Here is a 91,724-nt window from a genome sequence, read left to right on the forward strand (position 1 = left end):
GCACCTGGCCGAGCAGCTGGAGGAGGAGGCGCGGGCGCAGGAGGCGGCGCTCGGCGCCCCCGGCCGCGCGGCGGCGCGCGCCGCGAAGATCGACGAGATGAAGCGCTGACCGCGCGGAACAGGAGAGCACGTGCCCGACTACGGGAGCTTCACCAAGGTCCTCGTGACGCAGGACGACCGGCTGCTGACCGTCTCCCTGAACAACCCGGACCGCCTCAACGCCATGGGCGGCGGGCTGGAGCGCGAGCTGTCGGAGGTGCTGCGGCTCGTCGCGGCCGACGAGTCCGTCGGCGCGGTCCTGCTGCGCGGCGAGGGGCGGGCGTTCTGCGCGGGCGGCGACGTCAAGAGCTTCAACGAGCAGACGACCGCCGCGGAGCAGCCGCCGCCCGCGAGCCGCGTCCTCGGCACGCTCAAGGCGACGGAGATCCTCGACACGATCCTCGCCGTGCCGCAGCCGATCGTCGCGGCCGTGCACGGCTACGCGATGGGGCTCGGCGCGACGATCGCGCTGTTCTGCGACGTGGTCGTCGCCGCCGAGGACGCGAAGATCGCCGACAGCCACGTCGCGGTCGGGCTGGTCGCCGGGGACGGCGGCGCGGTCGCCTGGCCGCTGCTGATGCCGCTCGGCGCGGCCCGCTACCACCTGCTCACCGGCGAGCCGCTGACCGGCGCGGACGCGGCCCGCTACGGGATGGTGCTGCGCGCCGTCCCGGCCGCGGACCTCGCCGCCGAGAGCGAGCGCGTCGCGCGGAAGCTGGCGGACGGCGCGCCGCTCGCCGTGCAGGGCACGAAGGCGACGCTGAACAAGATCGTCCGGGAGCGGATGGCGCTCACCCTGGAGAGCGGCCTGCTGCTGGAGGGCGCGACGTTCGTCAGCGACGACCACAAGGAGGCCGCGGCCGCGTTCGTGGAGAAGCGCAAGCCCAAGTTCCAGGGCCGCTGAGCGCGCCGGGACCGGTGGCCCCGGCCCGCCGGTCCCCGCCCCCGACGATCTCGTTACCTACCAGACGGCTGGTATATTCGAGGGACCGGGCGACGGCCGTCGGAGCGAGGGAACCCACCGATGAGTGAACACGAGCCGGGGCCGGTGTCCCGCGTGCAGTGGGAGGCGTGGCGGCGAAAGTCGATCCCGCCGGTCGAGGATCTGGGCGGCGGGCTGTGGTCGATCCCCGTCCCGCTGCCGCTGGAGGCGCTGCGCTACGTCCTCGTCTACGCGCTGGAGCTGCCGGACGGCGTCGCCGTCATCGACGCGGGCTGGGACACCGCGGAGGCGTGGGACGCGCTCACCGCCGGCCTCGGCGCGGCCGGGTTCGGCGTCGCCGACGTCCGCGCCGTCCTGGTCACGCACATCCACCCCGACCACTACGGGCTGGCCCACCGCATCCGCGAGGAGTCGGGCGCGTGGATCGGCCTGCACCCGGCGGACGCGGCGCTGCTCGAAGTCCGCTACGACGACGTCGACACCCTGATCGAGGACAACCGCGTCCTGCTGGAGCGCATCGGCACCCCGGACGAGCAGGCCCGCGCGTCGATGGGCATGCGCCGCTTCGTCTCGGTCGCGCGGCCCGACCGCCTCATCGAGGACGGCCGGCGCCTGGACCTGCGCGGCTGGGACCTGCGCGCGGTCTGGACGCCCGGCCACTCCCCCGGCCACCTGTGCTTCACCGACCCCGGCCGCGGGCTGCTGTTCTCCGGCGACCACGTCCTGCCGAAGATCACGCCGAACATCTCGATGCACCCGCAGCAGCGCGCGAACCCGCTCCAGGACTTCTTCGACTCGCTGCGCAGGGTCGCCGGGCTGGACGTCCGGGAGGTCCTGCCCGCCCACGAGTACCGCTTCGCCGACCTGCCCGGACGGGTCGCGCACCTGCTCGAGCACCACGAGGAGCGGCTGGAGGAGATCGAGAAGGCGCTGCGCGAGCGGCCCGGCGCGGACTGCTGGCGGATCAGCAGCCGGCTCACCTGGTCGCGTCCCTGGGCGTCCTTCGACACGCACTCCAAGCGCGCCGCCACCGGCGAGACGCTCGCCCACATGCTCCTGCTCGAACAGCGCGGACGGCTGGTCAGGTCGGGCGGCAGACCCGAGCGCTGGTGGCCGCCCGAGCTGCTTCCCGGCACCTTGTAACCTACCAGTCGTCTGATAGATTAGAGGGACTGAGGAGGAGGTCCGCATGCCATCTCGCCAACTCGGCTTCCCGGTGTTCGACGCCGACAACCACCTGTACGAGACGCGCGAAGCGCTGACCAGGCACCTGCCGGACGAGTACAAGGGCGCCATCGACTACGTCGAGGTCCACGGCCGCACGAAGATCGTCGTCCGCGGGCACATCAGCGACTACATCCCGAACCCGACGTTCGACCGCGTCGGCAAGCCGGGCGCGCAGGAGGAGTACTTCAAGCACGGCAACCCCGAGGGCAAGAGCATCCGGCAGATCATCGGCCGGGGCATCGACTGCCCGCCCGCCTTCCGCGAGGCCGGGCCGCGGCTTGAGCTGATGGACGAGCTCGGCCTCGGCTACTCGCTGATGATGCCGACGCTCGCCAGCCTCGTCGAGGAGCGCATGCGGGACGACCCCGACCTGTGCTCCGCCGCCGTCCACGCCCTCAACCGGTGGATGTCGGAGGACTGGCCGTTCGCCCACGAGGGCCGCATCTTCTCCACGCCCATCATCACGCCCGGCCTGGTCGACAAGGCCATCGCCGAGCTGGAGTGGGTGCTCGACAAGGGCGCCAAGGTCGTGCTGATGCGTCCCGCTCCCGCGTGGGGCTACCAGGGGCCGCGCTCGTTCGCGCTGCCCGAGTACGACCCGTACTGGAAGCTGATCGAGGAGTCCGGCACGCTCGTCGTCTTCCACGCGTCCGACAGCGGCTACAACCGCTACTGGAACGAGTGGGAGGGGACGCAGCTCGAGATGCAGGCGTTCGCGCAGCCGATGCCGTTCACCGCGGCGATGCGCAACGCGCACCGCGAGATCCAGGACGCCGTCACCTCGATGATCTTCCACGGCGCGCTGTACCGGCACCCCGGCATCCGGATCGCGCTGATCGAGAACGGCGCCGGGTGGGTGCCCCACCTGCTGGAGCACCTCGACGAGACCTACGGGACGATGCCGCAGGTGTTCCCGGAGAAGCCGTCCGAGACGTTCAAGCGGAACTTCTACATGCACCCGTTCCACGAGGAGGACCCGCGCGGCCTGATCGACCTGCTCGGCTCCGACCGCATCATCTTCGGGTCCGACTACCCGCACGTGGAGGGGCTCGCCGACCCGCTGTCCTACGTGGACGAGCTCCAGGGCCTCGCCGACGCGGACATCCGCAAGATCATGGGCGGCAACATGATGGGCCTCCTGGGCGTCTCCGCCTGACCTGTCCGTCTGGGGGGCGACCCCCAGACCCCCAAGGCGCGGTCAGGTGATCCTCGCGCCGCTGGCGCGTCGCTGCGGTCACCTGACCGACGACGGACCCCTGCCCCTTCCGCTGGTGGGGGTCCGTTCCTATCCCGCATCCTCTAAGGTCGAGACGTGGACGACGACAGCCCGGCTCAGCAGCCGCCCGCCGAGGAGCGGCCGTCCCGGCCGCGGGGGCGCCGCACGGCCGCGCTGCTGCTCGACGCCGCCGTGGAGGAGTTCACCGCGCACGGCTACCACGACGCGCGCATCGCCCGGATCGCCGAGCGCGCGGGGACGTCCTACGGCACCTTCTACCTGTACTTCACCGACAAGACCGACGTGCTCTGGGAGGCGCTGGAGCCGACCCGCACCGGGCTCGCGGACGTCCTGCGGACGCTCGGCCCGCTGGCGCCCGGCCCGGAGGGGCGGGCGGAGCTGGAGGCGTGGGTCCGCCGCTTCTGCGACCACCAGCAGCGGCACATGCCGATGTTCCGGGCGCTGGTCGAGGCGCAGGCCGCCGCCGAGGACATCGCCCGCAACGGCGTCGAGATGCTCGGCGAGTACCGCCGGATCCTCGCCGCCCGCATCCGGGAGAGCGACGCGATCGGGATCGACCCGAACCTCGCCGCGCTCGTCATCTACGCGACGCTCGAACGGACGAACTTCACCTACTACTACGGCTCGCTCGTCGCCAGCTACCGCGAGATCGTCACCGTGCTCACCGAGTTCGTCCACCGCTCGCTGTTCGGCGCCCCCGCCGCGTCCGCCGCCTGACCTACACCGTCTGACCTACACCGCCTGACCCACGCGGCCCGGCGTGTGCAGGGCCGGGGCTAGCGGCCGCCGATGCGCAGGCGGGAGCCGGTGGGGACGCCGCCGCCGAAGAACGCCCGCTGGATCATCACCGCGAGCGTGTCGTGCAGACGGTCGATGTCGATGTCGGAGTACTGCGAGCGGGCGTAGAAGTGGATGCGCTCGACCACCACGTACAGCAGGGCGGCGCGCAGCTCGGTCGGGACGTCGGACGTCGTCCCGGCGGCGTCGATCGGGCCGCAGAAGGCGGTGACGAGCTTCACGAACGCGGTGTCGGCCTCCTTGGCCAGCTCCGGGTCGAGCGGGGCGACGTTGTCGGTCCACGCCCTGATCACGCCGCTGAACCGGACGTGCAGCGCGTCGTAGTCGGCGAGGAACAGCCGCAGCCGGGCGCGGGCGTCCTCCTCGGGGCGCAGCGCGCCGAGCCGGTCGGCGAGCGCCCGCAGCTCGCGGAAGCAGTCGCCGCTCAGCTCGTGGAACAGGGCGCGCTTGTTCTCGAAGTACCGGTAGAACGTCGCCCGGGACGTGCCGGCCTGCCGGATCACGTCGTCGACCGTGGTCTTCGCGTAGCCGTGGCGGGCGAACGCCGCCAGGCCGGCCTCGGTCAACCTCGACCGGAGTCCGCTCTCCTGGCCGGCCGGAACCGGTTCGGCCAACGGGCTCGACCCCCTCGACATTCGACGCCTGTCGGTCCCGGCGCGCGGCGCGCCGGCGGCACCGGCCCGTCCCGCCGGGCGGTGCGAGCATGGAGCTTACACGCTAATGACATGTGTGTATGCGACATCGTTGATCGATGCCGGGTAACGCCCGTGACGTAGGCTTTCGCGCGAAGATTCACTGATGTCACCCTTGCGGGAAGGCGCGGCGGGTGCGCCGCTCAGGCGACCGCGAGCACCCCGCGGTTCAGCCTCCCCCCGGCGAGGTCGTCGATGGCCGCGCCGATCCCGGCGAGGTCGTAGACGCGGCTCACCATGGCGTCCAGGTCGAAGCGCCCGGCACGGTACAGGCCGACCAGCAGCGGGATGTCGTGCTGCGGACGCGCCGCACCGTACCGGCAGCCGAGGATCGACTTGTTCTGGTACAGCGACGCGACCTGGAAGGCGGCCTCCGCGTCGCGCGGCGGGACGCCGAGCAGCACGCACGTCCCGCCCCAGGCGAGCAGGTCGACGGCCTGCCTGATCAGGGACGGGTGCCCGACGCACTCGAAGGCGTGGTCGACGCCGTCCGGCAGGCCGAGGTCGCGGACGGCGGCGGGCACGTCGCCCGCGGCGGACGCGTCGACGAAGTCGGTCGCGCCGAACCGCCGGGCCGTCTCCTCCTTGGCCGGGTTCGCGTCCACCACGACGATCCGCCCGGCGGCGGCGATCCGAGCCGCCTGGACGACCGACTGCCCGATCCCGCCCGCGCCGATCACCAGCACCGTGTCCCCGGGCCGCACCTTCGCACGGTTGAGCACGGCGCCCGCGCCGGTCAGCACGGCGCAGCCGATCAGGCAGGCGGCGTCGAGCGACACGTCCGGGTCGATCACGACGGCCTGCGACTCGTGCACGACCGTCCGCTCCGCGAACACCCCGGCGTTCGCGAACTGGTAGGCGGGCGCGCCGTCCAGGGTGAAGCGGTCGGCGCGGACGCCGAGCGAGGCGCGGCACAGCGTCGGCTCGCCGCGGTCGCAGGCGGCGCACCGGCCGCAGTTGCCGAGCGTCGTCAGCACGACGTGGTCGCCGGGCTCGACGTGGGAGACGGCGGGTCCGACCTCCTCGACGACCCCGGCGCCCTCGTGGCCCATGACGACGGGGGTGGGGAACGGGATCGTCCCGTTCACGACCGACACGTCGCTGTGGCACAGCCCCGCCCGGTGGACGCGGACGGCCACCTCCCGCGGCCCCGGCGCCCGCACCGAGACGTCGTCGCGGACCTCCAGCTCGCCGGTCCAAACGATGCCGCGCATCGTGCCCCTCCCGTTCATCCCGGCCATACCAGGCTCTGGAGTTCGGTGTAGGCGTGGAGGGCGAAGTCGCCGCCGTCCCGTCCCACGCCGCTCTTCTTGAATCCGCCGAACGGGGTCTCCGGGTTGCGGGCGACCGTGTTGATCCCGACGTTCCCGGCGCGCAGCCGCCGCGCCACGCGCATCGCGCGGACGGTGTCCCGCGACCAGACGTAGTCGTACAGCCCGAACTCGGTGTCGCCCGCGAGCGCGATCCCCTCCTCCTCGTCGTCGAACGGGATCGCCACGACGACCGGGCCGAAGATCTCCTCGCGGACGGCCCGCGAACCGGGCGCGCAGCCCGCGATCAGCGTCGGCGCGACGTAGAAGCCGCGGTCGAGGGGCGGACGCGCGCCGCCCGCCAGGACCGTCCCGCCGTCCGCCGCGCCGGCCCGGACGTAGGACTCGACCCGCTCCCGGTGCGCGCCGCTGATCAGCGGGCCGACGACCGTGTCCGGCGCGGCCGGGTCGCCGACCGGCAGCGCCCCCGCGATGGCCGCCAGCCGCTCGACCATCCGCTCGTACACGCCGCGCTGGACGATCAGCCGGGTCGGCGCGGTGCAGATCTGCCCGGAGTGGAACGTGTAGGTGCTGGCGGTGCCGCGCGCGGCGGCGTCGAGGTCGGCGTCGTCGAAGACGAGGCTCGCGCCCTTGCCGCCGAGTTCGAGGAGGAGGCGCTTGCAGTCGCGGCCGGCCGCCTCGGCGATCGCGGTGCCGACCGCCGTGCTGCCGGTGAAGCTCACCATGTCCACGTGCGGCGACGCGACCAGCGCCTCGGACGGTTCCGGCCCCGGCGCCACCACGAGGTTGACCGCGCCGGGCGGCATGCCCGCCTCGTGCAGCGCGCCGACCAGCGCGATCACGCCCAGCGGGTCCTGCGGCGCGGGCTTGACGACGACCGTCGCGCCGACCGCGAGCGCCGGGCCGATCTTGCCGACGACGTTGGTGAGCGGCACGTTGTAGGACGTCACGCACGCGACCACCCCGACCGGCTGCCGGACGGCCATCGCGTTGACCAGCCCGCCGCGGCCGACCGGGTCGGCCGCGGGCGGCAGCGGGACCTCGGGCGACGCCGCGGCGGAGCGCGCGTACCGGCGCAGCCGCGCCACGGCGGCGGGCACCTGCGCGGTGCGGGTCATCGCGGTCGTCGCGCCGGTCTCGGCCTGGACGAGCGCGAACAGCTCGGCGTAGCGGGCCTCCAGCAGGTCGGCGGCCCGGTCGAGGATCTCGGCGCGCTTGTCGGGCGCGGTCCGCGACCAGGCGGGGAACGCGTCGGCGGCGGCCCGCGCGGCGCGGTCGGCGTCGGCGGCGGACGCGCTCGGCGCGAGCCCGACGACCTCCTCGGTGGCCGGGTTCACGACCGGGTAGGCGCCGCCCTCCCCGTCCACCCGCTCGCCGCCGATCCACAGCCGCGCCGGGGTCTCCGTGGTGATCATCGGCTCACCACAGCTCGCCGGTGTAGGCGTCCGTGCCGACGACGGTCGGCAGGAACGGGGCGGCGAACGTGACGCGTCCGGCGCCGCCCGCCTCGACCGCCTTCGCGTAGGCGCGGACGGCGTCCCAGCATTCGCGCGGGTCGCGCTCCAGGAACACGAGCTGGACGACCCGTTCCGCGCTCCCGCCGGTGGTGCCCAGCGCCATCGGCGAACCGCCGCCGCCGTTCCCGGTCGGGCCGGAACGCGGCGTCCAGGACGAGACCGCGTCCACGCCGTCGGCCGCGAGCAGCCCGGCCGCCGGGCCGTCTTCGAGGTGGGCGCGCAGGCCGTCCGCGGTGCCGCCGTCCACCGGTTCGGCGGCGATCACCGCGAGCCCCTTGTAGCCGTGGTCGAGCGCCAGCTCGATCGGCACGCCGTCGTCGTCGGCGTACCGGGCCGACTCGAACGTGTAGATGCCGGTGTGCGCGTGCGACCGCTCGGCGAAGCCCCGGCCGTTGTCGTACAGCCACCAGACGCGCTCCCCCGCCCAGGCGGTGTGCGCGTCCACCTTGCCCTTCAGGTACCAGTAGACGGAGAGGTAGGAGCCCGCGTCGAGCGGCTCGGCGAACGGGCTGTCCGCCGGGAAGCGCAGGTCCTTGAGCGCGCGGGGCGCGACCCAGCGGCCCCCGGCGAGGGCGTGCGGACCGTCCATGACGCCCGCGTAGAAGTGGTCGCGCTCGTACCAGCGGTTGTAGGCGACCTCGTGGCCGCGGTGCGGGTCCACCATCGTGAACAGCATCGCGCCGACCTTGACCGGGTAGTCGTCCATCAGCCTTCCCCTCCGCCGCCGGCGAGCGGCATGACCTCGTGCGCGAACGCGGCGATCTGGTCGACGAGCTCCTCGTGCCCGCGGACCGGGAACGAGAGCTGCACGTGCGTGACGCCCAGCTCGGCCTCCGCCCGCAGCAGCGCGGCGATCTTCTCCGGCTCCCCGGTGACGGCGCGCTCCGGAACGCCGTCGTGCGGGACGCCCACGTACACGTGCATGCCGCCGCCGACCGCGAACGGGGCGTCCGCGCGTCCCGCCGCCGCGAGCCGGGCGCGCAGCGCGGACACGGCCGCGGCCGTCCCCCCGGGCGGCGGGCCCTGCGGCAGCCAGCCGTCGCCGAGCCGCGCGGCCCGGTCGATCGCGGCGGGCGACGAGCCGCCGATCCAGATCGGCGGGCCGCCCGGCTGGACCGGACGCGGGCGCTGGCCGCCGTCCCCGCCGCCCCACTCGTCCGCGAACCTGGCCCGGATGGCGCGGACGGCCTCGTCCGTCCGGCGGCCGCGCTCGGCGAACGGGACGCCGAGCAGCGCGAACTCGCCTTCGAGGTGTCCCGCCCCGACGCCGAGCACGGCCCGGCCGCCGGACAGCGCGTCCAGCGTCGCGAACGCCTTCGCCGTCAGCAGCGGGTTGCGGTACGCGACGACGTACACGTGCGACATCAGCTTCACGCGCCGCGTGATCCCGGCCAGCCAGCCGAGCGTGGCGACCGTGTCGTACCAGGTCGTCGTCATGCGCGGGGCGTGCTCGCGCGGGATGGCGACGTGGTCGCAGACGGCGACGTAGTCGAACCCGTGCGCGTCGCACGCCTGCGCGACGGCGGCGATCTCGGCGGGCCCCGCGTCGCGCTCCCACGGTTGGGCGAACAGCGTCGACTGCGCCTGCACGGGCAACTGGAGCCCGAAAGTCAGCCCGCTCACCTGGGTTCCCCCAAGCGGTCGCGGAGGCGGAACTTCTCGATCTTGCCGGTGGCGGTGCGCGGCATCCGCTCGATGAAGACGACGTCCTCGGGGACCTTGAAGTGCGCGAGCCGCTCCCCGGTGAAGCTCCGGACCTCGTCCGCGGCGGGCGGTGCCGCCGGGTCGGACGCGACCGCGAACGCCATGACGCGCTCGCCGAGCACCGGGTCCGGGACGGCCAGCACCGCCGCCTCCGCGACCCCCGGATGCTCCCGCAGGACCGACTCGACCTCGATCGACGAGATGTTCTCCCCGCCGCGCCGCACGATGTCCTTCTTGCGGTCGACGAAGAAGAAGAACCCGTCGTCGTCGAAGTAGCCGAGGTCGCCGGTGTGGAACCAGCGCTCGTCCAGCGCGGACGCGGTGGCCTCCGCGTCCTTGAGGTAGCCCGCGAAACCGATCTTCGCCCGGTCGAAGACGACCTCGCCGGTCTCGCCGGGCGCGGCCGCCGTCCCGTCGGAGCGGACGACCGCCATGCCGGAGCCGGGGAACGGGCGGCCCGCCGAGCCGGGGCGGCGCGGCTCGTCCAGCCGGGTGTAGGTGCCCATGCCCGCCTCGGTCATGCCGTACCAGTCGATGACCGGCGCGCCGAACCGCTCCTCGATCGCGGGCGCGCCGCCCGCGCAGCCGAGGACGATCAGCACGCGGAACGCGTGCGCGCGCTCGTGCCGCGCGGCCGGACGTCCCATCAGGATGTTGACGATCGGGGCGAGCGTGAACAGGTAGGTGGGCCGGTAGAGGTCGACGAGGCGCCAGAACCGTCCGGCCGAGAAGCGGCGCGGGAACACCGCCGCCGCGCCGTAGGCCAGCGCGGACATGAGCCCGCCGAAGCCGTTGCCGTGGAAGAACGGCGTCACGACCAGCGCCCGGTCGGACGCGGTGAGCCCGAACATCTCGTTGTAGTCGATCCCGGTCGCGGCGTTCGGCTCCGACACCACGGCCTTGGGACGTCCGGTGGTGGTGCCGGACGTGTACATGAGCAGCGGGGCCGACGCGGACGCGTCCCGGCGCGGACGGGCCTCCGGCGGCGGTGCCGTGGCGATCAGCTCGTCGTAGGAGACGGCGGACGGCGGCGGTGCGCCGCCCTGGTCGCCGGACAGCGCGATCACGTGCGCGAGGCCCGGGATCTCGGCGGCGAGCGCGACGGCGCGGGCGGCGAGGTCCGCGTCGCACACGACCGCGACCGAGTCGGAGTGCGCGCACACGTAGCGGGCCTCGGCGTCCGTCCACTCCGGGTTGGCCGCGACGGTGGCGAGCCCCGCCGCGCCCGCCGCCAGGTACGTCTCCACCCATTCCGGACGGTTCCGCGCCCACACGCAGATCCGCGCCCCGGCCGGGACGCCGAGCTTGACGCGCAGCGCGGCGGCCAGCGCGGACGCGTTCCCGGACAGCTCGCCGTAGGTGCGGACGCCGTCCTGCTCGGTGAGCAGCGCGAGGCGGTCGGGGTCGGTCTCGGCGTGCCCGGCGATGATGTCGAAGAGGGTGGTCATCCAGCCTGCCTCTCATCTTGGTGGACCTCGTGGTCGGCGTCGGACTCGCGGGCGAGGTAGGACGCGAGCAGGCTCTCCCGGTCGGCGAGCTCGGCCGCCGGTCCGCTCATGGCGATCTCCCCGGCGGCCAGCACGTAGGCGCGTTCGCAGAGCCCGAGCGCGAGCCCGGCGTTCTGCTCCACGACCAGGACGGAGATCTTCTCCCTGACCTCGCGCAGCGCCGCGTACACGGTGTCGACGACGGCGGGGGCGAGGCCGAGCGACGGCTCGTCCAGCAGGAGGAGGCGCGGCGCGGCGAGCAGGCCCCGGCCGGTCGCCATCATCTGCTGCTCGCCGCCGGACAGCGTCCACGAGCCGCGCCGCCGCAGCTTCGTCAGCGGCGGGAACAGGTCGTAGACGTCGGACAGCGCGAACTCCGCGGTGCGCCCGCCGCGCGCCACGGTCCCGACGAGGAGGTTCTCCTCGGTCGTGAGACTGCGGAACGGCATCCGCCCCTCCGGGACGTGGACGAGCCCCGCGCGGGCGATCGCGTCGGGCGACACGCGGCGCAGGTCCGCCCCGCCGAAGCGGACCTCGCCGCGCGCCTTGACCAGCCCCGACAGCGCGCGGAGCGTGGAGCTCTTGCCCGCGCCGTTCGCGCCGAGCAGCGCGACGGTCTCCCCCGCCCCGACCTCCAGGTCGATGCCGCGAACCGCGTCGACGGGCCCATACGAGACAACAAGCCCACGAACCTCCAACAGAGCGCTCACCTCGCCTCCCCCAGATATGCGCTGATCACTTCGGGGTGGGACCACACCTCGGCGGGGGTTCCGGCGGCGATGCGGCGGCCGGTCTGCAGGACGACGATCCGGCCGCACAGCCGCTCCAGGAACGCGATCTTGTGCTCCACCAGCAGCAGGCTGCCGCCCAGCTCGGCGACCTGCTCCAGCAGCTCGACGAGCCGCTCGGTCTCGACCGAGCTGAGGCCGGCGGCGGGCTCGTCCATCAGCAGCAGCCGGGGACGCGCCATCAGCGCCCGCGCGATCTCCAGGTGGCGGCGCTCCCCGTAGGCGAGCCCGGCGGCCGGCTGGTGCGCGCGGTCGAGCAGGCCGACGCGGCGCAGCGCCTCGGCGCCCTCGCCCCAGCGCTCGCGGTCGCGCGCCCACATCGAGCGGCGGCGCAGCCAGGCGCTGGCGGTGGTGCGGCGGCCCCGGTCGCGGGACGCCACCATGACGTTCTCCAGGCAGGTGAGGCCCGGATCGACCTGCGGCGTCTGGTAGGTGCGGAACACTCCGTGCCGGGTGATCCGGCCGGGCTTGGACAGCGGGACCTCCGCGCCGTCCACCCGCACCGACCCGGCCGCCCCGACCAGCCCGGACACCACGTTCAGCAGCGTCGACTTGCCGGACCCGTTCGGCCCGACCAGCCCGACGACCTCGCCGGGGCGCACCTCCAGCGACACGTCGTCCACCGCCGTGACACCGCCGAACCGGACGGTGATCCCGTCGCACCGCAGCAGCGGCGTCTCCTCCCGCACGGCGCTCATCGCTTCACCGCCCCTCCCGGCGGACGCCGGGTGAGCCGGGCCCGGACCTTCTCCGGCAGCGACGCCAGCCCGCCCGGCAGCATCACGATCACCAGCAGGATGATCACCGCGTACACCAGCTCCTTGTAGTCCGCGAGGTCGCGCAGCCACTCGGGGACGAGCGTCAGGATGACCGCGCCGAGCGGCGGCCCCCAGATCGAGCCGCTGCCGCCGAGCAGCAGCATGAGCAGCACGTCCAGGGAGGTCTCGACGTGGAACGAGGACGGGTCGATGAACGCCGAGGTGTGCGCGAGCAGCGACCCGGCGGCGCCCATGTACCCGGCGCCGATGCCGAACGCCACCGCCTGGAGGCGGCGGGTGGGCAGCCCGGTGGTGCGGGCGACGTCGCCCATCGTCCGGGCGAAGACCAGGTCGCGCTGGGCGGGCGACCGCTCCACGAGCACGGCCAGCCCGATGCCGACGACGAGGACGCCGAAGGCCAGGTAGAAGTACTCGCGCGGGGTGTCCAGCGCCAGCCCGAAGATCTTCGTCTCGATGCCGAAGCGGCCGGTGCCGCCGCCGGTGAAGCCCGTCCAGTTGCGCATCACGATCATGGTCAGCTCGCCGAACGCGAGGGTCGCGATGGCGAACTGGATGAGCGGGCTGCGGGCGAGGGCGAGCTTGAGCAGCGTCCCGATCAGGCCGGTGACGAACACCGCCGTGACGAGCCCGACGAGGAACCCGCCGTGCTGCGACGCCCACACCGACGTGTACGCGCCGATGGCGTAGAACCCGACGGTGGCCAGGCTGAACTGCCCGGCGAGGGTGAGCTGGAAGTAGAAGCCGAGCGCCAGCAGTCCGTAGATCGCCGACGTGATCATGATGCCGGTCCCGTACAGGCCCTGGACGAGCAGCGGCAGCAGCGCTCCGAGCACGGCGACGGCGACGACCCACTCGCGCTGCCGCCGCTCGAAGATCGCGGGACGGATCGGCGGCGGGGCGTGCCGGCCCGGCCGGGAGCGGCCCGTCCCCGCGGCGGCGCGGTCAGTAGCGGACACGGACGACCTCCCCGAACAGTCCGCTGGGCCGCAGCACCAGCGCGACGAGCAGGATCAGGTAGGGGTACGCCTCGACGTAGTCGGCCGAGACGTATCCGGCGGCCATCTGCTGGACGATCGCGATCCCGAACGCCGCGAGGACGGTCGCGCCCATCCGGTCGAACCCGCCGAGCACGGTCGCGGCGAACGACGACAGCAGCAGCGTGAACCCGAGCTGCGGCGACACGGTCAGCGTCGGCGCGACGAGCACCCCGCCGAGCCCGGCGAGCGCGGCCGACAGCCCGAACATCAGGACCGACAGCCGGGTGACGCGGATGCCCTGGAGCAGGGCGGTCTCCCGGTCGGCGGCGAGCGCGCGGACCTGCCGCCCGATCGACGACCTGTGCAGCATGAGCATGAGCCCGGCGAGCACCACGCCGGTCACCGCGACGATCAGCACGCTCTGGTACGGGATCGCGGCCCCGGCGAAGTGCCAGACCCTGCCGCCGAACGGCGACGGCAGCGTCTTCTGGTCGTTGCCCTGCCACAGGATGATCAGCGAGCGCAGGCCGAGGGCCAGCGCGAACGTGGAGATGACGACGGCGAGGATCGGCTGCCGCCGCAGCGGCGCGTACCCGATCCGCTCCATCGCGACGCCCACGCCGAACACCAGCGCGACGACGATGAGGTAGGCGGGGATCGTGGCGATGCCGTGGTCGACGACCAGCCACACCCCGAAGTACGCGCCGAGCGTGAGCAGGTCGCCCTGCGCGAAGTTGACCACGCCCGTCGTCTGGTGCAGCAGGACGATCCCGAGCGCGATGAGCGCGGCGATCGCGCCCTGCGCGACGCCGGACGCCAGCAGGCCGACGAAATGGCCCATCGGTCAGCCCGCCCGGCTCGTCAGGCCGTCGTAGGTCTTGAGCAGCTTGCGCCCGGTCAGCCCGCCCTCGGCGTCGATGATGACGTCGGAATGGTAGAGGTCGTTCTCCCCGTCCGCCTTGTAGGCGCCGCAGACGCCCTGGTGGGTGACGCCGCCGAGCGCCTTCGTGAGCGCCTTCGGGTCGGTGCCCCCGGCCTTCTCGATCGCGGCGGCCAGCACCCGGAAGGCGTCGTAGCCCTGCGCGAGCTGCGGGTTGGTCGGCGACGGCCCGTACCTCTTCTTGTAACCGGCGACGTACGCCTGCGCCTCGGGCGACTGCGACAGGTCGGGGTCGCAGGCGATCACGTAGTGGTAGCCCTTGAGCTCGGCGGGCGGGTTGAGGCTCCCGCCGAGGATGGAGCCGCCGCTGTTGTCGCCGAACGTCGGGGCGGTCAGCCCGTTCTGCCCGCGCTGCCGCAGGAACAGCGAGTCGATCGTCGGGAAGCTCCAGGTCACGGTCGCGTCCACGCCGCGGAAGGCGAGGACGGCCTCGGTGAGGTCGGTCGCCGTCTGCGGCACCCGCCGCTCGACGATGTTCGCGACGCCGCCCGCCGTGAGGCCCGCGCGCAGCAGCCGCGCCGCCTCCTCCGAGCCCGGGTCGGTGCTCGCGAGCAGCCCGACCTTCTTCGGCTTGGCGTTGTTCACGATGTAGTCGGTGAGCGCGTGCGTCTGCATCGCCTCGGTCGGCCCGTACCGGAAGACGTTGTCGACGTTCAGCGTCGACTTGCCGAGGGTGTGCGACTGCGCGACGTGCAGCGTCGGGATCCCGGCCGACTTCAGCAGCGGCGCCGTCGCCTTCACCTGCGCGGTCGTGGAGAGCCCGACGATGGCGGCGGGCTTGTCGGCGAGCGCCTTCTTCACCGCGGTGAGGCCCTGCTGCGGGGTGAGGCCCCCGTCGTAGGCCTTGTACTCGACCTTGCGGCCGCCGATCCCGCCCTTGGCGTTGATGTCGGCGATCGCGAGGTCGATGGCGTAGTGCCGGTCCTTCGTGGCGTACTCCCCGGTCTCCGCGCCCATCCAGGCGATCTTGATCGGCTCGCCGGAGCCGGAGCCGGAGTCGCCCCCGCAGCCCACCGCGGCGGCGCCGACGGCCAGGGCGGCGAGGACGGCGGGCGCGATCGTTCTCCTGTGCGACATGCCCGTGGTCTCCTCTTACGTGGGGGGTGGTGGAGGGAGCGGGTCAGGCCGCGATGCCGTAGCGCTCCAGGCCGAAGGCCCGGATCGCGTTGCCGCGCAGCAGCTTGTAGATCTCGGTGTCGTCCAGGCCCGCCTTGTCGCAGATGCGGGCGGCCACGTCGGCGGAGTCGGGGTAGGTGCTGTCGGCGTGCGGGTAGTCGGTCTCGAAGCAGATCTGGTCCATGCCGATGACGTCGCGGTTGGCGAGGCCGGTCTCGTCGTCGAAGATGCAGCCGTACACCCGGCCGCGGATGTAGCTGGTCGGCGGCTCGGGCAGGTCGGTGCCGAACGAGTTGTCGGACCGCTCGTGCCAGAGCTTGTCGGCGCGCTCCATCACGTACGGCATCCAGCCGACCTGGCCCTCCGAGTAGGCGAGGGTCAGGTTCGGGAAGCGGGCGAGCGTCCCGGAGAAGACGAAGTCGAGCATCGAGCCCATCGCGTTCTGGAACGTGAGCGTGGAGCTGATGATGAACGGCGCGTCCGGCGACGTCCCCGGCATGCTGGACGACGACCCGATGTGCAGGCACACGACGGTGCCGGTCTCCTCGCAGGCGGCGAAGAACGGGTCCCAGACGCCGGAGTGGATGGACGGCAGCCCGAGCGGATGCGGGTTCTCCGAGAACGTCACCGCGTGGCTGCCCTTCGCCGCGCACCGGCGGACCTCTTCGGCGGCGAGTTCGGCGTCCCAGAGCGGGACCATGGACAGCGGGATCAGCCGTCCGCGCGCCGGGCCCGCGCACCACTCGTCGATCATCCAGTCGTTGTAGGCGCGGACGCAGAGCAGGGCGAGCTCCTTGTCGTCCCGCTCCATGAACGCCTGCCCGCAGAACCGGGGCAGGGTGTTCGGGAAGCAGAGCGACGCCTCCATGTGGTTGGCGTCCATGTCGGCGAGCCGGTCGGCCTGCTTCCAGCAGCCGGGGCGGATGTCGTCGAACGTGACCGCGCCGAAGCCGACCTCCTCGAACCCGACGGCGGCGGACAGCTTCATCAGCGGCGTGACGAGGTCGTCGTACAGCCAGACGTCGGCCCAGTCGCCGTCCGGGTCCTCGCGCCACCCGCCCGGCATGCGCAGCCTCCCCTTCTGCCGGACGATCCGCGGCCCCCGGTCGAGGAAGCGGCCGGGCAGCCGGGACGTCCACAGGTCGGGCGGCTCGACGACGTGGTCGTCGACGGAGATGATGCGCGGGATCGTGGTCATCGCAGCGCTGCCTTCCTGGTCTGGACGGTGTCGGTCTCGGTGCCCGAGCGCAGGACCGTCCCGGGCAATCTCCCGGTCGGCACGCCGTCCCGGATCGTCTCGACGCCGTTGACGAAGACGTGCTTCACGCCGACCGACTCGGCTATCAGCCGGGGGCTCTCGCCGGGCAGGTCGGGGACGAGCGTCGCCGGTCCCGCGTCCACGGTCGCCGGGTCGAACACGACGACGTCGGCGTGGTAGCCGGGTTCGAGGCGGCCGCGCCCGCGCAGCCCGAACAGCCGGGCCGGGACGTCCGACAGCAGCTGGACGGCCCGCTCCAGCGACACCAGCCTGCGGCCGCGCAGCGAGTCGGCGAGGAACCGGGTGAAGTACGGCGACCCGCACATCCGGTCGAGGTGCGCGCCCGCGTCGGAGCCGCCGAGCATCACGTCCGGGTGCTCCCACACGAGGCTCCGCAGCGCCCAGTCGTTGGCGGTGTCGCTGGTCGGCTGCGGCCACAGGACGGTGCGCAGCTCGTCCTTGCAGACGATGCCGGCGAGGGTGGTGAACGGGTCCTCGCCGCGCTCGGCGGCCATCTCGTCCACCCGGCGTCCGACGAACTCGCGCAGGTCGGGGTGGAAGGCGTCGCCGATGACGTAGTTGCCGAACTCGGCGAGCCGGGCGAACGAGCTGGCGCGCGCCTTGGCGAGCATGTCCTCGCGCACTCGCGGGTCGCTCAGCCGCTCGACGCGCTCCTCGACGGTGCCGCGCAGGACCTCGTCCCAACCCGGGATCAGCCAGAGGGCGCAGAACGTCCGGAAGCTCATGTTCATCGGGACGAGGATCGGCATCGTCAGCGCGACGACCCGGCCGCCCAGTTCGCGGGCGCGGGCGGCGGCGCGGAGCTGGTGCGCGATCTTGTCGGCGTCGGTGGAGTCGACGGTGAGGACGTTCCAGTTGAGCGGGCGGCCGGCCGTGGCGCTCATCGTCGCGAACAGCTCGATCTCGTCGTCGCTGAACCGGTCGAGGCAGCCCTGCACCATCCCTTCGAGCGTCGTGCCGGGGTACTCGCCGACGACCCGGCAGAGGCTGATCAGCTCCTCCGGCGAGGCCCAGCGGGACGCGACGGGCTCCCCGTCGCCGTCCTTGTGGGTGGACGACCGCGTCGTCGACAGCCCGAGCCCGCCCGCCGCGAGGGACCGCCGCAGCACCCCGGCCATCTCCGCGACCTCCCGCTCGGTCGCCTCCCGTCCGATGGCGTCCGGGCCCATGACGTAGCGGCGCAGCGCGCAGTGCCCGACCAGGAAGCCCGCGTTGACGCCGAGGTTGCCGTCGAGCCCGCCGAGGAACTCCCCGAAGCTCTCCCACTTCCAGTCGACGCCCTCTTCGAGCGCGGCGAGCGGCATGCCCTCGACCTGCGCCATCATCCGGCGCAGGTAGTCGCCGTCGCCCTTGTGCAGCGGGGCGAGGGTGAAGCCGCAGTTGCCGCCGATCACGCTGGTGACGCCGTGCCAGCTGGACGGCGTGGCGAACGGGTCCCACCAGAGCTGGGCGTCGTAGTGGGTGTGCGGGTCGACGAAGCCGGGGCCGACGACGAGGCCGTCCGCGTCCAGGGTCTCGCGGGCCGGCTCGTCCAGCGTCCCGACCGCCGCGACGCGGCCGTCCCGGATGCCGACGTCGGCGGTCACCGGCCGTCCGCCGCCGCCGTCTACCACCGTCGCGCCGGTGATGGCGAGGTCGAGCATCGCTCCTCCTAGGTCTTCGGCAAGGGTCGCGGGTCGCATCGGCCGTTGGTTGAGGAGTATGTATCGGGTCTCGACGGCTGACAAGACATGGATGTCAACTAACGGCTTGGGGCCACGATTAGCCCGTATATCAAGCTGATTCGCATGTCTAGACTGGTTTTCGGGAAACCGCGGGCCTACCCTCCGCGCGGCGCGCACAAGACGCGAATGTCATGTTCTGGACGGCCCCCGGAGAGCGCCGGGCGAGCGTCCGCCGACCGCCGAGTCCGATGTCGGCCAACCGGCCGGCGCCCGCCGAAAGCCGTCCCCGCCAGCCGCACAACCGGTCGGTCGTTAGACAAAATCTCTACCAACCGTCTGGTAGACACTCGGGTGACCTGCGGGCTACCATCCCGGCATCGACGCGCTGGTCGTGACCGAGGAGGCCGTGCAGTGGAGTTCGCCTTCAGCCCGGAAGAGGAACTGTGGCGGCAGGAGGTCCGCGACTTCCTCGACGCGGAACTGCCGCCCGACAAGGAGTTCAACCACGAGTTCGTCGAGGACGACGAGCTGTGGGAGTTCGCCCGCGAGTTCACCCGCCGGGTCGGCCGCAAGGGCTGGATCGGGCTCACCTGGCCGACGGAGTACGGCGGGCTCGGCCGGCCGCTGACCGAGCGGCTGATCATGGCGGAGGAGTTCGCGCTCCGCGACGCCCCGTTCGTCAACATGATCGGCTACGGGCTGGCCGCCGGGACGCTGCTGGTCGGCGGCACCGAGGAGCAGAAGCGCCGGTTCCTGCCGGAGATCGCCAGGTTCGAGGAGTTCTGGGCGGAGGGGCTGACCGAGCCGGGCTCGGGGTCCGACCTCGCGTCCCTCACCACCCGCGCCGTCCGGGACGGCGACGACTGGCTGATCAGCGGCCAGAAGACCTACACCACCTGGGGCCACCGCGCCGACGTGATGTACCTGGCCGCCCGCACCGACCCGGACGGGCCCCGCCACCGCGGCATCAGCATCTTCCGCCTCGACCTGACCCTGCCGGGCGTCTCGTTCTCCCGGCTCGACAACCTCGGCGGCGGCCGCCAGAACCACACCTACCTCGACAACGTGCGCGTGCCGGGCGACATGCTGATCGGCGAGGTCGGCAAGGGCTGGTCGTACATCATGAACGCCTTCTACGCGGCGGGCGGCGTGTCCGCGCGGCACGCCGAGCTGCAGCGGATGCTCGGCGCCGTCCTCGACCACTGCAAGACGACCGTCCGGGGCGGGCGGCCGCTGGTCGACGACCCGGGCGTCCGGTCCAGGCTCGCGGAGCTGGCGCTGATGGCCGAGACCGAGCGGCTGCTCGCCTACGAGTCGCTGGGCGACGCCCTCAACGGGCGGACGCCCGCGTTCGCGGGCGCGCTCGGGCACGTCGTCCACAAGGAGCACCAGCCGCTGTTCGCCCAGCTCATCGGGCAGATCGTCGGGCCGCTCGGGCAGTTGCGCGCCGGCAGCCGCTGGGCGGCGCTGGGCGGCGACGCCGAGGCGTGGTACCGCGCCTCGTACGCCAACCACGCGGGCGGCACCTCGCAGGTCAAGCGGATGGTGCTCGCCACCCGCGGCCTCGGCCTGCCCCGCTGACCCTGCTGACCCCGCTGACCCGCTGACATCCCCGTTCCGCCGTCCCCCCGCCGACCCCGCCCGCCGACCCGGCGGTCCCGACAGGAGGATCACGCATGGACGTCGCACCGGAGGACCGGCAGGCCGAACTGGCCGAGGTCGCCCGCCGGCTGTTCGCCGCACGCTGCCCGACCAACGTCGTCCGGGATCTGGAGGGCTCGCCGGACGGCCACTCCCCCGACCTGTGGCGGGAGATGGCACGGCTCGGCTGGCTGAGCCTCGGCCAGCCCGGCACCGGCTCGGGGATCGCCGACCTGGTCGCCCTCTACACCGAGATGGGACGCGCGCTCGTGCCGAGCCCGCACCTGCCGTCCGCCGTCGTCGCCGCGCAGACGCTGATCGCGGCGGGTGGACGGGACGCCCTGGTCGCCGAGATGGCCGCCGGGGAGGCGGTCGTCGTCCCGGCGCTGGCGGAGGAGTCGGGCGAGTACGACCCGGACGCGCTCACCGTCCGCGCCGAGCCGGACGGCGGCGGGCACCGGCTCAGCGGGACGAAACTGCTCGTCCCGTTCGCCCACGTCGCGTCGCGGCTGCTGGTCGCCGCCCGCACGCCGGAGGGCGTGACGCTGTTCCTCGTCGACCCGGCGGACTGCGCGGTCGAGCGGCTGCCCAACATCGCGGGCCATCCGCTGTTCGCCGTCACCTTCGACGGCGTGACGGCACCCGCTGACACGCTGGTCGGCGCGCCCGGCGCGGGCCACGACCTGCTCGGCCCCGCGCTCGACCGCGCGGCCGTGCTGCGCTGCGCCGAGATCGCGGGGGCGGGCGGGGCGCTGCTGGAGATGACCGTCCGGTACGCGAAGGAGCGCGAGCAGTTCGGGCAGGCGATCGGAGGCTTCCAGGCCGTCCAGTACCTGTGCAGCGACATCGCGATCGACGGCCACCTGACCGCGCTGCTCGCCCGGCAGGCGGCGTGGGCGCTCGACCGGGGCGGGGCGGCGCGCCGCGAGGTCGCCGCCGCCAAGGCGTACGGGGGACGCGCCGCGCAGCGCGTCGTGCACTGCGCGCACGAGGTGCACGCGGGGATGGCGTTCATGCTGGAGTCCGACGTCCAGCTGTTCACCCGCCGCGCGAAGCACTGGGAGTACGACCTCGGCGGACAGGCCCGCCACGAGGACGAGCTTGTGACCGCGCTTCAGGAAGCCTGAGCGGCGAGAGGAGACGTCATGCGCGTCAGAAACCCCGGAGCCCGGCACGTCGTGGCCCTCGTCTCCCTCTGCGGCCTCGCGGCGGCCGGCTGCGGCCACCTCGGCGGCGGCGGAGGATCGGACGACACGATCGACATCGGCGCCCTCGTCTACCAGACGGGCCCGCTGGCCCAGAAGGGCGCGACGAACAACCTGACGATGGCGGCCGACGACATCAACGCGGCGGGCGGCGTCGACGGCCGCAAGATCAAGATCAAGTTCTACGACATCGGCGGCCTCACCCCGCAGCAGGGCCGCACGGCCGCGCAGCGGGCGCTCGCCGACAAGCCGGACGCGCTGATCGGCCCGTCGGTGTCCGCGCAGACCAACGCCTTCCTCGGGCTGCTGCCGAAGGCCGAGGTCCCGCTGATCAACGTCTCGGCGCAGCGGGAGAGCGACCCGGGCCAGCCGCAGGGCAACCCGTGGACGTTCCGCATCTACCACCGGGTCGACCGGATGGCGGAGGCGATCTCGCGCGTCATGGCCGAGCAGCTCAAGGCCAAGAACGTGGTCGTCACGCACTCGACCGACGACACGAGCACGCACGTCAAGGACGACGTCGTCAAGGACCTCAAGGCCAAGCAGGTCAAGGTCATGAAGATCGCGTCGTACACCCCGGAGGCGACGGACCTGACGAACGCGGCGCTCGCCACGCGCGGCGCGGACGCCGTCGTCGCGCTCGGCTACCCGCAGCCGCTCGGGCTGATGGTCAAGCAGATGCGGGCCAACGGGATCAAGTCCCCGATCGTGTTCGACCCCGGCGCCGAGGCGGGCGTGAAGCTGCTGTCCCCGAGCGACCTCACGAACACGAGCATGGTCGCGGCGTGCCGCCCGCAGGCGACGCAGGGGCAGGACCCGGTCGCCAAGAAGTTCATGGACGCCTACACCAGCAAGTACCCCGGCTCGTACGTCAACGGCTACTACTACGAGGCCGTGCAGCTCATCGCCCAGGGCATGAGGAACTCGAAGGGCGAGGGCGGCGCCAAGCTCCGCGAGGGCCTCGCCGCCATCAAGGGGTTCAAGGGCATCTGCGGGGAGTCCTCCGCCGACGCCGACCAGAACTTCATCCACGACTACAAGGTCGTGAAGCTGGACGGCGGCAAGGAGACCCTCGGCGGGATCGTCTCCGGCCTGACCGGCGCCTACTGAGGCGGGCGGCGCGATGGACAGGTTCATTCCACTGCTGTTCGCCGGGTTCTCGACAGGCGCGGTGTACGCCCTGGTCGCGTCGGGGATCGTCCTCGTCCACAAGGCGAGCGGCGCGGTCAACTTCGCGCAGGGCGACCTGCTCACCCTCGGCGCGTTCGTGTACCTCGCGTTCACCGGCGCGATGCCGCCGATGGCGGCGGTCGGGCTGACGATCGTCGTGCTGTTCCTCGCGGGCGGGGCGATCGAGCGGATCGTCTTCGTCCCGCTGCGGGACCAGCCAAGACTCACGGTCGCGGTCGCGACGTTCGGGATCGCGCTGGCGATCCAGGCGGGGCTGACCGTGTGGCAGGGGTCCGACCCGCAGTCGGTGCCGTCCGCGTTCGGGCACGGGTCGGTGGACGTCTTCGGCACGCCGCTGCCCGTCCTGTCGCTCTGGACGATCCTGATCACCGCGATCGTGTTCGCCGGGATGTACGCGCTGTTCCAGTTCACCCAGATCGGGCGGATGGTCCGGGCGCTCGCCGCCGACCGCGAGGTCGCCGTCCTGTACGGGGTCCCGGCGAGCGGGCTGAACTTCCTCACGTTCGGGCTGTCCGGCGCGCTCGCCGCGCTGGGCGGGGTGCTGCTCGGCCCGTCGATCGCGATCAGCCCGATGATGGGCTTCAGCATCGTGCTGTTCGTCTTCGCGGCCGTCACCATCGGCGGCTTCGACAGCATGGGCGGGGTGGCCGCGTCGGCCGTGGTGCTCGGGGTGGCGCAGCAGCTGCTCACCGGCTACGTCTCCAGCGCGTACACGAACGCCTACCCGTTCCTCGTCATGCTCGCCCTGCTGCTGGTCAGGCCCACGGGGCTGGCCCGCCCGATCGCCGCCGAGCGGTTCTGACCGGACGAATGGAAGGGGAATCGCGATGACGTCGACACGTGCCTCGACGGGCACACGCGCGAACACGGCGCTCGGCTCCGGGCTGGTCTGCTACCTGGTCGTCGGCTACGTGATCGCCGCGGGCGGCGACGGCTACCTGCTGACGGTGGCCTCGCTCGCGGCGGTGAACGTCGTGCTGGCGGTCGGGTTCAGCATCGTCTACGCGCAGAGCGGGCAGTTCAGCTTCGCCACGGCGGGCCTCGCGGCGGCGGGCGCCTTCGGCTACGCATGGTTCGCCAAGCACATGCCCGCGGAGATCGCCCTGGTGGCGGCGGTGGCGGCGACGACCGTCCTCGGGCTGGCGATCCGGCTCGCGACGATCCGGCTCAGCCGGCTGTACTTCGCGATCGCGTCGGTCGCGGTCGGCGGGCTGATCACGATCGTGCTGGTCAACTGGGAGTCGCTGTCCGGCGGGGCGTCCGGGGTCGGCCCGGTCCCGGCCGTGACGTTCGGGATGGTGGACGGCGAGGAGCTCGCGGGCGTCTTCCTGATCGCCTGGCTGCTGTCGGCGGTGGCGGTGGCGGCGGGCTCGCTGCTGTACCGGTCCGCCTGGGCCCGCGACCTGCTCGTGGTGAAGGACCTGCGGCACATCGGGCAGAACGACGGGCTGCCGATCCGGCGGCTGGAGCTGGAGGCGTACGCCGTCCACGCGGCGTTCACCGGGCTCGCCGGGGTGATGCTGGCGAGCACCGGCACGTTCATCTCCATCGCCTCGTTCGACATCTCCATGGCGCTGCAGGTGCTGATCATGGTGGTGCTGGGCGGGTCGGGCCGGGTGCTCGGCCCGGTCATCGGCGCCGCCGTCATCACCCCGCTGCCGGAGATCCTGCACGGCGCGGGCAAATGGTCCGGGATGGTCTACGGGATCACGCTGCTGATCGTCCTCGTGGCGCTGCCGGACGGCGTGCTCGGACTCTGGGACCGGTTCCGGGCGTGGGCCCGCGCAAGGCTCGTCAGACCCGGGACGGTCCGGGTGGAAGGAGGCAGCCCGTGAACGCGCCGGAGGTCGACGCGCTGGAGGTCAAGGACGTCAAGGTGCACTTCGGCGGCGTCTACGCGCTCAAGGGCGTGTCGCTGACGGTGCCGTCCGGGATGTGCGTGGGGCTCACCGGCCCCAACGGTTCGGGGAAGTCGACGCTGGTCAACGCGGTGACCGGGGTCGTGGACGCGGCGGGCGAGGTCCGCGCGCAGGGCACCCCGCTGCAGCTCTCCAGGCCGGGCCGCGCCGCCCGGCTGGGGCTGCGCCGGACGTACCAGACGCCGCGCGTCCACCCGAAGCTCACCGGGATCGAGAACGTCTGCACCGGGCACCGGCTGATGGCGGGGCGCAGCGCGTCCGCCGCCGTGTTCCGGCGGATGCGGGCGGGCGCCGCCGAGCGGGACCGGCGGCGCGACGCCGAAGCCGCGCTCGACCGGGTCGGCGGCTCCGCGGCCGCCGACGTCACCGGCGCGGTGATGACCTACGGGCAGCGGCGGCTGGTGGAGCTGGCGCGCGTGCTGGTCGCGGAGCCGCGGGTGCTGCTGCTGGACGAGCCGTCCGCCGGGCTGAACGACACGGAGGTCACCGCGCTGCGGACGCTGATCGCCGACCTCGCCGCGGAGGGCGTCGGGGTACTGCTCATCGACCACCGGATCTCGCTGCTCAACGAGGTCTGCGACCGGCTGGTCGTGCTGGAGGAGGGGCTCAAGCTGCATGAGGGCGAGCCCGCTGACGTCTGGCGGCACGACCGGGTCAGGGCCGCCTACATCGGGGAGCTGGACGATGCTGGAAATTGAGCGGCTGTCGGTCCGGTACGGGCCGGTGCGGGCGGTGGAGGGGCTGAGCCTGACCGTCGCGTCGGACGCGGCCGTCGCGGTCCTCGGGCCGAACGGCGCGGGCAAGACCTCGACGCTGCGCGCGGTGTCGGGGCTCGTCGCGCACGGCGGGAGCGTCCGGCTGGACGGCGCCGAGCTGGCGCAGCGGTCGCCGCGGCGGATCGCGAAGGCGGGCGTCGTCCACGTGCCGGAGGGGCGGCGGGTGTTCGGCAGCCTCAGCGTGGAGGAGAACCTGCGGGTCGCGACCGTGGCGGGCCGGGGCCGTCCCGCGCGGTTCTCCATCGGCGACGTGTACGACCTGCTGCCCGCGCTCGCGTCGATGCGCGGGCGCGGCGCGTGGGCGCTGTCGGGCGGCGAGCAGCAGATGCTCGCGATCGGCCGCGCGCTCGTCGCCTCGCCCGGCGTCCTGCTGCTGGACGAGCCGTCCCTCGGCCTCGCCCCGTCGGTCGCCGACCGGATCTACGACACGTTCCGGCGGCTGAAGGGCGCGGTCGGGCTGCTGATCGTGGAGCAGGTCGCGTCCCGGGTGCTCGGGATCGCGGACACGGTCGTGGTGATGCGGGAGGGACGTCCGGTGGGCAGCGGCCCGGCATCGGAGTTCACCGACCCGCACCGGCTCGCCCGGCTGATGATCGGCGTCGGCGCTGACGACGACGCCCCGGACGTGAGGGAGGGCGAGCGTGCCGCCGACGTATGACGCGAAACGGCTGCTGGACGGCCGCACCGTGATCGTCTCCGGGGTCGGCCCGGGGCTCGGCCGGCGGACCGCGCTGGCGGCCGCCGCGGCGGGCGCGTGGGTGGTGCTCGGCGGGCGCTCGGCGGAGGCGGTCGGCAAGGTCGCCGCCGAGGTCGCCGCGACCGGGGCGCGGACGGCGCGGCTGCTCTGCGACGTCACCTCGGACGCCGACTGCCGCGCCCTGGTCGCGCTCGCCCAGCGCGAGTTCGGCGGGGTGGACTGCGTGGTGAACAACGCGTTCGCGTCCGCGCCGCACGGGACGACGCTGGAGAACGCCGACGTCGACCGGTGGCGGGAGACGATGGACGTCACCCTCTTCGGGTCGCTGCGGATGACCAAGGCGGCGCTGCCCGAGCTGCGGCGCAGCCGGGGCTCGGTGGTGTTCGTCGGCTCGCAGAGCATGCGGCGGATCAAGGCGGGCCGCGGCCCGTACGCCACGGCGAAGTCGGCGCTGGTGACGGCCGCGCAGGTGCTGGCACGCGAGGTCGGGCCGGACGGGATCCGGGTCAACACGATCGTCCCCGGCCGGATGTGGGGCCCGTCGCTGCGCACCTACATCGACCGGCTCGCCGCCGAGCGCGGCACGAGCGCCGAGACCGAGACGCGCAGCATGGTGGGCGACAACGCGCTGCCCCGGCTGACCAGCGACGAGGAGTGCGCCCGGGTGATCGTCTTCCTGGCGTCCGACCTGTCGTACGGGATGACCGGCCAGACCGTCGACGTGAACGCGGGCGAGACGTTCCACTGAGGAGGCGACCGGAATGGACGGCGCGCGGTACATCGTGCAGACCGGGCCCGAGGCGTACGAGCTGCAGGAGCGCCCGCTGCCGAGGATCGGCGCGGACGACGCGCTGCTCGCGGTGGAGGCGTGCGGGGTCTGCGGCACCGACATCGAGGTGTTCGAGGGGCGGTCCGCCGCGCGGCTCCCGCTGGTGCCCGGCCACGAGCCGGTCGGCCGCGTCGTCGCGATCGGCGCGGCGGCGCGGGCGCGGTGGCGGCTGTCGGAGGGCGACCGGGTGGCGGTGCATTCCACCCTGACCTGCGGACGCTGCCGGACGTGCCGCGCCGGGCTGCGCGGCTGCACCGCGCCGGAGTTCGCCGACAGCACCATCTACGGGTTCCGGAGTCCGGACGTCGGGCCCGGCCTGTGGGGCGGGTTCGCCACGCACCTCTACCTTGCGCCGGAGGCGATCCTCGTCCCGGTGTCCGGGTCGGTGAGCGTGGCGGCGGCGTCGCTGTTCAACGTGCTGGCCAACGGCGTCGACTGGGCGCTCGACCTCGGCGGCGCGCGATACGGGACGTCCGTCGCGATCCTCGGTCCGGGGCCGCGCGGGCTCGCGTCGGTGATCGCGGCGAGCGCGGCGGGCGCCGGGCCGATCGCGGTGACGGGGCTGGCCGCCGATCGCGAGCGGCTCGACCTGGCGCTTGAGCTGGGCGCCGACCACGCGATCGACGTGACGGGCGAGTCCGCGGCCGAGGCCGTCCCGCGCGTCCTCGGGGAGGCGCCGGACATCGTCATCGACACCACGCCTGGCTCGCTCGCGTCCGTCACCGACGCGGTTCGCATGGCGGGACGCAAGGGCACCGTCGTCCTTGCCGGGCTGAAAGGCCCGGACGGCCTCGCGCCGTTCCCCGTCGACCTCGCCTGCTCCAAGAGCCTGACGGTGAAGGGCGCGGTGTCGCGGTCGCTGCGCTCGATGGAGCAGGCGGTCGCGCTGATCGAGTCCGGACGGTGGCCGCTGGAGAAGTTCGCGAGCCACGCCTACCCGCTGGAGCGCGCGGAGGACGCCCTCCGCGCCCTGATGTCGGACGACAAGCCCGTCCACGCGAGAATCGAGCCTTCACAATGAGCGAAGCGAACCGGGGGGTGTGGGGGGTCGTCCCCCCACAGGAGACACGCATGAGCCTTCATCCGGTAGTGGAAACGCGCTCGCACGAAGTCACGGTCCGGCGGCTGACGGACGTGACCGTCCTCGCCGAGGGGCTGGAGTTCCCCGAGGGGCCGGTGGCGCTCGGCGACGGGAGCGTGCTCGTCACCGAGATCGCGGGCGGGCGGCTGACCCTCGTCCGCCCGGACGGGACCAAGGACGTCGCCGCGGTCACCGGCGGCGGTCCCAACGGCGCGGCGATCGGCCCGGACGGCCTCGTCTACGTCTGCAACAACGGCGGGAAATGGCCGGACGTCTGGCAGGGCGGCCGGATGGAGCGCGTCGACCTCGACAAGGGCACCACCGAGATCCTGTTCACCCAGTGCGACGGGCGTCCGCTGTCCGGCCCGAACGACATCGTGTTCGACGCGGAGGGCGGCTACTGGTTCACCGACACCGGCAAGATCCAGGGCCGCCGCCGCGACCTCGGCTCGCTGTTCTACGTGACGCCGGACGGCGAGATCCGCGAGGCGGTCCATCCGGCGGAGACGCCCAACGGCGTCGGGCTGTCGCCGGGCGACGGGCGGCTGTACTACGCCGAGACCGCGACGGCCCGGCTGATCGGCCGCGACGTCACAGCGCCCGGCAGGCTGGACGACGCGCCGCCGCGCGACCCGTCCACCCTCACGGGCCAGCTTCCCGAACTCGCCTACTTCGACTCGCTGGCGCTGGACGCGGCGGGCAACGTCTGCGTCGGCACCCTGATCCAGGGCGGCGTCACCGTGATCTCCCCGGACGGCGCGCGGATCACGAAGTACCTGCTCCCGGACGAGCTGGCCGACCGGATGGTCACCAACATCTGCTTCGGCGGGCCCGACATGTCGACCGCGTACCTGACGCTGGCCGAGCACGGGCGGCTCGTCTCGTGCCCGTGGCCGGAGCCGGGCCTGCCGCTGCACTTCCAGCAGGGCGTGCGATGAGCGGGACCGTGCGGGTGACGCCGTTCACGATCGACGTCCCGCAGGCCGTGCTGGACGACCTGCGCCGCCGCCTCGACCGCGCCCGCCCGGCGGACGAGGTCGCGGACGCGGGCTGGGACTACGGGACGAGCGGCCGCTACCTCTCCGAACTCGTCGACCACTGGCGCACGCGCTTCGACTGGCGGGCGGCCGAGGAACGCCTGAACGCGCGCGCCAACGTCCGCGCCGACGTGGACGGCCTCGGCGTCCACGTCGTCGCCGAGCGCGGGACGGGCCCGGACCCGCTCCCGATCGTCCTGATCCACGGCTGGCCGAGCGGCTACCTGGAGATGACCCGGCTGATCCCGCTGCTCGCGGACCCGGCCGCGCACGGCGCGGACCCGGCGGACGCGTTCGACGTCGTCGTCCCGTCGCTGCCCGGCTTCGGCTTCTCCGACCCGCCCGCCGAACGCGGCTTCGGGTACGCGCGGATGGCGGAGACCCTGTCCCGCGTGGTCGCGGACGGCCTCGGCCACCGGCGCTACGGCCTGCACGTCACGGGGCTCGGCGCGTACGTCGGCGGGCGGATGGCGTTCGCCGACCCCGGGGCCGTGGTCGGCCTGCACACGCACGACCCGGTGCTGCTGCCGCCCGTGTCGTTCGACCCGCCGTTCCGCCCGGCGTCGGCGGCCGAGGCGCGGTTCCTCGAACGGTCGCGGGCGTGGGGCGCGGCGGAGGGCGCGTACGGCGTCCTGCACCGGACGAAGCCGTCCAGCCTGGCGCACGCGCTGAACGACTCGCCGATGGGCCTGCTCTCCTGGCTCCTCGACAAGCACCGCACGTGGAGCGACTGCGACGGCGCCCTCGAACGCCGGTACGCCAAGGACGACCTGCTCACCAGCGCGACCCTGTACTGGGCGACCGGCAGCATCGGCTCGTCCGTCCGGGTGTACTACGAGCGGGTGCACGCCGACCCGCCGATCGCGCCGGGCAGCCGCCTGCCGGTGCCGACGGGCGTCGCGATGCCGCCGGAGCTTCCGGGCAGCCCGCCGCGCCAGGCGCCCCGCGAGATGGTCGAGCGGACGCACGACGTCCGGCACTGGGCCGAACTCCCGGCGGGCGGGCACTTCGCGTCATGGGAGGAGCCGGAGGCGGTCGCCGCCAGCATCCGCGCGTTCTTCCGCCCGCTGCGCTGACCCTGCCGGTTTCGGGGGTATGGGGGGCGTCCCCCCACACGGAACCCGCCCGGTTCAGCGGAGCCGGGCGTCGATCTCCACGCCGAGCCGGGCGGCGAGCGCGGCGAGGTCGGCGCGGACCGGGTCCGCGAGCGGAACCCCGTGCTCCCGGCGCTCCCGCTCGCGCTCGGTCTCCTTCTCGCCCGGCAGCCACACGCGGTCCACGCCGGGACGGCGCGGCGCGGTGCGGATCTCCGCGCCGATCCGGTCGACGCGGCGCGCGTACGCGGCGGGGTCGGTGAACGCGCCGACGTCGATCGCGCCCAGCAGCGCGGTGTTGCCGCCCGGCTCGTGCGGGCGGTGGCCGGTCAGCTCGGCGTCCGACAGCCACCCGGCGAGGACGCCGGTCAGCAGCGTGACGCAGAGCGCGAGGCCGTACCCCTTGTACCCGGCGACGGGCAGCAGCGTCCCGCCTTCGAGGACCGCCGCCGGGTCGGTGGTCGGACGCCCGTCGCCGTCGAGGAACGCGTCCGCGGGGAGCGGCTCGCCGCGCTGCGCGGCGACGAGGACGCGCCCCCACGTCGACACGCTCATCGCCGAGTCGTACACCACGGGCGGGTCGCCGGGGAACGCGAAGGACAGCGGGTTGTTGCCGACCATCGGCACCGCCGCCCCGGTCGGCGCGATCAGCGCGAGGACGTTGGTCGCGGAGAAGCCGATCATGCCCTGCTCGGCGGCCGTCAGGCTGTAGTCGGCGGCGGCCCCGAAATGGTTGATGTTGCGGACGACGACCAGGCCCACGCCGGACGCCGCCGCCTTCCCCATCGCCAGTTCCATCGCGGCGGACGCGGCGACCGCGCCGAGCCCGTTGCCGCCGTCGAGCAGCGCCGTCGCCGGAAGGTCCCGGACGACCGCGATCTCCGGGTCGGCGGCGATCCCGCCCGCCTCGATCCGCTCCACGTACGGGCGGAGCCGGATGAGCCCGTGCGTCTCGACGCCGCGCAGGTCGGCGCTGACGAGGTTGCGCGCCACCCGCGCCGCGCCCGCGGCCGGAACCCCGACGCTCTCCAGGATCCGCGCGGCGGCGTCGGCCAGCACCTCGGCCGGAAGCGTGTTGGAAGCGATCGTCATGCTGTCTCCCGACAGGTGTTCCGAAGCGTGCCGATTCCTTCGATGTCCACCTCGACGGTGTCGCCGTCGCGGAGCAGGCGGGGCGGGGTGCTCGCCATGCCGACGCCGGGCGGCGTCCCGGTCGCGATGACGTCGCCTGGACGGAGCGTGAACGCCCGGCTGAGGCGCGCGATCAGCGTGCGGACGGAGAAGATCATGTCGGCGGTGCTCGCGTCCTGCCGGAGTTCCCCCGACACCCGGCAGCGGACGGCGAGGTCCTGCGGGTCGGGGACCTCGTCGGCGGTGACGAGCCACGGGCCCATCGGGCAGAAGGTGTCCAGCGACTTGGCGCGGACCCACTGGCCGTCGGCGCGCTGCAGGTCGCGCGCCGACACGTCGTTCAGGCAGGTGTACCCGAGGACGTGGCCGAGCGCGTCCCGCTCGGAGACGTGCCGCGCCGGGCTGCCGATGACGACGGCCAGCTCCGCCTCGTAGTCGACCTGCGCGGTGACCGCGGGGTCCCACTCGACGGTCTCGCCGTGCGCGATCAGCGCGCTCGGGAACTTGGCGAACACGACGGGCTCCGCCGGGACGTCCAGCCCGCCCTCGGCCGCGTGCTCGGCGTAGTTGAGCCCGATCGCGACGATCTTGCCGGGCGCGCGGACCGGCGGCAGGAAGGTGAACTCGGCGGGGTCGGCCTCCGGCAGGTGCGGCGCGGCGGCGGCGAGCGCGGCGAGCTCGTCCGGCGTGACGGGCGCGGTCGGCAGCCGCGACCCCGCGGGGACGACGCGGACGGCCCCACCCGCGGCGGCTCCGGCGATCGCGAGGGTGTCGGCGCCGTTCCGGCGTACTCGGGCGAGCCTCATCGTCTCTCCAGGATCCGGGGCCGAGGGCCCCTTCACGATCCCATCCCGATCTCCGTGAGTCAACCAGACGACTGGTAGATTATCTGGTTCGCGACGGTGAGTCGGACGGCGTCCGCGCCGGGTTCGGCGAGCGCCGCGTCCAGGCCGTGCCGGAGCAGGACCAGGTCGGCGGGGCCGCCCGGCCGCAGCCGCCGGGGCGGGCCGCCCGGGTCGTCGGGCGGGGCGAGGCAGGCGTCGAGGGCCGCGCGCGGCGGCAGGCGCTCGGCCGGGTTCAGCACGTGCCCCTCCGGTGTCTCGCGGCGGACGGCGGCGGCGATCACGGCCCACGGGTCGAGCGGGCCGTACGGGGCGTCGGACGACAGCGCGACCCGAATCCCCGCTGCCGCGAGCGACCCGCACCGGTACAGGTCGGGACGGTCCTCCGCCGGGACGTCGCGCGCGTAGTCGTCCCCGCGGTCGGCGAGGAAGCCGGGCTGGGTGACGACGGCCGCGCCGAGCGCCGCGATCTCGCCGGTCAGCTCCGGCGGGACGAGCGCGGCGTGCTCGATCCGGTCGCCGGGGACGGGCCCGGCCTCGCGCAGCGCCGCCAGCAGCAGCACGAGCGCCTCGCGGGTGACCGCGTGCACGGCGACCGGGCGTCCCGCCGCGTGCGCCGTGCCGATCCGCCCGGTCAGGTCGTCGAACGCCGGGAGCCCGGAGTCGGCGAGGACGATCTTCCACGGGCCGGGCGTCCAGAGGCCCTCCTCGGGAGACGGGTCGAGGGGCGCGCCGAGCAGGTGGACGCGCTGCGGGAGTGTCCCGTCCCGGCGCGCCGCGGCGATCGACGCGAGCGCCTCGGGGGTCAGCTCGGGCGTCGCGTCGGTCACGGCGGTGACGCCGAAGCGGGCGAGTTCCCGGCCGACGTCCGCCAGGCCGGGCGGCGCGGCGGACGGCAGCCGGGAGCGCAGCCAGGCGTCGGCGCGCCAGATCCGTCCAGTGGGGGCTCCGGCGGGGTCGCGTTCGATGCCGGGGTGGTCGGCCTCGTCCAGCCGGACGGCTCGCGCGGCGCGCGTGTTCAGCATCCACATCGCGCCGCTGCGGTGCTGCACCCGCACCGGTCGCCGCGCGTCGAGCGCGTCGAGGGCGGCGCGGGTGAGATCGCCCGCGACCGACTCGTGGTAGCCGGCGCCGCGGACCCAGCCGTGCCGGTCGGGGACGGCGGCGGCGAGCGCGGCGGCCAGCCCCGCCCGGTCCGCGACGTCCGGCGGGCCGCAGCGCACCGAGCGCCGCGCCGCCGCCAGCGCGTGCAGGTGCAGGTGGTGGTCGACGAGGCCGGGCAGCAGCGCGCCGCCCCCGCACTCGACGACCTCCTCCCCCGCCTCCCGAGGGACGGACGGGGCGATGGCGGCGATGCGGCCGTCCCGGACGCGGACGTCGGCGCGGCGGCCGTCCGGCAGTTCCGCGTCGCGCAGCAGGAACCCTCCGGTCATGGCGCGGGAATCCGCAGCTCACGCAGGACTTCGGCGGTGTCCTCGCCGCTGCGGGACGCGCGTCCGGCCGGGGCGCGGTGCCGGGGCGGCGCGACCGGGACGGGCCCGCCGCACGTGTCCACGACCCAGCCGCCGTCCACCCGGCGGGCCCGCGCGGACGGCTCCGCGCCGGGATCGAGCGTGGCGGCGACGACGTCGGTCATCGACACGTCGTGCAGCGCTCCCCCGTCCCCGGCGGGCGCGGTCAGCGCGCGGGCCGCCGCGGTGAGCCCGGTCAGCGGGTCGGCGATCGCGTCGCCCGCGAACAGCGGGACGCCGCCGGGTTCGCGGGCGACGAGCCCGGCGCCCGCCGCGACGTCGTCGCCGAAGCCCACCCGGTCCGACTCGCGGCCCGCGGCCGTGATGGAGATCCAGGTGGTCCCGGCGGCGACGGCGGCGTGCGCGTCCAGGCCGAAGCGGGCGAGCGCCCGCGGACGCGACGCCTCGACGACGATGTCCGCGCGCTCGACCAGTGCCCGCAGCGCACGGCGCCCGGACGGCTCGCCCGGGTCGAGCACCACCGACCGGTGCCCCGCGTGGAGGAGCCGGTAGAAGCCGGGATCGCCGCGCCGGGCCCCGTCCGGACGGGACGGGGTCTCGACCTTCACCACCCGTGCCCCGGCCAGGCCGAGCAGGTGCGCGCACAGCGGTCCCGCCCACAGCGCGCTGAAGTCCACCACCAGGAGTCCGGCGACGGGACGGGGCGGCGGCACGACCTCCGGCGCGATCGGGGAGGCGGGCGCGACGGGCCCGGCCGCCAGGCCGAGCAGTCCGGCGCGCTCCGCCAGCTCGTCGCCCGTGTGGGCGCGCAGCCACGCCTCCACGGGCGGCCAGACGTCCTCGGGGAGTTCGGCGCCGACGAGCGCGCCGAGCAGGGACGGGTCGTCCGGACGCGCGCACGACACCGCCGCCCAGCCATCGGCGGTCGGAAGCAGGCGGCAGGCGCCGCCCGCGGAGACCGTCCCGCGCCGCGCCGCGCCGGTGAACGCGGCCCGTTCGGCGAGCAGAGCGGCGCCGTCGACCGCGACCGAGCCGCCGGTCTGCGCCGCAAGCCGGGCGGACAGTTCGCGCGCCCGCGTGGCGGCCCGGCCCGGCGGGACGAGCGGCGGGCCGTCCGGCCGCCCGGTCAGCGCGACGGCCCCGCTCGCCGCCCAGTCGGCCGCCGGATCCGACACGATCATGGTCCTGTCTAGGGTAGTCAGCATGGTTGCGGTGCCGATGACCGACCCGGCCGGGCTCGCCGCGGATGACGCGCGCCCGCCGCTGCTGGACGCCTCCGGACGTCCGAAGACCCCGCTCATGGGTGTCGACCTGCGCAAAGGCGTCGATCCCGACGACCTCGTCGGCGCGGTCGGGCACGCCCGCGACAGCGACCGGCTGCTCGTCGGGGTGGCCGACGGGCCCCTGGATCCGCCCGCGCTCGTCCTGGCCGAGGCGCTCGACCTCACCCTTTCCGAGGGCGAGGCGCAGGACGCGCGGCTCCTCCCCGTGCCCGATGCGGAGGCCGCGCTCGCGGAGACCGACGCGGCCGTCGCCGCTCACCCCACGGCCGCGCTGGTGCTCGCGCGCCTGCTCCGCATCACCCAGGCCGTGCCGGTGCGCGCCGCCCTGGACGCCGAGTCCTTCGCCTACTCCACCCTGCTCGGCGGCGCCGAGTTCGCCCGCTGGCTCGACGGACGCGCACCCCGCGCGGAGGCTCTCTCGACCCCCGACCCAGTGCTGGTCGCCCGCGACGGCGACCGTCTCACCGTGACGCTGAACCTGCCTACTCGCCGCAACGCGCTCGGACGGCGGCTCCGCGCCGCCCTGGTCGACGCGCTCGACCTCGCGATCCTGGACGACACCGTCGAGCGCGTCGTGCTCGACGGCGCGGGCCCGGTGTTCTCGTCCGGCGGCGACCTCGCCGAGTTCGGCACGGCCCCGGACGCGGCGACCGCGCACCTCGTCCGGACGTCCGCGAGCCCCGGCCTGCTCGTTCACCGCCTCCGCGACCGCGTGGAGGTCCGGATGAAGGGGGCGTGCGCGGGCGCGGGCGTCGAGATCCCCGCCTTCGCCGCGCGGGTCCGCGCGGAGCCGGACACGACCTTCTGGCTGCCGGAGATCGCGATGGGCCTCATCCCGGGCGCGGGCGGGACGGTCAGCATCCCGCGCCGCGTCGGCCGCTGGCGCACCCTGCACCTGGCCCTGTCGGGGGTGCCGCTGGACGCGCCCACCGCCCTGGCCTGGGGCCTCGTCGACGAAGTCGGCTGAACGCCGTTACCCGCGGACTTCGTCGATCGTGACGGCGCGCCGCTCGCGCCGGGCGATCTCGCACGCCTCCGCCACGTAGAACGCCTCAAGGCTCTCCTCCGGCGGGCACGGGCTCGGCCCCCCGGACGCGACCATCGCGGCGAAGGCGCGCAGCTCCGCCTCGTAGGCGTCGGCGAACCGCTCCTGGAATCGGGTGTGCGGCGGCCCCGCCGGGCGGAACCCGCCGCTCGCCGGGGACAGCGGCGTCCGGTCGTCGAGCCCGGCGACCACGCCGTCCAGGGAGCCGAGCACCTCCAGCCGGACGTCGTACCCGGCCGCGTTGTAGCGGGTCGCGGACACGACGGCGAGCGTGCCGTCGTCCAGCGTGAGGACGGCCGAGCCGGTGGCGACGTCATCTGACGCGGCGAACACCGCCGAGCCCCGGTTCGCCCCGGCCGCGCTGACCTCGGCGACGTCCCGCCCGGTCACGAACCGGACGGCGTCGAAGTCGTGGACGGAGCAGTCCCGGAACAGCCCGCCCGACGTGGGGATGTACTCGTCCGGCGGCGGCGCCGGGTCGAGCGTGCACGAGCGCACCGTGTGCACCCAGCCGAGCCGCCCCGACCGGACCGCGTCGCGCGCGGCGACGTGCCCCGGGTCGAACCGCCGCTGGAAGCCCACCTGCACGGGGACGCCCGCGTGCCGCACCGCCGCCAGCGTCCGGACCGTGGCGTCCAGGTCGGCGGCGACGGGCTTCTCGACGAACACGGGCAGGCCCGCGTCCACCGCCCGGATCACCAGGTCCGCGTGCGCGGCGGTCGGCGTGGCGACGACGAGGCCGTCCAGCCCGGCGGTGAACAGGGCGTCCACGGCGTCCACCGAGACCGCGCCGAGCTTGGCCGCCACCTCCCGCGCGCGTCCCGGGTCGGCGTCGGCGACGACGACCTCCTCGACCTCGGCGAGGCCGCGCAGCGTCTCCGCGTGCCCCGCGCCGATCCGGCCCACTCCGGCCAGCCCGATCCTCATCCGTTCCCCGATTCCTCTGTCGTTCTCAACCAGCGGCCCGCCGGGCCGGGGATCGCCCGGCCCGGCGGGTCGGCTCAGCCGGAGAGCCGGACGGCGCTGCTCGCCGTCCCGCCCTTCGCCGCCTCGAAGGCGACGGTCAGGGTGCCGCTCGCCCCGGGCACGGTGACGTTCACCGTGCCGGCGCCGCGGATCTTGATCTCCTTCGTGCCGAGGAGCTTTCCGTCCCACACATGTACGTGCGCGGTGCCCGCTCCGGTCGAACTCAGTCGGACCTTCGTCGAGCCGCCGGAGACGGCCGGCTTCCCGACGATCCACGCCGAGTCGGAACGCGGCGCCGCCGGGCCCGCGGCCAGCGGGATCCCGGTCCGGACCGCCTGGAGGATCGACTCAGGCGAGTTCACCGAGTCGGTCGCGTCGGTCGGCATGACCGGCGCCGGCGGCGTGGTCGGCATCCCGGCCGGCGGGACGTGCCCGGGCAGCGACACCTGGCCCCAGCGATACGGGTCGCCCTGCACCCCGTTCCAGGTGGACCAGCCGATGCGCGTCTGGCCCGTCTTGTCCTGGGTGTCGGAGTCGTACACGAAGATGTTCAGGCCCATCCGCGCCGGGTCTACGGCGGTCGGAAGCGTCTTGAACGGGATCTTCGCCTCGATCACGTACCCGTCGTAGGGGTCGTTGACCGTCGAGGCGACCTGCATGCCGGGCGCGGTCTGCTCGCCCGGACCCTGGTTGGCGTCCGCGTCACGCTGGAAGCAGGGCTTCCCGTCCGCCATCTTCGGGAAGATGCCGGTCTTGAACGTGGTGGACGTGTTCTCCGAGTCGCCCCGCGGGTCGATCGCGATCTCGACGGAGTCGGTGCGCCAGTGGCGCTTGCAGTCGTCCGCGCCGAGCGTCGTGCCCGCCTTGTCGTCGCGGACCTTGACGAGGACGTTGAGCGCGTCGTCGGTCCAGGTCACCTTGCCGGTGGCCGAGCAGTCGTCCGCGGACGCGCACGCCTCGCCCTCCCAGACCCTGGACAGGTTCAGCTCGGGCCCCGGATACTCGCCCGGCGTCTCCTTGCCGTCCAGCGTCGGCGCGGCGGCCGCCTTCGGCAGCTCCGCCTTCGGGACGAGCTCCAGCGCCCCCTTCTGCACGTCGGCCGCGCCCGCGGACGACGTCGTGGTGATGGTCAGGTCGTAGTCGCCGCCGGCGCCGCCCTGGTTCGAGGTCGGCAGGGAGGCGTCGGTGTTGGTGACGGTGAAGTCGACCGACCCCGTCTTCCCCGCGTCGAGCGTGTACGGCTTGGACGCCGCGTCCGCCGAGAACCCCTGCGGGAGGTCGAGCTTGACCGTGCCCGACTGCGCGGACGCGGTGGTGTTCGCCACGTCGATCCGCACCTTGCGGGACGTGCCGGACGCCAGCGTCAGCACCCGCTTCACCTGTCCGGTGAGCGCGGGAACGCCGACCTTGCCCGCCCACGAGTCGAAGTCCGACACGCGCGGCAGCGGCTCCAGCGCCCCGGTCACGGCGGGCCGCACCTCGACCGACGTCGCCGCCTGGCCCTCGGCCTTGCCGCTGGTGAGCGTCGCCGAGATCTGCGCGCGTCCGGCCTTGGCGCCCGCCGGGGGCGTCACGGTGAACGTCGCCGAGCGCTCAGCGGACCCGAGTTTGCCCAGGTCACCGCTCCCTGTAACGTTCCAACCAGCGGGCACCGAAAGAGCGGCCCTCGCCCCCTTCAGCTGCTCCGCGGAGCTCGCCTTGGCGGTCACCTTGAACGCGCGCCCGCCGGTCACCCCGAACGAGTCCGTCGCCAGCTCGAACCGCGTGCCGAGCGGCAGCCCGCCCTGCCCCGGCTGCAGCGCCCCCTCCAGCATCGCGGCCGGGCCGGTGTTGCCCAGCGTGAACGGCACCCGGCTGTGGATCTGCATGTAGTAGTCGCAGCCGATCTTGGTCGGGTCGGACGGCGCGTCCGGGAACCCGCCCCAGCCCTGGCTCACGTACGTGCGCTGCGCCTCGCGCTCGACCTGCGCCCAGGTCTTGCCCGCGTTGCGCGCGGACGCGCGGCCGCCCCACACGCCGTAGGTGACCGAGGCCGCGTTCGACGGCGTCCCCGACGCGGCGCAGGTCGAGCCCGTCGGCCCGGACGCCCCGCCGGTCTGGAACAGGCGTCCCGGAGCCCACGCCTGCAGCCCCTCCTTGCGGAGCTGCGTCGGATACGCCGACGTGTTCCCGGCGGCGAAGTACGCCTCCGTCGCCAGCCGCGCGGCCATCTGGTGGTTGCCGTGCTGGCCGGGCAGCGGCGCGGGCACCATGGTGACGATCACCTTGGGCCGCGTCTCCCGGACGAGCCGGACGACCTTCTCCAGCGTCTTGTCGTGGTCCCACGTCTCCGCGGTGAGCGGGGTGCTCACCGTGTAGTAGAAGTCGACCTTGTCCAGGTAGTGGATGTCGGTGACGCCCGCCTTGCCGACGGCGCGCCGCTCCTCGTCCTCCCGGAGCAGGCCGAGCGCCGGGCCCTCCTCGGTGCCGGAGGCGTTGCCGCCGCCCTCGCCGCGCGTGACGGTGAGGACGCCGACCTTCGCCTTGTCGAATTCGTTCCACTGGCCGAGCGTCGACAGCGCGCCGGCCTCGTCGTCCGGGTGCGCGCCGACGAAGAGCACGTCGAGCCGCCCCTTGTCGGACGCCCCTTTGGACGGTGCGCCGCGGTCCGCGGGCGCCGCCTGCGCGGGCGGACCCGCGAAGGCGACGGCCGTGGCCGCCAGCGCGGCGGACAGGATTGCGGGTAGGGCGAGTCTTCGCAATTAACTCTCCTGTTCTTCCCTACTCCTTGATGGCCCCCGAGAGCATTCCTGCGATGAACTGTCGTTGCAGGAAGACATAGGCCGTCACGACGGGCGCGGCGATGATCAGCGCGCCGGCCATGAGCAGCGAGTAGTCGGTCTTGTGCGTGCCCTGGAAGAAGGACAGCCCGAGCGGCGCGGTGCGCAGCCCCTCGTCCGAGTTGATGATCACCAGCGGGAGCAGGAACTCGTTCCAGGTCCACATCGTGGTGAGCAGCAGCATCGTGAGGATGGCGGGACGGCCCACGGGCACGAGCACGCGCCACAGCGTCGTCCAGCCGTTCGCGCCGTCGATGCGGGCCGCCTCCAGCAGCGACCGCGGGACGCTCCGGAAGTACGCGCGCATCCAGAACGTGCCGAACGCGACCGACATGGCGACCTGCGGGAGGATCAGCCCCGCGTAGCTGTTGTCGAGCCCCACCGACCGCAGGTCGAAGTACAGCGGGACGACGATGGCCTCGGTCGGGATGGTCAGTCCCGCGAGGAACAGCAGGAACACGATTCCGGCGCCGCGGAACCGCATGGTGCCGAGCGCGTACCCGGCCATGATCGACAGGACGGCGGCGACCACCACGGTGATCAGCGTGACGATGATGCTGTTGCGCATGTAGGTGCCGAAATGGCCCTCGCGCCAGGCGTCCGCGAAATTCGAGAAGTTCAGGTCCGGAAACTGCAGCGCCTGGGTCAGGACGCCGATCATGGGGAACACGGCGATGACCGCGAACACCACCAGAATGGCGTGGTTGAAGAACCGCTCAGTCCGCCCGTTCATGCGTCCTTCCCTTCCACCAGCCGCCGGATTCCGGCCGTCACGACGAAGGCCAGGACGGCGAGGGTGACGCCGACGGCGCAGCCGAGGCCGACCTCGCCGGTGTTGAACGTGCGGTTGTAGACCTCGTAGGCGGGCACCTTCGTGGCGTCGCCCGGCCCGCCCTCCGTGGCGTTGTAGATCAGGTCGAAGTTGCGGATCGCCATGATCGTGGTGAGCGTGAGCGCCACCGCGAGCTCCCGCCGCAGCGCCGGGAGCGTCACCGCGAAGAACTCGCGGACAGCGCCCGCCCCGTCGATCCGCGCCGCCTCGTACAGCTCGCGCGGGATGCGCTGCACCCCGGCGAGGAACAGCACCATCGCGAGCCCGATCCCGACCCAGGTGCCGACGATGCCGACCGCGGGCAGCGCGAACGTGAAGTCGCCGAGCCAGCCGCGCCGCCAGTCCGGCAGGCCGAGCGCGTGCACCCAGCCGAGGACGGTGTTGACCGGGCCGTCCGCCGAGTACACCCAGCGCCACGCCACGGCCACCGCGACCATCGCGACGACCTGCGGCAGGAACAGCACCGTCCGGAAGAACGCCAGGCCGTGGATCTTCGACCGGGACATCACCGCGACCAGCAGGAACGCGATGCAGCACGGCAGGACGGCGTAGAACACGATGAGCACCAGCAGGTGCCCGAACGCGCCGCGCAGCACCGGGTCGGACCAGATGGCGGTGTAGTTGGAGGCGCCCGCCCACGTCGCCGTCCCGAGGCCGTCCCAGTCGTACAGGGAGAACTGCGCCCCGCGCACCAGCGGCCACAGCAGGAACGCCCCGTACACGAGGAGGGCGGGCAGGACGTACAGCCAGCCGATCCTGCGTGGCTCGCCCGGAGGGCGGGACTCGACCCGCGCCTGGCGCGGCGCGGGTGCCTCGCCTCCGGACTTCCGGGTCTTGTGCCGCGCGACGGTCGTCATGTGCGGGCTCCTTGGGTATCCGTCTCGGCCTGCGTCCCGTCCCGGCCGCGCCCTGTCGAGGGGGTGGCCGGGACGGGCCCGCCGGTCGTTACTTCTTCTTCTGGAAGGCGTCGTAGTCGTCCTGCGCGGCCTTCATGACCTCGTCGGCCGACTTGCGCCCGGCGATCAGCTCCTGGAGCGGTCCACCGAAGGCGTCGGTGAAGGTCGGCGTGGCGTAGTCGATGTAGGGCGTGATGCCGTCGTTCTTGCTCAGCTCGCCCCACGCCGCCGTGATCTCCTTCTGCAGCGGCTGGTCCGGCTGCTTGGCGGCGGCGAGCGCGGGCAGGTTGCCGGTCTCGACGGACACGTCCATCGCCTCGGGCGAGGTGATGAAGTTGATGTAGGCGGCGGCCACGTCCGGGTTCTTGGACTTGGACGTGATCGACCAGGGCAGGCTCTCCCCGCCCATCGTCGCCGTCGGCGCCCCGGCCTGCGGCGCGGGCGGCAGCATGAAGCCGACCTTGTCCTTCATCTTGTCCGCCAGGTCGGGCGCCCACCAGGTGCCGCCGAACAGGAACACGCCGTCGCCCTTGGCGAAGTTGACGGGCGTGTCGTCCCACTTGATCGAGTTGGCGTCCTTGGTGAAGTAGCCCTTCTTGGCCCAGTCGCCCAGCCGCTGCGCGGCCTGGACGTTCGGGCCGTCCGTCCAGGAGCCGCCGCTGCCGAACACCAGGTTGCGGACGGCCTCCTTGTTGTTGACCCCGTCCTGGACGATGCCGTAGAGCTGCATCGCGGGCAGCTTCTCGACGTTGCCGAACGCGATCGGGATCTCGTTCTTGCCCTTCGCCGCGGCGAGCGCCTGCTCGAACTCGTCCCACGTCTTCGGCGGCTGGATGCCGAGCTTGGCGAGCTTCTCCTTGTTGTAGAAGAGGCCGACGATCTCACCGTTCAGCGAGACGCCGTACAGCTTGCCCTGGCCGATCAGCTTGCCGCCGTCGGTGACGCTGTTCAGGTCCGTCAGGCCCTTCGGGTAGCGCTTCTTCCACCCGTACGCCTGGTCGTAGGAGTCCAGCGGGAGGAGCATCCCGGCCTTGACGAACTGCGCCATCGAGGCGTAGCCCTGGTTGGCCTCGACGACGTCCGGCGGGTTGCTGCCGGACAGCGCGAGCCGGAGCGTCTTCTGCAGGTCGGAGAACGACCGCGACACCCGGTTGATCTTGACGTTCGGGTACTTGGCCTGGAACCGCTTGTTCAGCTCCTCGATCTGCTTCTTCTGCCCGCCCTGGACCTCCTGGTCCCAGACGGTGAGGGTGACGTTCCCGGCCTTGGCGACGTCGGTGCTGACCGCCGCGGGCGCCTTGCTCTCGGGCTTGTCGTCGGACGAGCCCGGCGCGCACGCGGCGGCGAACGCGGTGAGGAGGGCCGCGGCGGCCGCGACCGTCCCTCGTCTCATGAATGTCGGCATTTCCTGCGGCTCCCTTTGTGCTCTCTATCCCTGGGGTGGGTGGTGGTGCTGCGTGGTGTCCGGCGCCGTGCGCGGCGTCCCGGGATCAGGACGGCAGTTCGACGTCGGCCCGGAGGGTCGGCTCGGCGCGGACGACGGTGTCGTCCGCGGAGTCGGGGATGAAGTCGACGACGAACGCGTAGTCGGCCAGCACCGCTTCGGGCACCTCGCCGGACTCGCCGAACGCCGCGATCTCGCCCCAGCAGGGCGCGCCGAGCGACCCGCTGCGATGCCGGACCGACAGGCCCGCGCACAGGTTCGCGAACTTCAGCCGCTCGGCCAGCGGCAGCCCGGCGAGCGTCCCGAACAGGAACCCGGCGCCGAACACGTCGCCCGCGCCGGTCGCGTCGAGCGGCCGCACCGGCAGCGCGTCGGTCTCGGCGACCTCCCCGGTCGCGGAGTCGATCGCGATGGCGCCGGCGCCGCCCCGCTTCACGACCACGATCGGGACGCGCTCGGACAGCGCGCGGGCCGCGTCCTCCGGCGTGCCGGTGCGCGTGTAGGCCATGGCCTCCACGGCGTTCGGCAGGAAGACGTCCACGTTCTCCAGCCGGTCGAGCACCTCGCTCGACCAGGTCTCGGTCGCGTCCCAGCCGAGGTCGGCGAAGACCAGCGTCCCGGACCGGCGCATCTCCCGCGCCCAGCCGGGCACCGGGCGCTCGATGTCGACGAAGCAGGCGCGCGCGGACGGCGGCCGGGAGCCGAGCACCGCCTCCGCGCCGTCCGCGTCCGCCGTGCCCCCGCCGGTCGAGCCCGCCCCCGCGGTGGACTCGGCGCCCGGCATGGGCCTTGCGTAGGTGACCATGCTGCGGTCGGAGTCGTAGGCCAGGGACACGGTGACCGGCGTGGGCCAGCCCGTGACCTTGCGGGAGTGGCCGAGGTCGATGCCCTCCTGCTCGGCGAGCGTCCGCCACAGGTACGCGCCGAACAGGTCGTCGCCGAACGGCGCGGCGAGGCCGACGCGCAGCCCGAGCCTGCTCATCGCGACCGCGATGTTCGCGATCCCGCCGGGCGCCGAGCCGAGCCCCTCGGTGAACAGCTCCGTCCCGGGCGGCGGCAGCCCCGGCAGCCCGGTGAAGATCATGTCCATGAACACCTGGCCGCTGAGGAACACGTCCAGCTCGGGGGACTCGTCGGGGTCGCCCGCGCGGCGGAGCATGTCTCCCGCGAGGCCGCGCTCGGTGCACGGGTCGGCGAGGTCCGGCTCGGGCGGACGCCCGGCGGCCGGGTCCCCGTTCAGGGTCTCCACTGCCATCAGGCCCTGCCTTTCTTGGAGGGGGCGCCCGGCTCGAACACGGCGGCCACGCCCGGGATGCGGTCGATGTAGCCGTCCAGCAGGCGCCGGGCGACCGGCACCGAGTCGACCAGCGGGTGCAGCGCGAACGCCTGCACGGCGGCCGTCCGCGACCCGGTCCTCGCGGCCTCGATCGTCAGCCGCTCCACGGCCTTGACCTGCTGCATCATCCCCGTCTGGTGCAGGTCGGGCTGGTCGAGGACGAGTGGGTGCACCCCGTTCGCGTCGACCGTGACCGGCACCTCGACGACCGCGTCCGCGGGCAGCGCGCCGACGGTCGGCCCGTTCCGCACGTTGAGGATCATCGTCGCGGGCTCGTTGCGGCTGATCGCGGCCATCACGCTGAGCGCGACGCGGGCGTAGCCCTCCTCCGCCGGGTCGATCCCGGACTGGACGTCGAGGGCCTCGCCGGTCCGCGCGCCCTTCATCTCGGCCATGTAGCTCGCGCTGCGGGACGTGACCGTCTCGCGCCACAGCTCCATGGCCGCGCCGCCGGACGCCTTCGCGATCCGCTCGTAGAACGCCTCCTGCTGCTGGAGCAGGAACTCGCCGCGGGTCTGCCCGGCGTCGAGGGTGGCGCGCACCGCGTCGCGGTTGAAGTAGTAGTAGTACAGGTACTCGTTCGGGATGACGCCGAGGTCGCGCAGCCAGTCGCCGCCGAAGACCACGCCCTCCTCCAGCGTCCCGAGCACGTCGTCGTCGGCGAGCAGGGCCGGGAGGACGTCGACGCCGTCGTGCAGGATCCGCCGCATCCAGCCGAGGTGGTTCAGCCCGACGTAGTCGAGCTGGACGCGGGCCGGGTCGAGCCCGAGCGCCGCCGCCACCCGCGCGCCCAGCCCGGACGGCGTGTCGCAGATGCCGAGCACCCGGTCGCCGAGCACGCCCTGCATCGCCTCGGTGATCATCCCGGCGGGGTTGGTGAAGTTGATGACGTAGGCGTCGGGCGCGAGTTCGCGCACGCGGTGCGCGATGTCGAGCATGACGGGGATCGTGCGCAGCCCGTAGGCGATGCCGCCGGGGCCGGTCGTCTCCTGGCCGAGGACGTTCAGGTCCAGCGCGACCCGCTCGTCGCACACCCGTCCGGCGAGGCCGCCGACGCGGATCGCGGAGAACACGAAGTCGGCGCCCTCCAGCGCCTTGTCGAGCACGGTGCTCGTGTGGACGCGCGGCGCCGCCTCCGCCCCGCCCGCGAGCGTCGCGAGGATGTCGGCCATCACGTCCAGCCGGCCCGGCTCGGAGTCGTGCAGCCAGACCTCCTCGATGCGCGGGGAGCCTGGGTCCTGCAGCAGGGCCTGGTACACGAACGGCACCCGGAACCCGCCGCCGCCGAGAATGGCCAGCTTCATGCGATGTACACCTTCCCGCCCGCCTGCCGGCAGACATCGAGAGTCCTGGGGTCGGCGCCGGCGGTGGTGACCAGGGCGTCGACGCGCGCGAGGGAGCAGACGCGCAGCGATCCGGTGCCGGGGAACTTCGCCTCCGAGGCGACCAGCACCACCCGGTCGGCAGACTCGAGCATCGCCTGCTTGACCGGCGTCTCGACCTCCATGTCGTCCATGACGTGACCGTCCGGCCGCACCCCGGTGCAGCTGAGGAACACCAGGTCGGCGCGGACCTGGCGGAGCGCCGTCGAGGTGAGCGAGCCGACGAGCGAGAGGTAGTTGCGGCGCACGACGCCGCCGAGCAGGCACAGCCGGACGGCCTCGTCGTCGCGCAACTCGTCCAGCACGGCCAGGTTGTTGGTGATCACGGTGACCGGCCGGCCGCGCAGGTGCCGGGCGATGAGCCGGGTGCTGGTGCCGATGTCGAGCACGACGACCATCTCGTCCTCGACCAGGGCCGCGGCCCGCTCGGCGACCGCCGCCTTCTCCGCGCTGTCGTGCTCGGCCGACGCCGCGAAGGAGATCTCCGGGACGGCCGAGCGCGGCGACAGCGCCGCTCCCCCGTAGGTGCGCTGGAGCTCGCCGTTGCGGTCCAGCTCGTCGAGGTCGCGCCGGATCGTCGACTCGCTCACCTGAAGGGTCTCGGCCAGCTCCCTGACCGAGGCCGCCCCCTTGGTACGCAGGGACGACACGATCTGCGCACGCCTCTTGCTCGATGTCACGCACAGGAAGGTAACACCTGTGCACGACTTCGGTCATTACCCGGTCAACGGTTTGCCCGAAGTCCGTCATTCACCGCGCTGACGTGCGGAAAGCTTGTCAACGCGACCACCTGGTCAGGGTGCCTTGTCAACTCCTCGGAACGTTCCAACCAACGCCGGTCCGGGCACGGCCGGACCGGCGGCGCCGCGCCCGCCGGACTTTGTCAGGACATCACGTCAACTCCGCGCCCGGTCCGGGCGCGGAGCCGGCGGGAGACCCGCGAAAAAATCTTCAGTCGCCGCGCGGTCCGCGGCGGCGGACCGCCCGGGGCAGCGCCGTGGCCGACCGGCCGACCTTGAAGCTGACCGAGTTGCGGACGGAGTCGAGCTCGTCCCGCGCGCGGGCGAGCCGGGCCTCCGCGCGGGCCAGCCGGTCCTCGGAGTCGGCGAGGCGCTCCTTGAGCCTGCGCACCTCGTCCTTCTTCGGCCGCGCGGAGTTGCCCTTGACCCGGACGAGCCCGTGCCCGGCGACCTGCTGGACCTCGTGCCAGACGTCGTCGCGCCCGGCGAGCCACTCCAGCAGCTCGTCCTGGACGGCGCCCGCGTCGCCCCACGTCCCGTACAGCTTCTGGGTGGTGACGCAGATCGGGCGCAGCCCGTCGTCGGCCACCGACTCCCAGACGGCGGCGGCGACGCCGGGGGTGTGCTCGGAGCGGTAGTCGTCGCAGACGAGGAGGCCGTCCGGCGGGAGCATGACGTGCGCGGCCCTGATGTCGCCGTGCACGTGCTCGTAGAGGTGGGACGCGTCCACGTGCACGAACCTGGTGCTCTCCGGCTCGACGTGGTCGAGGATCTGGGACGTCGGCCCCTGGACGATCTCCGGGAGCCGGTCGTGGAAGGCGCGGTAGTTCGCCTCGAAGGCGGTGCGGGTGAGGGTGGCGTACGACCCCTTCATCTCGGCCTGGTTCGAGTCGTCCGGAGCGTCGGAGTCGAACAGGTCGCACACGGTGAAGGTCTCGCCCTCGCGCAGGTGGCGGCCCATGAGGATGGCGCTCTTGCCGAGGTAGGAGCCGAGCTCCACGAGGTCGCCCTCGTCACCCCGGCGCTCCTGGCGTTCCAGGAACCAGGTGAAGAGCAGTTGGTCGACCTTCGGGAACCAGCCCTGGACGTCGTCGAGGGAGGTGGGGAGGCGGGTCTCTTCGCTGATCATGTTGGGAGGCTCCAACGTGTTCGGGGGCGGCGCGGAGCGGACCGGGCCGTGGGCCCGGCCGTGATCCGCGCCGTGGCGGGAGAACGACGCTGCGATCCGGCGTATACCGGAGTCGTCATGATAGGCGAGACGCGCCCGTTGGCAATTACGGCGCGTCGCCGGTCGGTCGCGGAAGGAGCTCTGATCTTTGTGGAGAGTGTCGGCGAGGGCGGACGCGGGACGGCGGCGCGGGGGCCCGCGGTGAAGCGCGCGGTGGCCGCCGGGGTGGTCGCCGTGGCGCTGTCGGCGTTAGCGAGCGGGTGCCCGTCGGACTCCGGCGATTCGGGGGGCTCGCGGGCCGCGGGGAGGTCGGGCGGCTCGGTGGACGGAAGCGTGAAGGTGCAGCGCGGCGACGACTTCTCGCTGCCCGGATGGGTGCGCCCGTCGCCGAACTCCGGGCTCTTCTCCGAGACGGCGGCGCCCGAGTTCGGGGTCGACACGCGCTCGCTGGACGTGAGCTGGCGGCAGCTCCAGCCGGACGGCCCCGGAGAGGTCGTGACCGGCACGCCCGGCGCGGCGGAGGACATGACCTTCCAGACGTACGGCAGGCAGCTGGCCGACCGGCGGCCGTTCTGGATGAGGATATTCGCCAGCGGCACGAAATGGGCGCCCGACTGGGTCGCCGAGCAGTGCGGCGTGCAGCGGATCGGCCCCGACTACGACGGGCAGTACCACCTGCCGCTCTGGAACGAATGCGTGTGGGGACGCCTCCTGGAGCTCTACCGGAAGGTGTTCGTCGAGCAGGGGCTGCGGGCGGATCCGCGACTGCGGTTCATCTACGTCCCGGGCGCGTTCACGTGGGCCGAGTACGACTACGACATGATCAACGATGCGGCTAAGAAGGGGCTGACGTTCGAGAAGTACCAGGCGTGGTACCGGCACGCCTGGCGCGATCTGGTCGGCGTCTTCGGGCCGTACGCCTACAAGCTCGTGTTCACCGGCGAGGACTATCCGTGGGGCCCGTGGGGGTCGAAGACCGACCTGCTCACCAAGCAGGCGGTGGACGCGGGAATGGGCATCCGGACGGGCATCACCGAGGTCTTCAATTTCCATTTGAGCGAGGCCCCGTCCTACGGCAGCCGGATCCTGCCGGACGGGCACATGACGGTGGACGAGTCCCTTCCCGTCCATGACGGGAAGCACGTCGCCGCCACCGAGAACGAGTGCTACAACGACTGCGACTTCAAGACGTCCGAGCCCTACTACGCCGTCCGGCAGTCGAGTCTCAAGTCGTTGCAGCTGCGGATGAACTGGGTTTACGCGGTCCCCGGGCCGTCCTATATGAAGCAGTACCCGGAGCTTTGGAAATGGGTTCGGCTGAGCGTGGGCAAGACGGCGTCCGACTCCCCCGACGCGTGGGCGGCGCTCCGCGACGCGGAGGACACCTTCTGGAAGAAGAAGCGGGGCCCGTTCACGGGTTCGCGCGAATGGCGGACCCGGCCGTGGGTGCGGAACCTCGAACGATGGCTCGTCCAGCGGGACACCGGGCCGGACGGCCGGGCCCGGCGGTCCGCGTCCGACGTCCACACCGGCGTCCTCGGGCCGGAGAACGGCACCGCGTACGAGGGGCTCAGCACCGACCGCGCGCACGGGCAGACGTCCATGTACTTCGACGTCGACGACCGGTTCGCGCGCGGCCTGCGCGGCCCGGTGCAGATCAAGGTCACCTACCGGGACGCGGGCAAGGGCGCCTGGTGGATCGCCCACCGGGGCGGACGCTCGCCCGAGGTGCGCCGGACGGGCGACGGCCAGTGGAAGACCGCGACGGTGACGCTTCCCAAGCCGGTGTTCGCGAACGGCCTGAGCGGCCGCACCGACTTCCGGATCGCCACCGGCGAGGGATCCGATCTGGACGTGCGGTTCGTCCGCGTCGTCCGGCAACGGCCCGCCTGAGCGGGACGCATGGCGTTTCCTGCTTCTTTCTCTACTCTTCCGAGCATAAGTGAGCATAGACTCTGCAAAAAGCCGACGCCGCGTCCTCGCCAGGAGGTTCCATGCCCGCCGACCGGACCACCAGCGAGATCGCCGCCCAGCCGGAGTGCTGGCGGCGGGCGGCCGGGCTGGCGGCCGGGCTCGCCGAGCGGGCGGGCGGCGGTCCGCTCCCGGCGCGCGGCGAGCGGGTGGCGGTCGTCGGGTGCGGCACCTCGCTGTTCATGGCGCAGGCGTACGCGGCGCTGCGCGAGTCGGCCGGGCACGGCGAGACCGACGCGTTCGCGGCCTCGGAGATGCCGTCCGGCCGCCGCTACGACCGGGTGGTCGCGCTCTCCAGGTCCGGGACGACGACGGAGGTCGTCGACGTCCTCGCCGGGCTCGCCGGGACGGCCCGCACGACCGTGGTCACCGCCGTCCCGGACTCCCCCGCCGCCGGGCGCGCCGACCATGTCGTCGCCCTCGCGTTCGCGGACGAGGAGTCCGTCGTGCAGACGCGGTTCGCCACGACCCAGCTCGTCCTGCTGCGGGCCCACCTCGGCGAGGACGTGACGGCCGCGATCGAGGACGCGCAGGCCGCCGTCCGCGACCCGCTCCCGGCGGAGCTGCTCGCCGCCGGGCAGTTCACCTTCCTCGGCCGCGGCTGGACGGTCGGCCTGGCGAGCGAGGCGGCGCTCAAGATGCGCGAGGCGGCCGGGTACTGGACGGAGGCGTACCCGGCCATGGAGTACCGGCACGGGCCGATCAGCGTCACCGGCCCGGGCCGCGCGGTGTGGATGCTCGGCGACCTCCCGGACGGCCTCGCCGCCCAGGTCGCGGCGACCGGCGGGCTGCTGCGCGCGGCGGCCGCCGACCCGCTGGCCGAGCTGGTCCGGGCGCAGCGGGCGGCGGTCGCGCTGGCGGTCGCCCGCGGCCTGGACCCCGACCGCCCGCGCCACCTCACCCGCTCGGTGATCCTGGACGGCCGGGCCCCCGGCGCATGATCCTCACGGTCACCCCGAACGCGGCGCTCGACGACACCTACGAGGTCCCGGACGCCCGGACCGGCGAGGTGAACCGGGTCGCGGCCGTGCACCGCAGGCCGGGCGGCAAGGGCGTCAACGTCGCGCGGGTGCTGCACGGGCTCGGGCACGAGGTGGTGGCCGCCGGGTTCGCGGGCGGCACCGTGGGCGCGGGGATCGAGGCGGGGCTCGCCTCGCTCGGCGTGCCGTCCGCGTTCACCCGGACGGCCGGGGAGTCGCGCCGGACGGTCACCGTCGTCGCCGCCGAGGTGACGGTGTTCAACGAGCCGGGTCCCACGGTCACCGCCGCCGAGTGGGACGCGTTCGCCCGCGACTACGGGCGGCTGGCACGGGACGCGGAGGTCGTCGTCCTGTCCGGGAGCCTGCCGCCGGGCGTGCCGCCGGACGCCTACGCGCGCCTCGTCCGCCTCGCGGACGCCCCGGTGATCTTGGACGCCGACGGGGAGGCGCTGCGGCTCGGGCTGGCGGCGCGTCCCGACGTCGTGAAGCCGAACGCCGCCGAGCTGGCCCGCGCGACCGGCACCGACGACCCGGCGGCCGGGATCCGCGCGCTGCGCGGCGCGGGCGCGGTCGTCGCGTCACTCGGCGCGGGCGGCGTGCTCGCCGCCACCCCGGACGGCGTGCTGCGCGCCGAGCTGGACCGTCCGGAGGCGGGCAACCCGACCGGGGCGGGCGACGCGCTCGCCGCCGGGCTCGCGGCGGGGCTGGCGGGCGGGCTGCCGTGGCCGGAGCGGCTGCGGCGGGCGGTCGCGCTGGCCGCGTGCGCGGTCCGCTCCCCCGTCGCGGGCGAGGTCGACGCCGCCGAGCTTCCCGCGCTGCTCGCGCGGGTCACCGTCCGGACCGAGGAGGCCGTATCGGAGGAGGGTCATGCCGCTCGCGCCCATGAGTGAGGTCGTCGGCGGGCTCGCCGGTGCGCGGCGCGGGCTGGGGGCGTTCAACGCGATCCAGCTTGAGCAGGCGGAGGCGATCGTCGCGGGCGCGGAGCGCGCCGGGTCGCCGGTCGTGCTGCAGGTGAGCGAGAACTGCGTCGCCTACCACGGCGCGCTCGCCCCGCTCGGGCGGGCCGTCCTCGAAGTGGGACGGGCCGCCGCCGTGCCGGTCGTCGTCCACCTGGACCACGCGACGTCGGCGGACCTCGTGCGCGAGGCGGTCGCGCTCGGGTTCGGCTCGGTGATGTTCGACGCGTCGAGGCTCGACCACGACGCGAACGTCGCCGCGACCGCCGAGGTGGCCGCGCGCTGCCACGCGGACGGCGTCTGGGTCGAGGCGGAGCTGGGCGAGATCGGCGGCAAGGACGGCGCGCACGCCCCGCACGCCCGCACCGACCCGGCCGAGGCCGCGTCCTACGTCGCGGCGACCGGCGTGGACGCGCTGGCCGTCGCGGTCGGGACATCGCACGCGATGCCGACCCGCGACGGCGTCCTGGACCTGCCGCTGATCGCGCGGCTGCGCGCGGCGGTGCCGGTGCCGCTGGTGCTGCACGGCTCGTCCGGCGTGCCCGACGCCGCGCTGGGCGCCGCCGTCGGGCACGGCATGACGAAGATCAACATCGCGACGCAGCTCAACAAGGTCTACACGGCCGCCGTCCGGGACCGGCTGGCCGCCGACCCCGCGCTCGTCGACCCGCGCCGCTACGTCGCGGCGGGACGGGACGCCGTCGCCGCCGAGGTCGCGCGGCTGCTGGCCGTCATCCAAGCGCCGGGCCTACCTTGTAGGTGACGTGCGTGACGAGGTCCGTGTGCGCGACGCGCACCGGCCTGAGCGCGAGGTCGCCGACGCCCGTGAACAGCCGCTCGCCCTCGCCGAGGACGATCGGCGCGATGTGCAGCCGCAGCTCGTCGATCAGGCCGGCGGCGAGGTACTGGTCGACGGTGTGCGCGCCGCCGGCGATCGCGACGTCCAGGTCGCCCGCCGCCTCCTTCGCCCGGGCGAGCGCCGACTCGATCCCGTCGGTGACGAAATGGAAGGTCGTGCCGCCCTTCATCTCGACCTTCTCCCTCGGGTGGTGGGTCAGGACGAACACGGGCGCGTGGTAGGGCGGCTCGTCGCCCCACCAGCCCGTCCAGTCGAGGTCCCAGTCGCCGCGCCCGGCCGTGAACATGTTGCGTCCCATGACGAACGCGCCCGCCGCCGTGATCTCCTCGATGACGGCGGCGTGCGCGTCGGGCTCCTCGAACATCCACCGGTGCAGCCGCTCGCCGCCGTCGCCGAGCGGCTCGTCGAGGCGCTGGTTCGGGCCGGCCGCGTAACCGTCGGCGGAGACGGCGATGTCGCAGGTCACCTTGCTCATGTCGGGTCCTTCCGTCCGGGCGCCCGTCCGGCGCCGCTCATCAGATGGTCGGAGCCGTCCCCGCGCCCTCGACATCCTGGCCGGAAGAATTCTCCCGTGTTTCCGGCCGCCCGATCTCGTACCCGGCGGGCGGCAGGAGCAACGCCGGGAGCGGGACGTCGAGCGCGCGGCTGAACGCGAGCAGTTCGTCGGCGTCGAACCGGCGCGGCGGCACCGCCGTCTCGGCGTGCTCGACGTGCTCGGCCGTCCAGACGGTGCCGGTCAGGTCGGTGAGGGCGGCGGCGAGGGCCGTCCTCGGCAGGCCGCGGACGCGCCGCCACTGCCCGACGTTGACGGCGACGACCTGGTTCATGGTGGCGGCCGTCCGGGCCGTCGGCGGGAGGCCCTGCCGATGCTTCCCCCTCCCGCGCGCCTCCCGCAGGACGGTCGCGGGGATGGCGAGCGCGAGCAGCGCGGGCAGCGCCCACGGGTAGGAGGACGTGCGCGCCGTGAACCGGACGGGGCTGTCGATCCCGGTCAGCTCGCCGACCACCGCGTACCGGCCGAACGCCGGGCCCGGCAGCTTCACCTTGACGCTGAGCGTGCGCTCCTGGCCGGGGGCGAGGGCGCCGATCGCGGGGGCGTCCAGGACGCCGGTCGGGTCGGCGCCGCGCCCGGCGGCGAGGGTGAGCGGCGGGTCGGTGACCGGCGCCTTCCCGGTGTTGCGGACGGTGAACGTCACGGTCCGCTCGGCCGGGCCGCCGAACCAGGCGCCGAACCGGGCGGCGGAGGGTCCCCCGCCGTCCACCCGCACGCCGGACACGGTCAGGTCGCGGGACGGACCGGCGGCGGCGGTGCGGCGCTGCGCGGCGGTGAGCGTCGGCACGCCCTTGATCGTCAGCGGGACGGTCCGGGCCCGGCCGCCCGCGACCGGCCGCGCCGACACGACGCACGGGCAGCCGATCGGCGGCTGGACGACGGTGACCATCGCTGTGCCGCGCCCCTGCGCGGTCACGAAGGTGGTGGCCGCGGCGGCGACGGCGCAGTCGGCCGAGCCGCGCGCCGCGCCGTTCCCGCACACCTCGATCAGGACGTTCCCGGACGGCCAGGCGGCGAGGTCGACGGTCACGGTCTGCCCCACCGCGACGTCGGTCCGGTCGACCTCGACGGTCGGTCCGGGCGCGGCGAGCGCGAGACCGGCGAGTGCGGCGGCGAGCAGCGCGCTCATGGCCGCGTCCGGCGGCGGCGCAGCAGGAACAGGGCGGCGAGGAGGGCCAGGACGGCGGCGACGGCCGCCCACGGTGTGGCCCACCACCCCGCCGTGCGGACGATGGGACGCGCCGTGCTCGCGGTCGCGTCCATCGAGTCGTGCGGGGTGAGCTTCAACGTGGCGGTCAGCGGCCCGGCCGGGAGCACGCCCCGGACGCGGTCGGTGAACGTGTAGGCGTTGCCCGGCAGCAGTTCCGGCACCTTCCGGGTCGTGTCGCCGCCGAGCCCGACGCCGAACGGCCCGGTCACGCCGACCCGCGCGGACGCCGTGAGCCGGACGTTCCCGACGTTCCGCAGCCGGTAGGTGACGTCGGCGCCGCCGGAGCCGAGCGGCGGGTTCGCGGCCGCGACCTTCAGCGACTCCACCCGCAGCGCCGACGACAGCGCCCCGTTCACCCGCGCGTAGACGCGGGCGGCGACGCGGCGGTCGACGTTCACGCGCTGCCCCCGCGCGCCGGTGGTCTGCTCGGTGACGGCGGCGATCACGCCGCCGGAGTGGTCGCCGGGCGTCGCGCCGTCCGGCACGGTCAGCGTGAACGGCACGGCCACGGACCCGCCGGGCTTGACCGTCCGCGCGGGGGCGCCCGCGACGGAGATCCAGGCGCCGACGTCGGCGGCGCGCCGGTCGGCGGTGAGGAGGGCGAAGGAGCCGTCCGCCGTGTTGAAGGCGTCCGTGGCGTACACGCGGAAGGTCAGCGGACGTCCGCTGAGGTTGGTGATCGTCACCTTGTCGCGCACCCGCTGCCCCGGGGACAGCGTGTAGACGAAGAAGTCCCGCCGGGACTGCCCGGCGGCGCCGGACGGCTTGACCGACCAGGCGAAACCGCCGCCGCCGCTCGGCGCGGGCGCGGCGGCCCGCGCCGCGGGCGCCGGGGCGGCGGAAACGGCGAGGACGGCGGCCGCCAGGAGGGCCCCGGCGCGGGATGGGTTCATGGGTCGGGCTCCGCGTACTCTCTGTCCGGGGCGGGGTGGGGATGCTTCGACCATTCCCACCCCGCCTTCCCTTCTCGGGGGTCTGTTCCTAGGAGTTCGCTAGGAGAGGGTCAGGGTGAGGGTCGCGGTGTAGTCGCCGGGCGACGTCCCGGCGGGGACGCTCAGGTCCAGCCCGGCGCCCGCCTGGAACACGCCTCCGCTGCCGCCCGCGGCGGACGACGCCAGCGTCCGGGCCGCGCCGAACGCGCCCGCCGGGCCCGCCGTGACGTCGCCCTGCGAGCCGTCGTCGACCGTCCGCGCGGTCGGCGTCCAGGCCAGGTTGGCCTTCGGGATCGTCCCGCCCTGGGCGTGGCTGAAGTCGGTCACCTCGCCGACCAGGCTCCAGCCCGCCTGGGTGCCGCGCGCGTCGGTGACCGTCGCGTTGCGCAGGGCTCCCGTCGCGTGCTGCCCCGGCGCGACCGCGCCGAGCTGCGCGGTGTCGCCGTCGAGCGCGAGCGTGAGCGCGCCGTTGGTCACGGTCGCGTTGAGCGTCTGTTGGCCCGTTCCAACCGGATCGGTGCCCGGGTCCGTGCCGGGATCGGTGCCGGGGTCGGTCGGGTTCTCGCCGCCGGTGAAGGTGACGGGGGTGAAGGTGTCCTGGCTCCGGTCGGCGGCGCCGTGCGCGGCCATGGTGATGACGTAGCACTGCGTCTTCAGGCAGTCGACGTCCTTGCCGCCGCCGTCGGTGTACTTGGCCTTCACGCCGCTGAGCGTGACGTCGAAGCTGCCGTCGGCGTTGAGCCTGCCCTGCCCGGACGCCGGGTTGCCGTTCCGGTGCACCCACTTGGACACCTGGAACGCGCCCGCGTTGGTCGCGTAGTCGGGGGCCTTCGGCCCGAACACGACGTACACGCCGACGCCGCCGTTGGCGGCCGGGTCGAAGCCGGTGCCGCGGACGGTGAAGTCCTGCCCGGCGGGGTCGGCCCCGGACGTCGGGGTCGCGGTGGTGGCCGGGCCCGCGGCGAGCGCGGGCGCCGCGCCGAGCCCGATCGTGATCAGCCCGGCGGCGGCGAGCACGGCGCCGCTCCGGGTGATGCGTCTGGTCGCCTGTCTCATGCGCTTCCTCTCGCGGGGGGATTGGGGAATACGAGGCAAGAACTTAGGTAAGCCTTACCTAATGCGAGGACTGTACCGGAGTCCGGGCCGGGATCAAGGGGTGTGATCGATGTCTCGGCGGCGCGCGGCGATGCGTCCCGACCTGCGGCGGAGCGCGGAGCGGACGATCAGCGCCGCCCCGGCGGCGGCCGCCGTCGTCGCCCAGAACGGCCACGGGGACGACGCCTGCCCGCCGGAGACCGTCCGCTCGAACGCGCCCGCGGGCGAGGCGTCCGCGAGCGGCGTCCCATCCGGGGGCGCGGTCGCGCCGGACGTCGCGCCGGGCGTCGCGGGCGCGCCGCCCGTGGTCGGCGCGCCGCTCTGCGCCCCTCCACTCGAAGGCGTCCCGCCTCCGGTCGTTCCGGGACCGGATCCCGCACCGTTCCCAGACCCGGAACCGGAGCCGGAGCCGGAGCCCTTGAAGGTGATGGGCGTGAAGGTGTCCTGGCTCCGGTCGGGGGTGCCGTGCGCCGCCATCGTGATGACGTAGCAGGGCGTCTTGAGGCAGTCGACCTTCCGGCCGTCGCCGTCGGTGTACTTCGCTTTCACCGTGAGGCTCACCGAGAAGCCGCCGGACGCGCTCATCGGCGCCTGCCCGCCGCCCGACCCGCCGGGATGCACCCAGGTCGCGGAGAGGTAGGCGTTGGAGTTGGTCGCCCAGTCGGAGCCGCGCGGGCCGAAGACGACGTAGACGCCGAACCGGTTGTTGCGCGCCGGGTCGAACCCGGAGCCGCGGACCGCGACCGTCTGCCCGGCCGGGTCGAGGCCGGACGACGGGGACACCCGCACCGACGCCGCGAACGCGGGCGCCTGCGCGAGGACGAGCAGTCCGGCGGCCGTCGCGGCGACGACGGCGCTCCGCCGGGACGCTGTGAAGTTAGGCAAGGCTCACCTCTTAAATGTTAGGCAAGCCTAAGCTAATGTAAGCGCGAATCTCGGTAAAGGCCCAGGTGGGCCACGGATCGCCTTGAAGGACTGACCGCTCGATGCACAGCCCGACGCCCGCACCCCGTCCCTCCGCACGCCCCGTCAGGGCGCGCTCCGTCGCGGCGCTCGCCGTCCCGGCGGCCGCCGCCTGCCTCACGCTCGCCGCCTCCCCCGCGCACGCGGACGCGGGAACGGCGCGCGGGCCGTCCGGGCAGACGCTGACCGTCTCGCGGGCGGAGGGCCTGCCCGCCGGGGGCGCGACCGTCCGCGTCAAGGGCTCGGGTTTCGACACGCGCAAGGGCGTCTACATCGCGCTGTGCAAGGACAACGGGCCGGGCCGGGCGCCCACTCCGTGCGGCGGCGGCGCGGACACGTCCGGGAAGGCCGGAGCGTCGCAGTGGGTGTCGTCCAACCCGCCGCCGTACGGGAAGGGACTGGCCGTTCCATACGGGACGGGTGGAACGTTCGAAGTGACGATCCGCATCGGGGCCTCGCTGTCCGACTCGGTCGACTGCGCGAAGGTGCGCTGCGCCGTCGTCTCGCGATCTGACCACACGCGGAGCGCCGACCGGTCGCAGGACGTCCTGGTGCCGGTGTCGTTCGAAGGCGGCGACGACGGGTTCCCGGCGTGGGCGTGGGCTGCGATCGGTGCAGGCGGAGCGGCCGTGGTCGGCGGCGGCGCGCTGCTCGTCGCGCGCCGCCGCCGCAAGCCCGCCGGGACCGCCGCGTGAACCGGGCGTCGGCCGGGCTCAGGGCCGTGGCGCTCGCGCTGGGCGGCGCGCTGCTGCTCGGCGGGTGCGGCATCGGGACGGCCGGTGTCTCCGCGGGCGGCGACGATCCGGGCGCCCGTTGCGGCCCGGGGACGGTCGCCGCGCCGCAGGGCGACCCGGTTCCCGTCGGGAAGCCGCCGAAGCCGGAGCTGCCGGTCACCGTCCGGTCCGCCGACGGCGGGGACGTGACGGTCCGCGACGTGCGGCGCGTCCTCGCCGTCAACCTCTACGGCTCGCTCGCGGAGATCGTGTACGCGCTCGGGCTCGGCGACCGGCTCGTCGGACGCGACGTCTCGACCACGTTCCCCGCCGCCCGCGCGCTGCCGCTCGTCACCGGGCAGGGCCACGACCTGTCCGCCGAGGGCGTGCTGAAACTGAACCCGTCCGTCGTGATCGCGGACAAGAGCATCGGGCCGCCGGAGGTGCTCGACCAACTCCGGCAGTCCGGCGTGCCGGTGGTGCTGGTCGACGACCGGCAGACGCTGCCCGCGATCGGCCCGCACATCCGCGCGGTGGCCGCGGCGCTCGGCGTCCCGGACGCGGGCCGCGACCTGGCGGCCGAGGTCGACGACCGGCTCAAGGCCACCGCGAAGACGTCCGGCTCGCCGCTCACCGTCGCGTTCCTCTACCTGCGGGGCAGCGCGGGCGTGTACCTGATCGGCGGGAAGGGCGCCGGGTCGGACGCCATGATCCAGGCGGCCGGGGCGGCGGACGCGGGCACGAAGCTCGGCCTGGCCGGCTTCCGGCCGCTGACCAGCGAGGGCCTCATCAACGCGGCGCCGGACGTGCTGCTCGTGATGTCGGCCGGGCTGAAGTCGGTCGGCGGCGTGTCCGGCCTGCTCAAGCTGCCCGGCGTCGCGCAGACCCCGGCCGGGCGCAACCGCCGGGTCGTGGACGTCGACGACGGCTCCCTGCTCTCCTTCGGCCCGCGCACCGGCGAGACGGTCACGGCGCTCGCCGCCGCGGTGCACCGGACATGCTGAGGAAGGACGCGCCCGCGCGGCGGGTGCGCGGACCCGTCCTGCTCGCGGCGCTCGCAGTCGTGCTGGTGGTGCTGTGCGTCGTCGCGGCCGGGCTCGGGCAGGTGAACGTGCCGCCGGACCAGGTCGTCGGGTCGGTCCTGCACCGGATCGGGATCGACGCCGGGCCGCGTCCGGCCGCCGCGCAGGGCGACAGCGCGCTGTGGATCGTCCGGTTCCCGCGCGTCGCGCTGGCCGTCGTCACCGGCGCCGCGCTCGGCTGCTCGGGCGCCGTCATGCAGGGCGTGTTCGGGAACCCGCTGGCCGAGCCCGCCGTCATCGGGGTGTCGTGGGGCGCGGCGGTCGGCGCCGCGACCGTCATCGTGTTCGGGCTGACCGTGCTCGGCGACTGGACGATCGTCGCCGCCGCGTTCGCGACGGGGCTCGTCACGACGCTGGTGGTGTACGCGGTGTCGCGGTCCGCCGGACGGACCGAGGTCGTGACGCTGCTGCTCACCGGCATCGCGGTGAACGCGGTCGCGAGCGCGCTGCTCGGGCTGCTGATGTTCGCGGCCGGGAACGACGCGCTGCGGGCGATCACGTCCTGGAACCTCGGCAGCCTCGCGGGCGCGCGGTGGAGCTCGGTCGCGACCGTCGCGCCGCTCGCCGCCGCCGGGATCGCGGTCGCGCTGGCCTGCGCGCGGCGGCTCGACCTGCTCTCGCTCGGCGAGCGCACCGCCCGGCACCTCGGCGTGCACGTGGAGCGGCTGCGGTTCACCGCGATCGTGGTGATCGCGCTGCTGACGTCGTCGGCGGTCGCGTTCGCCGGGGTCATCTCGTTCGTCGGGCTGGTCGTCCCGCACCTGGTGCGGATGGTCGCGGGGCCCGCGCACCGGACGCTCGTCCCGGCGAGCGCGCTCGGCGGCGCGATCGTGCTGGTCGCGGCCGACCTCGTCGCGCGGACGGCGATCGCCTACCAGGAGCTTCCGCTCGGCGTCCTGACCGCGCTGCTCGGCGGGCCGTTCTTCTTCTGGCTGCTGCGCCGCGCGCGGCACGGCTCGGGCGGCTGGGCATGACCGGCGCACGCGTGACCGGCGCACGGGGCGTGATCGGCGGGCTGGGCCGCCGCGCGCGGCCGCCGCGTCCCGTCCCGGCGGGGGCGGCGGCGATCGAGGTGCGGGGGCTGCGCGTCGAGCGGGGCGCCCGGACGGTCCTCGACGGCGTCGACCTGACCGTCCGGACCGGGGAGGTGCTGGCGCTCGTCGGCCCGAACGGCGCGGGCAAGTCGACGCTGCTCGCGGCGGTCGGCGGGGACGTCGCGTCCACCGGGGACGTCGCGGTCGACGGCGCGCCGCTCGCCTCCTGGAGCCACGCCGAACTCGCGATGCGGCGCGCGATCCTGCTCCAGCGGCAGGCGGTGTCGTTCCCGTTCACCGTCGCGCAGGTCGTCGCGATGGGACGCGCCCCCTGGGCCGGGACGCCGCTGGAGGACGACGACGAGGCCGCGATCGGCGAGGCCATGCGGCAGACGGACGTCGCCGGGTTCGCCGGGCGGCCCTACCCGCGCCTGTCCGGCGGGGAGCAGGCGCGGGTGGCGCTGGCGCGCGTCCTCGCGCAGCGGACGGGCGCCCTCCTGCTGGACGAGCCGACCGCCGCCCTCGACCTGCACCACCAGGAGATGGTGTTCGAGGTCGTCCGGGAGCGGGCCGCGTCCGGGGCCGCCGTCGTCGCGGTCGTGCACGACCTCGGGCTCGCCGCCGCGCACGCCGACCGCGTCGCGGTGCTCGCGGACGGGCGGCTCGCCGCCTGCGGCCCGCCCGCCGACGTCCTCACGGCGGAGTTGCTCAGCGAGGTGTACCGGCATGACATCGAGGTCGTCCCGCATCCGCGGACGGGACGTCCGTTGATCCTGCCGCGCCGTCCCGGACCGGACTGACGCCACCGCCGCCGCGGAATGGTGGAAGCGTTGAACCGGGACCCTTGGAAGGCCCGTGCTGTTGGTTGTCGCGACAGCGGCCGACGGACCGAGCCTGGGAGGACGCGCTGACCACCGATAGCCGCCTGGAGCGGGACAAGGAGACCGAGGCCGTAGCCGACGCGGCGCCGCCGACGCGGCCGGGATGGCGGCGGGTGGTGACGCGGGTCGTCACCGTGTCCGCCTTCCTGTTCGTGCTGGCCGCGCTGGTCATGCCGGACGAGTTCGCCCGGCTGACGCCGCTGGCGTTCGTGCGCGTCCCGATCGAGGGGGTCGTTGGCGTCGCCCTCGTCCTCGTCGTCCCGGCGCGGTGGAGGCGGCTCGCGGCGGGGACGGCAGGGGCCGTCCTTGGAGTGCTGACCGTCCTCAAGGTGATGGACATCGGGTTCGACGCGGTGCTCGTCCGGCCGTTCGACCTGGTGCTCGACTGGCCGCTGCTGCGTCCGGCCGTGGAGTTCGTCAGCGGGTCGGCGGGGCCCGCCGGGGCGGTCGGCGCGGTGGTCGTCGTCGTGCTGCTGACGGTCGGGGTCGTGGTGCTCATGGCGTTGGCGGCTGTGCGGCTCAGCCGCGTGGTCGTCCGGCACGACCGGAAGGCGGCAGGGGTGGCGGCGGTGCTCGGCGTCACGTGGGCGGTGTGCGCGGCGTTCGGCGTCCGGTTCGTGGACGGCGTGCCGGTCGCGTCCGGGACCGCTGCCGTCCTCGCCTACGACCACGCCCAGGCGGTGCGGACGAGCCTCAACGACAAGAAGGAGTTCGCCAAGGCGTCGGCGGTCGACGCTTTCCGCGATACGCCGAACGACAAGCTGCTGACCGGCCTTCGCGACAAGAACGTCCTGCTGGCGTTCGTGGAGAGCTACGGCCGCTCCGCCGTGGAGAGCCCGCAGTACGCGCCGGGCGTCGACCCCGTCCTGGACGACGGCACCCGGCGGCTGCGCGCCGCCGGGTTCTCCGCGCGCAGCGGCTGGCTCACGTCGCCGACGGCGGGCGGCGGGAGCTGGCTCGCGCACGCCACCCTGCTTTCCGGGCTGCGGGTCGACAACCAGCAGCGGTACCGGACGCTCGTCAACAGCGACCGGCTGACGCTCAACCAGGCGTTCCACCGCGCGAGCGCGCGGACGGTCGCGCTCATGCCCGCCATCACCCGCGCCTGGCCAGAGAGCTCGTTCTACGGCTACGACAAGGTCTACGACTACCGCAACCTCGGGTACAAGGGGTCGCGGTTCAGCTTCGCCACCATGCCCGACCAGTACACGCTGTCGTTCTTCCAGCGCACCGAGCTCGCCCGGAAGGACCGCGGGCCGGTGATGGCGGAGACGGCCCTCGTGTCGAGCCACGCGCCATGGGCGTCCATTCCCCAGCTCGTCCCGTGGGACGCGGTCGGCGACGGCACCGTGTTCAAGGACATGGGCAAGGGGTACGACGCGCCGTGGCCGTCCGGCGGACGGATGCGCGACGAGTACCGCAAGTCGATCGAGTACACGCTGAACACACTCGTCTCCTACGTGGAGACCTACGGGGACGACGACACCGTGCTCGTCTTCCTCGGCGACCACCAGCCCGCGCCGCTCATCACGGGGGCCGGCGCGAGCAGGGACGTGCCGATCACGATCGTCGCGAAGGACAAGGCGGTGCTCGACAAGGTGTCCGGATGGGGCTGGCAGGACGGTCTGCGGCCCGCGCGGAACAGTCCCGTCTGGCCGATGAGCGCCTTCCGCGACCGGTTCCTCACCGCGTTCGGCGGCTGACCGGCCCCCGGCCGAGTGGGAGAGGCGGTGACGTGACCTCGCGGCGATGGCCCGTCGTCCTCGCCGTGGCCGCGCTGCTGGCCGGGATGGCGGCGGCGATGGTCTCCACGGCCGTGGCGCAGTCACCGACCATTGACGAGCCGGTCTATGTGGCGACGGGCGTCGTCTATCTCAAAGAGCACGACCTTCGATACAACGCGGAGCATCCGCCGCTGGGGAAACTGCTCATCGGCGCCGGGGCCGTGGCGGGAGGTGTGCGCCTCGATTCCTCGTTCACGGGTTCGGAGCAGAACGTCGGGCGGCATCTGCTTTACGAGTCGGACAATGACGCGCAGCTGGTCATGCTGGCTGCCCGGCTGCCGGTCATCGTCCTGACGTTGTGCTTCGGGCTGGTCGTCTTCTTTTTCGCCCGCGACCTCAGCGGGACGGGCGGCGGGCTCATCGCGCTGGTCCTTTACGCCTTCTCTCCTGACGTCATCGCGCATGGGTCATTGGCGACGCTCGACGTGCCCATGGCCGGGTTTCTGCTGACGGCGGTGTGGCTGCTGTGGCGGGCGCGGGATCGGCGTCCGGGGCTTTATGTACCGCTCGCCGGGGCGGCGCTCGGCGCGGCGGTGGCGACCAAGATGAGCGCGCTTCCGGCGATTCCCGTGCTGATGGGGTTGGCGGTGTACTCGGTCTGGTCTTCGAGCGTGCGGCGCCGCGTCGCCGCCGGGGCCGCGGTCGCGGGCATCGCGGTGGCGGTGGTGTGGGCGAGTTACCTGGCTGTCGATCCGAGGCTGCGCTGGACGACGCCTCCCACCGTGCCGGACATCGGCGGGTGGCGCGGCCTCGTCGCCGACTGGCTGCCGTTCCCCGCGCCGTTCCGGGACGGGATGCGCATCCAATTCGGCTTCGAGGACATGCGCTGGACGAGTTTCCTCTTCGGCCACGCCTACCAGGGCTCGCGCTGGTACTACCTTCCGGCGGCGCTCCTGGTGAAGACGCCGCTCGGAATGCTCGCGCTCTGGGCGGCGGGACTCGCCGCGTTGTGGGCCGTGCCGCGGCTCCGTCCGGCGGCGCCCTATGTCCTTCTTCCGGCGGCGGTGCTGATGGCCGTGGCGATGACGGGGGCGCGCGATCTCGGCGTTCGGTACGTGGTGTTCGTGCCTATGTTCCTCGCCGTCGCGGCGGGCGGGACGGCATTGCTCCGCCGCCGGTGGGTCCCGGCTGTCACGGGCGTCCTGCTGCTGTTCGTCGCCGTCAGTTCAGTGCGGACCTATCCGTATTACCTGCCGTATTCGAATGAGGCGTTCGGCGGGCCGTCCAAGACGCATCTGCGCCTGCACGATTCCAATGTCGACTGGGGGCAGGATCTGAAACGGCTCGCCGACCGGCTCCGCGACGACCATTCCGGAGAGCGGGTGTGGCTCGTCTACAAGGGCAGCGGCGTGCCGTCCTGGTACGGGATCCGCGCCTCCGACCCGCTGATCGTGCCGCCCGACCGGGTGCACGGGCTGCTGGTCGTGTCGGACAGCTGGCTCGCCAAGGACGACCCGCGGCTCGTCCCGCTGGTCGCCACCAGCGAGCGGGCCGGGGACGTCGGCCACTCCATCACCCTCTTCCGCCGCCCCTAGCGGCGGCGGCCGTGGGCGCGGGCCCAGAGCGCGGGCCACCCGCCCGCCCCGAGCCACGACGCCGGGACGCGCAGCCCGTGCGCTTCGATCTCGTCCCAGAAGCGGCCGGTGTCCGCGCCGAGTTCGCGGGCGGCGGGCAGGGCGCGCCGCCACGCGCCGTCCTCGTCGGCGAGCGTCGTGGCCGGATATCCGGGGACGGCCGCGGCGCGCGGCGCGGACACCACCGCCAGCTCCGCCTCCGGCGCCGCACAGGTCACCGCCACGGTGAGCGCGCAGAGCAGCGGTTCGGCGGCGTGCCGCGCGACGGCGCGGGCGAGGACCGGGTCGTCCTCGACGGCGAGCCGCCCGACCGCCCGCCGGATGCGGCGTCCGGCGAGGTCGAGCGCGTGTGCGTCGGCGACGTCGGGCAGCTTGACCAGGCGGCGCAGCGTCTTCGGCAGCGGCGGGTCGTCCAGCAGGAGCGGGAGCCGGTCGAAGCGCTCGCGCAGCGCCGGGTCGAGGGCGTCGAGCGCCTCGGCGAGCGGGCGGCGGCCGGTCGCCGTCCACAGCGCGGCGAGGTCGGCCGCGCCGGTGTCCAGCGCCCGCCTGACCGCGCCCGCGAGCTGCGCCGCGCCGAGCCTGCGCAGCCGGACGAGCGCCGTGTCCGCCGGGGTCGCGGCGACGGCGGCGAACACGGCGAGGGCGCCGGGGCCCGGCCAGGCGTCCCGCGCGAGCGGCCCGAGCGCCGGGCCGACCTCCTCGACCAGCCGGGGCGCGCCGCGCCGTCGCGCCGGACGGACCGGCGGCGGCTCGTCCGCGACCTCGGCCGGGACGTCCGGGGCGGGCCCGGGGACCGTGGCGACCCAGGCGCGGAAGCGGCGCTCAAGCTCCGCGTCCGGCTCGTCGTTGAACCGCGCCGCGATTTCGCCGACCCGCCAGCCCCGCGACCCGGGACGCAGCGGGCACAGCTCGGCGTTCGCGACCAGCGCGCCGCGCAGGTCGTACAGTCCGACGAGCCCGGTGCGCCCCTTCCGCGCGTCGTCGAGGTAGGTGGGCGAGGCGATGCAGTTGCCCATGTGGTCCGCCCATTCGGACAGGTCGCGGGCGGTGCGGGCGATCTTGACGCGGACCCCGGCGCCGGGGACGGCGGCCCCGTCCCGCTCCAGCAGCGGCGCCGGGACGGCGAACTCGCCGGTCAGCGACTCGGCGATCGCGGTGCCCGACAGCAGCGCGCCGGTGAGGTCCGGCCACGTCCGGGCGTGCCGGGGCGGGACGCCGCCGAGCGCGACGAGCTGCGCCGCCCCGGACGCGGCGAGCGTGACCGAGTCGAGCCGGGGTGCGAGCGGCTCGGCGGGCGGCGGCTCCGGGTCGTGCTCGAACCACGGCTCGCCGGTGCCGGGCGTGGGCGCCGCCCGCTCGTGCCCGTGGACCAGCGCGAGCGCGTCGACCAGGTCGACGTACCAGAGCAGGTCGCCGACCGTCTCCGCAGCGGCGGCGTCCGGTTCCGTCGCGAGCCGTTCGTAGAGGGGCGCGGTGTCCGGCTGGAGGGCGTTCGTCCACTCCGGGATGCCCGCCCAGTCGGCCGGGGAGCGCCCGTACCCGGCGACGGCGCACCAGTTTCGCAGGTCGGCCGCCGCCCACCGGCCCGGAGTCTCGGCGCGGAGGGCGACGGCGAGGCGCATCGCCTCGGCGGCGTCCGCCACGATCAGCAGGGCGAGGTCGCGGGCGCAGGCCAGCCGGGTCCGGACGTACCCGGCGAGCTTGGCGTCGCGCGGCACCCCGCCGGAGATCCTGCGGTGGAGGTCGCGCACGTAGGGGGCGGGACGCGACGGCAGCCCCGTCAGGCCCGGCACGCGGCGTCTCGCGTACCCGGCGGCCTGGTCGGTCACCAGGGGAGCGGCGGCGGCGAGCAGGTCGGCGGAGCGGGCCAGGCCGTCGTGCAGCCCGTGGTCGGCGACCGCGACGGCGGTCCGGAGCAGCGCCGTGACGCCGAGCGCGTCTTCGAGGAGGCGGTCGAGCAGGACGCTGAGGTACGGCGCGTCGGGCACCCAGCGGGCGGCGTCCGCGAGAGACGGCTCCCTCCCCCCGAGGGACATGCGCACCCGCCACAGGACGTCCTGGTCGTCGTCGTGGCGGCGGCGCGGCCGCAGGGAGTCGACGCGGTCGCGGCCGCTCTGCGTCGCGAGCCGCCGCTGCCGCCGCGCGTCCGCCTCGTGGTGTTCGAGCGCCCGGCCCCACAGGTCGACGACCAGGTCGAGGCGGCGGCGCCGGGGCACCGGCTCCAGCACCTGCCGCAGGTGCCGGGCGAGCGCGGACGGCGGCCCGCCCGCGATGACGGCGGCGTCCCCCGCGTCCAGCGCGAGGACGTGTTCGAGCTGCTCGGGGCCGAGCACGTCGCTCGCCGCCGCCGCGAGGTGCAGCGCCGCCCACCGCCCCTCGGCGGCGGCGCGCCCGGCGGCCGCGCCGACCGGCTTCGTGACGGCGGGCCCGAACAGCGCCACCAGGAACGCGCTCCGCTCGCCGAGCCGCTCCGCACCGTCCGGGCCGACGGCGCGGAGGGCGGCGAGGACGGCGTCGCGCTGGTCGCCGCGCGCCCCGTCCAGCCGCGCGGACCGGAAGCCCGCGCCGAGGTCGACGCCCGCGCCCGCCGCCACCGCTCCGCCGTCCGCGACGAGCCTGGTCAGCTCGGTGACGGCGTGCCGGACGTCGGCGTCGCCCGCGCCGTCCGGGCCGAGCGCGACGGGTTCGCCGGGACGCGCGCCGGCGCCGTCCGGCAGGCGCGCCGGACCCGCCGGGCGCGCCGCCCACGCGGCACGGCCCGACGCCACCACGCCGCCGGCGAGCCTGATCTTCACGCGCCCCATGATCCCCGGCCGGAACGGCCCCGGCCACCGGGTTTCCGCGCGGTCGGGCGGTCAGCGCAGGTTCGCGTACCCCTCGGTCACGAGCCGCTCGGCGATCTGCGCGTACGCGGCCGGGTCGGACGGCGCGCTCGTCGCGAGACCGTCCACGTAGCGGTTGAACATGCAGAACGCGGCGGCGATCAGGACGGTGTCGTGGATCTCCAGGTCCGAGGCCCCGGCGCGCCGGGCCGCGCCGACGTCCTCCGCCGCGACCTCCCGCCCGCCCCGCTGGACGGCGGCGGCGATCGCGAGCAGCGCCCGCAGCTTCGCCGGGATCGGCGCGCCGTCCGGGTCGGCGTGGACGTGCTGGACCAGCGGCATCCCGCCGGGGAGCTGCGCGGCCGCGCACGCCGAGTGCGAGGACGAGCAGAACCGGCAGCCGTTCAGCTCGGACACGTAGGCCGCGATCAGCTCGCGCTCGCCGCGCTCCAGCGGGCCGGGGCCGCGCAGCAGGGTCTCGGCCAGCGCGCCGAGCGGGCCCGCCGTCTCCGGACGGAACCTGAGCAGGGCCCGCAGGCCGGGAAGTGCGTCGTCCAGGTCGATGTGCGCCACGAATCCGCCTCCACGCGAGGTCGTCAGGGGTCTCCTCGATCCTGCGTCGGCCGCCGCCGCCCGCGCCACTTCGGAACGGTCATGCTGTGATTCGCTAGGGCGATGTACGACGTTGTCATCGCGGGCGGCGGGCACAACGGGCTCGTCGCCGCCGCCTACCTCGCCCGCGCAGGACGGCGGGTGCTGGTGCTGGAGCGCCTCGACCACTGCGGCGGCCTCGCCGTCTCCGCCCGCGTGTTCCCCGGCGTGGACGCGCGCCTCTCCCGCTATTCGTACCTGGTGAGCCTGCTGCCGTCGCGGATCGTCCGGGACCTCGGGCTGCGGATCGAGCTGCGGCGCCGCCGGTACGCCTCCTACACGCCGGTCGACGACGGCGGTCTGCTGGTCGACGACGCCGATCCCGCGCGGACGGACGCATCCCTCGCCGCCGACGCGGACGCCTGGCGCCGCTTCTACGCCATGACCGGGCACGTCGCCCGCCGGGTGGCGCCCACGTTGCTGGAGCCGCTGCGCGACCGCGCCGGGCTCCGCCGGATCGTGGACGACGCCGAAGCGTGGCGCGACCTGTTCGAGCGCCCCGTCGGCGACGTCGTGGACGAGCGGTTCAGCGCCGACGCCGTCCGGGGCGCCGTGCTCACCGACGCGCTGATCGGCACCTTCGCCGACCCGTCCGACCCGTCGCTGCTCGCGAACCGCTGCCTCCTCTACCACGTCGTCGGCGACGGGACCGGCGACTGGAACGTGCCGGTCGGCGGGATGGGCGCGGTCACCGACGCGCTCGCGGACGCGGCCCGCGGCGCCGGGGCCGAGCTCCGGACGGGCATGGAGGTCCTGCACGCCGACCCGTCCGGGGAGGTCACGTTCCGGGACGGCGACGGCGAGGAGCACGCCGTCTCGGCGCGGCACGTCCTGCTCAACCTGCCGGGCGAGTCCCGGGCCGAGGGGTCGCAGCTCAAGGTCAACATGGTGCTGGCGCGGCTGCCGAGGCTGCGCGACCCGTCCGTCCGGCCGGAGGAGGCGTTCGCCGGGACGTTCCACATCAACGAGTCCCGCTCCCAGCTCGACGCCGCCTACCGGGAGGCCGCCGCCGGGCGGATCCCCGCGACGCCGCCCGCCGAGGTGTACTGCCACTCGCTGACGGACCCGTCCATCCTCGGGCCGGAGCTGCGGGCGGCCGGGGCGCACACGCTGACGCTGTTCGGCCTGCACATGCCCGCGCGGCTGTTCCGCGCCGACCCCGAGGGCGCGCGGGCGGCGGCGCTGCGCGCGACGCTCGCGTCGTTCGGGTCCGTCCTCGCCGAGCCGATCGAGGACTGCCTGCTGCGCGCCCCCGACGGCACTCCGTGCCTGGAGGCCAAGACGCCCGTCGACCTGGAGGACGAGCTCGGCCTGCCCGGCGGGCACATCTTCCACCGCGACCTGTCGTGGCCGTTCGCCGAGGACCCCGCCGACCAAGGACGCTGGGGCGTCGAGACCGAGCATCCCAGGCTGCTGCTGTGCGGGGCGGGCGCGCGGCGCGGCGGCGGGGTCAGCGGCATCCCCGGCCACAACGCGGCCCGCGCGATCCTCGGTTAGGGGCGGCCGCAGGCGCGGTGCAAGGCGGCGGCCAGCGCGTCCGGGGCGAAGGACGGCAGCACGGCGGCGAGGTGCCCGTCCGGGCGGACGACGTGAACGGAGTCGGTCCCGGCGCGCAGGGCGGTCCGCAGCACGCCTTCGGCGTCGATGTCGTCCAGCGAGTGGATCTCGTGCGGGACGTCGGTCACCGGCCGGTCCGCGTGCCGCCGCGCCGTCAGGACGACGAAGCTCGTCCCGAACAGGCGGCGCAGCCGCGTCGGCGCGCCGGACACGACGCACGGGCCGTCCGGGCAGATCACCCCCGGCACCGGCGGGCGGACCGCGCCCGCCTCGCGCGGGAACCCCTCCCCCGGGCCGGACGGCGTGGTCAGCGGCGAATCCAGGTACCAGTACGGCTCGGCGAGCCGTCCCGAGTCGATGATCGTGCGGGGGTCGGGGTGCGTCCGCGCGAGTTCGAGCGCGGCCAGGCGGCGGTCCCGCTGCTCGGACGTCTGCGGGACGAGGAACTCCATCGTCGCCGTCGTCACCCGCAGGTTCTCCTCCGCCGCCGCCCGCCGCTCGGCGTCGTAGGACGCGAGCAGCTCCTCCGGTGCCCACCCGCGCCGCACGTAGGCGAGCTTCCAGGCGAGGTTCTCCGCGTCCTGCACGCCGGAGTTGAGCCCGCGGGCGCCGAACGGCGCGTACAGGTGGGCGGCGTCCCCGGCGAGGAACGCCCGCCCGGATCCGAACGCGTCCGCGCACCGCTCGGAGAACCGGTACACGCTCGCCCACACGATCTCGTACGGGACGTCCCCCACGATCTTCCTGATCCGCGCGTCCAGCGCCCCGGACGCGCGCTCGGCCGCGAAGTCGTGGCCGGCCGGGACCTGCCAGTCGATGCGCCACGTCCCGTCCGGGCACTGGTGGACGAGGACCTGCCGCCCCGGATTCCACTCCGGATCGAAGAAGAACCGCCGCTCGCTCGGGAACGGCAGGTCGGCGCGGATGTCGCAGATCAGGAACCGGTCGTCGAACGTCCGGCCGGGGAACCCGATGCCGAGCAGCCGCCGGACCGCGCTGTGCCCGCCGTCCGCGCCGACCACGTGGCTGCCCCGGACGGCGCTGGCGCCGCCCGCCTCCACCTCGACGCCGCGCCCGTCCTGCCGGAGCCCGCCGACCGTCCGCCCGTACCGGACGTCGACCAGCGGCTCCGCGTCGGCGAGGGCCCGCAGCCACCCCTCCACCTCCGCCTGCGAGACGTTGATCCACGGCGGGACCTCACTGCGCCCCGGATCCGGGAAGGTGACCGCGAACAGCTCCTCGCCGCGGTGGTAGGTGCGGCCGGTCGTCCACGTCACGCCGCGGGCGATCATCGGCTCGGCGCAGCCGACCCGGTCCAGCACGTCGAGGACGTCCCGCTGGAAGCAGATCGCCTTGGACCCGGACGGGTCGCGCCGCTCCGCCGCCTCCAGCACCGTGCTCGGCACCCCGTGCCGCGCCAGCAGCAGGGCGGTGACCAGGCCGACCGGGCCCGCGCCGACGACCACGACCGGGAGATCCGTGGCGGAGGTCACGGCCGCGACGGGTCGCCGCCGTCCGTCCGGGCGCGTTCGACGGCCTCCTCGATCGTCTGGTCCGCGACCCGCCGGTCCTGCCAGCCGCGCACGTCGGTGTCCTTGCCGGGCTCCAGGCTCTTGTAGATGTCGAAGAAGTGGGCGATCTCGTCGAGCACGTGCTCGTGGACGTCCCCCAGGTCGCGGATGTCGTCGTAGCGCACGTCCCGCGACGGCACGGTCAGCACCTTCGCGTCCGGGCCGCCCTCGTCGTGCATCCAGAACACCCCGACGCTGCGGACCGTCACCTCGCAGCCCGGGAACGTCGGCTCCTCCAGCAGCACCAGCGCGTCCAGCGGGTCGCCGTCCTCGGCGAGCGTGCCGGGGACGTAGCCGTAGTCGGCCGGGTACTGCGTGGAGGTGAACAGCATCCGGTCGAGCCGGATGCGGCCGAGCCGGTGGTCCATCTCGTATTTGTTCCGCGATCCCCGGGGGATCTCGACGATCATCTCGATCTCCATGTATGCCTCCCCGGTCAAGGATCTACCCAGGGGGCTAGGGAGATACGAGTTCCTCGGAGAGGGTCCAGAGCCGCTCGGCGCGTGCGGGGTCCCGGGCGTACGGGAGGTAGTGGCCCGCGGGCGGGTCGCCGCCCCTCGTCCAGGAGGTGGCGACGGCGCAGTCTTCGAGGTACTGGCCGCCGACCCCCTCCAGTTCCGGCGCGACCGCCGCCCACACCGAGGTCGCCGCGCCCTGCTCCGGCGTCTTCCACCCGGCCGGCGCGGCGGGGGTGCCGTCCTCCCCCGCCCAGCCCATCGCGCGCAGGTCGGCGGGCGAGATGTGGCGTTGCAGCCCGGTCATGATCGCGCCCGGCATGACCGCGTTGACGGTGATGCCCGCGCCGAACTCCCGGGCGTCCAGCGCGACGGCGAACAGCGCGTTCGCGGTCTTCGACCGGCCGTACGCCTCCCACGGGTCGTACGGCGCGCGGCGGTAGTTCGGGTCGTCGAGGTCGACGTCGCCGCGCCGGTGCGCCCGCGACGACAGCACGACCACCCGCGCGTCGCCCGCCGCGCGCAGCGCCGGGAGCAGGCCGGTGGTGAACGCGAAGTGCCCGAGGTGGTTGATCCCGAACTGCGACTCGAAACCGTCCTCGGTGCGGGTCAGCGGCGGGGCCATCACCCCCGCGTTGTCGACCAGGATGTCCAGCGGCCTGCCGGTGGCGACGTGCGCCTCCGACCACGCGCGGACGGACGCCAGCGAGCCGAGGTCGAGCCGCCGGAAGACGACCAGGTCGTTGCCCGTGTCCTTGCGGAGCCGCGCCGCCGCCTCCTCGCCGCTCGCCGGGTTCCGTCCGGCGAGGACGACCCGCGCGCCCGCCCCCGCCAGCGCCCGCGCCGTCTCCAGCCCGATCCCGGACGCGCCGCCCGTGACGATCGCCTCCCTGCCCGTCAGGTCGTGCCCGGCCGCCACCTCCGCCGCGGTGGAGGTCCGGTCGAACGTTCTCTGTCCACGGTGTCCCATGGGACCCAGGCTGCACCGCCCACCGGATCCGCGTGAGACCGCCGCGTTCCTGGCAGTGACACGGTCACCCACGCCGCCGGTCGCGCTGGGATAATCGCCCGATGGTCTCGTCGAACGCGCTGGGCGACTTCCTGCGGGCCCGGCGCGCCCGCGTGCAGCCGTCCGACGCGGGCCTCCCGGCGGGCACCGGGCTGCGCCGCACCCCCGGCCTGCGCCGCGAGGAGCTGGCCGCGCTGTCCGGGGTCAGCATCGACTACTACATCCGGCTCGAACAGGGCAAGGAGCTGAACCCGAGCGCCTCGGTGCTGGACGCGCTCGCCACCGCCCTGCGGCTCGGCGGCGACGAGCACGCGCACCTGTACGCGCTGGCCAACCACGCCGCGCGGCGCACGTCGCAGGCGCGCCACACCGCCGACCGGACTGTCCCGTCCGGCACTCGGCTGCTGCTGGAGAACCTCCGCCCGTGCCCGGCGTACCTGCTCAGCCCGATCGGCGACATCCTCGCCGCCAACCCCGAGGGGGTCGCCCTCTACGCCGGGCTGGACGGCTGGCCCGAGGAGCGGCGCAACACCGTCCGGTACGTGTTCCTGCACCCGGCGGCGCTGACCCTGCTCGCCGACTGGGACGCCTCCGCCCTCGGCTGCGTCGCGAACCTGCGCGGCGTCCTCGCCGACGACCCCCGCTCCCCCGGCCTCGCCGACCTCGTCGCCGAGCTGACCGCCGGGAGCGCCGAGTTCGCCGGGCTGTGGGGCCGCTACGACGTACGGCGCCGGCGGAGCGCCCGCAAGACGTTCCGCCACCCCGTCGTCGGCGAGCTGACCCTGGGATACGAGGTGCTGCGCCTCTCCGAGCCGGGCCGCCGCGTCACCGTCTACCAGGCCGCGCCCGGCAGCCGCGACCACGAGCGGCTGACCCGCCTGGCACGCGAGCCGTGACGGGGTCAGTGGGCGGCGGCGTTCCAGTCGGGACCGGCGCCCACGGCGACCTCAAGCCCGACCGACAGCGGATACGCGGTCGTCATCCGAGCGTGGACGATCTTCTCGACCGCCCCGCGCTCTCCGGGCGCGACCTCCAGCACGATCTCGTCGTGGACCTGGAGGAGCAGCCTGCTGCGCAGCCCGGCCTCCGTCAGTGCCTCGTCCACCCGCAGCATCGCGATCTTGACGATGTCGGCGGCCGAGCCCTGGACCGGGGCGTTCAGCGCCATCCGCTCGGCGGTCTCGCGGCGCTGCCGGTTGTCGCTGGTCAGGTGGGGCAGGTAGCGGCGGCGGCCGAGGATCGTCCGGGTGTAGCCGGTGACGCGGGCCTCGGCCACGACGTGGTCGAGGTAGTCGCGGACGCCGCCGAGCCGCGCGAAGTAGGCGTCCATCAGCGGGCGCGCCTCCGCCACCGCGATGCCGAGCTGCTTCGCGAGGCCGAAGGCGGACAGGCCGTAGGCCAGCCCGTACGACATCGCCTTGATCTTGCGGCGCTGGTCGCCGGTGACGGCGTCCGGCGCGACGCGGAACACCTGCGCGGCCATCGTGGTGTGCAGGTCCTCCCCGGACTCGAACGCGGCGACGAGGGTCGGGTCCTCGGAGAGGTGGGCCATGACGCGCAGTTCGAGCTGCCCGTAGTCGGCGGTCAGCAGCGCCGCGTAGCCGTCGCCGGGCAGGAATGCGCGGCGGATGCGCCGGCCCTCCTCCGTCCGGACGGGGATGACCTGCAGGTTCGGCTCGATGGACGACAGCCGCCCGGTCGCCGCGACGGTCTGCTGGAACGTGCTGTGCACGCGGCCGTCCGCGCCGATCTCGCGGATCAGCCCGGCGACGGTGGCGCGCAGCCGCGCCTGGTCGCGGTGCCGGAGCAGGACCTCCGGCAGACCGCTGTCGGTCTGGGTGGCGAGCCAGGTCAGCGAGTCCACGTCCGTCGAGTACCCGGACTTGATCTTCTTCGTCCTGGGCAGGCCCAGCTCGCCGAACAGCACCTCCTGGAGCTGCTTGGTCGAGCCGGGGTTGAAGCGGCGGCCCGCGATGTCGGCGGCCTCGTCGGCGGCGCGCTCCATCGCGTCCGCGAAGTGCTTCTCCAGCTCGTCGAGCATTCCCGCGTCGACGTGGACGCCCGCGCGCTCGGCCCGGGCGAGCAGACCGGACAGCGGCAGCTCGACGTCGCGGAGCACCGCGTCCATGCCGGTGGACGCGAGGTCGGCGGCGAACACGCCCGCCAGGTCGAGCACGGCCCGCGCGCTGCCCATCAACCCGGCCGCGCCCTCTGCTGAGGGACGCCGCCCGAGGTGCCGCCCGGCGAGATCGGCGAGGCCGTAGGCGGCGAGGCCCGGCAGCAGCAGGTAGGCGGCCATCGCGGTGTCCGAGGCGACGCCGTCGAGGTGCCAGCCGCGCTCGCCGAACACGCGCAGCAGCGACTTCAGGTCGTGCACGGCCTTCGGACGGCCGGGATCGGCCAGCCACTCGGCGAAGGCGCGCTCGTCGCCCTCGGTCAGCCGGGACGGCTCGAACGACGCGGCGTACCCGTCGCCCGTGGCCAGCGCGACGCGCGCGACGTCGCCCTCGCCGCGCGCCCACGTCCAGTCGGCGGCGAGGCCGACCGTGCCGGTGGCGCGGTCGCCCAGCCAGGCGGCCAGTTCGTCGGGCTCCAGTTCGGTGCCGTGGATCGTCTCCCGCGGCTCCGCCGTGTCCTCTTGTGGACGGCCGCCGCCCGGGTCGGCCGCGAACAGCCGCTGCCGGAGGCTCGCGTTGCGGAACTCCAGCTCGTCGAGCAGGGCGGTGAAGGCGGCCAGGTCGTAGGGGCGGCGGCGCAGGTCGTCCAGGCCGAGGGGCAGGTCGAGGTCGCGGACGAGCTCCGTCAGCCGCCGGTTCAGCCGCACCGTGTCGGCCGCCGCGCGCAGCTTCTCGCCCGCCTTGCCCTTCACCTCGTCGGCGCGGTCGAGCAGCACGTCGAGGGAACCGAACTCGCGGACCCATTTCGCGGCCGTCTTCTCCCCGATGCCCGGGATGCTGGGCAGGTTGTCGGACGGGTCGCCGCGCAGGGCGGCGAAGTCCGGATACTGGGCCGGGGTCAGGCCGTATTTCTCCCGCACCGCCTCGGGCGTGTAGCGGATCATCTCCGACGCCGTCCGGTAGAAGTACAGGACGGTCACGTGGTCGCCGACGAGCTGGAGCGCGTCCCGGTCGCCGGTGACGATCAGCACGCTCATGCCCGCCGCCTCGGCCCGCACGGTCAGCGACGCGATGACGTCGTCGGCCTCGTAGCCGGGCGCGCGCAGCACCGGCAGGCTCATCGCGGCGAGGAACCGGTCGAGGACCCCGAGCTGGCTGCCGAACTCCTCGGGCGAGCGGGCACGCCCGGCCTTGTACTCGGGGAACGCCTCGGTGCGGAACGTCCGGCGGGACACGTCGAACGCGACCGCCGCGTGCGTCGGACGCTCGTCGCGCAGCGCGTTGGCCAGCATGTTCGCGAACCCGTACACGACGTTGGTGGGCTGCCCGGCCGTCGTGCTGAAGTTCTCGACGGGCAGCGCGTAGAACGCCCGGTAGGCCAGCGAGTGGCCGTCGAGGAGCAGCAGGCGGGGCCGGTCGGTCATGTGACCCATCCTCGCACCCGGGAACGACATTCCAGCCAGCCGGAAACCCGCCCGGAACAGGGCATGAAACGACCGGACGAGATGTTGGGGGCAGACATGACGAAGATCGGACTAGGACGTCTCGGAATCTGGCGGCCCTGGAGCCTGCTCGACCCCGCCCTGGCCAAGGACGTGGAGGACTACGGCTACGGCGCGATCTGGGTCGGCGGCTCCCCGAGCGGGGACCTCGACGTCGTCGAGCGCCTGCTCGCGGCGACCGACCGCATCGTGGTGGCGACCGGGATCGTGAACATGTGGAGCACGCCCGCCGAGGAGGTCGCGCCCTCCTACCACCGGCTCGCGGACGCCTACGGGGAGCGGTTCCTGCTCGGCGTCGGCATCGGCCACCGCGAACGGACGCGGGAGTACCACAGCCCGTACGAGACGATCGTCCGGTATCTCGACGCGCTGGACGCGGCGGACGTCCCGGCCGGCGGGCGCGTCCTCGCCGCCCTCGGCCCGAAGGCGCTGGAACTGTCGCGGGACCGGGCGGCGGGCGCGCACCCGTACCTGACGACGCCCGACCACACCCGCGTGGCGCGGGAGACCCTCGGCGACGGCCCGGTCCTCGCGCCCGAGCAGAAGGTCGTGCTCGACACCGACCCCGCCCGCGCCCGCGCGGTCGGCCGGGAAGGACTCGCCCGCTACCTGGGCCTGCGGAACTACGTCAACAACTTCAAGCGGTTCGGCCTCACCGACGCCGACGTGGCGGACGGCGGCAGCGACCGCCTCGTGGACGCCCTCGTCGCGCACGGCGACGCGGCCGCGATCGCCGCGCGGCTGTCCGCGCACCTGGACGCGGGCGCCGACACCGTGGCCGTCCAGGTGCTGACCGAGGAGGGCGGGGACCCGCGTCCCGCGCTGCGCGCGATCGCCGAAGAGCTCACCCCCTGAACACCGGCCCCTGAACACGCGAGAGGGACGCGCCCGGGTGCGGGCGCGTCCCTCAGCGGACTCGCGTCAGCGGGTCTTGTAGCTGCCCATCTGGTCCAGCGGCCGCTTGTAGGACGGCGACGGCCGGTTGGCCAGCGCGTTCTTCTTGGCCAGCTCGTTGCCGTTCACGGTCAGCGTGCTGTAGGCGAACAACTGGGTGACCGACGCGGTGGCGCCGATCATCTGCTCGAAGCCCTTGAGGTTCACGTTGTCGTACCGGTCGCACGCCAGGTGGTAGCACGGGTCGTACTGGACGCCCGCCGTACCGCCGTACCGCTTGACCTGCTCCGCGGTCTTGATCCCCTCGGCGCCGGTGGCGATCCCGCCCGCCGGGATGCCCGCGCTGATGAAGGCGTTGTAGTCCGAGCGCCCGTCGAACGCCGTCGGGTCGGTGGGCAGCTTGCGCGACGCGAAGTGGTCGTTGAACGCCTTCTCGATCGCGCCGGACCCGACCGGGCCCGGGACGTTGTTCTTGCCCTCGCTGTTGTCGCCGTCGTAGACGAAGTTGACGTAGTTCGGCGACGCGAGCATGTCGAAGTCGAGCATCAGCGCGATCTTGTCGCGGTCCGCCTGCGGGAGGACGTCGACGTAGTGCTGGGAGCCGAGCAGGCCCTCCTCCTCGGCGCCCCAGAAGGCGAACCGCACCTTGTTGCGCAGCGCGGGGCCGAGCTTGTCGATCTGCTTGGCCATCTCCAGGAGCGTGGCGGTGCCGGAGCCGTCGTCGTTGATGCCCGGCCCCTCGGCGACGCTGTCGTTGTGCGCGCCCACGACGACGACGTTGTCGGCGCGTCCGCGCTTGGTGTCGGCGAGGACGTTCGCCGCCGTCCGCTTCTGGTTCAGCGTGTCGGTCTTGACCCGCAGCGTGACGCCGCCGTTCTGGGCCTGCTGGACGAGCGCCTTGCCGACCGCGTTCGTCGGCCCGACGACCGGCAGGTTGTACGGCTTGGTCAGCGTGCCCGCGACCGGGCCCGGCTGGTCGGGGAGCTGGTAGATCACGACGGCGGCGGCGCCCGCGGCGATCGCGTTGTCGGTCTTGACGGAGAAGAAGCAGCCGCCGCGCTGGATCAGCGCGATGTGGCCCTTCGGGAAGCCGGCGAAGTCGTCGGCCTCGCATCCGCTGCCGGCGCCGGTCGCGGACGGGTCGACCGGGGTGGCGGCGGCGGTGACGTCCCCGGACCCGGAGTACTGCAGCGTCTGGAAGTCGCTGTCGGGCTGGAACGTCTTCTGCTCGGGCGCCGTCTCGGCGAACGTGGGCGCGGACCGTTCCTGCCAGTAGTCGAACTCGAACCGCTGCACGGTCGGGGTGTACCCGGCCCGCTTGAGCTGGTCCGCGATGTACTTCAGGGTGATCTCGTTGCCCGGGAGTCCGGCGGCGCGGTTGCCGCCGTTCGCGTCCGCGATCTTCTGCAGGTTGAGCTGGTGATGGCGGACGTTCTTCAACGTGACCAGGTTGGCCAACGAGGGACGGCTCGGCGCCGCCTGGGCCGGGGCCGCCGCCAGGGTGCTGGCGGCGAGCGACAGCCCCAGGAGCGTTGCTAGCGCGGCTCTGCGCATGACACGGTCTCCGAAAGTGGGGGATGATCTTGCGCCCGAAGCTTTGCATGCGACATTTCGCACAACAAGCGATGCGCAGTACATATCGCGGCCAACATCGGCCTTCGCCGATTCGGAGCGTGAGCGACCGATCGCGACCAGCACCCTGACAGACGGTGAACTGTCCAAAACCGGTAGCGCCTATGGCTTTCGGCACGTCAGCGTCTATAGGCTCCGTGAGCTTCGGTGAATGGCGGGTTAATCCATTGGGAGTTCCAGTGACGAAGTCGGAGGCCACCGGCGGGACGCACGGGCGGCCGCGTACCCACCCGATCTGGCGAAGGATCGCGCTTCTCCTCGCGGTGCCGCTCACGGCACTGCTCGTGCAGTGGGGCATCCCGGCCGTGGTCACGCTGTCGAACGCGCTCCAGCGCTACGACTACTCCACCGTGTACAACGAGGTCGGCGTGCCCGCGACCACGGTGACGGAGGCACTCCAGGACGAGCGGACCGCCGCCGTCCGCCTCCTCAACGACAGCTGGAAGCCGGACAAGCAGCGCTACGACGAACAGGTCGTGGACACGGACGCGGCGGTCGCCGCGTTCCGCAAGCGCGCCCTGTCGGGGAAGACCCGGGGCGCGATGGACGGCTCCACCGCGACCCGCGTGCGCAGGCTCAGCGACGCCTACGACGAGCTCGTGACGCTGCGGGCCAGGGTGGCCACCGGCGCCACCACGACGATCGGCGCCATCAACGGCTACAGCAAGATCGCGGACAACACGATCCGGCTGCTGACCACGCTCGTGAGCGTCGACGACGTCACGACGTACCAGCACACGAACGCGCTGCTGCACAACTACTGGGCCCGCGAGCTCATGCTGCGCGAGGACGCGCTCCTGTCCACCGTCCGCGCCGGGCCGATGAACGCGACGAACCGCACGGCCTTCGCGTCCTACGCCGAGGGGCGCCGCCAGTTCTTCGAGCTCGGCCGGACCGAGGCCGAGGGCACCATAGAGAAAATCATGTACGATCTGGCGAACTCATCGGCCTTCACCACGTATACGACGCTGGAGAACTCCGTCGTGAACAACGGTCTGGCGCCCGACCCGAGGGAGTGGCGGTCCGCGATCTCGGCGCTCTCCCCCGTCTGGTTCGACGCGGCCGCCCAGGCCCAGACCGTGGTGAACAACGACGACGTCAAGCCGGCCGGGCGGCGGATCATGCTCGGCTTCTACCTGATCGGCGTCATCGGCCTCGTCAGCCTCATCGTCTCGGTCGCGCTGTCGCTGCTGTTCGCGCGGCGGCTCACCGCCGAGCTTCGGGCGCTGCAGGAGTCGGCGCAGCGGCTCGCGAACGAGCGCCTCCCGCGCGTCGTCGCGAAGCTGAGACGCGGTGAGACGGTCGACGTGGAGGCGGAGTCTCCACCGCCCGCGACCGGGCGGACGCGGGAGATCGTCAGCGTCAGCGAGGCGTTCGGGACCGTCCAGCGGACGGCGGTCGGCACCGCGGTCGGCGAGGCCGAGCTGCGCGCCAGCATCAACCGCGTGTTCATCAACCTGTCGTGGCGCAGCCAGTCGCTGCTGCACCGGCAGCTCCGGCTGCTCGACCAGATGGAGCGCCGCGCGGCGGGCCCGGACGAGCTGGACGACCTGTTCCGCCTCGACCACCTCACCACCCGCATGCGCCGGCACGCCGAGGGCCTCGTGATCCTCGCCGGGTCGCCGACCGTCCGCGCCTGGGACCACCCGGTCGCCGCCGAGGACGTCGTCCGCGCCGCCGTCGCCGAGATCGAGGACTACACGCGGGTCGAGGTCACGGGCGCGTCGTCGGTCGCGGTCAGCGGGGACGTCGTCGCCGACGTCATCCACCTGCTCGCCGAGCTCATCGAGAACGCGGCCGTGTTCTCGCCGCCCGCCACCGAGGTCACCGTCAAGGTCGAGACGGTCGCCAACGGGCTCGCGGTCGAGATCGTCGACCGCGGCATCGGCCTGCACCCCGACGAGCTGGACGAGCTCAACACCCGGCTCACCAGCGCCGCCGAGTTCGACCTGGTCGACACCGAGCGGCTCGGGCTGTTCGTCGTCGCGCGGCTGGCCGCCCGGCACCGCATCAAGGTCTCGCTGCAGGCGTCCGCGTACGGCGGCACGACCGCGATCGTGCTCGTCCCGCACGCGCTCGTCACGATCGACGACGACCTCGCGCGCGGCGGCCCGGCGCCCGGCACCGCCCGCACGCTGGTGGCCGCCTTCGCCGGCGGCGGCACCGCGCCGACCGGCCGGCAGCGGCTCGGACGGCCGTCCCGTCCGGCGCTTCCGGGCGGGGCCGCGCCGCCCCAGGCCGAGCCGCCGGACGACCTGCCGGGCGACATGCCGCCCGGCGAGCCGCCGATGGCCGTGCCCGCGTCCGGCTCGCCCTACGAGCCGCCCGCCTCGCCGTACGACACGCCGACGTCCCCGTACGACACACCTCCGTCGCCGTACGAACCACCGGTGTCGTCGCACGAACCACCGCTGTCCCCTTACGACACGCCCGCCTCGCCGTACGAGCCGCCGACGTCCCCGTACGACCCGCCCGCGTCGCCCTACGAGGCGCCCGCGTCGCCGTACTTCACGCCGGAGGGCCCGCGCGACGCGCCCGGAGGGCAGGGCGGCCGCATCCCGGCCGCCGAGGTCCCCGGGCAGATCATCGAGGCGGAGGTCGAGTCCAGCGAGGTCACCGGGCGGCTGCCGCGGCGCGTCCGGCAGAAGAACCTGGCACCGCAACTGCGCAGGGGCTCGGGGTCCCGGCGCGCCGACCGGCAGAAGCCGGCCGCGCCCGCGCGGCCCCCGGGCCGCGGCCCGGCCGACGACGACTTCGAGGAGCCGGTCCCCGAGCTCAGCCGCGACCTGATGTCCTCACTACAGTCGGGCTGGCTGCGCGGCAGGGGCGACGATGACGAACCGGACGATCCCGGTCAACTCGATGAATGGGGTGAACGATGACCCAGCAGGCCCACCACGCCACCGGCGAGCTCGACTGGCTGCTCGACGATCTGGTTCAGCGGGTCGGGGAGGTCCACCAGGCCGTCCTGCTCTCCCGGGACGGACTGGTCATGGGCGCCTCGGGCGGTGTCACCCGCAAGGACGCCGAGTTCCTCGCGGCACTGTCCTCGGGGTTCCACAGCCTCGCCAACGGCGCCCGCGAGCACTTCCAGGCCCGCCAGGTGCGGCAGACCGTCGTCGAGCTCGACGGCCTGCTGTTCTTCGTCATGCCCGCGGGCAACGGGAGCTGCCTCGCGGTGCTGAGCGACGCGGGCGGCAACGCCGGGCTCGTCGCCTACGAGACGACCATGCTGATCAAGCGGGTGCGGCGGACGCTCGCGGCCTCCCCGCGCGGCGCCGCCGAGCCGCAGGACCCGCAGTTGCGCTCGGGCGCCTCGGGCTGAGCCGGCCGTGGAGACTCCGCGAGAACGCTGGGTCGGCCGGGACGCGGGCCCGGTCGTGCGGCCGTACGCGGTGACCCGGGGGCGGACCCGCCCCCAGGGCATCGTCATAGACCTGGTCACGCTCCTCGTCGCCACGGGCCGAACCCCGGGCGAGAAGGTGTGGCTGTCCCGCGAGCAGCGCGTGCTGCTGGAGCTGTGCCGACGGCCGTCCACCCCGGCCGACCTCGCCTCGGAGATCGACCTGCCGTTCCGGGTCGTGCAGATCCTCCTGGAGGACCTGTACCAGTACGGCCTGGTGGAGGAGACCAATCCCCAGGCCGAGCAGTCCGACCGCCCCGACCCACGCATCCTGATGAGAGTGCTCGATGAACTTCGCCGGCTCTAACGTCTCTCTGCCGGGCGACGCCGCGCTCGCGCCCCGCGGGGGCGAGGACGTCCCGCTGCACACGCTGAAGATCCTCGTCGCCGGCGGCTTCGGCGTCGGCAAGACCACCCTCGTCGGCGCGGTGAGCGAGATCCGCCCGCTGCGCACCGAGGAGGACCTCACCGACAAGTCCGTCGGCGTGGACGACCTCGGCGGCGTCGAGGCCAAGCGGACCACGACCGTCGCGATGGACTTCGGCCGCCTCACGTTCTCCGGCGGCGTCCGGCTCTACCTGTTCGGGACGCCCGGCCAGGAGCGGTTCTGGTTCATGTGGGACCAGATCGCCTACGGCGCGGTCGGCGCGATCGTCCTCGTCGACACCCGGCGGCTCAGCACGAGCTTCGCCTCCATCGACTTCTTCGAGCAGCGGGAGATCCCGTTCGTCATCGCGGCGAACGTGTTCGACGGCGCCCGCCGCTACCGCGAGGAGGACATCAGGGAGGCCCTCGACCTCGAGCTGGACGTGCCGGTCGTGCTGTGCGACGTCCGGCAGCGGGACATGGCGAAGGGCATCCTCGTCACGCTGGTCGAGCACGCCCTCCAGTCGTCACGGCGCTGATCGTCACGGCGCTGATCGTCACGGCGCTGATCGTCCGGCGCTGATCGTCACGGTGCCGGGCCCGGCGGTCCGGAAGCGGTCATCCGCGCGACGATCAGCGACGCGAGCGCGGCGTAGGCGGCGGAGTCGTCCAGACCCGTGTCCGCCGCGATCTCGCCGCGGTGGACGGCCTCCATGACCTGTCCCGCGACGGCGCCGACGAACGCCGCGTCGGCGGCGGCGCCCGCGCCGTCCGGGAACGCCTCGCGGACGAGGCCGCGCACGCGCCGCACCGCGTAGCGCGTGTTGCGCTTGTAGATCTCGCGGGCGGGTGCGAACGCGTCCAGGTCGGCGAAGAAGGCGGGCGACGCCGGAGCCAGCTCGGCGGAGATCGCGCGCAGGTACGCGCCGACGCGCTCGCGCGGGTCGGCGCTCGCGTCCAGGACGGCCTCCACCCGCTCGGTCGCGCGCCGGAAGAACGCCCGGACGACCGCCACGATGATCTGCTCGCGGCTGGCGGCGACCGCGTACAGGGTGCTCTTCGAGCAGCGCAGGACGGCCGCCAGCTCGGCGACGCTGAGGCTCGCGAAGCCGCGGTCGAGGAACACCTCCATGAGCCGGTCGATGAGGTCGTCGCGCCGCCGCGAGGCCCGGGTCGCCCGCTCGTCCACCGAGGTCATGCCGAGGACGGTACCAAAACGGGTTCGCCGGTACCGGCCTTGGTACTGTGAGGGTGCCGAAAGGAGCCCGCCCATGCCCGTCACCCGGCAGCTGCCCACCCCCGAGTCCGCCGACCTCGTCGCGCTGACCCGCGAGATCGCGGCGAAGGAGCTGGCGCCGCGGGTCTCCGACGCCGAGCGCACCGGGACGTTCCCGCGCGACGTGTTCGCGACGCTGGGCCGCGCCGGGCTGCTCACGCTCCCCTACCCGGAGGAGTTCGGCGGCGGCGGCCAGCCGTACGAGGTCTACCTCCAGGCGCTGGAGGAGATCGGCGCGGTGTGGGCGAGCGTCGGCGTCGGCGTGAGCGTCCACTCCCTGTCCTGCTTCCCCCTCTTCTCCTACGGGACGGACGAGCAGCGCGCCCGCTGGCTCCCCGACCTGCTGTCCGGCGAGCGGCTCGGCGCGTACTGCCTGTCGGAGGCGCACGCGGGCTCCGACCCGGGCGCGATGCGGGCGCGGGCCGTCCGGGACGGCGACTCCTACGTCCTCAACGGCGCCAAGGCGTGGACGACCCACGGCGGCGAGGCCGACTTCTACACGGTCATGGCGCGCACGTCCGACGACGGGTCGCGCGGCGTCTCCTGCTTCTACGTCCCGGCGGGCACGCCGGGCCTTGAGTTCGACCGCCCCGAGGACAAGATGGGCCTGATGGGCTCGACGACCGCGACCGTCCGGTTCGTGGACGTCCGCGTCCCGGCCGACCACCTGATCGGACGCGAGGGCCAGGGCCTCCCCATCGCGCTCGCGGGCCTCGACGCCGGCCGTCTCGGCATCGCCGCCGTCGCCACCGGCCTCGCCCAGGGCGCGCTCGACACGGCCGTCGCCTACGCCAAGGAGCGCGAGGCGTTCGGCAAGCCGATCATCCAGCACCAGGGCCTCGCGTTCGTGCTCGCCGACATGGCGGCCGCGATCGAGTCGGCCCGCGCCACCTACCTCTCGGCGGCCCGCCTCAAGGACGCGGAACGCCCCTACGGCCGCGAGGCGTCCATCGCCAAACTGGTCGCCACCGACAACGCGATGAAGGTGACGACGGACGCGGTCCAGGTCCTCGGCGGCGCCGGCTACACCCGCGACTTCCCAGTAGAGCGCTACATGCGCGAGGCCAAGGTCATGCAGATCTTCGAAGGCACCAACCAGATCCAACGCCTCGTCATCGCCCGCGACCTCGCCCGCTAGAAATCGGCGGGTTCTGCACCACCGGAGGCGTTCGGCTGGGAGTCGGTGTTCTTCGTCAACGTGCCCCTCGCCGGTGCCGCCGCGCTGCTCGCCTTCGTCTTGATCGCACCGGACGCGCCGCGTGCCGGTGGCCGCTCGATGGACGTCGCGGGGGCGCTGACCTCGACGATCGGTATCACGGCCGTGGTGTTCGCCCTGGTGCAGGGACCGGAGTCCGGATGGCTGTCGCCCGCCGTGCTGGCCACCGCGCTCGCGGGCGCGGTCCTGTTCGCGGTGTTCGTCGTGGTCGAACGGCGTAGCGCCGACCCGCTGCTGCCGCTGCGCCTGTTCACCAACCGCGACCTGAGCGTGGGGACGCTCGTCACGTTCTTGTACATGGGCACCTTCGGCACCCTGCTGTACTTCCTGACCGTGTACTTCCAGGGCGTGCACGGCTACGACGCGCTGACCACCGGGCTGGCGACCGCCCGGCCGTGCACGTCTGACCGGCACAGATCCAGTGTGGTGTCCCCCGCTTCGGGGCCGAGCTGGTTGCGGCCGAAACTACGCGCAGGCCGGATGTCCCCACTTACCGTTCTCGCCTTGGGCGATCTCGTCTCCGGGTTTGATTCTTTTGCCGCAATGGCAGGTCCCAGGAAACTTGGCCTTGATACCCGATGATCCTGCCGCCTGGCGAGGCGTTGACCTGCGCCGAGGTTGAACGCTGTCGGCTTGTTGCGGGATCTCGTCAGCACTGGTTCCGCTGACGGCCTGCTGACTGGTCGCGGCGGCATTGGCCGCCCGGTCGGCGAGCGCGTTGAGGATGTCCCCGTCCTCCCGGTGTGCTGCGACGTGCACGAACGCTACTGTGCGTCCTGCCAGCAGGCCCTCGACCGCCTCGATGAGGTCCCGGTTGGCGACCGGTTTCTTGGAAGCGGTCGTCCACCCCTTGGCCTTCCAGCCGGGCAGCCACTTTGTCACGGCGTTGATCGCGTACATGGAGTCCATGCGGATCTCTAGATCAGCACCCGGGTCTGTGGCCGACAACAACTGACGCAGAGCCGCCAACTCGGCGATGTTGTTGGTCGCATCGCCGGGCGGCCCGCACGCCCACTGCGTTACACGTTCATCCGCGTCGGCGAGGACCCACCCCCAGCCGGCGGGACCAGGGTTGTCTTTGCAGGCTCCGTCGCAGGCGGCGATCAGGCGATTGGGCATGCGCCCATGCTGCCAGGCCACCCGCCGGTAGCAGAGCTGATCGCGGGAGACGATCGGGTCTGGCCGGGGCGGAGTCTCCAACTCGCCTCCCCCTGTCATTACCTTATGTAGTTGACTCATGGCTATGAGTGATCTACTGATGATGTCATCACACTCGATCACCGGGAATGAGGAACAGCCATGAGCAGGAGACCAGCCATGCCCGGAGCCGTCGTCCTAGTGGCGGTGGGCGCCGCCGCAATGGCCCTGATGCCGGCGTCCCCGGGCATAGCCGCCGCTCCCACGGCGATCGGGCATTCGCGGCGGGCACCCGCCTACACCTGCGACAGAGTCGACCGCACGGGCCCCGGTTCCGTAGCGCCCTACACCGGCTCAGGGAACTGCCAGGCATCGGGCGGCCTCCCCCAGCACGGCCCCCTCTTCGACGAGTTCGACATCCTCGACCGCCGCAGCGGCGGACAGTCGGTCCGCTGCTCCACCGGCAGCGGATTCTCCGGATACGCCGACCTCCCCGACAGCGTCGACGGAAACTACTGCAGCCCCATCAACGACTGATCCAGGCCCCGCCGACCAGCCACGAGGACCACTCGCTTTGTCGGACAAACCCTAGGTGCGTTAGGACGTCATGACGTCACCACCAGCGGCCGCAGCCGCTGGAGTCGCAGGCGCGAAGGTAGACGCTTCGTGCACCCTTGTAGGTGTACGGCTTCTTCCTTCTCCACACCATCTTTTTCTGCGTACGCCGACCGGACTCCCAGTTGATGCGATACACGACCCAGACGTGGTCGTCTCTCTTTCCCCAGAAGAAACTGCCGTTGTAGCCCCCGCGCCCATCACACCTCCACTTCTTGTCCACCCCGACATTCAGACCTCTGGGCGACCACAAATCTGTAGATGCCTTTCCGTTCCTGCACGCCATTGCTCGAATATCACGTTGTTTCGTCACGGTGGCCAAAGTGGATCCGGTCGAGGTCCCGGCCGATGCGTTGGGCGTGACCGCGAACGACGCCGCAGTCATCGCAATGGCCGCGGTGCAGAAGACGAATCGCTTGCCGATCATGCTGGTCCTTCCTTTCGAGGTCCAGATCATGATGACCTTCGGCCACCTCGAATTCTATCGTGGGAAACCCGTAACATGCTTGTCCATGACATGCAGAATTCACTCGCGCCGGGGTCGTCCGCGCCCTTGGTCGACACGTTGCGGGCAGAGCACCGCTTAAGGAGAGAGAATGATCATCTCCCAATCGTCTCCCGAACTGGCGGGCTCCCTCAGAGGACGAAGTCGGTTGGGTCGCAGTGGTATCTGCGGGACGCGGACCTGGCCGCCGCGACCCAGGCCGGGTTGCCGCCCGGGGTGCGGACGGAGATCGGTCCGGCCGTGTTAAACCAGCAGGCGAACGCGCAGCGGGTGTGGCGTCCGCCGGCCGCCGTGGACGTGAGGTACTCGACCTGGTCGTTCAGCCAGCCGACGTCCCGCGTGCCGGTCCGGCCGTAGCCGATCTCGGGGACCGCCCACGGGATGCCCTTGGAGTCGGCGAACTCCACGGCGGGCCCCCACAGGGAGTCCTGCGAGCCGACGTGGGAGTAGCCGTCGACGCCCAGGCAGTCGACGAGGTCGTCGCCCGGCCACAGGTCGGCGTAGGTCGACCCGGCGCGCGGGGACGTCCCGGACCAGGTGGTGAGGATCTGGATCGTGTGCAGGAGCGGCCGCCCCTCGTCCTTCACCTGCTGGACGAGGCGGCAGAACCGGCGGAACGCCGCGCGGTACACCGCGAGGCCGAACGAGCCGCTCCGGATCTTCCCGTCCGCCTCGTGCCAGATGCTCACGAACGCGAGGTGGTCCTTCGGGATCGACCGCAGGAACGCGACGGTCTCCTTGTCGAGGGCGCCCCGGGCCATGGCCGTGATGGACGGCTTCCCGCTCCAGCAGGACGCGCGGGCGCCGACGTCGACGCCCGCGTTGGACGCCGCCCAGCTCTCCGGCATCCCGACGGCGGCGGGCTGGTAGGAGCGCCGGATGGTGAGGGGGCCGAAATCGTCGTCCATGGCTGGGAAGTCGGAGCCGGACAGCCGGTCTCCGGCCGCGCCCCACAGGATCGCGTTCCGGCCCAGGTTCCGGCCGTCGGGTCTTGCATGCGTCATCGTTCCCCCGGCATCGGGTCGACGACCCCCACCAGGATGGTCGCCGGGACGACCCCGCATGTGCCAGGAGTGCGCGCGGTATTCGCCCAGTGAGGTCAGGGACTTGTGTCCGCTTTGGACAGCGCTGGGCGCTCTGAAGGCCGAGGCGCAGACGGTGCCGCGCGGCGCGTGTAGGGGGCGCGTCGACGGGAACTCGGACAGGGTCCGCGCGGATCGCGAGGAGGTCGTGGGATGGGCAGCCTGATCGGACGGAACCTGCTCGCCGGAGCCGAGCCCGAGGTCACCGCTGACGCCGGGTATCCCGACGCGCCGCCGCGCATGGGGTTCTTCACCGACACGTCGGTATGCATCGGCTGCAAGGCGTGCGAGGTGGCCTGCAAGGAATGGAACGCCGTCCCCGAGGACGGCCTCGAGTTCACCGGGATGTCCTACGACAACACGCAGGGCCTCGGCGCGGACACCTGGCGGCACGTCGCGTTCATCGAGCAGGACAAGCCGATCGGGCAGTCGGAGACGGGCGTCGCGCGCGGCCCGAACGGCGCCGCCGACATGCGCTGGCTGATGGCGTCCGACGTGTGCAAGCACTGCACGCACGCCGCCTGCCTGGACGTCTGCCCCACCGGCTCGCTCTTCCGCACGGAATTCGGGACGGTCGTCGTCCAGGAGGACATCTGCAACGGCTGCGGATACTGCATTCCCGCCTGTCCCTACGGTGTCATCGACCAACGCAAGGGTGACGGCCGGGCGTGGAAATGCACGCTCTGCTACGACCGGCTCGGCGCGGGCCAGGAACCCGCGTGCGCGAAGGCGTGCCCGACGGACTCCATCCAGTTCGGTCCGCTCGACGAGCTGCGCGAGCGAGCCGCGATGCGCGTCGACCAGTTGCACGACCTCGGCGTCGACGACGCCCGCCTCTACGGCCACGACCCGGACGACGGCGTCGGCGGCGACGGCGCGTTCTTCCTCCTGCTGGACGAGCCCGAGGTGTACGGGCTGCCGCCCGACCCGGTCGTCACCACGCGCGAGTTGCCGTCGATGTGGGCGCACGCGGGAGTCGCGGCGGCGACGCTGCTCGGCGGGCTCGCCGCGGTGTTCGCCGTCCACGGCCGGAGCGGAGGCGGCCGATGAGCTCGTCCGGCGTCGGCAAGGACGGCCTGCGCGGCGAGCGCCCCGGCCGGGAGGCGCAGATCGGACGGGGCGTACGGCGGCGTGGGCGGCGCGGCGAGCGGGCGATGGTCCCGGACGCCGAGTTCACCTCCTACTACGGCAAGCCCATCCTGAACCCGCCGGTCTGGAAGGCCGCGGACGTCGCCGCCTACTTCTTCCTCGGCGGGCTGGCCGGGGCGGGCTCGGTGCTCGCCGCCGGAGCGCAGCTCACCGGGCGTCCCGCCGCCGCGCGGGCGCTGAAGGCGTCCTCGCTGGCCGCGATCCTCGGGTCCACGGCGGCCCTGATCCACGACCTCGGACGCCCGAAGCGCTTCCTCAACATGCTGCGCGTGATGAAGCCGACCTCTCCGATGAGCATGGGCTCCTGGCTGCTCGCGGCGTACGGCCCGGCCGTGGGCGGCGCCGCCGCCCTGGACGCGACGGGCCTGTTCCCCCGGCTCGGCGGCGCGGCCACCGCGACGGCGGCCGTGCTCGGCCCGGCCGTCACCACCTACACGGCGGTCCTCGCCGCCGACACGGCGGTGCCCGCCTGGCACGAGGGCCACCGCGAGCTGCCGTTCGTGTTCGCGGGCTCGGCCACGGCCGCGGCTGCGGGGATGGGGCTCGTCGCGTCGCCGCTCCGCGAGAACGGGCCGATGCGCAGCGCGGCGGTGTTCGGCACCGTCCTGGAGGCCGCGGCCGCGCGGACGCTCCGCGTCCGCGTCGGCTTCGTCGCCGAGCCGTACCGGAAGGGCAAGGCGGGACGGCTCATGCGCGCGGGCGCGGTCCTGTCGGCGGCGGGCGCGGGCGGCGCGGCGCTGTTCGGCGGGCGCGACCGCGCGGCGGCAGTCCTCAGCGGGACGGCGCTGCTCGCGGGCTCGGCGTTCACCCGGTTCGGCGTCTTCCACGCCGGGATGCAGTCGGCGCGCGACCCGAAGTACACGGTCGTCCCGCAGCGGGAGCGCCTGGCCGCGCGCGCCGACGCCGAGCAGTCCGGCTGACTCGTCAGGCGGTCTCCCCCGCGGCCGCCTCGGCGGGCTCGCGGGCCGGACGCCAGAACACGGCGAGCAGCGCCGCCGCGCCGAGGCCGCCCGCGAGGGCGGTGATCGCGAGGCCCGTCCAGCCCGCGAGGTCGCCGTCCACGCCGAACGCGCGGTCGAGGGAGACCGCGCCGCCGCCGAGCGCGCCGAGCGCGCACGCCACCAGGATGATCATGAGGACGTACTCGTAGCCCTGCCCCGGGCGGAAGATGAAGAAGCCGTTCCGCAGGTGGGCGGTGATGAACGCGACGGCCATCGTGCCGACCGCGCCCGCCGCCGCGAGCGGGGTGAGCAGGCCGAGCAGCAGCAGGACGCCCGCGCCAAGCTCGGTGCCGGTGGCCATCAGCGCGTGCAGCCTCCCCGGCCGCAGCCCCATGGACTCGAACCAGCCCGCCGTTCCCTCGATCCTCCCGCCGCCGAACGCGTGGTTCCACCCGTGGGCGATGAGGGTGCCGCCGACCGACACCCGCAGGACGAGGGACGCGATGTCGATGCTCGCCGCGTCCACAGACATTCACGGCCCCTTTCCCTGGTTCCGGACGTCCCCGTCCGAGCGTCCTGCCAACGTACAGGAACGATCCGGGCGGGCCGGGGCGCGGGGCGGAGGATCACCGAGTCCCGTTCGGCCGGGACCGGTTACCGACCCGGCCGTGGGGCAGATCACAAAGGGGTGAGTTCCGGATCACGTCACATTCCGGGCGGTCGATCCATCTTTCTTACAGGTGCTCCCCGAGGGCGCCGGGTGCGGGAGAGCTGGGAGGCGCCATGGGCACCGAACCGAGGCGGTTCGATCTCACGATGCTGCACGCCGCGTACGGCGCGTTCCGCCGCGACGCGGCCCGGCTGGAGTCCGCCGCCGGGCGGAAGGGCGCCCTCGACTGGACGGCGATCGAGAACAGCTGGTCGCTGTTCAGCCTCCACTGGCGCGTGCAGGACCTCGCGGAGAAGAACGCCCTCTGGACGGTGATGTACGCCAAGGCCGCCGACGGGATGGACGAGGTCGGCGCCGTCCTGGACGAGATGACGCTGCACGCGCTGCGGACCGTCCCGCCGATGGACGCGATGGACACCGCCCTCGACCAGCGGAGCCGCGACATGTTCGCCGAATGCGCGCAGTGGCTCGACGCCGCCGCGGCCGACCTCCTCGACTTCAAGGAGTCGGACGTGCTGCCGCTCGTCCCGCGGACGCTCACCGCGTTCGAGTGGGGCGGGTTCGACGTCGAGTTCCGCCGCGAGCTGGGCATGCGCGGGCTCGCCGTGTTCCTGCCGTGGCTGCTGGACGGCGCCGACGAGCGCACCCGCCGCGCGGTGCTGCGGCTGCTGCCGCCGCCGATCCGGCTCGTCTACCGGACGAGCTGGCGGCCCCGCTACGAGCGCCGCCCACGACTCGCCGTCCCCGCCTGCTGAACCGGGCCCTCTGAACCGCGCCCGCTTGTGAAGGACCCGTGTGATCGGGTCCACATTTCGTCGATGTCACGTTCTTCCGCCGAACCGGGTCTTTATGCGCAGAAGCGGCTCTGCTCGACACGGCGACGGGAGGACGTTGACGATGGCGGCGACGCGGAGGGGCGGCGGCGGGACGTCCGGACGGAGGCCGCCGAAGGCGGTGGACGCCTCGGCGCGGGCCCTCGACGAGCGGTTCGGCACGACCGGGTTCGCCCGCAAGGCCATGCGCAAGGCGTTCCCCGACCAGTGGAGCTTCCTGGTCGGCGAGATCGCCATGTACTCGTTCGTGATCATCCTGCTGACCGGGGTGTTCCTCACGCTGTTCTTCAAGCCGAGCATGCACGAGGTCGTGTACGACGGGTCGTACACGAAGCTCAAGGGCGTGGAGATGAGCGAGGCGTACGCCTCCACGCTCAAGATCAGCTTCGACGTGCGGGGCGGGCTGCTCGTCCGGCAGCTGCACCACTGGGCGACGCTCATCTTCATCGG

83 protein-coding genes and 1 pseudogene (1 of these 84 cut by a window edge) are annotated in these 91,724 nt (G+C 73.6%); 41 read left to right on the plus strand and 43 right to left on the minus strand.

Features of this window, described 5'->3' with window-relative positions; all coding sequences use genetic code 11:
* From FXF65_RS36520 to FXF65_RS36540, 5 genes are all read left to right on the plus strand, one after another.
* Positions 1 to 109, plus strand: partial view of an enoyl-CoA hydratase/isomerase family protein gene (locus FXF65_RS36520; protein WP_148354641.1) — the end only. Its footprint begins 650 nt before the window's first position; the window shows 109 of its 759 coding nt (coding positions 651–759); its start codon lies off the left edge, out of view; its stop codon occupies positions 107 to 109.
* 21 nt (positions 110 to 130) lie between these two features.
* Positions 131 to 943: an enoyl-CoA hydratase/isomerase family protein gene (locus FXF65_RS36525; RefSeq protein ID WP_222868928.1), complete on the plus strand. Its 813-nt coding sequence runs from the start codon at positions 131 to 133 to the stop codon at positions 941 to 943.
* 120 nt (positions 944 to 1,063) lie between these two features.
* Positions 1,064 to 2,125: an MBL fold metallo-hydrolase gene (locus tag FXF65_RS36530; protein WP_148354642.1), complete on the plus strand. Its 1,062-nt coding sequence runs from the start codon at positions 1,064 to 1,066 to the stop codon at positions 2,123 to 2,125.
* A gap of 46 nt (positions 2,126 to 2,171) precedes the next feature.
* Entirely contained in the window at positions 2,172 to 3,365 is a 1,194-nt protein-coding gene (locus FXF65_RS36535; RefSeq protein ID WP_148354643.1) for an amidohydrolase family protein, read from the plus strand.
* Between the two features lie 156 nt (positions 3,366 to 3,521).
* Positions 3,522 to 4,163: a TetR/AcrR family transcriptional regulator gene (locus FXF65_RS36540; protein ID WP_148354644.1), complete on the plus strand. Its 642-nt coding sequence runs from the start codon at positions 3,522 to 3,524 to the stop codon at positions 4,161 to 4,163.
* Positions 4,164 to 4,222: 59 nt separating this feature from the next.
* Here the strand turns inward: FXF65_RS36540 and FXF65_RS36545 are convergent, their stop codons facing one another.
* From FXF65_RS36545 to FXF65_RS36605, 13 genes are all read right to left on the minus strand, one after another.
* Positions 4,223 to 4,810 (minus strand): TetR/AcrR family transcriptional regulator, encoded by a 588-nt coding sequence (locus FXF65_RS36545; RefSeq protein ID WP_187412708.1) that lies wholly within the window; start codon positions 4,808 to 4,810, stop codon positions 4,223 to 4,225.
* A 269-nt stretch (positions 4,811 to 5,079) separates the two neighbouring features.
* Complete coding sequence (locus FXF65_RS36550; protein WP_148354646.1) at positions 5,080 to 6,150, minus strand: zinc-binding dehydrogenase; 1,071 nt, start codon at positions 6,148 to 6,150, stop codon at positions 5,080 to 5,082.
* Between the two features lie 14 nt (positions 6,151 to 6,164).
* Positions 6,165 to 7,622, minus strand: coding sequence for an aldehyde dehydrogenase family protein (locus FXF65_RS36555; protein ID WP_148354647.1), 1,458 nt, complete (start codon positions 7,620 to 7,622; stop codon positions 6,165 to 6,167).
* Positions 7,623 to 7,626: 4 nt separating this feature from the next.
* Positions 7,627 to 8,430, minus strand: a complete 804-nt coding sequence (locus FXF65_RS36560; protein WP_148354648.1) for a hypothetical protein — start codon at positions 8,428 to 8,430, stop codon at positions 7,627 to 7,629.
* On the minus strand, positions 8,430 to 9,347 hold the full coding sequence (locus FXF65_RS36565) for a TIGR03619 family F420-dependent LLM class oxidoreductase (protein WP_222868929.1): 918 nt from the start codon (positions 9,345 to 9,347) through the stop codon (positions 8,430 to 8,432). Before FXF65_RS36565 ends, FXF65_RS36560 begins: the two co-directional genes overlap by 1 nt.
* Positions 9,344 to 10,876 (minus strand): class I adenylate-forming enzyme family protein, encoded by a 1,533-nt coding sequence (locus tag FXF65_RS36570; RefSeq protein WP_148354649.1) that lies wholly within the window; start codon positions 10,874 to 10,876, stop codon positions 9,344 to 9,346. Before FXF65_RS36570 ends, FXF65_RS36565 begins: the two co-directional genes overlap by 4 nt.
* Positions 10,873 to 11,625 carry an ABC transporter ATP-binding protein gene (locus tag FXF65_RS36575; protein WP_246199343.1) on the minus strand — a complete coding sequence of 251 codons (753 nt, stop codon included), beginning with the start codon at positions 11,623 to 11,625 and terminating at the stop codon, positions 10,873 to 10,875. The genes FXF65_RS36570 and FXF65_RS36575 overlap by 4 nt, the downstream gene beginning before the upstream one ends.
* Positions 11,622 to 12,401: an ABC transporter ATP-binding protein gene (locus FXF65_RS36580; RefSeq protein ID WP_148354739.1), complete on the minus strand. Its 780-nt coding sequence runs from the start codon at positions 12,399 to 12,401 to the stop codon at positions 11,622 to 11,624. Before FXF65_RS36580 ends, FXF65_RS36575 begins: the two co-directional genes overlap by 4 nt.
* Positions 12,398 to 13,438, minus strand: coding sequence for a branched-chain amino acid ABC transporter permease (locus FXF65_RS36585; protein WP_148354650.1), 1,041 nt, complete (start codon positions 13,436 to 13,438; stop codon positions 12,398 to 12,400). Before FXF65_RS36585 ends, FXF65_RS36580 begins: the two co-directional genes overlap by 4 nt.
* Entirely contained in the window at positions 13,425 to 14,300 is an 876-nt protein-coding gene (locus FXF65_RS36590) for a branched-chain amino acid ABC transporter permease (RefSeq protein ID WP_148354651.1), read from the minus strand. Before FXF65_RS36590 ends, FXF65_RS36585 begins: the two co-directional genes overlap by 14 nt.
* 3 nt (positions 14,301 to 14,303) lie before the next feature.
* Complete coding sequence (locus FXF65_RS36595; protein WP_148354652.1) at positions 14,304 to 15,476, minus strand: ABC transporter substrate-binding protein; 1,173 nt, start codon at positions 15,474 to 15,476, stop codon at positions 14,304 to 14,306.
* Between the two features lie 43 nt (positions 15,477 to 15,519).
* Entirely contained in the window at positions 15,520 to 16,713 is a 1,194-nt protein-coding gene (locus FXF65_RS36600) for an amidohydrolase family protein (RefSeq protein WP_148354653.1), read from the minus strand.
* On the minus strand, positions 16,710 to 18,437 hold the full coding sequence (locus tag FXF65_RS36605) for an N-acyl-D-amino-acid deacylase family protein (RefSeq protein WP_148354654.1): 1,728 nt from the start codon (positions 18,435 to 18,437) through the stop codon (positions 16,710 to 16,712). Before FXF65_RS36605 ends, FXF65_RS36600 begins: the two co-directional genes overlap by 4 nt.
* A gap of 432 nt (positions 18,438 to 18,869) precedes the next feature.
* Between FXF65_RS36605 and FXF65_RS36610 the strand changes: the two genes are divergently transcribed.
* The 11 genes from FXF65_RS36610 to FXF65_RS36660 all read left to right on the plus strand — a co-directional run bounded on the left by FXF65_RS36610 (position 18,870) and on the right by FXF65_RS36660 (position 29,910).
* Positions 18,870 to 20,039 carry an acyl-CoA dehydrogenase family protein gene (locus tag FXF65_RS36610; protein ID WP_187412709.1) on the plus strand — a complete coding sequence of 390 codons (1,170 nt, stop codon included), beginning with the start codon at positions 18,870 to 18,872 and terminating at the stop codon, positions 20,037 to 20,039.
* 95 nt (positions 20,040 to 20,134) lie between these two features.
* The gene (locus tag FXF65_RS36615) at positions 20,135 to 21,226 is read left to right on the plus strand and encodes an acyl-CoA dehydrogenase family protein (RefSeq protein WP_148354656.1); all 1,092 of its coding nucleotides are present in this window, start codon (positions 20,135 to 20,137) and stop codon (positions 21,224 to 21,226) included.
* Positions 21,227 to 21,244: 18 nt separating this feature from the next.
* Positions 21,245 to 22,414 carry an ABC transporter substrate-binding protein gene (locus FXF65_RS36620; RefSeq protein WP_148354657.1) on the plus strand — a complete coding sequence of 390 codons (1,170 nt, stop codon included), beginning with the start codon at positions 21,245 to 21,247 and terminating at the stop codon, positions 22,412 to 22,414.
* 13 nt (positions 22,415 to 22,427) lie between these two features.
* The gene (locus FXF65_RS36625; protein ID WP_148354658.1) at positions 22,428 to 23,297 is read left to right on the plus strand and encodes a branched-chain amino acid ABC transporter permease; all 870 of its coding nucleotides are present in this window, start codon (positions 22,428 to 22,430) and stop codon (positions 23,295 to 23,297) included.
* 25 nt (positions 23,298 to 23,322) lie between these two features.
* Positions 23,323 to 24,330, plus strand: coding sequence for a branched-chain amino acid ABC transporter permease (locus FXF65_RS36630; protein ID WP_148354659.1), 1,008 nt, complete (start codon positions 23,323 to 23,325; stop codon positions 24,328 to 24,330).
* Positions 24,327 to 25,112 carry an ABC transporter ATP-binding protein gene (locus FXF65_RS36635; protein WP_187412710.1) on the plus strand — a complete coding sequence of 262 codons (786 nt, stop codon included), beginning with the start codon at positions 24,327 to 24,329 and terminating at the stop codon, positions 25,110 to 25,112. Before FXF65_RS36630 ends, FXF65_RS36635 begins: the two co-directional genes overlap by 4 nt.
* Positions 25,099 to 25,848, plus strand: coding sequence for an ABC transporter ATP-binding protein (locus FXF65_RS36640; RefSeq protein WP_148354661.1), 750 nt, complete (start codon positions 25,099 to 25,101; stop codon positions 25,846 to 25,848). The genes FXF65_RS36635 and FXF65_RS36640 overlap by 14 nt, the downstream gene beginning before the upstream one ends.
* Complete coding sequence (locus FXF65_RS36645) at positions 25,832 to 26,635, plus strand: SDR family oxidoreductase (protein ID WP_148354662.1); 804 nt, start codon at positions 25,832 to 25,834, stop codon at positions 26,633 to 26,635. Before FXF65_RS36640 ends, FXF65_RS36645 begins: the two co-directional genes overlap by 17 nt.
* Positions 26,636 to 26,648: 13 nt before the next feature.
* Positions 26,649 to 27,737 (plus strand): zinc-dependent alcohol dehydrogenase, encoded by a 1,089-nt coding sequence (locus tag FXF65_RS36650; RefSeq protein ID WP_148354663.1) that lies wholly within the window; start codon positions 26,649 to 26,651, stop codon positions 27,735 to 27,737.
* Between the two features lie 50 nt (positions 27,738 to 27,787).
* The gene (locus FXF65_RS36655) at positions 27,788 to 28,735 is read left to right on the plus strand and encodes an SMP-30/gluconolactonase/LRE family protein (protein ID WP_148354664.1); all 948 of its coding nucleotides are present in this window, start codon (positions 27,788 to 27,790) and stop codon (positions 28,733 to 28,735) included.
* Positions 28,732 to 29,910 (plus strand): epoxide hydrolase family protein, encoded by a 1,179-nt coding sequence (locus FXF65_RS36660; RefSeq protein ID WP_148354665.1) that lies wholly within the window; start codon positions 28,732 to 28,734, stop codon positions 29,908 to 29,910. Before FXF65_RS36655 ends, FXF65_RS36660 begins: the two co-directional genes overlap by 4 nt.
* Before the next feature lie 54 nt (positions 29,911 to 29,964).
* Here the strand turns inward: FXF65_RS36660 and FXF65_RS36665 are convergent, their stop codons facing one another.
* Genes FXF65_RS36665 through FXF65_RS36680 form a run of 4 tightly spaced genes read right to left on the minus strand, consistent with a single transcriptional unit; the run spans position 29,965 to position 34,554 of the window.
* Positions 29,965 to 31,020, minus strand: a complete 1,056-nt coding sequence (locus FXF65_RS36665) for an Ldh family oxidoreductase (RefSeq protein ID WP_148354666.1) — start codon at positions 31,018 to 31,020, stop codon at positions 29,965 to 29,967.
* Positions 31,017 to 31,865 (minus strand): fumarylacetoacetate hydrolase family protein, encoded by an 849-nt coding sequence (locus FXF65_RS36670; protein ID WP_148354667.1) that lies wholly within the window; start codon positions 31,863 to 31,865, stop codon positions 31,017 to 31,019. Before FXF65_RS36670 ends, FXF65_RS36665 begins: the two co-directional genes overlap by 4 nt.
* Positions 31,866 to 31,924: 59 nt before the next feature.
* Complete coding sequence (locus FXF65_RS36675; protein WP_148354668.1) at positions 31,925 to 33,334, minus strand: amidohydrolase family protein; 1,410 nt, start codon at positions 33,332 to 33,334, stop codon at positions 31,925 to 31,927.
* Positions 33,331 to 34,554: a CoA transferase gene (locus FXF65_RS36680; protein WP_222868930.1), complete on the minus strand. Its 1,224-nt coding sequence runs from the start codon at positions 34,552 to 34,554 to the stop codon at positions 33,331 to 33,333. The genes FXF65_RS36675 and FXF65_RS36680 overlap by 4 nt, the downstream gene beginning before the upstream one ends.
* 22 nt (positions 34,555 to 34,576) lie before the next feature.
* Between FXF65_RS36680 and FXF65_RS36685 the strand changes: the two genes are divergently transcribed.
* On the plus strand, positions 34,577 to 35,623 hold the full coding sequence (locus FXF65_RS36685) for an enoyl-CoA hydratase/isomerase family protein (RefSeq protein ID WP_222868931.1): 1,047 nt from the start codon (positions 34,577 to 34,579) through the stop codon (positions 35,621 to 35,623).
* A 6-nt stretch (positions 35,624 to 35,629) separates the two neighbouring features.
* On the opposite strand, the gene FXF65_RS36690 is transcribed toward FXF65_RS36685, so the two are convergent.
* The 9 genes from FXF65_RS36690 to FXF65_RS36730 all read right to left on the minus strand — a co-directional run bounded on the left by FXF65_RS36690 (position 35,630) and on the right by FXF65_RS36730 (position 47,245).
* On the minus strand, positions 35,630 to 36,628 hold the full coding sequence (locus tag FXF65_RS36690; RefSeq protein WP_148354670.1) for a Gfo/Idh/MocA family protein: 999 nt from the start codon (positions 36,626 to 36,628) through the stop codon (positions 35,630 to 35,632).
* Positions 36,629 to 36,702: 74 nt separating this feature from the next.
* Positions 36,703 to 39,408: a sugar-binding protein gene (locus FXF65_RS36695; RefSeq protein WP_148354671.1), complete on the minus strand. Its 2,706-nt coding sequence runs from the start codon at positions 39,406 to 39,408 to the stop codon at positions 36,703 to 36,705.
* 19 nt (positions 39,409 to 39,427) lie between these two features.
* Complete coding sequence (locus FXF65_RS36700) at positions 39,428 to 40,219, minus strand: carbohydrate ABC transporter permease (protein WP_148354672.1); 792 nt, start codon at positions 40,217 to 40,219, stop codon at positions 39,428 to 39,430.
* Positions 40,216 to 41,175, minus strand: a complete 960-nt coding sequence (locus FXF65_RS36705; RefSeq protein ID WP_148354673.1) for a carbohydrate ABC transporter permease — start codon at positions 41,173 to 41,175, stop codon at positions 40,216 to 40,218. Before FXF65_RS36705 ends, FXF65_RS36700 begins: the two co-directional genes overlap by 4 nt.
* 88 nt (positions 41,176 to 41,263) lie before the next feature.
* Entirely contained in the window at positions 41,264 to 42,619 is a 1,356-nt protein-coding gene (locus tag FXF65_RS36710) for an extracellular solute-binding protein (protein WP_148354674.1), read from the minus strand.
* An 85-nt stretch (positions 42,620 to 42,704) separates the two neighbouring features.
* Positions 42,705 to 43,913: a carbohydrate kinase family protein gene (locus FXF65_RS36715; RefSeq protein ID WP_246199344.1), complete on the minus strand. Its 1,209-nt coding sequence runs from the start codon at positions 43,911 to 43,913 to the stop codon at positions 42,705 to 42,707.
* Positions 43,913 to 45,298, minus strand: coding sequence for a 6-phospho-beta-glucosidase (locus tag FXF65_RS36720; RefSeq protein ID WP_148354675.1), 1,386 nt, complete (start codon positions 45,296 to 45,298; stop codon positions 43,913 to 43,915). The genes FXF65_RS36715 and FXF65_RS36720 overlap by 1 nt, the downstream gene beginning before the upstream one ends.
* The gene (locus tag FXF65_RS36725; RefSeq protein ID WP_148354676.1) at positions 45,295 to 46,056 is read right to left on the minus strand and encodes a DeoR/GlpR family DNA-binding transcription regulator; all 762 of its coding nucleotides are present in this window, start codon (positions 46,054 to 46,056) and stop codon (positions 45,295 to 45,297) included. Before FXF65_RS36725 ends, FXF65_RS36720 begins: the two co-directional genes overlap by 4 nt.
* Before the next feature lie 271 nt (positions 46,057 to 46,327).
* Positions 46,328 to 47,245 carry a class I SAM-dependent methyltransferase gene (locus FXF65_RS36730; protein WP_148354677.1) on the minus strand — a complete coding sequence of 306 codons (918 nt, stop codon included), beginning with the start codon at positions 47,243 to 47,245 and terminating at the stop codon, positions 46,328 to 46,330.
* A gap of 189 nt (positions 47,246 to 47,434) precedes the next feature.
* On the opposite strand from FXF65_RS36730, the gene FXF65_RS36735 reads away from it, so the two are divergent.
* The 4 genes from FXF65_RS36735 to FXF65_RS36750 all read left to right on the plus strand — a co-directional run bounded on the left by FXF65_RS36735 (position 47,435) and on the right by FXF65_RS36750 (position 51,954).
* Entirely contained in the window at positions 47,435 to 49,177 is a 1,743-nt protein-coding gene (locus FXF65_RS36735; RefSeq protein ID WP_148354678.1) for a hypothetical protein, read from the plus strand.
* A gap of 101 nt (positions 49,178 to 49,278) precedes the next feature.
* Positions 49,279 to 50,196 (plus strand): SIS domain-containing protein, encoded by a 918-nt coding sequence (locus tag FXF65_RS36740; protein ID WP_148354679.1) that lies wholly within the window; start codon positions 49,279 to 49,281, stop codon positions 50,194 to 50,196.
* A complete protein-coding gene (locus FXF65_RS36745) occupies positions 50,193 to 51,125 on the plus strand; it encodes a 1-phosphofructokinase family hexose kinase (protein ID WP_148354680.1) in 933 nt (310 codons plus the stop codon). Before FXF65_RS36740 ends, FXF65_RS36745 begins: the two co-directional genes overlap by 4 nt.
* Positions 51,103 to 51,954 (plus strand): class II fructose-bisphosphate aldolase, encoded by an 852-nt coding sequence (locus tag FXF65_RS36750; protein WP_148354681.1) that lies wholly within the window; start codon positions 51,103 to 51,105, stop codon positions 51,952 to 51,954. Before FXF65_RS36745 ends, FXF65_RS36750 begins: the two co-directional genes overlap by 23 nt.
* Here FXF65_RS36750 and FXF65_RS36755 read toward each other — a convergent pair.
* The 5 genes from FXF65_RS36755 to FXF65_RS36775 all read right to left on the minus strand — a co-directional run bounded on the left by FXF65_RS36755 (position 51,923) and on the right by FXF65_RS36775 (position 56,725).
* Entirely contained in the window at positions 51,923 to 52,525 is a 603-nt protein-coding gene (locus FXF65_RS36755; protein WP_148354682.1) for a dihydrofolate reductase family protein, read from the minus strand. The genes FXF65_RS36750 and FXF65_RS36755 overlap by 32 nt on opposite strands.
* A gap of 40 nt (positions 52,526 to 52,565) precedes the next feature.
* Positions 52,566 to 53,732 carry a hypothetical protein gene (locus FXF65_RS36760; RefSeq protein ID WP_148354683.1) on the minus strand — a complete coding sequence of 389 codons (1,167 nt, stop codon included), beginning with the start codon at positions 53,730 to 53,732 and terminating at the stop codon, positions 52,566 to 52,568.
* Positions 53,729 to 54,706 (minus strand): WxL protein peptidoglycan domain-containing protein, encoded by a 978-nt coding sequence (locus FXF65_RS36765; RefSeq protein WP_148354684.1) that lies wholly within the window; start codon positions 54,704 to 54,706, stop codon positions 53,729 to 53,731. Before FXF65_RS36765 ends, FXF65_RS36760 begins: the two co-directional genes overlap by 4 nt.
* 99 nt (positions 54,707 to 54,805) lie before the next feature.
* Positions 54,806 to 55,801: a WxL domain-containing protein gene (locus tag FXF65_RS46035; RefSeq protein ID WP_148354685.1), complete on the minus strand. Its 996-nt coding sequence runs from the start codon at positions 55,799 to 55,801 to the stop codon at positions 54,806 to 54,808.
* A 93-nt stretch (positions 55,802 to 55,894) separates the two neighbouring features.
* A complete protein-coding gene (locus FXF65_RS36775) occupies positions 55,895 to 56,725 on the minus strand; it encodes a hypothetical protein (RefSeq protein ID WP_148354686.1) in 831 nt (276 codons plus the stop codon).
* Between the two features lie 101 nt (positions 56,726 to 56,826).
* On the opposite strand from FXF65_RS36775, the gene FXF65_RS36780 reads away from it, so the two are divergent.
* From FXF65_RS36780 to FXF65_RS36805, 6 genes are all read left to right on the plus strand, one after another.
* Entirely contained in the window at positions 56,827 to 57,498 is a 672-nt protein-coding gene (locus FXF65_RS36780; protein WP_187412711.1) for a hypothetical protein, read from the plus strand.
* A complete protein-coding gene (locus FXF65_RS36785) occupies positions 57,495 to 58,520 on the plus strand; it encodes a heme/hemin ABC transporter substrate-binding protein (protein ID WP_246199345.1) in 1,026 nt (341 codons plus the stop codon). The genes FXF65_RS36780 and FXF65_RS36785 overlap by 4 nt, the downstream gene beginning before the upstream one ends.
* Positions 58,514 to 59,572, plus strand: a complete 1,059-nt coding sequence (locus tag FXF65_RS36790) for a FecCD family ABC transporter permease (protein WP_148354687.1) — start codon at positions 58,514 to 58,516, stop codon at positions 59,570 to 59,572. The genes FXF65_RS36785 and FXF65_RS36790 overlap by 7 nt, the downstream gene beginning before the upstream one ends.
* Positions 59,569 to 60,432, plus strand: a complete 864-nt coding sequence (locus FXF65_RS36795) for a heme ABC transporter ATP-binding protein (protein ID WP_148354688.1) — start codon at positions 59,569 to 59,571, stop codon at positions 60,430 to 60,432. The genes FXF65_RS36790 and FXF65_RS36795 overlap by 4 nt, the downstream gene beginning before the upstream one ends.
* A 65-nt stretch (positions 60,433 to 60,497) precedes the next feature.
* The gene (locus FXF65_RS36800) at positions 60,498 to 62,216 is read left to right on the plus strand and encodes a sulfatase-like hydrolase/transferase (protein ID WP_222868932.1); all 1,719 of its coding nucleotides are present in this window, start codon (positions 60,498 to 60,500) and stop codon (positions 62,214 to 62,216) included.
* Positions 62,217 to 62,248: 32 nt separating this feature from the next.
* Complete coding sequence (locus tag FXF65_RS36805) at positions 62,249 to 63,832, plus strand: ArnT family glycosyltransferase (RefSeq protein WP_222868933.1); 1,584 nt, start codon at positions 62,249 to 62,251, stop codon at positions 63,830 to 63,832.
* On the opposite strand, the gene FXF65_RS44180 is transcribed toward FXF65_RS36805, so the two are convergent.
* Together FXF65_RS44180 and FXF65_RS36815 are read right to left on the minus strand one after the other, a co-directional pair.
* Positions 63,829 to 66,666: a hypothetical protein gene (locus FXF65_RS44180; RefSeq protein ID WP_187412712.1), complete on the minus strand. Its 2,838-nt coding sequence runs from the start codon at positions 66,664 to 66,666 to the stop codon at positions 63,829 to 63,831. The genes FXF65_RS36805 and FXF65_RS44180 overlap by 4 nt on opposite strands.
* Before the next feature lie 60 nt (positions 66,667 to 66,726).
* Entirely contained in the window at positions 66,727 to 67,266 is a 540-nt protein-coding gene (locus FXF65_RS36815) for a carboxymuconolactone decarboxylase family protein (RefSeq protein WP_148354690.1), read from the minus strand.
* Between the two features lie 102 nt (positions 67,267 to 67,368).
* On the opposite strand from FXF65_RS36815, the gene FXF65_RS36820 reads away from it, so the two are divergent.
* Positions 67,369 to 68,841, plus strand: a complete 1,473-nt coding sequence (locus FXF65_RS36820) for a phytoene desaturase family protein (RefSeq protein WP_148354691.1) — start codon at positions 67,369 to 67,371, stop codon at positions 68,839 to 68,841.
* Here the strand turns inward: FXF65_RS36820 and FXF65_RS36825 are convergent.
* The 3 genes from FXF65_RS36825 to FXF65_RS36835 are packed head-to-tail and all read right to left on the minus strand — an operon-like array spanning position 68,838 to position 71,897.
* On the minus strand, positions 68,838 to 70,394 hold the full coding sequence (locus tag FXF65_RS36825; RefSeq protein ID WP_148354692.1) for an FAD-dependent monooxygenase: 1,557 nt from the start codon (positions 70,392 to 70,394) through the stop codon (positions 68,838 to 68,840). The two genes, FXF65_RS36820 and FXF65_RS36825, sit on opposite strands and share 4 nt — an antisense overlap.
* Positions 70,391 to 70,894 (minus strand): inorganic diphosphatase, encoded by a 504-nt coding sequence (locus FXF65_RS36830; protein WP_148354693.1) that lies wholly within the window; start codon positions 70,892 to 70,894, stop codon positions 70,391 to 70,393. The genes FXF65_RS36825 and FXF65_RS36830 overlap by 4 nt, the downstream gene beginning before the upstream one ends.
* Before the next feature lie 34 nt (positions 70,895 to 70,928).
* Positions 70,929 to 71,897 (minus strand): SDR family NAD(P)-dependent oxidoreductase, encoded by a 969-nt coding sequence (locus tag FXF65_RS36835; protein WP_148354694.1) that lies wholly within the window; start codon positions 71,895 to 71,897, stop codon positions 70,929 to 70,931.
* Between the two features lie 101 nt (positions 71,898 to 71,998).
* Here FXF65_RS36835 and FXF65_RS36840 point away from each other — a divergent pair, with 101 nt between their 5' ends.
* The gene (locus FXF65_RS36840) at positions 71,999 to 72,832 is read left to right on the plus strand and encodes a helix-turn-helix domain-containing protein (RefSeq protein WP_148354695.1); all 834 of its coding nucleotides are present in this window, start codon (positions 71,999 to 72,001) and stop codon (positions 72,830 to 72,832) included.
* A gap of 5 nt (positions 72,833 to 72,837) precedes the next feature.
* Here the strand turns inward: FXF65_RS36840 and polA are convergent, their stop codons facing one another.
* Entirely contained in the window at positions 72,838 to 75,477 is a 2,640-nt protein-coding gene (gene polA, locus FXF65_RS36845) for a DNA polymerase I (RefSeq protein ID WP_222868934.1), read from the minus strand.
* A gap of 96 nt (positions 75,478 to 75,573) precedes the next feature.
* Here polA and FXF65_RS36850 point away from each other — a divergent pair, with 96 nt between their 5' ends.
* On the plus strand, positions 75,574 to 76,410 hold the full coding sequence (locus tag FXF65_RS36850) for an LLM class F420-dependent oxidoreductase (RefSeq protein ID WP_148354697.1): 837 nt from the start codon (positions 75,574 to 75,576) through the stop codon (positions 76,408 to 76,410).
* A 66-nt stretch (positions 76,411 to 76,476) separates the two neighbouring features.
* On the opposite strand, the gene FXF65_RS36855 is transcribed toward FXF65_RS36850, so the two are convergent.
* Positions 76,477 to 78,003, minus strand: coding sequence for a M20/M25/M40 family metallo-hydrolase (locus tag FXF65_RS36855; RefSeq protein WP_148354698.1), 1,527 nt, complete (start codon positions 78,001 to 78,003; stop codon positions 76,477 to 76,479).
* A gap of 257 nt (positions 78,004 to 78,260) precedes the next feature.
* On the opposite strand from FXF65_RS36855, the gene FXF65_RS36860 reads away from it, so the two are divergent.
* The 4 genes from FXF65_RS36860 to FXF65_RS36875 are packed head-to-tail and all read left to right on the plus strand — an operon-like array spanning position 78,261 to position 82,389.
* On the plus strand, positions 78,261 to 80,963 hold the full coding sequence (locus FXF65_RS36860) for a sensor histidine kinase (protein WP_187412713.1): 2,703 nt from the start codon (positions 78,261 to 78,263) through the stop codon (positions 80,961 to 80,963).
* Complete coding sequence (locus FXF65_RS36865) at positions 80,960 to 81,406, plus strand: roadblock/LC7 domain-containing protein (RefSeq protein ID WP_148354700.1); 447 nt, start codon at positions 80,960 to 80,962, stop codon at positions 81,404 to 81,406. The genes FXF65_RS36860 and FXF65_RS36865 overlap by 4 nt, the downstream gene beginning before the upstream one ends.
* A gap of 7 nt (positions 81,407 to 81,413) precedes the next feature.
* Positions 81,414 to 81,791 carry a DUF742 domain-containing protein gene (locus FXF65_RS36870; RefSeq protein WP_067888168.1) on the plus strand — a complete coding sequence of 126 codons (378 nt, stop codon included), beginning with the start codon at positions 81,414 to 81,416 and terminating at the stop codon, positions 81,789 to 81,791.
* A complete protein-coding gene (locus FXF65_RS36875; protein WP_148354701.1) occupies positions 81,772 to 82,389 on the plus strand; it encodes a GTP-binding protein in 618 nt (205 codons plus the stop codon). Before FXF65_RS36870 ends, FXF65_RS36875 begins: the two co-directional genes overlap by 20 nt.
* A 47-nt stretch (positions 82,390 to 82,436) precedes the next feature.
* On the opposite strand, the gene FXF65_RS36880 is transcribed toward FXF65_RS36875, so the two are convergent.
* Entirely contained in the window at positions 82,437 to 83,048 is a 612-nt protein-coding gene (locus FXF65_RS36880; RefSeq protein WP_148354702.1) for a TetR/AcrR family transcriptional regulator, read from the minus strand.
* A 73-nt stretch (positions 83,049 to 83,121) separates the two neighbouring features.
* Between FXF65_RS36880 and FXF65_RS36885 the strand changes: the two genes are divergently transcribed.
* Positions 83,122 to 84,264, plus strand: a complete 1,143-nt coding sequence (locus tag FXF65_RS36885; protein ID WP_148354703.1) for an acyl-CoA dehydrogenase family protein — start codon at positions 83,122 to 83,124, stop codon at positions 84,262 to 84,264.
* Positions 84,265 to 84,309: 45 nt separating this feature from the next.
* Positions 84,310 to 84,924 (plus strand): efflux MFS transporter permease, encoded by a 615-nt coding sequence (locus FXF65_RS36890; protein ID WP_187412714.1) that lies wholly within the window; start codon positions 84,310 to 84,312, stop codon positions 84,922 to 84,924.
* Here the strand turns inward: FXF65_RS36890 and FXF65_RS36895 are convergent.
* On the minus strand, positions 84,808 to 85,461 hold the full coding sequence (locus FXF65_RS36895; protein WP_148354704.1) for a ribonuclease H family protein: 654 nt from the start codon (positions 85,459 to 85,461) through the stop codon (positions 84,808 to 84,810). The genes FXF65_RS36890 and FXF65_RS36895 overlap by 117 nt on opposite strands.
* Positions 85,462 to 85,641: 180 nt before the next feature.
* Here FXF65_RS36895 and FXF65_RS36900 point away from each other — a divergent pair, with 180 nt between their 5' ends.
* Positions 85,642 to 86,016, plus strand: a complete 375-nt coding sequence (locus FXF65_RS36900; protein WP_148354705.1) for a hypothetical protein — start codon at positions 85,642 to 85,644, stop codon at positions 86,014 to 86,016.
* Positions 86,017 to 86,092: 76 nt separating this feature from the next.
* On the opposite strand, the gene FXF65_RS36905 is transcribed toward FXF65_RS36900, so the two are convergent.
* Together FXF65_RS36905 and FXF65_RS36910 are read right to left on the minus strand one after the other, a co-directional pair.
* The gene (locus FXF65_RS36905; RefSeq protein WP_148354706.1) at positions 86,093 to 86,521 is read right to left on the minus strand and encodes a hypothetical protein; all 429 of its coding nucleotides are present in this window, start codon (positions 86,519 to 86,521) and stop codon (positions 86,093 to 86,095) included.
* Between the two features lie 209 nt (positions 86,522 to 86,730).
* Positions 86,731 to 87,603, minus strand: coding sequence for a glycoside hydrolase family 26 protein (locus tag FXF65_RS36910; protein ID WP_148354707.1), 873 nt, complete (start codon positions 87,601 to 87,603; stop codon positions 86,731 to 86,733).
* A 318-nt stretch (positions 87,604 to 87,921) separates the two neighbouring features.
* On the opposite strand from FXF65_RS36910, the gene FXF65_RS36915 reads away from it, so the two are divergent.
* Entirely contained in the window at positions 87,922 to 88,731 is an 810-nt protein-coding gene (locus FXF65_RS36915) for a 4Fe-4S dicluster domain-containing protein (RefSeq protein ID WP_246199351.1), read from the plus strand.
* Positions 88,728 to 89,750 carry an NrfD/PsrC family molybdoenzyme membrane anchor subunit gene (nrfD, locus tag FXF65_RS36920; protein WP_148354709.1) on the plus strand — a complete coding sequence of 341 codons (1,023 nt, stop codon included), beginning with the start codon at positions 88,728 to 88,730 and terminating at the stop codon, positions 89,748 to 89,750. The genes FXF65_RS36915 and nrfD overlap by 4 nt, the downstream gene beginning before the upstream one ends.
* 4 nt (positions 89,751 to 89,754) lie before the next feature.
* On the opposite strand, the gene FXF65_RS36925 is transcribed toward nrfD, so the two are convergent.
* Positions 89,755 to 90,303, minus strand: a complete 549-nt coding sequence (locus FXF65_RS36925) for a DoxX family protein (RefSeq protein ID WP_148354710.1) — start codon at positions 90,301 to 90,303, stop codon at positions 89,755 to 89,757.
* Between the two features lie 251 nt (positions 90,304 to 90,554).
* Here FXF65_RS36925 and FXF65_RS36930 point away from each other — a divergent pair, with 251 nt between their 5' ends.
* Both FXF65_RS36930 and FXF65_RS36935 read left to right on the plus strand, forming a co-directional pair.
* Positions 90,555 to 91,196 carry a hypothetical protein gene (locus FXF65_RS36930; RefSeq protein ID WP_148354711.1) on the plus strand — a complete coding sequence of 214 codons (642 nt, stop codon included), beginning with the start codon at positions 90,555 to 90,557 and terminating at the stop codon, positions 91,194 to 91,196.
* Between the two features lie 142 nt (positions 91,197 to 91,338).
* A pseudogene (locus tag FXF65_RS36935) lies at positions 91,339 to 91,724 on the plus strand (cytochrome bc1 complex cytochrome b subunit); the annotation flags it as partial.

It is taken from the genome of Actinomadura syzygii (assembly GCF_008085905.1).
Classification (GTDB): domain Bacteria; phylum Actinomycetota; class Actinomycetes; order Streptosporangiales; family Streptosporangiaceae; genus Spirillospora; species Spirillospora syzygii.

What these genes read in the sequence shown, in the direction of transcription:
- FXF65_RS36530 (WP_148354642.1), top strand. Translation starts at nt 1,064, where the DNA reads ATGAGTGAACACGAGCCGGGGCCGGTGTCCCGCGTGCAGTGGGAGGCG.
- FXF65_RS36535 (WP_148354643.1), top strand. Translation starts at nt 2,172, where the DNA reads ATGCCATCTCGCCAACTCGGCTTCCCGGTGTTCGACGCCGACAACCAC.
- FXF65_RS36550 (WP_148354646.1), bottom strand. Translation starts at nt 6,150, where the DNA reads ATGCGCGGCATCGTTTGGACCGGCGAGCTGGAGGTCCGCGACGACGTC.
- FXF65_RS36555 (WP_148354647.1), bottom strand. Translation starts at nt 7,622, where the DNA reads ATGATCACCACGGAGACCCCGGCGCGGCTGTGGATCGGCGGCGAGCGG.
- FXF65_RS36560 (WP_148354648.1), bottom strand. Translation starts at nt 8,430, where the DNA reads ATGGACGACTACCCGGTCAAGGTCGGCGCGATGCTGTTCACGATGGTG.
- FXF65_RS36570 (WP_148354649.1), bottom strand. Translation starts at nt 10,876, where the DNA reads ATGACCACCCTCTTCGACATCATCGCCGGGCACGCCGAGACCGACCCC.
- FXF65_RS36580 (WP_148354739.1), bottom strand. Translation starts at nt 12,401, where the DNA reads ATGAGCGCCGTGCGGGAGGAGACGCCGCTGCTGCGGTGCGACGGGATC.
- FXF65_RS36590 (WP_148354651.1), bottom strand. Translation starts at nt 14,300, where the DNA reads ATGGGCCATTTCGTCGGCCTGCTGGCGTCCGGCGTCGCGCAGGGCGCG.
- FXF65_RS36595 (WP_148354652.1), bottom strand. Translation starts at nt 15,476, where the DNA reads ATGTCGCACAGGAGAACGATCGCGCCCGCCGTCCTCGCCGCCCTGGCC.
- FXF65_RS36600 (WP_148354653.1), bottom strand. Translation starts at nt 16,713, where the DNA reads ATGACCACGATCCCGCGCATCATCTCCGTCGACGACCACGTCGTCGAG.
- FXF65_RS36605 (WP_148354654.1), bottom strand. Translation starts at nt 18,437, where the DNA reads ATGCTCGACCTCGCCATCACCGGCGCGACGGTGGTAGACGGCGGCGGC.
- FXF65_RS36615 (WP_148354656.1), top strand. Translation starts at nt 20,135, where the DNA reads ATGGACGTCGCACCGGAGGACCGGCAGGCCGAACTGGCCGAGGTCGCC.
- FXF65_RS36620 (WP_148354657.1), top strand. Translation starts at nt 21,245, where the DNA reads ATGCGCGTCAGAAACCCCGGAGCCCGGCACGTCGTGGCCCTCGTCTCC.
- FXF65_RS36625 (WP_148354658.1), top strand. Translation starts at nt 22,428, where the DNA reads ATGGACAGGTTCATTCCACTGCTGTTCGCCGGGTTCTCGACAGGCGCG.
- FXF65_RS36630 (WP_148354659.1), top strand. Translation starts at nt 23,323, where the DNA reads ATGACGTCGACACGTGCCTCGACGGGCACACGCGCGAACACGGCGCTC.
- FXF65_RS36640 (WP_148354661.1), top strand. Translation starts at nt 25,099, where the DNA reads ATGCTGGAAATTGAGCGGCTGTCGGTCCGGTACGGGCCGGTGCGGGCG.
- FXF65_RS36650 (WP_148354663.1), top strand. Translation starts at nt 26,649, where the DNA reads ATGGACGGCGCGCGGTACATCGTGCAGACCGGGCCCGAGGCGTACGAG.
- FXF65_RS36655 (WP_148354664.1), top strand. Translation starts at nt 27,788, where the DNA reads ATGAGCCTTCATCCGGTAGTGGAAACGCGCTCGCACGAAGTCACGGTC.
- FXF65_RS36660 (WP_148354665.1), top strand. Translation starts at nt 28,732, where the DNA reads ATGAGCGGGACCGTGCGGGTGACGCCGTTCACGATCGACGTCCCGCAG.
- FXF65_RS36665 (WP_148354666.1), bottom strand. Translation starts at nt 31,020, where the DNA reads ATGACGATCGCTTCCAACACGCTTCCGGCCGAGGTGCTGGCCGACGCC.
- FXF65_RS36670 (WP_148354667.1), bottom strand. Translation starts at nt 31,865, where the DNA reads ATGAGGCTCGCCCGAGTACGCCGGAACGGCGCCGACACCCTCGCGATC.
- FXF65_RS36675 (WP_148354668.1), bottom strand. Translation starts at nt 33,334, where the DNA reads ATGACCGGAGGGTTCCTGCTGCGCGACGCGGAACTGCCGGACGGCCGC.
- FXF65_RS36680 (WP_222868930.1), bottom strand. Translation starts at nt 34,554, where the DNA reads ATGATCGTGTCGGATCCGGCGGCCGACTGGGCGGCGAGCGGGGCCGTC.
- FXF65_RS36685 (WP_222868931.1), top strand. Translation starts at nt 34,577, where the DNA reads ATGGTTGCGGTGCCGATGACCGACCCGGCCGGGCTCGCCGCGGATGAC.
- FXF65_RS36690 (WP_148354670.1), bottom strand. Translation starts at nt 36,628, where the DNA reads ATGAGGATCGGGCTGGCCGGAGTGGGCCGGATCGGCGCGGGGCACGCG.
- FXF65_RS36700 (WP_148354672.1), bottom strand. Translation starts at nt 40,219, where the DNA reads ATGAACGGGCGGACTGAGCGGTTCTTCAACCACGCCATTCTGGTGGTG.
- FXF65_RS36705 (WP_148354673.1), bottom strand. Translation starts at nt 41,175, where the DNA reads ATGACGACCGTCGCGCGGCACAAGACCCGGAAGTCCGGAGGCGAGGCA.
- FXF65_RS36710 (WP_148354674.1), bottom strand. Translation starts at nt 42,619, where the DNA reads ATGCCGACATTCATGAGACGAGGGACGGTCGCGGCCGCCGCGGCCCTC.
- FXF65_RS36715 (WP_246199344.1), bottom strand. Translation starts at nt 43,913, where the DNA reads ATGGCAGTGGAGACCCTGAACGGGGACCCGGCCGCCGGGCGTCCGCCC.
- FXF65_RS36720 (WP_148354675.1), bottom strand. Translation starts at nt 45,298, where the DNA reads ATGAAGCTGGCCATTCTCGGCGGCGGCGGGTTCCGGGTGCCGTTCGTG.
- FXF65_RS36730 (WP_148354677.1), bottom strand. Translation starts at nt 47,245, where the DNA reads ATGATCAGCGAAGAGACCCGCCTCCCCACCTCCCTCGACGACGTCCAG.
- FXF65_RS36740 (WP_148354679.1), top strand. Translation starts at nt 49,279, where the DNA reads ATGCCCGCCGACCGGACCACCAGCGAGATCGCCGCCCAGCCGGAGTGC.
- FXF65_RS36745 (WP_148354680.1), top strand. Translation starts at nt 50,193, where the DNA reads ATGATCCTCACGGTCACCCCGAACGCGGCGCTCGACGACACCTACGAG.
- FXF65_RS36750 (WP_148354681.1), top strand. Translation starts at nt 51,103, where the DNA reads ATGCCGCTCGCGCCCATGAGTGAGGTCGTCGGCGGGCTCGCCGGTGCG.
- FXF65_RS36755 (WP_148354682.1), bottom strand. Translation starts at nt 52,525, where the DNA reads ATGAGCAAGGTGACCTGCGACATCGCCGTCTCCGCCGACGGTTACGCG.
- FXF65_RS36760 (WP_148354683.1), bottom strand. Translation starts at nt 53,732, where the DNA reads ATGAGCGCGCTGCTCGCCGCCGCACTCGCCGGTCTCGCGCTCGCCGCG.
- FXF65_RS36765 (WP_148354684.1), bottom strand. Translation starts at nt 54,706, where the DNA reads ATGAACCCATCCCGCGCCGGGGCCCTCCTGGCGGCCGCCGTCCTCGCC.
- FXF65_RS46035 (WP_148354685.1), bottom strand. Translation starts at nt 55,801, where the DNA reads ATGAGACAGGCGACCAGACGCATCACCCGGAGCGGCGCCGTGCTCGCC.
- FXF65_RS36780 (WP_187412711.1), top strand. Translation starts at nt 56,827, where the DNA reads ATGCACAGCCCGACGCCCGCACCCCGTCCCTCCGCACGCCCCGTCAGG.
- FXF65_RS36790 (WP_148354687.1), top strand. Translation starts at nt 58,514, where the DNA reads ATGCTGAGGAAGGACGCGCCCGCGCGGCGGGTGCGCGGACCCGTCCTG.
- FXF65_RS36795 (WP_148354688.1), top strand. Translation starts at nt 59,569, where the DNA reads ATGACCGGCGCACGCGTGACCGGCGCACGGGGCGTGATCGGCGGGCTG.
- FXF65_RS36820 (WP_148354691.1), top strand. Translation starts at nt 67,369, where the DNA reads ATGTACGACGTTGTCATCGCGGGCGGCGGGCACAACGGGCTCGTCGCC.
- FXF65_RS36830 (WP_148354693.1), bottom strand. Translation starts at nt 70,894, where the DNA reads ATGGAGATCGAGATGATCGTCGAGATCCCCCGGGGATCGCGGAACAAA.
- FXF65_RS36835 (WP_148354694.1), bottom strand. Translation starts at nt 71,897, where the DNA reads ATGGGACACCGTGGACAGAGAACGTTCGACCGGACCTCCACCGCGGCG.
- FXF65_RS36840 (WP_148354695.1), top strand. Translation starts at nt 71,999, where the DNA reads ATGGTCTCGTCGAACGCGCTGGGCGACTTCCTGCGGGCCCGGCGCGCC.
- polA (WP_222868934.1), bottom strand. Translation starts at nt 75,477, where the DNA reads ATGACCGACCGGCCCCGCCTGCTGCTCCTCGACGGCCACTCGCTGGCC.
- FXF65_RS36850 (WP_148354697.1), top strand. Translation starts at nt 75,574, where the DNA reads ATGACGAAGATCGGACTAGGACGTCTCGGAATCTGGCGGCCCTGGAGC.
- FXF65_RS36855 (WP_148354698.1), bottom strand. Translation starts at nt 78,003, where the DNA reads ATGCGCAGAGCCGCGCTAGCAACGCTCCTGGGGCTGTCGCTCGCCGCC.
- FXF65_RS36865 (WP_148354700.1), top strand. Translation starts at nt 80,960, where the DNA reads ATGACCCAGCAGGCCCACCACGCCACCGGCGAGCTCGACTGGCTGCTC.
- FXF65_RS36875 (WP_148354701.1), top strand. Translation starts at nt 81,772, where the DNA reads ATGAACTTCGCCGGCTCTAACGTCTCTCTGCCGGGCGACGCCGCGCTC.
- FXF65_RS36880 (WP_148354702.1), bottom strand. Translation starts at nt 83,048, where the DNA reads ATGACCTCGGTGGACGAGCGGGCGACCCGGGCCTCGCGGCGGCGCGAC.
- FXF65_RS36885 (WP_148354703.1), top strand. Translation starts at nt 83,122, where the DNA reads ATGCCCGTCACCCGGCAGCTGCCCACCCCCGAGTCCGCCGACCTCGTC.
- FXF65_RS36895 (WP_148354704.1), bottom strand. Translation starts at nt 85,461, where the DNA reads ATGCCCAATCGCCTGATCGCCGCCTGCGACGGAGCCTGCAAAGACAAC.
- FXF65_RS36900 (WP_148354705.1), top strand. Translation starts at nt 85,642, where the DNA reads ATGAGCAGGAGACCAGCCATGCCCGGAGCCGTCGTCCTAGTGGCGGTG.
- FXF65_RS36905 (WP_148354706.1), bottom strand. Translation starts at nt 86,521, where the DNA reads ATGATCGGCAAGCGATTCGTCTTCTGCACCGCGGCCATTGCGATGACT.
- FXF65_RS36910 (WP_148354707.1), bottom strand. Translation starts at nt 87,603, where the DNA reads ATGACGCATGCAAGACCCGACGGCCGGAACCTGGGCCGGAACGCGATC.
- FXF65_RS36915 (WP_246199351.1), top strand. Translation starts at nt 87,922, where the DNA reads ATGGGGTTCTTCACCGACACGTCGGTATGCATCGGCTGCAAGGCGTGC.
- nrfD (WP_148354709.1), top strand. Translation starts at nt 88,728, where the DNA reads ATGAGCTCGTCCGGCGTCGGCAAGGACGGCCTGCGCGGCGAGCGCCCC.
- FXF65_RS36925 (WP_148354710.1), bottom strand. Translation starts at nt 90,303, where the DNA reads ATGTCTGTGGACGCGGCGAGCATCGACATCGCGTCCCTCGTCCTGCGG.
- FXF65_RS36930 (WP_148354711.1), top strand. Translation starts at nt 90,555, where the DNA reads ATGGGCACCGAACCGAGGCGGTTCGATCTCACGATGCTGCACGCCGCG.